General features: G+C 64.4%; 79 protein-coding genes and 5 pseudogenes. 39 read left to right on the top strand and 45 right to left on the bottom strand.

Annotated elements, in window-relative coordinates; all coding sequences use genetic code 11:
- Positions 1-178 precede the first annotated feature (178 nt).
- The 8 genes from ACVWY1_RS21725 (at position 179) to ACVWY1_RS21690 (ending at position 10,354) form a co-directional block, all read left to right on the top strand.
- Positions 179-1,981, top strand: coding sequence for an extracellular solute-binding protein (locus ACVWY1_RS21725; RefSeq protein WP_457378742.1), 1,803 nt, complete (start codon positions 179-181; stop codon positions 1,979-1,981).
- The gene (locus ACVWY1_RS21720; RefSeq protein ID WP_102681940.1) at positions 1,978-3,036 is read left to right on the top strand and encodes a microcin C ABC transporter permease YejB; all 1,059 of its coding nucleotides are present in this window, start codon (positions 1,978-1,980) and stop codon (positions 3,034-3,036) included. Before ACVWY1_RS21725 ends, ACVWY1_RS21720 begins: the two co-directional genes overlap by 4 nt.
- A complete protein-coding gene (locus ACVWY1_RS21715; protein ID WP_094009978.1) occupies positions 3,036-4,052 on the top strand; it encodes an ABC transporter permease in 1,017 nt (338 codons plus the stop codon). Before ACVWY1_RS21720 ends, ACVWY1_RS21715 begins: the two co-directional genes overlap by 1 nt.
- 112 nt (positions 4,053-4,164) lie before the next feature.
- A complete protein-coding gene (locus ACVWY1_RS21710; protein ID WP_457378741.1) occupies positions 4,165-5,550 on the top strand; it encodes a sigma-54 interaction domain-containing protein in 1,386 nt (461 codons plus the stop codon).
- Positions 5,551-5,813: 263 nt separating this feature from the next.
- The gene (locus tag ACVWY1_RS21705; protein WP_457378740.1) at positions 5,814-7,205 is read left to right on the top strand and encodes a GntP family permease; all 1,392 of its coding nucleotides are present in this window, start codon (positions 5,814-5,816) and stop codon (positions 7,203-7,205) included.
- 11 nt (positions 7,206-7,216) lie between these two features.
- Positions 7,217-7,987 carry a 3-hydroxybutyrate dehydrogenase gene (gene hbdH / locus ACVWY1_RS21700; RefSeq protein ID WP_277504059.1) on the top strand — a complete coding sequence of 257 codons (771 nt, stop codon included), beginning with the start codon at positions 7,217-7,219 and terminating at the stop codon, positions 7,985-7,987.
- An 89-nt stretch (positions 7,988-8,076) separates the two neighbouring features.
- The gene (locus ACVWY1_RS21695; protein ID WP_277504057.1) at positions 8,077-10,026 is read left to right on the top strand and encodes an acetoacetate--CoA ligase; all 1,950 of its coding nucleotides are present in this window, start codon (positions 8,077-8,079) and stop codon (positions 10,024-10,026) included.
- A gap of 52 nt (positions 10,027-10,078) precedes the next feature.
- Positions 10,079-10,354, top strand: coding sequence for a peptidylprolyl isomerase (locus ACVWY1_RS21690; RefSeq protein ID WP_013972552.1), 276 nt, complete (start codon positions 10,079-10,081; stop codon positions 10,352-10,354).
- On the opposite strand, the gene ACVWY1_RS21685 is transcribed toward ACVWY1_RS21690, so the two are convergent.
- The 3 genes and pseudogenes from ACVWY1_RS21685 to ACVWY1_RS21675 form a co-directional block, all read right to left on the bottom strand.
- Positions 10,342-10,782 carry a CZB domain-containing protein gene (locus ACVWY1_RS21685; RefSeq protein WP_431197025.1) on the bottom strand — a complete coding sequence of 147 codons (441 nt, stop codon included), beginning with the start codon at positions 10,780-10,782 and terminating at the stop codon, positions 10,342-10,344. The genes ACVWY1_RS21690 and ACVWY1_RS21685 overlap by 13 nt on opposite strands.
- A 54-nt stretch (positions 10,783-10,836) precedes the next feature.
- Positions 10,837-11,076, bottom strand: a pseudogene (locus ACVWY1_RS21680) (methyl-accepting chemotaxis protein); the annotation flags it as partial.
- Positions 11,077-11,599: 523 nt separating this feature from the next.
- Complete coding sequence (locus ACVWY1_RS21675; protein WP_198755070.1) at positions 11,600-12,223, bottom strand: LysE family translocator; 624 nt, start codon at positions 12,221-12,223, stop codon at positions 11,600-11,602.
- 135 nt (positions 12,224-12,358) lie between these two features.
- Here ACVWY1_RS21675 and ACVWY1_RS21670 point away from each other — a divergent pair, with 135 nt between their 5' ends.
- Both ACVWY1_RS21670 and ACVWY1_RS21665 read left to right on the top strand, forming a co-directional pair.
- On the top strand, positions 12,359-13,177 hold the full coding sequence (locus ACVWY1_RS21670) for an AraC family transcriptional regulator (protein WP_457378739.1): 819 nt from the start codon (positions 12,359-12,361) through the stop codon (positions 13,175-13,177).
- A 93-nt stretch (positions 13,178-13,270) separates the two neighbouring features.
- Positions 13,271-13,891: a LysE family translocator gene (locus ACVWY1_RS21665; protein WP_198755068.1), complete on the top strand. Its 621-nt coding sequence runs from the start codon at positions 13,271-13,273 to the stop codon at positions 13,889-13,891.
- On the opposite strand, the gene ACVWY1_RS21660 is transcribed toward ACVWY1_RS21665, so the two are convergent.
- Positions 13,869-14,564 (bottom strand): metallophosphoesterase, encoded by a 696-nt coding sequence (locus tag ACVWY1_RS21660; protein ID WP_198755067.1) that lies wholly within the window; start codon positions 14,562-14,564, stop codon positions 13,869-13,871. The genes ACVWY1_RS21665 and ACVWY1_RS21660 overlap by 23 nt on opposite strands.
- Before the next feature lie 74 nt (positions 14,565-14,638).
- Between ACVWY1_RS21660 and ACVWY1_RS21655 the strand changes: the two genes are divergently transcribed.
- Positions 14,639-15,148, top strand: a complete 510-nt coding sequence (locus ACVWY1_RS21655) for a DUF3016 domain-containing protein (protein WP_277504040.1) — start codon at positions 14,639-14,641, stop codon at positions 15,146-15,148.
- Between the two features lie 3 nt (positions 15,149-15,151).
- Here the strand turns inward: ACVWY1_RS21655 and ACVWY1_RS21650 are convergent, their stop codons facing one another.
- Positions 15,152-15,676 (bottom strand): DUF2867 domain-containing protein, encoded by a 525-nt coding sequence (locus tag ACVWY1_RS21650; protein ID WP_277504039.1) that lies wholly within the window; start codon positions 15,674-15,676, stop codon positions 15,152-15,154.
- A gap of 82 nt (positions 15,677-15,758) precedes the next feature.
- Here ACVWY1_RS21650 and ACVWY1_RS21645 point away from each other — a divergent pair, with 82 nt between their 5' ends.
- Both ACVWY1_RS21645 and ACVWY1_RS21640 read left to right on the top strand, forming a co-directional pair.
- Positions 15,759-16,499: a carbon-nitrogen hydrolase family protein gene (locus ACVWY1_RS21645; RefSeq protein ID WP_277504038.1), complete on the top strand. Its 741-nt coding sequence runs from the start codon at positions 15,759-15,761 to the stop codon at positions 16,497-16,499.
- The gene (locus ACVWY1_RS21640; protein ID WP_102684267.1) at positions 16,496-16,738 is read left to right on the top strand and encodes a hypothetical protein; all 243 of its coding nucleotides are present in this window, start codon (positions 16,496-16,498) and stop codon (positions 16,736-16,738) included. Before ACVWY1_RS21645 ends, ACVWY1_RS21640 begins: the two co-directional genes overlap by 4 nt.
- Positions 16,739-16,741: 3 nt before the next feature.
- Here ACVWY1_RS21640 and ACVWY1_RS21635 read toward each other — a convergent pair whose 3' ends face one another.
- Positions 16,742-17,242 (bottom strand): methylated-DNA--[protein]-cysteine S-methyltransferase, encoded by a 501-nt coding sequence (locus ACVWY1_RS21635; RefSeq protein ID WP_102684266.1) that lies wholly within the window; start codon positions 17,240-17,242, stop codon positions 16,742-16,744.
- Between the two features lie 150 nt (positions 17,243-17,392).
- Between ACVWY1_RS21635 and ACVWY1_RS21630 the strand changes: the two genes are divergently transcribed.
- Positions 17,393-17,902 (top strand): GNAT family N-acetyltransferase, encoded by a 510-nt coding sequence (locus tag ACVWY1_RS21630; protein WP_277504036.1) that lies wholly within the window; start codon positions 17,393-17,395, stop codon positions 17,900-17,902.
- Here ACVWY1_RS21630 and fos read toward each other — a convergent pair.
- From fos to ACVWY1_RS21610, 4 genes are all read right to left on the bottom strand, one after another.
- Positions 17,893-18,303, bottom strand: a complete 411-nt coding sequence (gene fos / locus ACVWY1_RS21625; protein ID WP_277504034.1) for a fosfomycin resistance glutathione transferase — start codon at positions 18,301-18,303, stop codon at positions 17,893-17,895. The genes ACVWY1_RS21630 and fos overlap by 10 nt on opposite strands.
- Positions 18,304-18,379: 76 nt before the next feature.
- Positions 18,380-18,727, bottom strand: a complete 348-nt coding sequence (locus tag ACVWY1_RS21620) for a hypothetical protein (protein ID WP_277504032.1) — start codon at positions 18,725-18,727, stop codon at positions 18,380-18,382.
- A gap of 122 nt (positions 18,728-18,849) precedes the next feature.
- The gene (locus ACVWY1_RS21615; RefSeq protein WP_457378738.1) at positions 18,850-19,398 is read right to left on the bottom strand and encodes a GNAT family N-acetyltransferase; all 549 of its coding nucleotides are present in this window, start codon (positions 19,396-19,398) and stop codon (positions 18,850-18,852) included.
- Between the two features lie 142 nt (positions 19,399-19,540).
- On the bottom strand, positions 19,541-19,918 hold the full coding sequence (locus tag ACVWY1_RS21610; RefSeq protein ID WP_102684263.1) for a hypothetical protein: 378 nt from the start codon (positions 19,916-19,918) through the stop codon (positions 19,541-19,543).
- Between the two features lie 689 nt (positions 19,919-20,607).
- On the opposite strand from ACVWY1_RS21610, the gene ACVWY1_RS21605 reads away from it, so the two are divergent.
- Positions 20,608-20,814: a DUF6434 domain-containing protein gene (locus ACVWY1_RS21605; protein ID WP_102684283.1), complete on the top strand. Its 207-nt coding sequence runs from the start codon at positions 20,608-20,610 to the stop codon at positions 20,812-20,814.
- Positions 20,815-20,908: 94 nt separating this feature from the next.
- Here the strand turns inward: ACVWY1_RS21605 and ACVWY1_RS21600 are convergent, their stop codons facing one another.
- Complete coding sequence (locus tag ACVWY1_RS21600) at positions 20,909-21,115, bottom strand: hypothetical protein (protein ID WP_102684281.1); 207 nt, start codon at positions 21,113-21,115, stop codon at positions 20,909-20,911.
- A 410-nt stretch (positions 21,116-21,525) separates the two neighbouring features.
- Here ACVWY1_RS21600 and ACVWY1_RS21595 point away from each other — a divergent pair, with 410 nt between their 5' ends.
- Positions 21,526-21,801: a hypothetical protein gene (locus ACVWY1_RS21595; RefSeq protein WP_102684262.1), complete on the top strand. Its 276-nt coding sequence runs from the start codon at positions 21,526-21,528 to the stop codon at positions 21,799-21,801.
- 87 nt (positions 21,802-21,888) lie between these two features.
- On the opposite strand, the pseudogene ACVWY1_RS21590 reads toward ACVWY1_RS21595, so the two are convergent.
- Positions 21,889-21,989 (bottom strand): annotated as a pseudogene (locus tag ACVWY1_RS21590) (VOC family protein); the annotation flags it as partial.
- Between the two features lie 87 nt (positions 21,990-22,076).
- Positions 22,077-22,544, bottom strand: a complete 468-nt coding sequence (locus tag ACVWY1_RS21585) for an anti-virulence regulator CigR family protein (RefSeq protein WP_457378737.1) — start codon at positions 22,542-22,544, stop codon at positions 22,077-22,079.
- Positions 22,545-22,782: 238 nt separating this feature from the next.
- On the opposite strand from ACVWY1_RS21585, the gene ACVWY1_RS21580 reads away from it, so the two are divergent.
- Positions 22,783-22,905: a hypothetical protein gene (locus tag ACVWY1_RS21580; protein ID WP_277504029.1), complete on the top strand. Its 123-nt coding sequence runs from the start codon at positions 22,783-22,785 to the stop codon at positions 22,903-22,905.
- Positions 22,906-22,908: 3 nt separating this feature from the next.
- Here the strand turns inward: ACVWY1_RS21580 and ACVWY1_RS21575 are convergent.
- A protein-coding gene (locus ACVWY1_RS21575) for an IS3 family transposase (RefSeq protein ID WP_277502053.1) occupies positions 22,909-24,071 on the bottom strand; the annotation gives its coding sequence in 2 pieces (ribosomal slippage) (positions 22,909-23,816 and positions 23,816-24,071; 1,164 coding nt in all).
- 63 nt (positions 24,072-24,134) lie between these two features.
- On the opposite strand from ACVWY1_RS21575, the pseudogene ACVWY1_RS21570 reads away from it, so the two are divergent.
- The 3 genes and pseudogenes from ACVWY1_RS21570 to ACVWY1_RS21560 form a co-directional block, all read left to right on the top strand.
- A pseudogene (locus ACVWY1_RS21570) lies at positions 24,135-24,591 on the top strand (site-specific integrase); the annotation flags it as partial.
- A 20-nt stretch (positions 24,592-24,611) separates the two neighbouring features.
- Positions 24,612-26,198: an ABC-F family ATPase gene (locus ACVWY1_RS21565; RefSeq protein WP_046855494.1), complete on the top strand. Its 1,587-nt coding sequence runs from the start codon at positions 24,612-24,614 to the stop codon at positions 26,196-26,198.
- A 171-nt stretch (positions 26,199-26,369) separates the two neighbouring features.
- Entirely contained in the window at positions 26,370-27,536 is a 1,167-nt protein-coding gene (locus ACVWY1_RS21560) for an MFS transporter (RefSeq protein ID WP_457378736.1), read from the top strand.
- On the opposite strand, the gene ACVWY1_RS21555 is transcribed toward ACVWY1_RS21560, so the two are convergent.
- Complete coding sequence (locus ACVWY1_RS21555) at positions 27,495-28,544, bottom strand: alpha/beta hydrolase family protein (protein WP_277503924.1); 1,050 nt, start codon at positions 28,542-28,544, stop codon at positions 27,495-27,497. The genes ACVWY1_RS21560 and ACVWY1_RS21555 overlap by 42 nt on opposite strands.
- Before the next feature lie 148 nt (positions 28,545-28,692).
- Positions 28,693-29,304, bottom strand: coding sequence for an FMN-dependent NADH-azoreductase (locus ACVWY1_RS21550; RefSeq protein WP_046855491.1), 612 nt, complete (start codon positions 29,302-29,304; stop codon positions 28,693-28,695).
- 133 nt (positions 29,305-29,437) lie between these two features.
- On the opposite strand from ACVWY1_RS21550, the gene ACVWY1_RS21545 reads away from it, so the two are divergent.
- Positions 29,438-30,340 (top strand): LysR substrate-binding domain-containing protein, encoded by a 903-nt coding sequence (locus ACVWY1_RS21545; RefSeq protein WP_277503923.1) that lies wholly within the window; start codon positions 29,438-29,440, stop codon positions 30,338-30,340.
- Positions 30,333-30,707 (top strand): MmcQ/YjbR family DNA-binding protein, encoded by a 375-nt coding sequence (locus ACVWY1_RS21540; protein ID WP_102684256.1) that lies wholly within the window; start codon positions 30,333-30,335, stop codon positions 30,705-30,707. Before ACVWY1_RS21545 ends, ACVWY1_RS21540 begins: the two co-directional genes overlap by 8 nt.
- Here ACVWY1_RS21540 and ACVWY1_RS21535 read toward each other — a convergent pair.
- Complete coding sequence (locus ACVWY1_RS21535) at positions 30,704-31,126, bottom strand: VOC family protein (protein WP_457378735.1); 423 nt, start codon at positions 31,124-31,126, stop codon at positions 30,704-30,706. The two genes, ACVWY1_RS21540 and ACVWY1_RS21535, sit on opposite strands and share 4 nt — an antisense overlap.
- 223 nt (positions 31,127-31,349) lie before the next feature.
- Here ACVWY1_RS21535 and ACVWY1_RS21530 point away from each other — a divergent pair, with 223 nt between their 5' ends.
- Positions 31,350-35,981 carry an NEL-type E3 ubiquitin ligase domain-containing protein gene (locus tag ACVWY1_RS21530; RefSeq protein WP_457378734.1) on the top strand — a complete coding sequence of 1,544 codons (4,632 nt, stop codon included), beginning with the start codon at positions 31,350-31,352 and terminating at the stop codon, positions 35,979-35,981.
- Between the two features lie 2 nt (positions 35,982-35,983).
- Here the strand turns inward: ACVWY1_RS21530 and ACVWY1_RS21525 are convergent, their stop codons facing one another.
- A complete protein-coding gene (locus ACVWY1_RS21525; protein WP_457378733.1) occupies positions 35,984-38,488 on the bottom strand; it encodes a UvrD-helicase domain-containing protein in 2,505 nt (834 codons plus the stop codon).
- 187 nt (positions 38,489-38,675) lie between these two features.
- Between ACVWY1_RS21525 and ACVWY1_RS21520 the strand changes: the two genes are divergently transcribed.
- The 3 genes from ACVWY1_RS21520 (at position 38,676) to ACVWY1_RS21510 (ending at position 41,421) form a co-directional block, all read left to right on the top strand.
- Positions 38,676-39,374 carry a pirin family protein gene (locus ACVWY1_RS21520; RefSeq protein WP_102684252.1) on the top strand — a complete coding sequence of 233 codons (699 nt, stop codon included), beginning with the start codon at positions 38,676-38,678 and terminating at the stop codon, positions 39,372-39,374.
- 159 nt (positions 39,375-39,533) lie between these two features.
- Positions 39,534-40,226, top strand: a complete 693-nt coding sequence (locus ACVWY1_RS21515) for a hypothetical protein (protein WP_457378732.1) — start codon at positions 39,534-39,536, stop codon at positions 40,224-40,226.
- 238 nt (positions 40,227-40,464) lie between these two features.
- Complete coding sequence (locus ACVWY1_RS21510) at positions 40,465-41,421, top strand: AraC family transcriptional regulator (protein ID WP_198755052.1); 957 nt, start codon at positions 40,465-40,467, stop codon at positions 41,419-41,421.
- Positions 41,422-41,460: 39 nt separating this feature from the next.
- Here ACVWY1_RS21510 and ACVWY1_RS21505 read toward each other — a convergent pair whose 3' ends face one another.
- Positions 41,461-41,922 (bottom strand): sterol desaturase family protein, encoded by a 462-nt coding sequence (locus ACVWY1_RS21505; RefSeq protein WP_102684250.1) that lies wholly within the window; start codon positions 41,920-41,922, stop codon positions 41,461-41,463.
- Between the two features lie 73 nt (positions 41,923-41,995).
- Here ACVWY1_RS21505 and ACVWY1_RS21500 point away from each other — a divergent pair, with 73 nt between their 5' ends.
- Both ACVWY1_RS21500 and ACVWY1_RS21495 read left to right on the top strand, forming a co-directional pair.
- Positions 41,996-42,766, top strand: a complete 771-nt coding sequence (locus tag ACVWY1_RS21500; protein WP_102684249.1) for a class I SAM-dependent methyltransferase — start codon at positions 41,996-41,998, stop codon at positions 42,764-42,766.
- Positions 42,767-43,104: 338 nt separating this feature from the next.
- Positions 43,105-43,824: an MgtC/SapB family protein gene (locus ACVWY1_RS21495; protein WP_457378731.1), complete on the top strand. Its 720-nt coding sequence runs from the start codon at positions 43,105-43,107 to the stop codon at positions 43,822-43,824.
- 299 nt (positions 43,825-44,123) lie between these two features.
- Here the strand turns inward: ACVWY1_RS21495 and dksA are convergent, their stop codons facing one another.
- The 3 genes from dksA to ACVWY1_RS21480 form a co-directional block, all read right to left on the bottom strand.
- On the bottom strand, positions 44,124-44,531 hold the full coding sequence (dksA, locus tag ACVWY1_RS21490) for an RNA polymerase-binding protein DksA (RefSeq protein ID WP_102684247.1): 408 nt from the start codon (positions 44,529-44,531) through the stop codon (positions 44,124-44,126).
- A gap of 89 nt (positions 44,532-44,620) precedes the next feature.
- The gene (locus ACVWY1_RS21485; protein ID WP_457378730.1) at positions 44,621-45,958 is read right to left on the bottom strand and encodes a dihydroorotase; all 1,338 of its coding nucleotides are present in this window, start codon (positions 45,956-45,958) and stop codon (positions 44,621-44,623) included.
- Between the two features lie 2 nt (positions 45,959-45,960).
- Positions 45,961-46,521: a gamma carbonic anhydrase family protein gene (locus tag ACVWY1_RS21480; RefSeq protein ID WP_102684245.1), complete on the bottom strand. Its 561-nt coding sequence runs from the start codon at positions 46,519-46,521 to the stop codon at positions 45,961-45,963.
- A 133-nt stretch (positions 46,522-46,654) separates the two neighbouring features.
- On the opposite strand from ACVWY1_RS21480, the gene ACVWY1_RS21475 reads away from it, so the two are divergent.
- On the top strand, positions 46,655-47,170 hold the full coding sequence (locus ACVWY1_RS21475) for a GNAT family N-acetyltransferase (RefSeq protein ID WP_277503911.1): 516 nt from the start codon (positions 46,655-46,657) through the stop codon (positions 47,168-47,170).
- A 28-nt stretch (positions 47,171-47,198) separates the two neighbouring features.
- On the opposite strand, the gene ppk2 is transcribed toward ACVWY1_RS21475, so the two are convergent.
- Complete coding sequence (gene ppk2 / locus ACVWY1_RS21470; RefSeq protein ID WP_258597977.1) at positions 47,199-48,008, bottom strand: polyphosphate kinase 2; 810 nt, start codon at positions 48,006-48,008, stop codon at positions 47,199-47,201.
- A 241-nt stretch (positions 48,009-48,249) separates the two neighbouring features.
- Between ppk2 and ACVWY1_RS21465 the strand changes: the two genes are divergently transcribed.
- From ACVWY1_RS21465 to ACVWY1_RS21455, 3 genes are all read left to right on the top strand, one after another.
- On the top strand, positions 48,250-48,882 hold the full coding sequence (locus ACVWY1_RS21465) for a hypothetical protein (RefSeq protein WP_457378729.1): 633 nt from the start codon (positions 48,250-48,252) through the stop codon (positions 48,880-48,882).
- A 97-nt stretch (positions 48,883-48,979) separates the two neighbouring features.
- Positions 48,980-49,204 carry a hypothetical protein gene (locus ACVWY1_RS21460; protein WP_457378728.1) on the top strand — a complete coding sequence of 75 codons (225 nt, stop codon included), beginning with the start codon at positions 48,980-48,982 and terminating at the stop codon, positions 49,202-49,204.
- 86 nt (positions 49,205-49,290) lie between these two features.
- The gene (locus ACVWY1_RS21455; RefSeq protein WP_457378727.1) at positions 49,291-49,872 is read left to right on the top strand and encodes a LysE family translocator; all 582 of its coding nucleotides are present in this window, start codon (positions 49,291-49,293) and stop codon (positions 49,870-49,872) included.
- Between the two features lie 50 nt (positions 49,873-49,922).
- On the opposite strand, the gene ACVWY1_RS21450 is transcribed toward ACVWY1_RS21455, so the two are convergent.
- Positions 49,923-50,699, bottom strand: a complete 777-nt coding sequence (locus ACVWY1_RS21450) for an AraC family transcriptional regulator (RefSeq protein ID WP_457378726.1) — start codon at positions 50,697-50,699, stop codon at positions 49,923-49,925.
- A 10-nt stretch (positions 50,700-50,709) separates the two neighbouring features.
- The gene (locus tag ACVWY1_RS21445; protein WP_038706211.1) at positions 50,710-51,252 is read right to left on the bottom strand and encodes a helix-turn-helix domain-containing protein; all 543 of its coding nucleotides are present in this window, start codon (positions 51,250-51,252) and stop codon (positions 50,710-50,712) included.
- A 154-nt stretch (positions 51,253-51,406) separates the two neighbouring features.
- Between ACVWY1_RS21445 and ACVWY1_RS21440 the strand changes: the two genes are divergently transcribed.
- The 3 genes from ACVWY1_RS21440 (at position 51,407) to ACVWY1_RS21430 (ending at position 53,794) form a co-directional block, all read left to right on the top strand.
- Positions 51,407-52,189, top strand: coding sequence for an aldolase (locus ACVWY1_RS21440; protein WP_046855471.1), 783 nt, complete (start codon positions 51,407-51,409; stop codon positions 52,187-52,189).
- 33 nt (positions 52,190-52,222) lie between these two features.
- Positions 52,223-53,113: a dihydrodipicolinate synthase family protein gene (locus tag ACVWY1_RS21435; RefSeq protein WP_457378725.1), complete on the top strand. Its 891-nt coding sequence runs from the start codon at positions 52,223-52,225 to the stop codon at positions 53,111-53,113.
- 123 nt (positions 53,114-53,236) lie between these two features.
- Positions 53,237-53,794, top strand: coding sequence for an RNA 2'-phosphotransferase (locus ACVWY1_RS21430; RefSeq protein WP_457378724.1), 558 nt, complete (start codon positions 53,237-53,239; stop codon positions 53,792-53,794).
- 54 nt (positions 53,795-53,848) lie between these two features.
- On the opposite strand, the gene ACVWY1_RS21425 is transcribed toward ACVWY1_RS21430, so the two are convergent.
- From ACVWY1_RS21425 to ACVWY1_RS21385, 9 genes and pseudogenes are all read right to left on the bottom strand, one after another.
- Entirely contained in the window at positions 53,849-54,121 is a 273-nt protein-coding gene (locus ACVWY1_RS21425; protein WP_277503902.1) for a DUF3077 domain-containing protein, read from the bottom strand.
- A 27-nt stretch (positions 54,122-54,148) separates the two neighbouring features.
- A complete protein-coding gene (locus ACVWY1_RS21420) occupies positions 54,149-54,412 on the bottom strand; it encodes a hypothetical protein (protein WP_277503901.1) in 264 nt (87 codons plus the stop codon).
- A gap of 204 nt (positions 54,413-54,616) precedes the next feature.
- Positions 54,617-55,075, bottom strand: a complete 459-nt coding sequence (locus tag ACVWY1_RS21415) for a hypothetical protein (RefSeq protein WP_277503900.1) — start codon at positions 55,073-55,075, stop codon at positions 54,617-54,619.
- 342 nt (positions 55,076-55,417) lie between these two features.
- Positions 55,418-58,927: pseudogene (locus tag ACVWY1_RS21410) on the bottom strand (hemagglutinin repeat-containing protein); the annotation flags it as partial.
- A 1,032-nt stretch (positions 58,928-59,959) separates the two neighbouring features.
- Positions 59,960-66,346, bottom strand: a pseudogene (locus tag ACVWY1_RS21405) (two-partner secretion domain-containing protein); the annotation flags it as partial.
- Positions 66,347-66,492: 146 nt separating this feature from the next.
- Positions 66,493-68,136 carry a ShlB/FhaC/HecB family hemolysin secretion/activation protein gene (locus ACVWY1_RS21400; protein ID WP_457378723.1) on the bottom strand — a complete coding sequence of 548 codons (1,644 nt, stop codon included), beginning with the start codon at positions 68,134-68,136 and terminating at the stop codon, positions 66,493-66,495.
- Between the two features lie 320 nt (positions 68,137-68,456).
- Complete coding sequence (locus ACVWY1_RS21395) at positions 68,457-69,875, bottom strand: short-chain fatty acid transporter (RefSeq protein ID WP_094012630.1); 1,419 nt, start codon at positions 69,873-69,875, stop codon at positions 68,457-68,459.
- Between the two features lie 295 nt (positions 69,876-70,170).
- Entirely contained in the window at positions 70,171-70,827 is a 657-nt protein-coding gene (locus ACVWY1_RS21390; RefSeq protein ID WP_102685419.1) for a CoA transferase subunit B, read from the bottom strand.
- 35 nt (positions 70,828-70,862) lie between these two features.
- Positions 70,863-71,561: a CoA transferase subunit A gene (locus ACVWY1_RS21385; RefSeq protein WP_023632552.1), complete on the bottom strand. Its 699-nt coding sequence runs from the start codon at positions 71,559-71,561 to the stop codon at positions 70,863-70,865.
- A gap of 120 nt (positions 71,562-71,681) precedes the next feature.
- Here ACVWY1_RS21385 and ACVWY1_RS21380 point away from each other — a divergent pair, with 120 nt between their 5' ends.
- Together ACVWY1_RS21380 and ACVWY1_RS21375 are read left to right on the top strand one after the other, a co-directional pair.
- Complete coding sequence (locus ACVWY1_RS21380) at positions 71,682-72,587, top strand: LysR family transcriptional regulator (protein WP_277503896.1); 906 nt, start codon at positions 71,682-71,684, stop codon at positions 72,585-72,587.
- A complete protein-coding gene (locus ACVWY1_RS21375; protein ID WP_277503894.1) occupies positions 72,575-73,396 on the top strand; it encodes an aldo/keto reductase in 822 nt (273 codons plus the stop codon). The genes ACVWY1_RS21380 and ACVWY1_RS21375 overlap by 13 nt, the downstream gene beginning before the upstream one ends.
- An 89-nt stretch (positions 73,397-73,485) precedes the next feature.
- On the opposite strand, the gene ACVWY1_RS21370 is transcribed toward ACVWY1_RS21375, so the two are convergent.
- The 7 genes from ACVWY1_RS21370 to ACVWY1_RS21340 form a co-directional block, all read right to left on the bottom strand.
- The gene (locus tag ACVWY1_RS21370) at positions 73,486-76,560 is read right to left on the bottom strand and encodes an error-prone DNA polymerase (protein WP_457378722.1); all 3,075 of its coding nucleotides are present in this window, start codon (positions 76,558-76,560) and stop codon (positions 73,486-73,488) included.
- Entirely contained in the window at positions 76,557-77,975 is a 1,419-nt protein-coding gene (locus ACVWY1_RS21365) for a Y-family DNA polymerase (RefSeq protein ID WP_258597998.1), read from the bottom strand. The genes ACVWY1_RS21370 and ACVWY1_RS21365 overlap by 4 nt, the downstream gene beginning before the upstream one ends.
- A 6-nt stretch (positions 77,976-77,981) precedes the next feature.
- Entirely contained in the window at positions 77,982-78,602 is a 621-nt protein-coding gene (gene imuA, locus ACVWY1_RS21360) for a translesion DNA synthesis-associated protein ImuA (protein WP_102685452.1), read from the bottom strand.
- Positions 78,602-79,210: a transcriptional repressor LexA gene (gene lexA, locus ACVWY1_RS21355; protein WP_457378721.1), complete on the bottom strand. Its 609-nt coding sequence runs from the start codon at positions 79,208-79,210 to the stop codon at positions 78,602-78,604. Before lexA ends, imuA begins: the two co-directional genes overlap by 1 nt.
- 81 nt (positions 79,211-79,291) lie before the next feature.
- A complete protein-coding gene (locus tag ACVWY1_RS21350; RefSeq protein WP_277503890.1) occupies positions 79,292-80,704 on the bottom strand; it encodes an ATP-binding protein in 1,413 nt (470 codons plus the stop codon).
- A complete protein-coding gene (locus ACVWY1_RS21345; RefSeq protein ID WP_457378720.1) occupies positions 80,701-82,515 on the bottom strand; it encodes a DAHL domain-containing protein in 1,815 nt (604 codons plus the stop codon). The genes ACVWY1_RS21350 and ACVWY1_RS21345 overlap by 4 nt, the downstream gene beginning before the upstream one ends.
- On the bottom strand, positions 82,512-83,519 hold the full coding sequence (locus tag ACVWY1_RS21340; protein WP_431196997.1) for a cytochrome-c peroxidase: 1,008 nt from the start codon (positions 83,517-83,519) through the stop codon (positions 82,512-82,514). The genes ACVWY1_RS21345 and ACVWY1_RS21340 overlap by 4 nt, the downstream gene beginning before the upstream one ends.
- Positions 83,520-83,710: 191 nt before the next feature.
- Here ACVWY1_RS21340 and ACVWY1_RS21335 point away from each other — a divergent pair, with 191 nt between their 5' ends.
- Positions 83,711-85,042, top strand: coding sequence for an HD domain-containing phosphohydrolase (locus ACVWY1_RS21335; RefSeq protein WP_258598000.1), 1,332 nt, complete (start codon positions 83,711-83,713; stop codon positions 85,040-85,042).
- Positions 85,043-85,166: 124 nt separating this feature from the next.
- Here the strand turns inward: ACVWY1_RS21335 and ACVWY1_RS21330 are convergent, their stop codons facing one another.
- From ACVWY1_RS21330 to ACVWY1_RS21315, 4 genes are all read right to left on the bottom strand, one after another.
- Positions 85,167-86,765: a hypothetical protein gene (locus ACVWY1_RS21330; RefSeq protein WP_277503889.1), complete on the bottom strand. Its 1,599-nt coding sequence runs from the start codon at positions 86,763-86,765 to the stop codon at positions 85,167-85,169.
- 3 nt (positions 86,766-86,768) lie between these two features.
- A complete protein-coding gene (locus tag ACVWY1_RS21325) occupies positions 86,769-87,530 on the bottom strand; it encodes a hypothetical protein (RefSeq protein ID WP_277503888.1) in 762 nt (253 codons plus the stop codon).
- Positions 87,531-87,697: 167 nt separating this feature from the next.
- Positions 87,698-88,225: a thioesterase family protein gene (locus ACVWY1_RS21320; protein WP_052752599.1), complete on the bottom strand. Its 528-nt coding sequence runs from the start codon at positions 88,223-88,225 to the stop codon at positions 87,698-87,700.
- Between the two features lie 268 nt (positions 88,226-88,493).
- Positions 88,494-88,904 carry an acyl-CoA thioesterase gene (locus ACVWY1_RS21315; protein WP_457378719.1) on the bottom strand — a complete coding sequence of 137 codons (411 nt, stop codon included), beginning with the start codon at positions 88,902-88,904 and terminating at the stop codon, positions 88,494-88,496.
- A 195-nt stretch (positions 88,905-89,099) separates the two neighbouring features.
- On the opposite strand from ACVWY1_RS21315, the gene ACVWY1_RS21310 reads away from it, so the two are divergent.
- Complete coding sequence (locus ACVWY1_RS21310; protein WP_277503884.1) at positions 89,100-89,765, top strand: HAD family hydrolase; 666 nt, start codon at positions 89,100-89,102, stop codon at positions 89,763-89,765.
- Positions 89,766-90,001: the final 236 nt, after the last annotated feature.

Below are 90,001 nucleotides of genomic sequence, written 5' to 3'. Positions count from 1 at the left end.
GCCCGGTGGCGCTTGGGGTGGGGGGGGGGGGGTGCGCCCGGGCCCGGGGCTGCCGGGGGGGGGGGGGGGGGGGGGGGGGGCGCCCCCCCCGCCCCCCCCCCCCCCCCCCCCCCCCCGCTCCCACGATACCCGCTCCCATGTCAGACTTGGCGGTGTGCTGACAAGTTGCCTGTACCTGATGTTGTCCTTGTCAGCCCACGCCGCGCCCACCCACGCCCTCACCGTCTACGGTGAAGCCCCCCGCTACCCCGCGAACTTCCATCACTTCGACTACGTCAACCCTGACGCCCCCAAGGGCGGCAGCCTGCGCCGCTCGGCCATCGAGATCGGCCAGTTCGACCATATCCTGCCCTATATCGACAAAGGCATCGGCGTCAGCCAGGTAGACGGCTGGCTGTACGCGCCGCTGGCCATGCGTTCGCTCGACGAGCCCTACACCGTCTACGGCCTGATCGCCCAACGCCTGGAGCGCGGCCCCGACGACGCCTGGTTGCGCTTCTACCTCGACCCACGCGCCACCTTCGCCGACGGCAAGCCGGTGCGCGCCGAGGACGTACGCTTCAGCTACGACCTGCTCATGAGCCACGGCAGCCTCAAGTTCCGCACCCAGTTCACTGATGTCGCCGGGGTCACCGTCGAAGGCCCACGCCAGGTGCGCTTCGACTTCAAGCAGCCCCATGGCCGCACCCTGCCGCTGGAGCTGGCCGGCCTGCCGGTGCTGCCCGAGCATGACTGGCGCCAGCGCGACTTCGCCAACGGCGCCGGCTTCGACAAGCCCGTGGGCAGCGGCCCCTATCGCATCGGCAGGATCGACAACGGCCGCAGCATCACCTTCGAGCGCGATGCGAACTGGTGGGCGCGGGACCTGCCGGTCGCCCGCGGGCTGTACAACTTCGCCCGCATCAGCGTCGAATTCTTCGGCGACACCGAAGTGGCCCGCCAGGTACTCAAGGGCGGTGGCTACGACTACAACCGCGAGTACTCCGCCACCGCCTACACCCTCGGCTACAACGGCGCGGCACTGGATGACGGGCGCCTGCGCCGCGCCCACCTGGGCCCGGCCAAGCCGCAGATCGCCCAGGGCTTCGTGTTCAACCTGGACCAGCCGCAGTTCAAGGACCGCCGCGTGCGCCAGGCCCTGGCCATGCTCTGGGATTTCGAGTGGAGCAACCGGCAGATGATGCGCAACCTGTACATCCGCCAGCAGAGCCTGTACGCCAACACGCCACTGGCTGCCCGCGCCCTGCCCGACACCGGGGAGCTCAAGCTGCTCGAGCCGCTGCGCGGCCAGGTGCCGGATGAAGTGTTCAGTCAGGTGTTCAGTGCACCGGTCACCGACGGCTCCGGCATCATCCGCCAGCAGCAGCTGCAGGCCCTGGCCTTGCTGCAGGACGCCGGTTGGCATCCCCAGGGCGATCGCCTGGTCAATGCCCAGGGCCAGCCGCTGAGCTTCACCTTCCTCAATGGCCAGTCGGGCCTGGAGCGCCTGCTGCTGCCGTGGAAGCGCAACCTGGCGCAGATCGGCGTCGAGCTGAACATCCGCAACGTCGACGCCGCCCAGTACGTCAACCGCGTGATGGCCCGCGACTACGACATGATCGTCACCGGTTACCCGGTGACCCTGTCGCCGGGCAGCGAGCAGTACAACTATTTCGGCTCCGCAGCGGCCAACGACCCCGGCTCGAACAACCTGATGGTGCTCAAGGACCCGGCGGTGGACCGCCTGCTCGACGGCCTGGTGCGCGCCAACAGCCAGGCCGACATGCTGCGCCACGCCCGCGCCCTGGACCGGGTGCTGCAATGGAACTACTACTGGATCCCCAACTACTACCCGCCTGGCAGCTCGACGGTGTGGTGGAACCGCTTCGGCCTGCCCAAGGTGCAGGCGGCCTATGACGAAGGCCTGGACACCTGGTGGGAAGTCAGCCCACGGGCACTGACCACACAGCAGATGGCCGAGCGCCTGGGGAACGCGCCATGACCACCTACATCCTGCGCCGCCTGCTGCTGATCATCCCCACACTGCTGGCGATCCTGCTGGTGAACTTCGCCATCGTCCAGGCCGCGCCCGGCGGGCCGGTGGAACAGGCCGTGGCGCGCCTGCAGGGTATCGGCGGCGGCGCGCCTGGTGCACGGGTCGAGGCGGTGCAGGGCGAATCCCGCGCCACCCGTGGCCTGGACCCCAAGCTGATCGAGGAAATCAAGCGCCAGTACGGCTTCGACAAGTCCGCCCCGGAACGGCTATGGCTGATGCTTGGCCAATATGCGCGGCTGGACTTCGGCCAGAGCTTCTTCCGCGGTGCCAAGGTCACCGAGCTGATCGTTGAGAAACTGCCGGTGACCCTGTCGCTGGGTTTTTGGGCCACGCTGATCACCTACCTGGTGTCGATCCCCCTGGGCATCCGCAAGGCGGTGCGTCATGGCAGCCGCTTCGATGCCTGGAGCAGCGCGCTGATCGTGATCGGCTACGCCCTGCCCTCGTTCCTGTTCGCCCTGCTGCTGATCGTGCTGTTCGCCGGCGGCACCTCGCTCAACTGGTTCCCGGTGCGCGGCCTGGTCTCCGACGATTTCGACCAGCTCAGCTTGCTGGGCAAGGTCGCCGACTACTTCTGGCACCTGGTGCTGCCGGTCGGCGCCCTGGTGATCGGTGGCTTCGCCACCCTGACCCTGCTGACCAAGAACGCCTTCCTCGACGAGATCGCCCGCCAGTACGTGGTCACCGCCCGGGCCAAGGGCCTGAGCGAACGGCGCGTGTTGTATGGCCATGTGCTGCGCAACGCCATGTTGCTGGTGGTAGCCGGCCTGCCCCAGGCGCTGATCACGGTGTTCTTCGCAGGTTCCCTGCTGATCGAGGTGATCTTCTCCCTCGATGGCCTGGGGCGCATGAGCTACGAGGCGGCGGTGTCGCGGGACTACCCGGTGGTGTTCGGCACCCTGTTCATCTTTACCCTGGCCGGGCTGCTGATCCGCCTGCTGGGCGACCTGTGCTACACGGTGCTCGACCCGCGCATCGACTTCGACGCGAGGGGCCACTGATGTTCTCGCCCATCGCCCGGCGCCGGCTGCGACGCTTCCGTGACAACCGCCGCGGCTGGATTTCGCTGTGGCTGTTCGCCGGGCTGTTGCTGCTGAGCCTGGGCGCGGAGCTGGTGGCCAATGACAAGCCCTTGCTGCTCGGCTACCAGGGCGAGCTGTACACCCCGGCGCTCAAGCGTTACACCGAGCAGCAGTTCGGCGGGCAACTGCCGTTCCAACCCGACTACCGCAGCCAGTACGTGCGCCAGCTGATCGAGGGCCAGGGTGGCTGGATGCTCTTCGCGCCGATCCCGTTCAGCGCCGACACCCCCAACTACGACCTGCAGGTGCCCACCCCCAGCCCGCCCAGCACGAGCAACTGGCTGGGCACCGACGACCAGGGCCGCGACGTGCTGGCGCGGGTGCTGTATGGCACGCGGGTCTCACTATTGTTTGCCTTCGCCCTGACGTTGCTCAGCGTGCTGATCGGCGTGACGGCTGGCGCCCTGCAGGGCTACCACGGCGGCTGGGTCGACCTGCTCGGCCAGCGCCTGCTGGAGGTGTGGTCGGGGTTGCCGGTGCTGTACCTGCTGATCATCCTGTCGGGGTTCGTCGAGCCGGATTTCTGGTGGTTGCTGGGGATCATGGCGCTGTTCTCCTGGCTGACCCTGGTGGATGTGGTGCGCGCCGAGTTCCTTCGTGGGCGCAACCTGGAATACGTCAAGGCCGCCCGGGCACTGGGGCTTTCCGACACCCAGGTGATGCTGCGGCATATCCTGCCCAACGCCCTCAACGCGACCCTGACCTACGTACCGTTCATGCTTACCGGGGCGATCACCACCCTGACCGCGCTGGACTTCCTCGGCTTCGGCATGCCCGCCGGCAGCGCCTCGCTGGGCGAGCTGGTGACCCAGGGCAAGCAGCACCTCGAGGCGCCATGGTTGGGCTTCACCGCGTTCTTTGCCCTGGCGCTGATCCTGTCGTTGCTGGTATTCATCGGCGATGCGCTGCGCGAGGCGTTCGACCCGCGCCGGTGATCGCTTGTACCGGCCTCATCGCCGGCAAGCCGGCTCCCACAGGGTTCGCGCTAGCTCTGTGGGAGCCGGCTTGCCGGCGATGAGGCCTTCACGTCCAACCCAAGGCCAATGCATGCACGACAACCTCAAGGACTACCCCCAGGTCCGCCAACTGGCCATCCGCTCGCTGTTCGAGATCATCGAGCAATCCAGCGAAGGCACGGTGATCGTCGACCGCCAGGCGCGCATCGTCTGGATGAACGAGCGCTATGCCCGCCGCTTCGGCCTGGAGGACGCCGCCAGCGCCATCGGCAAACCGTGCGAGGCGGTGATCCCCGGCAGCCTCATGCGTGAGGTGGTGAGCAACGGCAAGCCGATCCTGCTGGATATGCTCGACACACCGAACGAACCGCTGGTGGTGATGCGCCTGCCGATCCACGACGACCAGGGCGCGCTGATCGGCGCCATTGGCTTCGCCCTGTTCGACGAGCTGCGCAGCCTGTCGCCGCTGCTCAAGCGCTTCGCCAGCATGCAGCAGGAACTGGCCTCGACCCGCTCGCAACTGCGCGCGCGCCAGGCCCGCTACAGCTTTGCCCAGTTCGTCGGCAGCAGCCCCGCCTGCCTCGAGGCCAAGCGCCGCGCCCGGCGTGGGGCCGGCAGCGACTCGCCGGTGCTGTTGCTGGGCGAGACCGGCACCGGCAAGGAACTGCTGGCCCACGCCATTCATGCCGCCTCGGCCCGCGCGCGCAAAGCCTTCGTCAGCATCAACAGCGCGGCGATCCCCGAGGCACTGCTCGAGGCCGAGTTCTTCGGCACCGCCCCAGGCGCCTTCACCGGCGCCGACCGCAAGGGCCGCAACGGCAAGCTGCAACTGGCCGAGGGCGGCACGCTGTTTCTCGACGAGATCGGCGACATGCCGCTGACCCTGCAAAGCAAACTGCTGCGCGTATTGCAGGAGAAGGAATACGAGCCGGTGGGCAGCAACCAGATGCTGCGCAGCGACGTGCGGATCATCGCCGCCACCTCCATCGACCTGCAGGCGGCCATGGCCCGGGGTGCGTTCCGCGCCGACCTGTACTACCGGCTGAACGTGCTGCCGGTGCAGGTGCCACCGCTGCGCGAACGCCTGGAGGACCTGCCGGCGCTGTGCGAGGCGATCCTCGTCGAACTGGGCAGCCAGTACGAGCTGGAGGCCGAGGCCCAGGCGTTGTTGGGGCGCCATGCCTGGCCGGGGAATATCCGTGAGCTGCGCAACGTACTGGAGCGGGCGACCCTGCTGGCGGACCAGCCGCGACTGGGCGTGCATGACCTGGCGAACGCGCTGGGGCCGTTGAGCCCGGTGGCATTGGCCGCACCAGCGCTGGATTACCGCCAGGCGTGCGCCCAGTTCGAGCGCGGATTGATTGTCGATGCCTTGGCGCGCAGCGCCGGAAATGTGCCGGAGGCGGCGCAGGCATTGGGCCTGGGACGGTCGACGCTGTACAAGAAGATGGCGGCGCTGGAAATCGAGTCTCAATAATGAGACGTTCATCTCTTTTATGAGATGGCCACCATGGCTTCGCCCTTGATCGCCGGCAAGCGGGTCCCACAGGGGCATACCGCGATCAACTGTGGGATCCGGCTTGCCGGCGATGGCCGCGGCGCGGTCCCACTTTCTCAAATCAGAGACACTGAATTTCAGGGCAACAAGAAAAACCCATAATTTCAATGACTTAAGAACTTGGCACGATTTCCGCTAAATGCATTCCAACCATAAAAACAACAGTTGGAGATCCCCTTAGGATGACCGTGCTCATCGCCCTGGCCGCCCTGGCCCTGCTGATGCTCGCTGCCTACCGCGGCTACAGCGTGATCCTCTTCGCCCCCATTGCCGCCCTTGGCGCGGTGCTGCTCACCGACCCCGCCGCCGTGGCCCCGGCCTTCACCGGGGTGTTCATGGAGAAAATGGTCGGCTTCATCAAGCTCTACTTCCCGGTGTTCCTGCTCGGCGCGGTGTTCGGCAAGCTGATCGAGCTGTCGGGCTTCTCGCGCTCGATCGTCGCCGCCGCCATCCGCCTGCTCGGCACTCGCCAGGCGATGCTGGTGATCGTGCTGGTCTGCGCCCTGCTCACCTACGGCGGCGTGTCGCTGTTCGTGGTGGTGTTCGCGGTGTACCCGTTCGCCGCCGAGATGTTCCGCCAGAGCGACATCCCCAAGCGGCTGATCCCGGCGACCATCGCCCTGGGCGCGTTCTCCTTCACCATGGACGCCCTGCCCGGCACCCCGCAGATCCAGAACATCATCCCCAGCACTTTCTTCAACACCACCGCGTGGGCCGCGCCCTGGCTGGGCCTGATCGGCACGTTGTTCGTGTTCAGCGCCGGCATGCTCTACCTGCAACGCCAGCGCAACAAGGCCCGGCGCAAGGGCGAAGGCTATGGCAGCAACCTGCGCAACGAACCGGAGACCGCCGACGACATCGCCCTGCCCAATCCCTGGCTCGCCCTGGCGCCGCTGCTTCTGGTAGGCGTGATGAACCTGCTGTTCACCCACTGGATCCCGCAGTGGTACGGCACCAGCCACACCCTGCAACTGCCGGGCATGGCCACGCCGGTGCAGAGCGACGTGGCCAAGCTGACGGCAATCTGGGCAGTGCAGGCGGCGTTGCTGGTGGGCATCCTGATGGTGCTGGCCTGCGCCTTCGGCACTATTCGCCAACGCCTGGCCGAAGGCACCAAGAGCGCGGTCAGCGGCGCCCTGCTGGCGGCGATGAACACGGCCTCGGAATACGGCTTCGGCGCCGTGATCGCCTCGCTGCCTGGCTTCCTGGTACTGGCCGACGCCCTGCGCGGCATCCCCAACCCGCTGGTCAACGAGGCCATCACCGTCACCCTGCTGGCCGGCATCACCGGCTCCGCCTCCGGCGGCATGAGCATCGCCCTGGCCGCCATGAGCGACAGTTTCATCGCCGCCGCCAACGCCGCCAACATCCCGCTGGAGGTGCTGCACCGGGTCGCCGCCATGGCCAGCGGCGGCATGGACACCCTGCCGCACAATGGCGCGGTGATCACCTTGCTGGCGGTCACCGGGCTGACCCACCGCGAAGCCTACAAGGACATTTTCGGTATTACCCTGATCAAGACCCTGGCCGTGTTCGTGGTCATCGCCACGTTCTACGCCACCGGCATCGTATGAAGGAGAAAGGCATGACGCTCAAAGGCAAGACCGCACTGGTCACCGGTTCCACCAGCGGCATTGGCTTGGGAATAGCCCAGGTGCTGGCCGAGGCCGGCGCCGACATCCTGCTCAACGGTTTCGGCGACCCGGCCGCGGCCATCGCCGAGATCAGGCGGTTCGGGGTCAAGGTCGCCCATCATCCCGCCGACCTGTCCGACGTCGCACAGATCGAGCAGATGTTCGCCCTGGCCGAACGCGAGTTCGGCGCGGTCGACATCCTCGTCAACAATGCCGGCATCCAGCATGTGGCGCCGGTCGAGCAGTTTCCGGTGGAGGCCTGGGACAAGATCATCGCGCTGAACCTCTCGGCGGTGTTCCATGGCAGCCGCCTGGTGTTGCCAGGCATGCGAGCGCGCGGCTGGGGGCGGATCGTCAATATCGCCTCGGTGCACGGCCTGGTGGGCTCCACCGGCAAGGCCGCCTACGTGGCCGCCAAGCATGGCGTGGTCGGCCTGACCAAGGTGATCGGCCTGGAGACCGCCACCAGCAACGTCACCTGCAACGCCATCTGCCCGGGGTGGGTACTGACACCGCTGGTGCAGAAACAGATCGATGACCGCGCCGCCAGCGATGGCGATGCACAGCAGGCGCAACACGACCTGCTGGCTGAGAAGCAGCCCTCCCTGGCCTTCGTCACGCCCCGGCACCTGGGCGAACTGGTACTGTTCCTGTGCAGCGAGGCCGGTAGCCAGGTCCGTGGCGCCGCCTGGAACGTCGATGGCGGCTGGCTCGCCCAGTAAAGACTAGAGTGGAACAAGACAAACCCGCTCCTGTACAGGAGCGGGCTCGCACCGCGACACCACTCTCAGCCCTGACCGAGACTTCCGGCATGAACGACGTACTCTGGCGCCCCACCACCACCCAGATCGAAGCCAGCCGGATGGACGCCTTCCGTCGTCGCGTCAACCGGCGCTTCAACCTTCAGCTCGACGACTACGCCGCCCTGCACCGCTGGAGCGTCGAGCAGCGCCCGCAGTTCTGGCAGACCCTCGCCGAGTACTTCCATGTGCAGTGGCACACGCCGCCTTCGAGCATCCTCGAGGAAGGCGAACACATGGCCGACGCGCGCTGGTTCCGCGGCGCCACCCTGAATTTCGCCGAACACCTGCTGCAGCGCCACGACGACCGCCCGGCCGTGGTGGCCGTGCGCGAGGACGGCGGCCGCCACAGCCTCACCCACAATCAACTGGCCGCGCAGGTCGCCGGCTTGCAGCAGGCTTTTCGCCAGGCCGGGATCGCGCCGGGTGATCGGGTCGCCGCAGTCATGCCCAACACCTGGGAAACCCTGGTGGGCATGCTCGCCGCCACCAGCCTCGGCGCAGTCTGGTCCAGTTGCTCGCCGGAGTTCGGCAGCCACGGCATCATCGATCGCTTCGGCCAGATCGCGCCCCGGCTGCTGCTGGCCTGCGCCGGTTATCAATATGACGGGAAGGTCATCGACCAGGTGGAGAAGATCAACCAGGTCGTGGCCCAGCTACCGAGCGTCGAGCAGTTGCTGGTTGTGCCGCATACCCGGCCGCAGACCCGCGCCGATGAGTTCACCGGCAAGCCGACGACCCTGTGGGCCGACTTCTTCACGCCCGGCGGGACGCCGACCTTCGCCGCGCTGCCCTTCGATCACCCGCTCTATATCCTGTATTCCAGCGGCACCACCGGCGTGCCCAAGTGCATCGTCCACCGCGCTGGCGGCGTGCTGTTGCAGCACCTCAAGGAACACGGCCTGCACAACGACCTCAAGGCCGACGATGTGCTGTTCTACTACACCACCTGTGGCTGGATGATGTGGAACTGGCTGGCCAGCGGGCTGGCGGTCGGCGCCACCCTGGTGCTGTATGACGGTTCGCCGTTTCACCCAGGGCCCGAGCGCCTGCTCGACCTGATCGACGCCGAAGGCATCCGCGCCTTCGGCACCAGCCCCAAATACCTCGCCGCCCTGGAGCAGGCCGCTGTGGAACCTGCGAAATCCCATGTCCTGGGCAGCCTGCGCCTGATCCTTTCCACAGGATCGCCGCTGTCGCCCCACAGCTACGACTATGTCTACACCAAGGTAAAGGCCGACGTGTGCCTGGCCTCGATGTCCGGTGGCACCGATATCGTCGCCTGCTTCGTGGCCGGCAACCCGCTGCTGCCGGTGCGCCGTGGCGAGATTGCCGGCAAGGGCCTGGGCATGGCGGTGGAAGTCTGGGACGAAAGGCGTCAGCCGATCAGCGGCGCGAAAGGCGAGTTGGTCTGCGTGCATCCCTTCCCCTCCATGCCGCTCGGTTTCTGGGGCGACGCTGACGGTCAGCGCTACCACGACGCGTACTTCAGCCAGTTCGAAGGTGTCTGGTGCCAGGGCGACTACGCCGAGCAGGTGCCTGGCGGCGGGCTGATCATCCATGGCCGCTCCGACGCCGTGCTCAATCCCGGCGGCGTGCGTATCGGCACCGCCGAGATCTACCGCCAGGTGGAAAAGGTCGGGGAGGTACTGGAAAGCGTGGCCATCGGCCAGGACTGGCATGACGATGTGCGCGTGGTGCTGTTCGTGCGCCTGCGCGACGGTCTGCAGCTCGACGAAGCGCTCAGCCTGCGTATCCGCCAGGTGATTCGCCAGTACGCCACGCCGCGTCATGTGCCGGCGGTGATCGTCCAGGTCAGCGACATCCCGCGCACCCTCAGCGGCAAGCTGGTGGAGCTGGCGATCCGCGACGTGGTGCATGGCCGGCCGGTGAAGAACACCGACGCCCTGGCCAACCCCGAGGCGCTGCAGCAGTTCCGTGACCGCCCGGAGTTACGCTGATGGCGACATCAGGCATAATGTCGCCCTTTTGCCCCGAAGCACAGGTAACCCCATGAAAGCCCAAGCCCGCCACATCCTGGTCAAGACCGCTGACGAAGCCGAAAAGCTCAAGCAGCGCATCGCCAACGGCGAGGCTTTCGACGTGCTGGCGAAGAAATTTTCCACCTGCCCGTCCGGCAAGCGCGGCGGCGACCTGGGTGAAATACGTCCCGGCCAGATGGTCGGCGCCATCGACCAGGTGATCTTCAAGAAGCCCCTGCGCGTGGTCCACGGACCGATCAAGAGCAAGTTCGGCTATCACCTTGTGCAGACTTTCTATCGCGACTGAGCCTCGCTCTCGCGCCGTCTCTGCAACAACGAAGGCGATTGCTCGCCACTGGCGACCACGCGCTCCAAACCCTCCTGCACGGCAAGGCTGGCACTCTCCATCTCGGCCACCGCCTTGAGCATCGCTGCGGTATCGCCGCCGGCATGGGCATCGATGGCGTCGAATGCACAGCGGTGCACGGCGGCATGGGGCGCGTCGATATCCTTGTACCCTGCAAGATGCGCATAGTGCAGGGCCCCGTCCCCCTCGCGATACCACTTGCCCAGGCGGCAGTGGGTATGGTCGGTAAAGTCCGAGCCGCGCTCCTGCGAGACCCCGAACAACACCTTGTAGACACGGAACTTGTAGATCAGGTGATCGAGCTTGGCCAGCTCGCAGAAGCTGCGCAGCGCCGACACCGATGCCGATCCTTCGGCCACCGTCGACATGTCGAGCAACTGGCGCATGGTACTGGCCGCGGACTGGCCAACACCGCTGTATGACGACGAATGCTCGGCCAGGCTGGCGATATGCCCACGGCTTTGCGCACTGTCGGCACGAATCGCCGAGACCAGCGTGCCGATCTCGGCGGTGGCGTCTGCGGTGCGCCTGGCCAGGGTCCTGACCTCGTCGGCCACCACGGCAAAGCCGCGCCCGGCATCTCCCGCCCGCGCCGCCTCGATGGCCGCGTTCAACGCGAGCAAATTGGTCTGGTCCGCTACCTCGCGGATGATCTCCAGCACACCGCCGACCTGCTGGGCCTGATGATCGAGCCTGCCGACCTTCTCCGACGCTTCGCCGGAGGCATCGGCCAGTTGCTCGAGATTGGTCGCGATCACGTCGATACTGGCCTGGTTGCTGCTGGCGATACCCTGGATGCGGATGGCGTACTGCCGTTCCTGCTCCATGCTGTGGGCGAGGCTGGCGAACGAGGTCTGGGTCATTTCCAGGGAATGCGAGAACGCCGAGAGGTTAGCGGCCAGATGGGCGAGCACCTGGTTCTCCCGTGCCAGTTCCGCCGCCCTCGATTCCGCCTCACGGACGCGCTGCTCAGATGCCGCCAACTGTGAACGGGAATGCTCCAGGGCGACGTTCAGCTCCTTGATCTGCGGGTCTTGCCGACCTGCCTTGCTCCACCACTTCACACCACGCTCCCGGGGTAGACCCACCGCTTGTCACCCGGCGAAAAAGCTCCGGGCAGAAACATGGAAAGGTCTCAGCAAGCGCAAAGCGCGGCAATACTCAGCTGCGAGGGAAAACAGCGGATCAGCGACGGGCCGCCAGCAGGCCAAGCCCCGCGCACCCCAGCAGCGAGGCGCTGACCCGGTTGAACATGCGCCGTGGCCCGGGCCGTTCGAACCAGCGCTGCAAATACGCGCCTAGCCCCGCATAAATGGCGATGGCCGCCCACTCCAGCAACAGGAACAACACGCCCAGGCGCAGGAATTGTTCGCTGACCGGGGTAACGCTGCCCACGGTGACGAACTGCGGCAGGAACGCGGTGAAGATGAGTATTGCCTTCGGATTGCCCGCCGCCACCCAGAACTCCTGGCGCGCCAGCTTCCAGGTGCCGCGAGGCTGCTCGCCGGCCACCGCCGCCTCGCCGACCGGTGCCCGCCACAGCTGCCAGGCGATATAGAACAGGTAACCCGCGCCCAGCACCTTGATCGCCAGGAACAGGTACTCGCTGGTGTGCAGCACCACGGCCAGGCCCATCGCGGCCAGGGCGATCATGCCGCTGAAGGCGAGCAGGCGCCCGGCACCGGCCACACAGGCGGTGCGCAGGCCATAGCGGCTGGCATTGTGCAGGGACAGCAGGTTGTTGGGGCCCGGCGCCATGTTCAGGGCGAAACAGGCGGGGATGAACAGCAGCAGGCTCGACAGGTCCATTCTTGTTCTCCGGCAGGGACCGGCGCAGCGTCGCGCCTGGCGGGCAGGCCCGTCAAGCACAGTGGCGCGGCAAATGGCCGGAACAGCTGCCAGGCGCTAGACTGGCGCCCTCCGTACGTCTCAAGGCACCTCGCCATGACCCGCCCGAGCAGCGAAATCTGGTACGAACCGGCCATGCCGTACGTCGAGAGCCGGCGCGCCTGCCATAGCCGCGCCTGCTACAAGGCCCATAGCCACCCCAGCTTTTCCATCGGCGCAGTGGATGCCGGCAGCAGCCGCTTCACCGGCGCCGCCCGCGGTGAGGAGCGCTTGACGCCGGGTACCCTGGTGTTCGTGCCGGCGCAGCGGGTGCATGCCTGCAACCCGCAACCGGGACAGGCCTGGAGCTACCAGATGCTGCACCTGGATGCCGAGTGGCTGCGTAAGCTACGCCTCGAATCCGGCGTTGCCGCAGGCGAGCCCAGTGCCGTGGCCCGGGTCATTCGCTCGCAAGCGCTGTACCGGCAGTTCTGCGCGCTGAACAGGTTGCTGTTTTCACCGGCGGCAACCTTCGAGAAAGAGGCGGCGTTGGTGGCCTTCATCGGCGAACATGATTTCTCCATGCACCCAGCCTTGCTGCCGGCGCCACCATTGCCGCCGTCGACACTGCGCGAACTGTTGGAGCACGCCCAGGAGCAGGACCTGGCCGAACTGAGCCTGGAGCGCCTGGCGCGCCAGGCCGGCATGGGGCGCTACCAGTTAATACGGGCGTTCAGCGTCGCTACCGGCATGACCCCTCACGCCTGCCTGCTCAACGCGCGGGTGAACAAGGCCCGGAGTCTGTTGCGCCAGGGGCAGGCGCTGGCGGAGGTGGCCTATAACCTGGGCTTTGCCGATCAGAGCCACTTCCAGCGGGTGTTCAAGGCGCATGTCGGGGTGACACCCGGGGCCTACCGGGCGGCACTGAAGCACTGACATCACCGCACAGCGGCCCCCTGCAATAATCTTCAATACTCCACCCATCACCAGCAACAGACTGCGGCTACCTCCACCAGGAAGCCCGCCCCCATGCAACTGTTCATGCTCGTCGCCACCGCCCACTTCCTCGCCCTGCTCTCCCCCGGCCCGGACTTTTTCCTGGTCGCCCGCACCTCGGCCAGCGCCGGCTGGCGGCTCGCCAGTGGCGCCTGTGCCGGGATCGCCCTGGCCAACGGCGTGTTCATCAGTGCGGCGTTTACCGGGGTATCCTTTTTGCGCGATGGCAGCCCCCTGTTCGTCACCCTCCAGCTGGCGGGCTGTGGCTACCTGCTCTACCTCGGCCAACTGTTCCTGCGCCATGCCGGGCAAGCCACCCTGACGCACGGCGAACCTGGCGCGGCATCGTCTGCCCGTGGCTGGCTGAACAGTTTGGGCATGGGCTTCGCCTCGGGCATCCTCAACCCGAAGAACGCACTGTTCTATGCAAGCCTGGCGAGCATGATCGCCAGCAGCGGCACCTGGGCCAAGCTGGGCTATGGCATCTGGATGTTCGGCATCGTCCTGGCCTGGGATCTGGGGATTGCCGTGGCCATAGGCAACCCGCGGGTGCTGCGCCGCTTCGCTCGCGCCCTGCCCTGGCTCGAGCGTGCCTCGGGCTTGATGTTGATCCTGCTGGCCGGCGCTGTTCTCACGCACCTGGCCTGGCACTGAGCGGCTCAAGGCCGTCCAGTTCTAGCAGGCTGAAGTGACCGCGGCTCCAGCCGCCGGTGTCCAGGTGCCAGACGTTGCCCAGCACCTTGATCTCCAGCACCGGTGTATGGCCTACCAGCAAGGCGCGCAGGCCCTTGACCGGGCGGCTGTCGCCCTCCTTGAGGCGCCGGCGCGACCACTGGCACACCTCGCGCACCTGCAGGTCATCCCCGGCCAGCAGGCTCGCACACAGCTGGGGCCAGTCGTCGAATGGGCTGTCGGCATGCAGCAAGCCGACCGGTCCGCCCGCCGTGTCGACCTGCAAGGCGATCGGCAGGTGTTCGAACACCTCGACGAAACGCACCTGCTCGGCCTTTGGCAAATCGAGGAACCATCCGCCGCCGGCCGCCCGGTACATGTCCAGGTCGACCCGGCCACCGCGCAGGTGATTGACCGCCAGCGACTCGTGATTGCCCTGCACCGCATGGAACCAGGGCTCGGCCAGCCATTGCAGCGCCTGTGCGCTGCCCGGCCCGCGGTCGACCAGGTCACCGACGCTGAACAGCCGATCGACCACCGGATCGAAACCAACGGCCTCCAGACAGTCACGCAGGCGCTCGAAATGCCCATGGATATCGCCCACGGCCAGGTCACGGCCACGGCTGTTGGCGGCGATCCGCTTGAACGCACTCATTGCATCATTCCTCTGCTTCTGCCCGGCACCGGCGTAAAGTAGGCGGGTAAACCGCCCGAATCCGGAGGTGCATCATGCGAACCACCCTGGCCAGTTGCCTGCTGATGGTGCTGGCACTAGACAGCATGGCACAGGGCGCCTCGACCGCGCAGGTCGAGGTGCGTTTCGACCACCCCGAGAAATTCCGCGATGCCAGCCTCGACAACCGGGCCTACACTCGCGGCGCCGACCCGCAGGTGATGAAAGCCCTCACCCAGCACCTGCAGAAACTCGGCCAGCGCTACCTGCAGCCTGGCCAGCAACTGGTCATCGACATCCGCGACATCGACCTGGCCGGCCAGTTCGAGCCCTGGCACAACCAGGCTTACGATGTGCGCTTCATGCGCGAAGTCACCTGGCCCAGCATTGACCTCGATTACATCCTGCAACAGCCCGGCCAGCCCGCGCTAAAGGCCCAGGAGCACCTGAGCGACAAGATGTACCTCAGCCGCCCCGGCCGGCTGGGCAACAACGACCGGCTGTATGCGGAGAAGGCCATGCTCGGCGACTGGTTCCGCCTGCGCTTCGCCCAGCCGCCCTCTTGAGCATTACCCTGCCAGCCGGCGCAGGGCGATGGGCGCGATCAGCCGATGGAACGGCGCTACCGGCAGCATGTACAGGCGGCCCAGCCGATTGTGCGTGCGCACCACGGTGCTCACCAGCACCTCGCAACGGCCCTCGGTAGTCGGCCGTCGCAGCAGGGCGATGTGCACGTCCAGGTGCTGGTCGCGGTCGACCAGCAGCACCTCATCCTCGGTGTTGGCCACCAGGGTGAAAATCCCCACCCGCTCTCCGGGCTGGTAGCTGCCGGGGGCGCGGGCCGGGTCGATGGCGGTCAGGCGCCCCAGGTCCTTGAGGCCGAGCAGCACGACCAGGCGGTTGCGCAGCACCATCAGCATGTCGATCCAGCCGGGCATGCTCGTCATCAGGCGCAGGAAGTGCGCCATGGCGGGCCGCCCGTCGTCCGCAAGCTCAATTGCCCGACAATGGCGAAAACCCGCCTTTGCGGCATGCGCGGCGATCAGCGAGTCGGCGGGTATGGTGGCGGCATGGGTCATTGTGCTTTCGTCCATGAAATCGACACATCGGTACTGGGAGGGAGCGGCAGTCGATTGTATCCTCGACAGCCGACGACATGCCAAGGACGGATACTCCATGAAGATCTGCGCAGTACAGCTGGCCCTGATCAAAGGCGATGTGGCCGCCAACATCGCGCACCATCTGCACGCCATCGAACAGGCCGCGGCCCTGGGCGCCGAACTGCTGGTGTTCCCCGAACTGTCCTTGACCGGCTACGAACCAACGCTGGCCCGGCAACTGGCCATGCCCGCCGACTCGCCGCAACTGGCACCGCTGCAAGCCGCGTGCGACCGCTTCGGCGTGACGGCGGCGGTCGGCCTGCCCATGCCGACCATGGCCGGCGTGCGCATCGGCATGCTGGTAGTGCGCCCGAAGCTGGCGCCGCTGGTGTACGCCAAGCAGCGCCTGCATGACGACGAACTGGACTATTTCGTGCCCGGCAGCACCTCGCTGGTGTTCGCCGCCGGCAGCCACCAGGTGGCGCCGGCCATCTGCTATGAATCGATGTTCCTCGAGCACGCCGCGCACGCCCAGGCCCAGGGCGCCGACCTTTACCTGGTCAGCGTGGTCAAGACCGAGGAAGGTATCCGCGCAGGGGCGACGCACTACCCGCAGGTTGCCCGGCAGCTGCGCATGCCGGTGATCATGAGCAACTGCGTCGGCCCTGCGGACATGTACGTGGGGGCCGGGCAGTCCGCGGCCTGGGATGCCGAAGGCAACCTGCTGGCCTGCCTCGATGATGCAGCGCCAGGCCTGCTGCTGCTCGACACGGCGATTGGCACAGCCCAGGCATGGCCGCTGGAGCTGTGCGCATGAAGTATGCGCTGGTGATCCTGGCCAGCTATGCCAGTGTCTGGTACCTGGTGGGCACCCTGATTCGCGGGCGCCTGGCCGATATCGTCGAAGGCCTGCGCCATCGCCCGGACGCCCCGCCTGCGGGGCAGTATCTGCGCGAAGTCGAGGCCCACGCCCGCCGCGCCCACCGCCACTACAGCCTGTTTGCCGGCACAGTGCTGGCCCTGGTGTTGACGGTGTTTTGTGCCTGGCTCGGCTGACGCCTAGAAATCCAGCGCCAGGCTCTGGCGCCCCTCCAGCGCCAGCAGATACTGCTTGGCCGGCAAGCCACCGGCGAAACCGGTGAGGCTGCCCGAGGCCCCGATCACCCGGTGGCAGGGCGCGATGATCGAGATCGGGTTGCGGCCGTTGGCCGCGCCCACCGCCCGAACCGCATCGGGCTTGCCGATTTGCCGGGCGATCTCGCCATAGCTGCGGGTCTCACCAAAGGGAATGGTCAACAGCGCCGCCCACACCTCACGCTGGAACGCGGTCCCGGCAAAGTCCAGGTCCAGCTCGAAGCGCAGGCGTTGCCCGGCGAAGTACTCGCCCAGCTGGCGGGCGGTCTCGCGCAGCACGCCGTGCTGGTCGTCGCGATGCAGCTCGCCCAGGCGCACCCGGTTCTCCCGCTCGTGCTCCCACAGCACGGCAGCCAGCCGCTCGCCCCGCGCCACCAGGGTCAGGGTGCCGACAGGCGATTGCATGAGGGTGAAGGCACAAGACATGGCAGGCTCCGGCAGGATGACAATCGCTGCACTGTAACCATCGCGGCGCGGCCACGCATCCGCTTTCTTGCCCAGCCATCGCCACTGGCCAGCCCGAAGCGCTACCTCGTACACTGAGGAGCCACTCGTTTTTCAAAGGACGGAAACACAGTGAACGACGCCTCGCCCGACATCGTCATCGAACGCTTTGCCGAGCAGCACCTGCACGGTATCACCGCGCTCTACAACGAACCTGCGGTGTGCCGCCAGGTGCTGCAGATGCCCTACCAGGGCGTCGAAGTGTGGCGTGAGCGCCTGGCCGCCTATCATGACCGGCAGATCCGCCTGGTGGCGGTGCACCAAGGCCAGGTGATCGGCAATATCGGCCTGGACCAGAGCACGCGCATCCGCCAAGCGCACCTGGGCGAGCTGCTCATGGGCGTTGCCCAGGCCTGGCAAGGCAAGGGCGTCGGCTCGCGCCTGATGACGGCCATCCTCGACATTGCCGACAACTGGATGAATCTGCGCCGGGTCCAGCTGACCGTCTACGCCGACAACGAACCGGCATTGGCGTTGTATCGCAAGTTCGGCTTCGAGGTCGAAGGCCGGTTGCGCGACTACGGCGTGCGCGATGGGATGTTTGTCGACGCGCTGTGCATGGCGCGGCTGCGTCAGTCGTAGAACACCATGCCTGCATAAGGCTTCGCCCGGCAGGCCGCCAGCCGCGATTGCAGATCGCCGACATGGGCTTCGAGCTGGTGGCCATCCGGGTCGAGGAAGTACAGCGAGTCTCCCTCGCTGCTGTCCTGCTTCCACAGGCGCACTCCGTGCTTGCGCAAGCGCTGGGTGAAGGCCGCGAAGTCGCCCTGGCAAATGGAAAATGCGTAGTGCGTGTAGGTGCGCTGCAGGTCGCCCGCCGCTACCTGATCGGCCGACAGGCACAGCCACAGTTCGCCCAGGCTCAGGTAGGCACCCCGCTCCCACCGAGCACTGAGCCTGAAGCCCAGTACCTGCTGGTAGAACACGATGCTGTCGGCGAGGTTGGAGACGGCCAGGGTGAGATGGTTGAATCCGTTCAACATGAGAATCGTCCGAGGTGAAGTAGGACAAGATCGTTTCGCGGGACGACGCAAACGGCAGCGCCCCGCGAAGCTGCGATCATACCCTCGAACACATCAGCGCGGCATCGAGCAGGCGCCCCTTGTCATACCAGGCATCGCGTTGATAGGCGGAGTATTGTTGCCGCCCTGGGGAGCCCTGGACCTTCACCAGGCCGTCGGCCTTGTACGGATCGGTGCTGGCGACAAACAGCTCGAGGGCGTCCTGGTTCTGCACGATAAATGTCGTCGCGTTTGCAGGAAGCTCGGCCCTGACGCAGTTCAGGTAATCCGGCGGAGCTTTCGCGGTCACGCCGAAGGTGTTGTCGCGCCCGGCCCGGATATCGGGATCATGTGCGCAACCGGCCAGCAGCAGGCTGGCGGCCAATGCCATCATCAAGCGGTTCATACAGACTCCAACCACCCCAGCAGGATGTCCTGGACAGAGCCACACAGCTACTACCCTTTTTAATAGTCTGCTTACGATCTACAAGCCTAGCCCCAGAGTGACGGGCCCGGTATGCCGGTTCGCTATATCGCCTGGATGGGCCGGTCGATCCGGTAGAGCACGTGCGGCCGCAACGGATTGCCTTCAGGCACCGTCACGTCGAGGAAGTCTTCCTTCGGCTCCGAACGCATCCCCAGCCTCTGCATCAATGCCCTGGAGGGTGTGTTGATGCTGGAGGTGTAGCCGATGACCTGGCGCAACCCAAGGGTCGACCACGCGTAGGCCAGGCAGGCACTGGCCGCTTCGAATGCATACCCTTGCCGCCAGTGGCTGCGCCCGAGGATCCAGCCGATTTCGACATGCGGGCCGCCTGGTATCTCGTCCCCGGTCGAGGACAGGCCAAGCCCACCGACCAGCGCGCCATCTGCCTTGCGCTCGAGCGCGACAAAGCCGAAACCGTGTGTTTGCAGGTGCCGATCGCACTCGGCAAGCATCGAGCGGGTTTCAGCGGGCGTCAGTACTGCGGGGTAGTAGTAGCGCCTGACTTCGGGGTCGGCGTTGACGAGGGCAAAGGCTTCGATGTCCCGCTCGGCCCAGGGGCGCAGGACAAGACGTGGGGTCTCGATGAACATGGGTTAGGCGCAACTCCCTTCTACCAGGCAGGACCGACATCGCCTTGCGATGCCTGCGAGGCATGGGAATCTAGCACATGCGCATGACCGCGGAACTCCGGCCCTCAATAGACCGGAGCCCGGACAGGTCAATCAATCGCGATCAAGCTTTGCCGAACACATAGAAGCTCAGGTTGGCCGAACTCTTGCCCGCGGCGAACAAACCGCGCAGGTTGTTCATCGAAACGCTGCGAATGTTGAAGGTCTCCTGGGTGGAGTAGCTGTCATTGATGCTGACGTACTGCAGGTTCTTGTCGCTGCCACCGGAATAGTCCAGGCGAACCATGAAGGTGCCCGCGCCGGCGGTGGTCCTGAGGATGAAGGATTTGTACTGCTGGATTTGCGCTTCGACGAAGTTCGCGCCGGCCCGCTCACCTTCCTTGCCCTTCACATCGCAACGACCGCTGCTCAGGTAGGTATAGCCTGGGGGTACCTGAACATCGGCGGCCAGTTCTTCTTTGAAAGCCTGTTGCTGTGTCATGACTCATGCTCCTTATGAGTTGGATTTGCGTACAGCACTGGTGAGTCTACAAGCGCCAGGCAAGTCGGCACTGCTGGCGGACAAGCGGAGCACGCGAACGAGTATGCAAACAACAAACAAACCCTCGATCGAACGCAATTCTCACAGGTGTCCGATCTCTCGCGCAGACGGATTCCCGATCACTCTGTGCCCGGCCCCGATTCAGGGGACGTATCCCCAGGCGTGGGGATCAGGCGCTGGCCTGCAGGAACATAAAGACCGCCACCACATCCACGGCCAGCACGGCGGCCACGACGAAACTCATGAAATAGAAGTCATCCTGGAACATGTCTGCACTCCCGCCTGGTGGGTTTGCTTGACTCAAGCAACTCCCGTTCCAGCCTGCCCGCTTCAAGATCATGTCCATTGGTCAGACGTGGTGAGGCTATCGCGCAAACAGGCGCTTACTGATCACTCACTCCGGCTCTACGCAGGGATGCCAATCGAGGTGTGCCCCGATGAGACGCATCCAGAAAATCATCCAGCAGCGCCGTCGGCAGCTGCATGTGCACCTGCCGCCCAGCGAACTGAAGGCGTTGAGCCGTGACGATGGGCCCGGCACGGCGAAAACCGCATGGCTGCCGGAGAGGCGCCAGACCACAACAAGTGATGCTAGGCTCCAGCGAACCTGGCCATCCAAGGTAGTGGAAATGAACTTCGACTGGCACGCAGGACCTATCACGCGCACGACCCTGCTCGACAAGAACTACCGCAATACGCAGAAAGTCCGACAATTTTTGCTCGGTGAATGCGGCGCGGCGTTCAAGTTCGATCGGCCCTTCATGGCCTGGGTCAAGAGCGGAGCGCCCTCCACCATGGGTGATGTCGCGGATGAATGGATGCGTAGGCGCAGGTGACCGCCCGGCAGCTGTGCTGCCGGCCGATCACCCTGGGATGTCTTTCAGACGAAAAAGCCCGCCAGATGGCGGGCTCTCTGCCTGAGGCGCGGGATCAGTTTGTCTGAATGCCTTTGATCAACTGAAGACGCATTGGGTAGCCCTGGCCAGGCTGGACCACAGTCTCGGTTTCAACGGTCTGCACGACCTTTCCCTGGGCATCTTTGGTGACGGAAATGGTCTTGCTGTACGAGCTCTGGACAACGCAGCCGCTCAGAGTGGCGCTAGCAGCGATAAGTGCCAGAAAAATAACGTGTTTCATATCGAGCATCAATCCTTGGAAATGGGCGGCGCGCAATGTAGCAACATGCCACCATCAAAGGAAGCCTGCGGTTTCAGTTCGGCTTTGGAAGTCCTTGTCACCCCCAACGTGCCGCCCCTTGGCTCGTGCCCCTGCACTTCCCTGTAAAGCAAGCCTTGTTCACGCTTGAGCATCAGCCCGTGCGAGTAAATAGGTCAAATTTCGGAACTGGAAAAAGCCATCGAACTACTTGCTTTAATTATTTCATGGTCTTAACTGCGTAGCACAACAACCCATACTGGAAAAAGGCATGACTTTTCTTACAGCCCCATGAGCTAACCTAACTACTAATCACAAGTAGCAGTGGCAAGTCTGCAAATTCCAAATAGGGAGCCGACTCATGGAATCTACAACCCAAAGGGACTTAAAATATGAAGCTCACGATCACCAATGGCGCAAGCACATCGATTGACATTGCAGTGAGTGCATGGCGTAACGACGGCAATGACAGTTACTACTCGATAGCTCAAGGGGAATCTGATACCTGGGACCGCAGCGACGCAAGAGGGTACTTGATGGCGGTAAAAATGAAATCCCAGGTAAAAACCTACTACATATCCCAAACCAGCAAGATAGTTGTTGAAGACAACATTGTTAAAGACCACGGCCAAACCCTTAACCCGCTATACGCAGTAAACAACATGTAATACCAGCAGTAGTTGTCAATTGCAGAATGACTGGCATGCTGCACAGTGCCAGTCATTCTGCATGCCACTTTGCCCTGCGCATCCACGGTCGTCCGAATACAAGATGACCAGCGGGCCACCGGGCCTGAAAGGCTTACCGTGGTGAAGCCGCCAGTAAGCCGACCATCACTGAGCTCGATGTATGTCGGGGGCGTGTAAGAGGTCAAACTCTACTACAGCCAGGTGATAGCCAAGCCTTGCATCATTTCCGTGATCTTTGTCGCGATACCTCGCACCTAGTCCAACGCCCCATTGAGCACCTCGTAGATTATGCCGGTGGTAATCGCAACGAGAATTAAGTCCGTTCCGACCTGTTGCCACTCATAACCATCGTAGCGCGGCAGATGACCCAGAAGTCTGCCATCGAGCTTTTTCGCGATGCCAGGAGGGAGCGGTTTTCCTCGTGCTAAATTCTTCTGGATGCCGGGCGGCAAGGCTGGCCCTGGACTCCAGTAGTTGTGGTAACTGCTCAGTACGTTTAGGACGCTGTCACGATCAATTCTTGGGCCGTCATCCCAGCCATTATGCCCTGAACTCTTTCCCTTCGCCCCGCCGCCCTCTGCCCCATGGCCTTGAATATTCTGCGAGTTACCCTTTCCGTGCCCCTGCCCTTTTCCATTGCCGGGATCAGCAGCGGCACTTATTGAGCCCGTAACAAGGGCAGCACTCGCGAGCAATGAGATCAAGGTTTTTGATTTAAGCATGACCGTTCTCTCATAAAAAGGGAAACCCCCTCCAATGTAGACGACGTTGCCCTAAAAAGTTCATTCACCACCACGCCGCCACCAGCACGGAGGGCAAAGCCGCCTGACCCTCCGGCGCTGCGTGCCAGCACCTTCCCCTATTCAACGATAACGCCGACCCGGCGAGGATCCACCATGTTTCTGCACCGCCTGTGCAGCAAGACTTTCCTAAGCCATTCAGGCGGCCGCGCCGCCCGTGATGCAAGCGACACTCCGTCGCTACGAGGCCCTGCACCGTACCAAGGGCACCGCTGAGGGCCTGGCCAAGGCAGAGGTAAACGCCGAGCTGGCATCTCGCATCGAGCGGACCATCGCCATGTAGTGGTCAACTCATCCCGGACACGGTTTTGAGTTTTTCTTCAGCTTTCGCCGGAGCCAGCCCATCGTTGAAGTGATGGGGTCGGATCCAGTTGTAGTGGCCCATCAGGTACTGGCTAATGTCTCGTTGAGCTTGCTGCCCGGTCAGGTAGCCCGTGGTCGGTATCCACTCTGATTTCAAGCTGCGAAATACTCGCTCCATCGGCGCATTATCCCAGCAGTTGCCTCGGCGGCTCATGCTCTGGCGCATGCGGTAGCGCCACAGTCTCTGGCGGAACTGACGACTGCCATATTGCGATCCCTGGTCGGAGTGAAACAGTAGCCCTTGAGGCTTTCCACGTTGTTCGTAAGCCACGTCCAGCGCTTTGACCACGAGGTCTGCGTTCGGCTTTTCTGATAAGGCCCAGCCCACCACTCTGCGTGCATAGAGATCCAGGACAACTGCCAGATAGTGCCATTTGCCCTGTGCCCAAACGTAAGTGATGTCGCCACACCAGACCTGATTTGGCGCTTCGACATCAAACGCTCGGTTCAAGATGTTCGGAATATCTGGCCGCTCCACTGTGGCCTTTTTGTACGCATGTGATCCTGGCTGCTTGCTGACCAACGCCAGCTCACGCATCAGGCTGCGCACCTTGAACCGTCCGATTTGCTCACCTTCTTCTTGCATCATTGCCTTGATGCTACGGCTGCCGGGTGCACTTCGCCCTCGCGTGAACAACTCATTCACTCGACTGCGCAACCGCAGACGTTCGACGTTCGGAGTTCGCCTTCTATGACGATGTTCGTAGTAACTCGAGCGAGTGACTTCAAACACTTCGCACAAACAATCAACGGGCTCATGGTCGCTGAGCTGGCGGATCAGCGCGTACGCTCGAGATCTTCCGACATCAAGAGCGCGGTAGCCTTTTTTAGTATCGATTTCTCGCGTTCAAGGCGCGTGATCCGGGCTTCCAACTCTTGGATTTTTTGCTGCTCTGGCGTCAGCGCTTTGCTGGCCGGCGTGATGCCGCCGCGCTCTTGCTGAAGCTGATTAACCCACCGACGCAGGGCCGATTCCACCAAGCCGAGCGAACGGGCCGCTTCGGCATGGCTGTAGCCTTGATCGAGCACCAGGCAGGCGGCTTCGCGCTTGAACTCAGGGGTAAACGTACGGCGTTGCTTGGTCATCGGACACCTCTCTGTGGCGAGCATTCTCGCCTAAATGGGTGTCCGGGGTTAGTAGACCACTACACCAAGGCCTTGTGCGAGGTTGAGGAAAGGACGCAGACAGGCAGGGATAGGTTCGTTTTGCTGAACCAGAGGGCTTGGCGCGCTGCAGTACGACAGGGAGTACGCCGAGCTGCGAAAGCCAGGGAAGAGATTAGCGGCCAAAACGCCCTACGTGTTTCCCCGTCAAAGGGAAGCGAGAACGTCAAACAGACGTCGGACGTGCACAAACAGCGGGTTCCGGTGCTGAATGAGCCGGGGATCAGAAGGAGGCCCCCATACAACTGTCGTCACACCTATGCGACAATATGCTTAATGTCTGGCCTCAACCCCGCATTTTATCGCCCAACAGCTGGGTCACAGCGTGCAAATGCTGCTGTCGACGTATGCGCGTTGGCTCAACTCAAGCTCCGACTGGAGCGAGCTGGAAAAGCTCAAGATTGGTATCAAATTGGTATCAGCCGAGAATCCAGCCGCGTAAGTTACTGATAGGTAAGCGCTTTGATCTCCACCGCTAACATCACCATGCAGTTCGGCTCCAAGCCCCTGTTCGAAAACGTCTCGGTCAAATTCAACAACGGCAACCGCTACGGCCTGATCGGCGCCAACGGTTGTGGCAAGTCGACCTTCATGAAGATCCTCGGTGGCGACCTGGAGCCGTCCGGCGGCCAGGTGATGCTCGAGCCCAACACCCGCCTGGGCAAGCTGCGCCAGGATCAGTTCGCCTACGAAGAGTTCGCCGTGATCGACACCGTGATCATGGGCCACGAGCAGTTGTGGAAGGTCAAGGCCGAGCGTGATCGCATCTACTCGCTGCCGGAAATGACCGAGGAAGACGGCATGGCCGTCGCCGAGCTGGAAACCGAGTTCGCCGAGATGGACGGCTACACCGCCGAATCCCGCGCCGGCGAGCTGCTGCTGGGCCTGGGCATTCCCCTGGAACAGCACTTCGGCCCGATGAGCGAAGTGGCGCCAGGCTGGAAACTGCGCGTGCTGCTGGCCCAGGCGCTATTCTCCGACCCGGACGTGCTGCTGCTCGACGAACCGACCAACCACCTGGACATCAACACCATCCGCTGGCTGGAAACGATCCTCACGGCGCGCAACAGCACCATGATCATCATTTCCCACGACCGCCACTTCCTCAACAGCGTCTGCACCCACATGGCCGACCTGGACTACGGTGAGCTGCGCCTGTTCCCGGGCAACTACGACGAGTACATGACCGCGGCCACCCAGTCGCGCGAGCAACTGCTGTCGGACAACGCCAAGAAAAAGGCCCAGATCGCCGAGCTGCAGACCTTCGTCAGCCGCTTCTCGGCCAACGCCTCCAAGGCCAAGCAGGCCACCTCGCGTGCCAAGCAGATCGACAAGATCCAGCTGGCCGAGGTCAAGCCTTCGAGCCGTGTCAGCCCGTTCATCCGCTTCGAGCAGACGAAAAAGCTGCACCGCCAGGCGGTGATCGTCGAGAAAATGGCCAAGGCCTTCGACGACAAGGTGCTGTTCAAGGACTTCAGTTTCACCATCGAAGCCGGCGAGCGCGTGGCGATCATTGGCCCCAACGGTATCGGCAAGACCACCCTGCTGCGCACCCTGGTCGGCGAAATGAAGCCGGACGCCGGCGCGGTGAAGTGGACCGACAGCGCCGAAGTGGGCTACTACGCCCAGGACCACGCCCACGATTTCGAGGACGACGTGACGCTGTTCGACTGGATGGGCCAGTGGACCAGCGGCGAGCAGGTTATCCGCGGCACCCTGGGGCGCATGCTGTTCTCCAACGACGAAATCCTCAAGTCGGTGAAGGTGATCTCCGGTGGTGAACAGGGCCGCATGCTGTTCGGCAAGCTGATCCTGCAAAAGCCCAACGTACTGGTGATGGACGAACCGACCAACCACCTGGACATGGAATCGATCGAGGCGCTGAACCTGGCGCTGGAAAACTACCCGGGCACGCTGCTGTTCGTCAGCCACGACCGTGAATTCGTGTCGTCGCTGGCCACCCGCATCATCGAGCTGACGCCCGAAGGCGTGGTGGACTTCAGCGGCACCTATGACGACTACCTGCGCAGCCAGGGTGTAGTGGTCTGATCCAACGCTGAGTCATCCTCATCGCGGGGCAAACCCGCTCCTGCAATGCCTTCGCGGCATTCGCAGGAGCTGGCTTGCCCCGCGCTGCGTTTAATTAGTTAGCCTGCTTCCTTTTCCCTCGCGCCGCAGCCATGATGGGCACAGCCCCACCGCCCGCCCGCGAACGAGCCCATGACAGCCCCTCACGCTTCCAGTGTCACCCTGCAGATCCTCTCGATCGTCTTCTACACCTTCATCGCCTTCCTCTGCATCGGCCTGCCGATCGCGGTGCTGCCTGGCCATGTGCACGATCAGCTGGGTTTCGGCGCGGTGATCGCTGGCCTGACCATCGGCCTGCAGTACCTGGCCACCCTGCTCAGCCGGCCTTTTGCCGGGCGGGTGGCAGACACACTGGGCGGCAAGCGCGCCATCCGCTATGGCCTGCACGGCATCGCCGGCTGCGGCGTACTGACCCTACTGTCGGCCTGGGCCCTCGCCCTGCCCTGGCTGAGCCTGGCGCTGCTGTTGGGCGGCAGGCTGCTGCTAGGCATCGCCCAGGGGCTGATAGGCGTTGCGACCCTGAGCTGGGGGATCGGCCAGGTGGGGCCGGAGCATACCGCCCGGGTCATTTCCTGGAACGGCATCGCGTCCTATGGCGCCATCGCCATCGGCGCGCCGGCCGGCGTGCTGCTGGTGGACGGCCTGAGCTTCGCCGTGCTCGGGCCAGCGCTGCTGGGACTGGCGCTGCTGGCCCTGCTGGTGCTGCGCACGCGACCTGACGTGGTGGTGGTGTGGGGTGAGCGGTTGCCGTTCTGGTCGGCGTTCGGGCGGGTGGCGCCCTGCGGCCTGGGGCTGACCCTGGCGTCGATCGGCTACGGCACCCTGACTACCTTCGTCACCTTGTACTACCTGGAACGCGGCTGGGTCGGCGCAGCCTGGTGCCTGAGCGCCTTCGGCCTGTGTTTCATCCTGTCGCGGCTGCTGTTCGTCAACGCGGTCAACCGCTTCGGCGGCTACAACGTGGCCATTGTCTGCATGACCACCGAGGTCCTGGGCTTGACTATGCTATGGCTGGCGCCCTCGCCGCTGTGGGCGATGCTCGGTGCCGGGCTGACCGGCTTCGGCCTGTCGCTGGTATACCCGGCCCTGGGGGTCGAGGCGATCCGCCAGGTACCCAGCAGCAGCCGTGGCGCCGGGCTGGGCGCCTACGCGGTGTTCTTCGACCTTGCACTGGCCATCGCCGGCCCGGTGATGGGCGCGGTGGCAATACACCTGGGGTATGCCTCGATTTTCGCTGTCGCCGCCCTGCTCGCCCTGTCAGGGGTGGGCCTGACCCTGTTGCTGGCCCGCCGCGGCTGAGCGTTCGGCGGGCTCCGGTGCACCCAGTGCCTGGCTGAAGAAGGCCGTGGTCTCGCTGCGCAGCGAGCGATGGATATGTCGACGGTCGACACCCTCGGCGTCCTTGCACAGCACCGGCATGCGCTGGTGTTGCTCTTCGTCGCAGGGGGCCATGAACACGAAATGCCCGGCACCGGTCAGCAGGCGGTAGTCAGGTGTTACCGGCAGCTTGCGCGCCAGGGCATCGGCGTTGTGCTCCAGGGCCAGTAATTGGTCATTGTCGCCGCTGTAGATCAGCGCCGGCACCCGCACGCCGGCCAGGGCGTGGCGACCGAACATCAGGCTCAGCGGCGCCATCAGCATGACCGCGCCCACCCTGGCGTCGGCGCGGGGCGCCAGTTCACTGTGGTCGGCTATCAGCACGCCATGGGTCTTGCAGGCGTCGGCGTCACCGGGGCGTTGCTCGCAGTAGCGGCGCAGGCGTTCGAGGTCGGGTCGCGCGCCAGAAAGGATCAGCGCGGTTTCGCCGCCAGCGGAATAGCCAATCACCCCGACCTTGCCATCATTCAGGTACGGCGCGAGCAGCCTGTCGTTTCGCGCCGCAGTGATCGCGGCGCTGATCTGCAGCGGCCGGCCATAAAGGTTGCTGAGGGTGCCCAGGCGGCTATGGTCGCGGTTGTTGTCCCCGGGATGGACCACCGCCACCACCACGAAGCCCTGCCGGGCCAGGCCGTTGGCCAGGTCATGCAGGGCCATCGGGCTGCCAGTGTTTCCATGGGAGATCACCAGCAGCGGGAACTGGCCCATGGCTACCGGCGCCTCTTCGGCGACACGGGTCTGGTAGCCCTCGATGCGTACCGGGCGCGCCTCGCCGCTGGAGGGGTAGAACGCCAGGGCCTGCATGGGTTTGGCGTCCACCGGGTCGACCAGGGTCAGCCGGTGCAATCCGGCCACCCACGGCGCTGCATCGGCGCGGGCCAACAGGCCGCCCAGCAGTAATAGCGCCATCAGCAGGCGGGTTCGCTTCATCGCAGGGCGCTCCCAGGTTCAAGGCACTGCGCAGTACACGGGTATGGATGCCAGCATAGAGCCCGGTGCGCTGGCGACACATGAAAACTGGATGAAAAAAGCCGGCTGGCGCACGAGGCGACAGCCGGCTTTCAGTCGATGGCATCGATCAGGCGGCAGCGAACAGCTCACCTGCAATCTGCGCCTGGGCGGCATCGATGGCCTTGGCGCGGTGCTCCGGGCCGTAGGCCAGGCCATGGGCGCGGACGATTTCCAGGTCGGTGATGCCGATGAAGCCAAGGAACACCTTGAGGAAGTCCTCATGGCCAACGCCGGTCGGCTGGCCCTGGTGCAGGCCACCGGCGGTGGACACCAGGATCACTTTCTTGTCACCGCACAGGCCTTGCGGGCCGGCTTCGGTGTAGCGGAAAGTCTGGCCGGCTACCGCCACGCGGTCGATCCAGGCCTTGAGCTGGGTCGGCACGGTGAAGTTGTACATCGGCGCACCAATCACCACCGCGTCGGCGGCGAGGAATTCTGCCAATGTTTCGGCGCTGAGGCTGGCTTCATGAGCCTGGGCGGCATCGCGCATTTCCTCGGGGGTACCGGCAGCCACCAGGGTAGCGGCGGAGAAGTGGCTGATGGCGTCGCTGGCCAGGTCGCGGTAAACCACTTCGATGCTCGGGTCGGCGGCCTTCCAGGCCTCGACCACTTCGCGGCTCAGCTGGCGGGAGGCGGAATTGTCGCCCAGGATGCTCGAATCGATATGCAACAGTTTCATGGGTCTCTCCTGTGAATGAAGACCGCGGCGGTGGGCGATCACGATGGAGAGAATCCTACCGGCACAGCGAATAGCTGATAAGTCGGCAAAAATGCGTTAGTTTGTTCCACTGATGGAACAATGGGACTGTCAAATGCAAGACCTTAACGACCTCTTCTACTTCGCACGGGTGGTCGAAGCCGGTGGCTTCGCTGCCGCCGGGCGCCAGCTGGGCATTCCCAAGTCGCGCCTGTCGCGGCGCATCGCCGAGCTGGAGGAGCGCCTGGGCACGCGCCTGCTGCAGCGCACCACCCGGCAACTCAAACTGACCGCCGTGGGCGAGCGCTACCTGAGCCACTGCCAGGCGATGCTGCTGGAGGCGGAGATGGCCGATGAAGTGGTGGCCAGCATGTCCAGCGAGCCCAGGGGGCGGTTGCGGGTATCGTGCCCCGTTGCCCTGGCCCATGCATTCCTGCCGGATATCATCAGCCGCTTCCTTGCCCAGTACCCCTTGGTGCAATTGGACATGGTGCTGCTCAACCGCCGGGTCGACCTGATCTCCGAAGGCATCGACGTGGCCCTGCGCGTGCGCGACCTGGGTGATGAGGACCCGGCCCTGGTCACCAGGCGCCTGCGCCAGGCGCAGATGCAACTGGTGGCCGCGCCAGGTTTTGCCGACCATATCCGCGAGCCCGCACAGCTGGCGACCCTTCCGGTGCTGGGCGCCGCCGAGGCCGACCGACTGGTGCATTTTCGCCTGCATGGCCCCAACGGCCGGCAGGAGGAAGTCGCCCTGGAGCCGCGCCTGGCCATCGACGACTTCGTCGTGCGCAATGCGGCGGTACGCGCCGGCCTGGGTTTCACCGCCCTGCCGTCAATGTTCTGCGAGGAGGAACTGGCCCGTGGCGAACTGGTGCGCCTGCTGCCAGACTGGTCGCTGCCTGGCGGCTACCTGCAGGCGGTCTACCCGCACCGGCGCGGCCTGCTGCCGGCGGTACGCGCATGGATCGATCACTTGGCGACCTCGTTCGAGGCCTGTGGAGAGCGTTATGTCTGAGAAAAGGATGACCGAGGAGCAAGTGGCCGCGCTGTGCCTGGCCCTGCCGGGCGCACAGGAAGACTACAAATGGGGAGGCATCCGCGTGTTCTCGGTGGCAGGCAACAAGATGTTCGCCGTGCAGGACCTGGGCGGCGCGGGCCTGTCGTTCAAGGTGGCCGATGAGTTGTTCCTGGGCTATTGCGACCGTCCTGGGGTGCGCCCGGCCCCCTATCTGGCACGGGCGAAGTGGATCAGCATGCTGCCACCCTACCCCATGGGCCGCGACGAGCTGAGCGACCTGCTGCGCCGCTCGCACCAGCTGGTGGTGCGACGCTTGCCAAGGCGCCAGCAAGTTGGGTTGCTGCTGGGGACGGGCGAGGCCTAGGTTTCAACCGGCATTGGCGGCCCCTTGAGCTCGACCCGGTTGCCGTCCGGGTCGAAGCAGTACAGCGACATGCCCTCACCCTCGGCCCCGTAGCGCTTCTCGGCAGCCTCCACCCTGACCCCGGCCTCGCCCAGCATTAGGCTCAGCGCCTGCTCGTCGAACGGCTCGATGCGCAGGCACACATGATCGACATTATGCCCACACTGGCCGGGCGCCTCGCCGCCCTGGCGCCCCAGCGGGCCGTCGACTGCCACCAGGTCGATCAGACCGTCACCGGCGCCGAGGTGGATCATCCCCAGCATTTCCCGGCGCTTGCGCACCGGGCAGCCGAGCAGCTCGTGATAGAAAGCCAGGCTGCGAGTCAGGTCGCTGACGCGCAGAACGACATGGTCGATGCGTAGTACGGCGAAAGCTGGCATGGCGAAGCTCCACGATCAGGCTTTGCCTAGACCATAGCAGCCGACCTGTGAAGACACCCTAGGTCGTTGGCGTCAATGACCGACGGCGGATACGCAGCAGCCGCTGTGGGGCAAACGGCCGTGTACGTGTCAGCCATTGCCCTGGTGGCGGCGACAATCATGTACCGCCCCAGGCGCCACCCCCTGCCCTTGAATGGCCGCTCCCATCTTTTGGAATGTGACCATGCACCACAGCGAACCGCCCTACCACCAGCAACAGATCCTGCGCAGCCTGCCGGGCTGGACCAGACACTTGCACCCCCACCACGCCAGTCGACTGCTGCGGCGCGCCCACCGCGAGCATATCGAGCAGGACGGGCAAATCGCCCCCTGGTTCGCCCAGGCCTCGGCCGCCCGGCAGGCCGAGCTGCGCCAGGCCATCAAGCAGCGCACGACGAGCCATCAGGCGCTGGCCAAGGCACTACAAGGTTTGCGCGGCATCACCGAGTTCTGCGAGCCGCTGCTGCAGGCACGGCTGGGCATTCAGGTGGCGCTGACGCAGGCCCAGTTCAGGCATCAGCCATTCACGTCGAGCCTGGGCGGTGAATTCCCAGACCCGGACGCTTCCCATCATGTCCCCCGCACACCGGCCTCGATCGAGGAACCTGTCGGCACAGCCAGCCTCACCAGCCTGCTCGAGGCGGCCCTGCACAATTTTGAAGGCATGACCGAGGTCGGCCCTTTCAGCACCCTGCAAGTCAGTGTCGACGACAGCAGCGCACTACCCGGCCTGAGCACCACTGCGTTTGTCACCCACTGCCGTGCACTCGACCTGGGTCGGCGCTATCAGGAGCACCTGCAGGATATCTACGGCGGCCAGCGTGAAGCGCTGCTGCGCGTCCTGTGGGGCCAGGCTCGGCGCGATGAGCTCACAGTACAGGCGCTGATCGCGCGAATGCGCGGACTCCTGACAGACGACGGCCTCCAGTCCCTGCAACAGCTGTGTAGCACGGGCTCGATACCATGCTACCGAGGAGCACCGGCCAAAGTAGCGGTCTTGCGCATGCTGGACATCCAGCTGCACGATCTGTTGCTGTTGACATCCACCAGGCAGTCCACGCCATCGTGCATCGCCTACCTGCCTTTCGACGACGCGCAACCGGTGCAGGAGTTCAACAACCTGCTGGCCTTCGGCAGGTACCTGCGCCGCCGCTTGCTGGAACCCGCCTACCGCGAACGCTTCCTGGAGCATGTCGCCCTGAAGGACCGCCCGCAAATGGCGAGCAAGCTCAAGGCCAGACTGTTCGAAGCCACCGCGGGTGGCTTGAGCCCGCTGGAAACACCGTCCCCCGCCTTCGCTGAAACCGAGCCCGGCACACATCCCTGGCAAGGGTTGCAGGCCACCCTTTCGCGACAGGAGCAGGATACGCCCCGTCCCACCCGCTTCCCGGCACTGGCGATCCATGCGGTCGCGGTCGCCTTTCCGGTATGGCCCAAGCTGTTCAATGACCATGTCCAACGCCTGCAGGAGGACGCGCGCCGCGTCGCGGTGCCAACGGCGGACATCGATGCCAAGGCCAGGCGTGAGCGCCTGGCGTTGTGGGGCGAGCGTGGCCTCACCCTGCTCGGGGTGGCGGCCATGTTCGTCCCCGGCCTGGACGTTGCCATGCTAGCCGTGGGTGCGGGCCAGGTCATGGCGAGCATTTTCCACGGTTTCGAATCCTGGTCTGAAGGTGACAACGCCGAAGCGGTGAACCAGGTCGAGTCGCTGCTGGTCAACCTGGGCAGCGTGGCCGCCATTGCCGGTGTTACCAAGCTGGCCAAGGCCTCCGGCTTCGTCGACTGGATGCAAAGTGTCTGGCTGGATGGCGAGAAGCTGCTATGGCACCCCCAGCTCGAGCAGTACCGCAGCCCAGTCGAGTTGCCGGCGGACCTGCAGCCGGACGAGCAAGGCATCTTCCGCCATGACGACCGGCATTTCGTCGACCTGGACAATACGCTTCACGAGATTCGCCAAGACCCTGAGGGGCACTGGCATGTTGTGCACCCGGCCGACCCACGGGCCTATCAGCCACGGCTGCACGGCAATGGCAGAGGGGCCTGGCGCATGGCGCACGAGCGGCCACAGGACTGGGGACGGGTCAAGCTGATGCGCCGGCTAGGCCCGCTTGCCAACGGTTTGACCGATGAGGAACTGATTGCAGTACTCGACAGTACCGACCTGGAACGCGGTGTGCTCGAACAGGTCCACGTCGATGGCCGGCGCCCTCCCGCGCTGCTTGAGGACGCCATTCGGCGCATCAAGGCCGACCGCATCCATCTCGATCCAGCCACGCCAGCTTCCGCTCCGGCGCTGATGATCGGGCGCGCGTTCCCCGGCCTGCCCAGTCAAGCACTCGAAGAGCTGGTGGGCGCGGCCAACAGCACCGAACGGCAAGCCCTGAACAGCGGACGGGTTCCTCTGCGACTGGCCGAAGAGGCGCGATTGATGCAAGCCCGGCTCCGACTGGACCGTGCGATTCTGGGCTTGTATCGCCCCGGCCTGGCCAATGACGACAGCCGGCTCATCAGCGATAGCCTATTGGCCGCACACCCACAATGGACGCCCGAACAGCGCTATCACGCCGCACTGGCCAACCGCACGGCGACCGCACGCCTGCTCGGCCAGCAACCTGTACGGCCGGGCTGGCGCTCACCCTTGCGCCTGAGCGAAGGGCGATACGGATATCCCCTTAGCCCCGGTTTATTCGCCTCACGGGCAGAGCGCGAGCTGCATGCCCTGTATCCCGGCATGAACGGTCGCGAGGTCCGCCAGTTGCTGGCCACTCTGCGTGTCCGGGGAAGTGTGACCGAACAGATACAGGCACTGCGCACCCAACTGTCCTCGCTGCGCGACCAGCTTCACGCCTGGGCTACCAGAGGCGCCCACGACTGGGGTGAGGAAGTCGGTGCTGATTACACCAGGACCGCCGACCAACTCGTTCGGGCCTGGCAACGCCTGGACGGCGACATGCTGAACCTTTCGAATGTCGCCCTCGACGCCCTGCCGACACTCACGGCACGCTTCGACCACATCACCACGCTGTCGCTGGAGAATCTCAATGTGATCGAGATGCCCGCCGACTTCCTCCAGGCCTTCCCGGCGCTCAGGCGCCTCGATGTACGAACCAGCCCCCAATTAAGCGTCAGCTCGGTCCTGCAAGCACTGCGCAACGCCCCACGGTTACAGGAGCTTCGCCTGAGCGGCACGCACCTGGGCGAGCTGCCCGCCGTGTCCCATGAAGTGCTCCCCACGCTGCGAGACCTGCGTAGCCTGGAAATGCCACATCATCGGATGACGCTCACCTTGCATGACCTGCGAATGCTCACCGGCCTGCCGTTGGAAACCCTGGACCTGCGCGCCAATCGCATTGCGCTGGACGCCGACACGGCGAATACGTTCAGTTCGATGCGAACACTGCGCAACCTGCTCCTGAGCAACAATCCCCTCGCCGTCAGCCCCAACCTGGCTGACCTGGACAACCTCGCCACCGTGCGCCTGGACAACAGCCAACTGCGCCAGTGGCCCACTGGTTTGAGCGGCCTGATGCAACGCAATCCCTGCATGTTGCGGGTGGTGGACCTGAGCATGAACAACATCGACCAGGTACCGGGGTTGCCCGCGCTCTTGTCATCCCCCTACCTGGGCGAACTGTTGGCCAGGCGTGCGCAGTACCGCTGGCGGTTCAACTACAACCCGTTGGACGAGGCCACCCGCGAAAGCCTGCAGATTGTCGGCGCGTCGGTCGAACAACGTGTCGAGGGCATCGACGCCAGCGCGCCACCAGCGCGAATCGACTGGTTGCAAAACGCCAGCCGGCAACAGCGGGCAACCTGGGAAGCGCTGTTCGACGCAGACGGCAATGCCAGCCTGCGCCAGGTCGTCGAACAGGCGGGTATGTCGGCCAGTGCCCGTCGCCAGCCCCGAGCATTTGCTCGTCAAGTATGGACGCTGCTCGAGCGTGCGAGCACCAGCACCCGCCTGCGCGCGCGTCTGGACGAAGTGGCCGGCGAGTTCCCGGTGAGCTGTGGCGATGCCGGGGCCGATGGTTTCGGCACCTTGCAAATCGAAGTGATGGCCTATGATGAAGCCGCAGGCGCAGAGGTAGCCACGCCACCGCTGTTCCAGTTCTTCCGCCGCCTGTTCCGCCGCGACCAGGTGAACAGGCTGGCCCAGGAGGTGTTCAACGCCCGCGTGGCCCGGCGCAATGCCCTGCACGCACTGGATGCCTGGACCACCCGGCCGCTGGCCGAGCGCGGCGCCAGACCCGTGCTGCCGCCCCTGCATCACGTCGACACATTGTCCGACGACGTGCTGCACAATGGTCTTGGTGAAGGGCTGGACCTGATCGAGATCCGCCTGGCCCTGCGCAGCGGCCTGGCCAGCCGGCTGGACTTCCCCGAACCCCAGCAGGCCATGCTGTACCGGCACACGGCTGAAATTTCCGCGAGGACCGAGGAAGCGGTGCACGATGAGGTCGATGCCCGGGACCAGGACGCCGAGGCGCGCCGCCAGTGGATCGCCCGGCAACCGGGCTGGCGGCGCCTGCTGCGCCGGGAACACAGTGCCCATTTCGAGGTGCTCAGAAAGCGCTGGGACGCAGGCCTGGACTACCTCGACGGCAACGACCTCGACGGCCCGCTCGAGCCGCCGGTGATCGAAGCGCTGACCCAGGCCCTGGGTCGCAGCCCGCTGGCCGAGGATGGCCAGCCCCTGCGCGAGCCCATTTCCAGCGACCGCTACGTCGCGGGCATGAACCGCATGGCGCTGGGCCTGGAACAGGACGAAGACGCCCTCTATCTGCGCCTGACCCGCCGCCGCGACCCCAACAACTGAGCCTACTGGCCGCGCAGGTCTTCGAAGAAGGCCTGCCGCCCCTGTACCTGGCTTGACGCACGCGGCTGCGCGGCAGCCTCGCCGCTGGCTCGTTCCACGTGCCAGTAACAGTGCCGAACCGCACGCGTCACCGCCACGTAGGCAAGGCGCTGCACCTCTTCCTTCTGCGCCGTATCGAACGCCTGGGCGTCCCCTGGCTTGCCCAAGCCGGCCAAGCGATACGCCTGGTTCTTGTAGGGCGAGCTGGTCAGGTAGTGGCAATCGCCGAGCATGAACACCGCATCTGCTTGCAGTCCCTTGGCGCTGTGATAGGTCAGCTGACGCAGGCGGCGCTGGCCGGGCGGCAAGCTAGAATCAACTTTAACAATTGGCAATAAATACTTTTCAATCAATAACTTATCGCTTGTTTTTCGAAACAGCATCATGACCGTTTCACCCCGCTGATAATGCTCGATCACGGTTTCGGCCAATGCCGCCTCGTCCCGGTCGAAAACCTTCACTGGCGACAACGGCAGCTCGGCTGCCAGCCCGCTGGCCCTGGCCTTCTTGCCGGTGATGGCCGGCGCGCCTTTGACCAGATGCTCGGCGGCCTCGATGATGTACTGCTGGCTGCGGTAGTTCTCCACCAGCATCACCCGCGTGTTGGCCGGTGACGGGAAGGCCTTGGTGAACTCCATGAAGTACTTCGGCGAGCTGCCGCGCCAACCATAGATCGACTGCCAGTCATCGCCCACGCACATCAGCGATGAATGTTGCGCCACCCGCCCGCTGTGCATGGCCGGCCCACGGCGGCGGATTTCGGCGAGGCAGGCACGCAGCCAGCTGACGATCTGCGGCGAGACGTCCTGGAACTCGTCGATCATCAGGTGCGCCATTGGGCGCAGCAAGGGGGCGGGCAGCAACCCGAGGTTCTCCGGGTTGTTCTCGCCGAACAGGGCGAACATGCGGTTGTAGGTCATCACCGGCGGCGACTGCGCCAACAGGTGTGCTTCCAGTGCCTTCCAGAACAGCGCGAGGGCCTCGAAGAATGCCGCGTCGCTATCGCCAGAAGGGAAGCTCATGGCGGCCACGGCGTTGTTGACGTCCAGGCCGAGGTTCTCGATGAAGCTCGCAGCGGTGACGAAGGCGTCGAGCAACGGCGCCGGGGCCAGCTCGCCCTTGACCTTGTACTCGAAGCCCGGGCCGGCCACGGCATCCCCCGCCAAGGACGTTGCAAGCCGTTTTGCCGAAGAGTAATTATCAAGCCATATCAATGGCTTATCACAGAAAGCTTGAAACAGGGTGCGCTTTACCGCCCATTCCGCGCGCACCGCCAGCTTGGCGCCCGGGCGCTGGTACTGGGCACTTTCGGACGGGTCGAAGCCCAGTACCACCCAGGCGTCCAGCCCTTCCAGGCGGCCATGGACATGAAAACGGCTACCGCGGATCTGCACCGTATCACGGCAGGGTTCGATACCCTTGATCGGCCAGGCACCGGCGGCGAACCACAGGTCCTCGATCACATCGCACAGTTCCTCGTCGCGCTGGGCGGCCAGCTGGGTGACCTGCACACGCTTGTGCACATCCGGATGATCCGGGTCCATCGGCTTGAGCAGCAGTGCTTCCTGGCGCAACGCGCCGACCAGCTGGGCAAACCGCGGGCTCTGGCCCAGCAGCTCGCTGTAGCACTGGTTGAGCTGCTGACGCTGGGCATCGTTCAGGCGCAGGTCGAACGGGTTGCTGTCAGCGTTTGCCTCGCCGCCTGCGGGCATCTCGTTGCCCAGGGTCTCGAACGCCCGCACCTGGGCGAAGCCTGGCAAGCTGCGCACCAACGGCAGGATGCGTGAATGGAAAGTGCGCACCAGCTCCCGCCCCTGGGCAGGCGACAGCTCGAGCTGCCACAGGGCAAACACCTGCAGCAGGCGCTGGATGAAGTCACGGCGCGACTCGCGGGTGAAGGTCACCACGGTCAGGGCATCGAGCTCGAAGCCCAGGTAGTGACGCAGCAGCAGGATGCGCAGCACCAGCGAGGTCGACTTGCCGGCCCCGGCGCCGGCCACGACGCAGGTCGAGGGTGTGTCGCTGAAGATCAGCTTCCATTGCGCCGCGCTCGGTTGCGCCTCGGCAGGCAGACGCCTGGCGACATCAGCCTTGAAGCGCTTTTTCAGCTCGGCGGTCAGCGGCAGGCGCCAGTCGTCGAACAGGTTGTCGTCCTGCCCGGGTACACCGGCATTCTCCGGGCGGGCATCGCGGATCACCAGAACCTGGCGCCCAGCCTCGAATCCAGCGACCCGACCCTGCTCGTAGCCCTCACGCAAGCCATCGGCATGGCCGTTGCGCTGCCCCGTGGCGTGGCCGAGGAACCAGGAATCGCGGTGCTGCGCCTGCAGGCGTGACAGGCCCCGCCCCAACAGGCGGGCGGCCAGGCGGCGCAGCCAGGGCAACTGGGCGGGAGGGGTCAGGTCGGCCGGGGCCCGGGGATGCTCGTGCGGCACGGTCACTCCATTGAAAATCAGAACAGCCGGCATGTTCGCCTCATCCGCGTAAAAGTGCCAGCGAATGCTTATGGATCATGGGATTAGGCGATGAACCGCATGCGGAGTCGCATAATTAAATATCGTATTTATAGATATTTAAGAGCCGATATTTACGCTTTTTATCGATATTTAAGTCGCGCATCATGGCCTCATTCCACCGAATCAGAGGAACACCACCATGCTGCAACTACGGCCCTTCGAAAGCCTTGGCCACGCCAACCACGGCTGGCTCGACGCCCATCATCATTTCTCCTTCGCCGAGTACCATGACCCGGCACGCATGCACTGGGGCAACCTGCGCGTGTGGAACGACGACCTGATCGCCGCCGGCGCAGGCTTCCCACCGCACCCGCACCGTGACATGGAGATCATCACCTACGTTCGCGAAGGCGCCATCACCCATCAGGACAGTTTGGGCAACAAGGGCCGAACCGAGGCCGGCGATGTGCAAGTCATGAGCGCTGGCAGCGGCATTGTCCACAGCGAGTACAACCTGGAGAAGGTCGACACGCGGATCTTCCAGATCTGGATCATCCCGGAAAAGGTCGGTGACGCGCCCTCCTGGGGTACCCGCCCGTTCCCCAAGGGTGAACGTGGCGAGGGCTTCGTGACCCTGGCCAGTGGCCGCGAAGGCGATGACGACAGCCTGCGCATCCGCACCGACGCCCGCCTGGTGGCCGCGACTCTGCGCGCCGGTGAAAGCGCCGAGTACCGCCTCGATGAGGGCCGTCGCGGCTACCTGGTGCCGGCCAAGGGACGGATCGAGGTGAACGGCTTGCAAGCCAAGGCCCGTGATGGCGTGGCGATCGAGCAGGAGACGCGGCTCAAGGTGACAGCATTGGAAGACAGCGAAATCGTGCTGGTCGATGTAGCCTGATCGACCTTGGCCGGTTTGCCGGCGCAGGCCACTATCGCACTTTTTCGCGTTTGTGCGCTCTATGCATGGCCAGGCCCCACCGATCCCCGGTGGGACCGACTTTTCCAACCGGTGCCGATGGCCGTACGAAAACGCCTTCCATTTCCTCGCCGACTGCTGATGGCCGGCAGCCTGGCCTGTCTGGTCGCCTGCACCCAGCAGCAGGGCCGCGACATGCTCACCCAGTTCAGCAACGGCAAGCCCGACGAGCTGTTCCAGACCAGTGTCGACCGCATGGCCACCCTGGCCATGCGCGACAACCTGCAAAGCCTGTACCTGCTGATGAACAAGCTGTACCTGCGCAACCCCAACCAGTGGCGACAATCGGGTTACCTCGACGCCACCACCGCGGCGCGGCAGATCCGCATCGCCATCGAGCAGCGCCAGCCCCTGGCGCAGTTGGGCGAGCGCCGCGACCTGGCGGCCTTGAGCTACGCCCTGAGCCCGGAGTTTCGCGGAGACCGGGTGGGTGCGTTCATTTACGCCATTGGCAGCATGCTGGTCACCGCCCACGGTGGGCGCACCGAGTTCTACATGACCGATACCCTCGACCCGTTGTTCATCCACAATGCCGCGCGCAACATCGAGAAGGCCACCTGGATGCTCAGCCAGCGCCAGGATGCCAATGGGGTGCTCCTGCTGTTTTCCAACGAAATTTCCGAACAAGGCAGCAACCTCAGCTTCGCCGTGGAGTTCGGCAAGGTCGTCGCCCGTCTCGACCTGCTGTCGCAGATGCTTGACGAGCGTTATCGGCGGATCGGCCTGAATTACGCGCAAAGCCTGCTGTTGATGAATTTCCTGCCGGTGCAATGAGCCGCGTCCGCTAATCGCACAAGCCAGCGCGAGGCAGCATCCGCTGTTCGCCCGGCGTTTGTCGGGCCGCATTGCCCCGGTCCCGGCTTATTGCATACTGTGGAAGCTGCCAGCCAACCTTCGCCTGCCTCTACGTGCGCCCGGTGGCTGGCCAGAATGACCGTGAACGACCGCTTGCGCAGCCTCCGGGCCGCAGCGAACGGCGCCCAGAACAATAACGATGGCGAGTGCCTTGCCCATGGAAAGCCGCCTGCTGAGCGAGCAAAGCTGCGTGTTCCACCACGCCGACCCCTATGCCGTGTCCGCCTATGTGAACCACCATGTGGGGCAGCACCATATCGGCCTGTCCCGCACCACCCATCCCCAGGCAAGCCTCAGCCACCGCAAGTTCGCCGAGCTGGACCTGTGCCGCCTCAGCTACGGCGGCAGCGTGCGGGTCACCTCACCCGCGCTGGAGACCCTCTACCACCTGCAGGTGCTGCTCAGCGGCAATTGCCTGTGGCGCGGTCCCCAACGCGAGCATCACCTGCTGCCGGGCGAGCTGTTGCTGATCAACCCGGACGACCCCGTGGACCTGACCTACTCCGAGGATTGCGAGAAGTTTATCCTCAAGGTCCCGGCCAGCCTGCTCGACAGCGTCTGCGACGAGCAGCGCTGGCAGCGGCCCAGCGGCGGCGTGCGCTTTTTGCGCAACCACTATCGGCTGGACGAGCTGGGCGGGTTCCTCAACCTGCTGGGCATGGTCTGCAACGAGGCCGAGGCAAGCGGCTCGCTGCCTCGGGTACAGAGGCACTACAGCCAGATCGTGGCCAGCAAGCTGCTGACCCTGATGACCACCAACGTGGGCATGGAAACACTGAGTGGCCCAGGCGCGGGGCTGGAGCGGATCCTGGACTATGTGGAGCGCAACCTGATGCTGGACATGACCGCCGAGACCCTGGCCGAACAGGCGAACATGAGCGTTCGCTCGCTGTATGCATTGTTCGATCGTCACCTGAACACCACCCCCCGGCAGCACATCCGGCAACGCAAGCTGGAGCGCGTGCACGCCTGCCTGAGCGACCCGAGCTGCACGGTGCGCAGCGTGACCGAACTGGCCCTGGACCATGGCTTCATGCACCTGGGGCGGTTTTCCGAACGCTATCGCCAACAGTTCGGAGAGTTGCCGTCGCAGACCCTCAAGCGGCGCGGTTGAGCCGTATTCGGCCTAACTGGCGAATGAGGCGCAGAGCCATCAGCCCCGTCGCCGTTTCAGTTGCTGCTTCAACACCCGCAACGGCGGCGCATAGAAGAACCCGAACGACACGCTGCCCTGGCGGCCCTTCACCGCATGGTGCAGGCGATGGGCCCGGTACAGGCGCTTGAGGTAGCGGTTGACCGGTTTCGGCGCCCGCGGCCAGTGCCGGTGAAACACCCCATCATGGGCCAGCACGTAGGCCAGCCCATAGCCCGCCACGCCGCCACCGACCCATTGCAGCGGCGCGTGCCCAGCCTTGCCCAGCGTCATCAGGGCAGCGGCGATCAGCCCGAGCGCCAGCAGGTAGAGGTCGTTGGTTTCCAGCATGCCCAGTTGCGGCTCGTGGTGCGAGCGGTGCAGCCACCAGCCCCAGCCGTGCATGACGTACTTGTGGGCCAGCGTGCCGACGCCCTCCATGGCCACCAGGGTGCCGAACAGCACGGCGAGATTGAACAACATGTATCGGTCCGGGGGGTTGGCAACGAAATGCGCAAGCGTACCATTGCCGCCAGGTCATTCAGAGGGATTTTCCATGAAGGATGTACACGCCTCGGCCAGCACCGGCTACACCCGCCAGTCGGACAACTATGAGCAAGGTCGGCCGGACTACCCCGTCGCCTTGCAGGACTGGTTACGCGACACCCTGGGCATCGGCGCCGGGACCCCGGTGCTCGACCTGGGCGCCGGCACCGGCAAGTTCACCCGTCTGCTCAGCGCACTGGCACCACACCTGACCGCTGTGGAACCAGTGCCCGCCATGCGCGCACGCTTCCACGAACGGCTGCCCGACATCCCCGTGCTCGAGGGCACCGCACAGCACATACCGCTGGCCGAGGCCAGCCAGCAGGTGCTGGTCTGCGCCCAGGCCTTCCACTGGTTCGCCGATGCCGCCGCCCTGGAGGAGATGCACCGGGTGCTGGCCCCCGGCGGCCGTCTGGGTCTGATCTGGAACGTGCGCGACGAAACAGTGGACTGGGTGGCGCGGATCACCGAAATCATCACCCCCTACGAGGGCGACACGCCACGTTTTCACACCGGGCGCTGGCGCGAAGCCCTCGCAGGCAGCCGCTTCAGCACTCCGCAACTGACCACCCTGCCCCATGTCCATGAGGGTGACCCACAGACCGTGATCCTCGAACGCCTGCGCTCGGTGAGCTTCATCGCCGCCCTGCCCCAGGCCGAACAAGACGAGGTCATGGGCCAGTTGCAAAGCCTGATCGACAACCATCCGGACCTCAGGGGCCGTGAGCGCATCGCCTTCCCTTACCGCACACAGGCCTACGTCTGCCAGCGCCTGCCGTAACAGGATTGTCATGATTCATGCCTTGACCCCGCGCGGGTCGAGGCGTATGGTCCGCCGCGCATTCAAGCATCCCTCACCCAGGAGACCCCTGCATTGGACAGTAGCCCCAGTCGATTGCGACAGGCCCACACGGCGAGCTAGTCCGGCAGCGTTCCTGCCACTGTCTCGCCGTACTCGGTAGACGGTGGTTTCCTTCGGCCCTCCCCGGCTGAACATTCCTCCTTGCTTCCCAGCCCTGCCACCCGGCATGGCGCGTGGTCCTGCGCATTCCTCGTTTGCAATCGCGCCGTCTCAAGTCGGCGCCCATGCGGGCCAGCGCCCGCAGAACGGAGTTCGCTATGGATTGGAAAATCTTCCTGCTGCGCGTCAGCGTGGCCCTGCTGCTCGGTGCCCTGATCGGCGCCGAGCGTCAACTGCGCCAGCGCCTGACGGGCCTGCGCACCAACGCCTTGGTCAGCACCGGCGCCTGCCTGTTCGTGTTGATGACCCAGGCAGTACCGGGCATGGCGCCAACCGATGCCTCGCGCATCGCCGCCTATGTGGTGTCGGGCATCGGCTTTCTCGGCGGCGGCGTGATCATGCGCGACGGCTTCAACGTGCGTGGCCTGAACACCGCCGCCACCCTCTGGTGCACCGCCGCAGTCGGCGTGCTGTGCAGCCTCGGGTTGTTGCTTGAGGCGTCGCTGGGCAGCCTGGTGGTGCTGTGCGCCAACATCCTGCTGCGCGACCTCGCCCAGCGCCTCGACCGCCAGGACGTGCTGCCGGCCAGCGAGGTCGAGCAGCGCTACGAGGTGCGCATCGTCTGCCGCGCCGAGGACGAAATCCAGGTACGCAGCCTGATGCTGCACAGCCTCAGCGACCCGGGCTTGCGCCTGCAGTCGCTGCACAGCGAGGACCTGGCCGACCCGGCACGCCTGGAAGTACGTGCCGAACTGCTCGGCACGCCCCAGGCGCCGATCCAGCTGGAGCGCCTGGTCGGCCGGGTGAGCCTGGAGAAAGGCGTCAGCTCGGTGCGCTGGCAGTTGCAGCTGCAGGCTCAGGGCCTGAACATCGATTAGGGTCTGTACGAAATGTGTCTGCGCGAAGGCCAGACAAGGCGAAACGGGGGGAGGAAGCGCAGTGTACTGGAGTACATGAGCATTCCGAGCCCCGTTTCAACGCAGTATGGGCGAGTGCAGATACATGTCGTACAGGGCCTAGTGTGGTGTTTCACAAATAACGACCATAACTCGCGGCGCTTTTTGCGCTCATGCGGCGTTGTCGCTCCTCGCCGTAGCTGGGCTACGACTCGTCGCGACGCCTTGCCTGAGCGCAAAAATCGCTCGCGATTTATTGGTCGTATTTGCAAAACACCACACTAGACGCTGTCGCGCACATGCCGCTCGCGCAGCTCCTGGCGCTCCTTGGCCTCGACGCACAAGGTCGCGGTGGGCCGCAGCAGCAGGCGGCGCAGGCCAATCGGCTCGCCGGTTTCCTCGCACCAGCCGTAGTCGCCCCGGGCCAGGCGCTCCAGCGCCTGGTCGATCTTGTCGAGCAGCTTCTTTTCCCGCTCCAGCGAGCGCAGTTGCCAGTGGCGCTCTTCTTCGGCGCTGCCGATGTCGGCGGGGTCGCTGTGCACTTCCTGCTCGCGCAGGGCGCGGAACTCCTGTTCGATGCGGCCCTGCAGCTCGCCGCGTTGGGCCAGCAGCAGGTTACGGAAGAATTGCCGCTGCGGTTCGTTCATGTAGGCGGCGGCAGGTTGTTGCAACAATTGCTCTTCAGTCATGGCAAGGTTCCGAAATGCTGGGCGCGCGTCGCGCCCCTTTCGCTGGCAAGCCAGCTCCCACAGGGGCTGCGCAGCGGCCCCTGGCTCAATCAACGGTCGAACATCAAGGGCAGTCCCTGGCACGGGTCGTGCACCTGGCCCTGGTGCCAGGCCAGTTGCCCCGACACCACCGTGGTACGTACCACATGGTGAAAAGCGCGCTGCTGGAACGGCGTCCAGCCGCAGCGCGCCAGGATCGGGTCGTCCGCCACGGCCCGTGGCCTGGCCAGGTGCTCGACGATGGCGAAGTCTGCCCAGTACCCCTCGCGCAGAAAACCGCGTTCGCGAATGGCGAACAGCTCGGCCACCGCGTGGCTGGTCTTGGTCACCACCTGGGCCATGCTCAGCACCCCTTCGCTGACCAGTTCCAGCGCCGCCGGGAGGGCATGCTGCACCAGCGGCAGGCCTGACGGTGCCCGTGCATACACCCGCCGTTTCTCCTCCAGCGTATGCGGCGCATGGTCGGTACCGATCACATCGATACGGTCACGGGCCAGGGCCTTGCGCAAGGCGTCACGGTCGGTGCCAGTCTTGATCGCCGGGTTGCACTTGATCAGATGGCCGAGGCTGGCGTAGTCGCTGTCGTCGAACAGCAAGTGGTGCAAGCACACCTCAGCAGTGATGCGCTTGCCGCTCACCGGGCCGGGCGTGAACAACGCCAGCTCGCGTACCGTGGTCAGGTGCAGCACATGCAGGCGCGTGCCAAAACGCCGGGCCAGTTGCACGGCCAGGCTCGAGGAACGGTAGCAGGCATCGGCATCGCGGATCAGCGGGTGCGCGGCCGGGGGGATGAACTCGCCGTGGCGCGCCCGCCACCAAGCCTCGTTCTGCAGAATGCTCGGCGTGTGTTCGCAATGGGCCAGGACGATGGTCGGCGCATAGACGAAGAGTTTTTCCAGCACCCGCGGATCGTCCACCAGCATGTCGCCAGTGGACGCGCCCATGAACACCTTGATCCCGGCAACATCGCGCGGGTCGAGGGCGGCAATGGTGTCGAGGTTGTCGCGGCTAACGCCGAAATGAAAGCCATAGTTGGCCCGTGAGCCCGCCGCCGCCCGGCGCTTCTTGTCGGCCAGCGCCTCCAGGGTCAACGTGGGCGGGTTGGTGTTGGGCATGTCCATGAAACTGGTGATACCCCCGGCCACCGCTGCCCGCGACTCGCTGGCGATGCTGCCCTTGTGGGGCGCCCCCGGCTCGCGAAAGTGCACCTGGTCGTCGATCATCCCCGGCAGCAGCCAAGCGCCCTTGGCATCAATCTCCAGTGCCGCCCGGGCGTTGTCGAGGCTGCCGGCGATCCGTTCTATGCGCCCATGGCGCACCAGCAGATCGGCTTCGAATTCACGCCCCTCGTTGACCAGCCGCGCATTGCGCACCAATAGCGTGTCCATGCTCAGAACTCGTTCTGCAAGGCCTTGTAGCCCTGGACCAGGTCGATATTGGTGCGCGCCACGTCCTCGGAAAACTCCGAGGCCGATACGCTGACCGGCGGGTAGCGCTCCAGGTCGGTATGCGGACCTATGTGCTCGGTGGGCGGCACGTAAAAGCGTGGCGGCAAGTCGCGGCCGTCGACCACCGAGTTGTGCCGCACCACGCTACCATCACCGACCTTGCAGTTGAACAGCACGCTGTTGAAGCCGATGAACACCCGGTCGCCGACTTCGCACGGGCCGTGGACGATGGAGCGATGGGCGATCGAGCTGTACTGGCCGATGCGCACCGCCGCGCCGGACTTGGAATGAATCACCACGCCATCCTGGATATTGGAATTGGCGCCGATGACGATCGGCTGCATGTCGCCGTCGGCGTCCACCTCGTCGGCGCGGATCACCGCGTAGGGGCCGACGAACACGTTGTCGTGGATGATCACCTTGCCGCAGATGATGGCGGTGTGGTCGATATAGGCCGATTCGGCGATTTGCGGGAGATGGCCGGAGGGGTTTCTGCGGATCACGATGAGGTCCTGCCTGTGAGGAAGATCGCAAATGTTACGTTATAACAATTACATTGCAACACCTTCCCGCGTCGATCTGGCAAACTGCGTCTTCTTGCGCAGCGACGCCACGCCCACAGGTCTTGTCTCCACCATGCTTGTCCGCCTCACCCGCATCGAGGATGTTCCCTTGCTCCCGGCCCTGGAACGCTCCGCCGCCCAGGCATTCCGGCAATTGCCGCACCTCGCATGGCTGGCCGACAGCGACGTGATGGATGAAACCCAGCACCTGGCATTCGTGAGCGAAGGTTGCAGCTGGGTCGCCGTGAATGATCAGGACCAGGCACTGGGTTTTCTCTGCGCCAGCGTTGCCGACGACGCCTTGCACATCCATGAGCTGTCCGTGCGGCAAGAGGCCCAGGGCCAAGGCCTGGGCCGGCGCTTGCTGGACCAGGCACGGGATGCCGCCCGCCACAAAGGCCTGGCCTGGCTGACCCTGACCACCTTCGACGATGTCCCCTGGAATGCCCCGTTCTATCAGCGCTACGGCTTCGAACGTCTGGCGGTGCGACAGCTGGATCATCGCCTGCAGACGATCATCTCCAGCGAGCTGGCCCACGGCCTGACCGATCGCTGTGCCATGCGCTTGGCCATTACCTGCGGCCCCTAGACGCTGCCGATTTGACTTCGCATTGGCATCAGAACCGCTGCGCGACCATCTTGAACGGATACGGCTGCGCCTTGTACTTGCCGATCTTGCCGCGCTTGGGCAGCGTCACCTTGTGCTCCCGGCTGAGGTCCTTGTAAGGGATCTGCTGCAACAGGTGGCTGATGATATTCAGCCGCGCCTTGCGCTTGTCCTCGGAGCGCGCCATGTACCACGGCGCCCAGGAAGTATCGGAGGCGGCAAACATGTCGTCGCGGGCGCGGGTGTAGGCGTCCCAGCGGTTGTAGGACTTGACGTCCATCGGCGACAGCTTCCACAGCTTGCGCCCGTCGCTGATGCGGTCCTGTAGCCGACGGGCCTGCTCTTCGGCACTGACCTCGAGCCAGTACTTGATGAGGATGATCCCCGACTCGACCATCATCCGCTCGAACATCGGCACCACGGTGAGGAACTTGTGCGCCTGCTCTTCGGTGCAGAAGCCCATCACCCGTTCCACCCCGGCGCGGTTGTACCAACTGCGGTCGAAGATCACCACCTCGCCGGCCGCCGGCAGGTGGGTCAGGTAGCGCTGGGCGTACATCTGGGTCTTCTCGCGCTCGGTGGGCGCCGGCAGCGCCACCACGCGGAACACCCGCGGGCTGACGCGCTCGGTGATGGCCTTGATGGTGCCACCCTTGCCCGCACCGTCGCGGCCTTCGAAGACGATGCACACCTTCAGGCCCTTCTCCACCACCCACTGCTGGAGTTTGACCAGCTCCACATGCAGGCGCTTGAGTTCCGCCTCGTAGGTCTTGCGTCCAAGCTTCTCGTCGACCTCACCCTTGCGCTTGCCCTTGGCCATTACCTGCTCCTCTCTGCCCGCTTCAAGTCGCCCCGACGGCGCCGGGGCGGAACCAGCAGAGTATGGCTGAACACCCACCGTTTGCCGGTTGGCCGCCAGTCGGTGCCAGAGGCAGGCTTTGCCAAACAGCGCACAGCACGGGCGATATGTCGTCGTGCCACGATTGCGGCCGCTCTGGCGCGCGGGTTCTAATCCTGCCCTGCGCTCCACCCAGCAATTGGCAATACAAGGAAGCCTTACAATGGACAGGAAGATCATACCGCTGGCGCTGCTGGCGACCCTGGTCGGCTGCTCGGACAACCAGCAGCCCCGTGAAGCCGACCTGCGCCAGGCTGCCCAAGCCTACCTCGACAGCCAGTACCCGCACTGTTTCGTGATCAGTGCCTTCCCCACCCGCACCCGTGACTTCGACGTCGAAGGGACCAACCAGGCGTTGCATGCCCTGGCCCGGGTCGGCGTGGTCAGCGAACGGGAGGTTGCCCGTACCGAAGTCCCTGAGCGGCTGTGGCAGCCGGCACGCACCGACATCTACTACGCCTACGACCTCACCGACGAAGGCCGTCGCTACTACAAGGCCGATGCAAGGCGCAAAGCGAACGGCGCCAGCACCGGCGGGCTGTGCTTCGGCAAGGCCGAGGTCACCGCCATCAACAGCGTCGGCAAGCCTACCGAACATGATGGGCGCAAGCAGTCGCAGGTGAGCTACAGCTACCAGGTGAACGAACTGCCGAGCTGGGCCAGCGACGCGGCGGTCCAGGCCGGCATCGCAGGCCTCGGCCAGGCAGCCGCCAGTGTCGCCAAGCCGCTGGAGGAAACCCGCGCCATGGTGCTCACGGAACAAGGTTGGGTCCACGAGCAACTGCTGGCCAACTGATCGCGGTGTTAATCCTGGGGAAATCCGCGCACGCCATCCTTGCCTCAACCCGGCCGCCTGGCGGCCGTTTTTAGGTCAATCGATGGAGACCCCAGTGATGAAAACCCTAACCTGTGCACTCGCCCTGCTGGCAACGATCTCGGCCACCTCGGCCTTTGCCGAAGGCGGCGCCGACCGCCTCAAGGAACGCAGCGACCAATGGGCGCTGCAACGCCAGCAGGCCGAGCAGATCGCCAAGGGTGACGCCCAGTCACCCGCCCAGCAGCAAGCACAGCAGCAAGCACAGCAGACCCAGGACAACGCCAACACACCCTCCAGCTGATAGGCCCCTTGGGCATTTTTGTTCAATACCCGCGCCGCGGCCTCGGGCAGGATAGCCGCACTATCCTCGCCACAAGGAAACGCCCGATGAGCCTGACACTGTCCATGGCGGCCTTCGCCCTCGCCGCCTCCATCTCCCCCGGCCCGGTCAACATCGTCGCCCTCGGCAGCGGCGCGCGCCATGGCCTGCGGGCCAGCATCGGGCATGCGGCCGGTGCCACCCTGGGTTTCTGCCTGCTGCTGGTGCTGGTCGGGCTGGGCGTGCATGAGCTGCTGCTGCGCTGGCCGTTGCTGGGGCAGCTGTTGCATTGGGGCGGGGTGTTGTTCCTGCTGTACATGGCATGGAAGCTGGCCAGCGACGACGGCGCACTGGGCGCCGAGGATGGCCAGCGGGCGCCAAGCGCCTGGCACGGCGCGGCCATGCAGTGGCTGAGCCCCAAGGCCTGGCTGGCGGCCGTGGCTGGCATCGGCGCCTATACCGGCGGCGAGCAACAGCTGTTGTGGCTGTTCACCTGGATCTACGGGCCGATCTGTTTCGTCTCCGTGGCCAGTTGGGCCTGGGCCGGCAGCGTGATCCGCCAGTACCTGGCCGAGCCGTGGCGGATGCGTCTGCTCAATCGGGTGCTGGCGGGGTTGCTGGTAGCGAGCGCATTTTACCTGATGGTGTGAGGTTTACGGCTCGGGCCCTATCGCGGGACAAGCCCGCTCCCACGTGCTATTCAGCCATTACGATAGTGCCCCGGCGTGGTCGCCAGGTGCCGCTTGAAAGCCCGCTGCAGATGCGCCTGGTCGGCAAAGCCGGCTTCCAGCGCCACCTCGGCGATGGCCCTGCCTGCGCGCAACTGCGCCCGGGCATGCTGCACCCGCTGGTCGAGCAGGTAGGCGTGCGGCGATAGCCCGAAGCGCTTGCCGAATACGCGGGTCAGGTAGGCCCGTGACAAACCTGCCGCAGCACAGATGTCCTCCAGGGTCAGCGGATCCAGACGGTGGGTGCGAATGAACGCGGCAGCCATTTCCAGGCGTGGATGCGCCTGGGGGTGACGCGCCGCGCCGCCCTCGAGATAACCTGGCAGCTCTGCGAAGAACGTCGCCAGCCGCTCGGCCTTGTCCAGCGCCTCGCTGTCGAGCAGCCCGGCGAACAGGTCGAGCAACCGCCCGTACAGCGCAGGTGACGTGCTCAATGTCGCTGCCGGCAGTTCGAACCCTCGGGCCTGCAACCACGGCAAATCAACGAACAGCATCAGGTAGGACCAAGGTTCGCCCAGGATGGGGTTGCAGGTGTGCACCACTCCTGGGTTCATGAGCACCGTGGTCCCCACGGCCACCTCATGCCGTGCATCACCGGTCAGGTAAGTGCTGCGCCCGCCGGTGATCACGCCGATGGAAAAGCTCGCGTGGGAATGCGCGGTGTAGCACACCTGGCGGCCATCCCCGACCAGACGGGCCTCGACGAAGGGCAATGCCGGATCACGCCAGAACCGCGAGACCTCGATCATCGCCCCGCCCTCACCCTTCGCCGCCCTGCACCACCACCAGCAACTGCGCCTGGCGCTCGCCGACCGAACGCAGGCGGTGCGGGGTCTGGGCATTGAAATGCAAGGCGTCGCCGGCCTCCAGCAGCACCCGCTCGCTCATGAAGTCGACCTCCACCTGCCCCTCGTGGACGAACAGGAACTCCTCGCCCTCATGTTCCTTGAAGGTCGGGTCGCTGAACTCGGTCGGCGGCTGGATCAGAAACGGCAACAGGCTGCGCTGGCCGACCTGCGAGGTCAGCACCGCATAGCCCGGCCCCTCGCCACCGCCCACCAGCGCCTGGCGCTCGCCGCGGCGCACCAGGCTGTAGCGCGCCTGGCCGTCATGCTCGCCGTCGAACAGTTCCTCGACATTGACGTTCAACGCCCGCGCCAGCTTCAGCGCCGCAGCGATCGACGGCGTGTTGAGGCCACGCTCGACCTTGGACAGATAGCTCTTGGTCATGCCGGACTTCTCGGCCAGCTGCTCAAGGGTGATGCCCAGTTTCTTTCTCAGCAGTTTCAGTCGGATAGACATGTGAAGCAGGTTTCCCGAACAAACGCACTTGCGCATGACACTTTGTGTCATATAGGATTATTTGTGTCATCTAATGGTTCGCCCCCTCACCGTCCAAAGCTCGGGGGCGAGCCAGCCCTGACATCCGTCATCACGCCACAGAGGAAAGCTCCCCATGGCCAATACCCTTACCCTCAGCAAAGACCAGCTGGTGCAAAAGGCACTGACACAGATGCAAGGCTCGCTTGCCGATAATACGTGGACTGTGCGCGAAAAGCTGGCCCTGACCTGCCGAATTCTCTTCGATAACGGCCACGACTCGGGCCTGGCCGGACAGATCAGCGCCCGTGGCGCGCAACCGGGCACCTTCTACACCCAGCAACTGGGCCTGGGCTTCGACGAAATCACCGCCAGCAACCTGCTGCTGGTCAACGAAGACCTCGAAGTGCTGGAAGGCGAAGGCATGCCCAACCCAGCCAACCGCTTCCACAGCTGGGTGTACCGCGCCCGCCCCGACGTCAACTGCATCATCCACACCCACCCTACCCACGTCGCCGCGCTGTCGATGCTGGAAGTGCCGCTGCAGGTCTCGCACATGGACCTGTGCCCGCTGTACGAAGATTGCGCATTCCTCGAAGCCTGGCCGGGTGTGCCGGTGGGCAACGAGGAAGGCGAGATCATCAGCGCCGCCCTGGGCGACAAGCGCGCCATCCTGCTCTCGCACCACGGCCAGCTGTCCACCGGCACCAGCATCGAGCAGGCCTGCGTCTACGCCCAGCTGATCGAACGCGCCGCACGCCTGCAGTTGCTGGCGATGGCCGCCGGCACCATCAAGCCAATCGCCCCGGAGCTGGGCCGCGACGCCCACGACTGGATCGACCGGCCCAAGCGCCACGGCGCCGCCTTCAACTACTACGCCCGGCAGGCCCTGCGCAGCCACGCCGATTGCCTGAACTGATCCCTTTACGCCTTGCTTGCGGAGCCTTGCACAATGACTAATCAATTCCACGGCATCATCGGCTACACCATCACCCCGTTCAGCGCCGGCGGCGAACAGCTCGACCTGCCCGCGCTGGGCCAGTCCATCGACCGCCTGATCGCAGGCGGCGCCCACGCCATCGCCCCGCTGGGCAGCACCGGCGAAGGCGCTTATCTGAGCGACAACGAATGGCAGCAGGTCGCCCAGTACAGCCTGGAGCGCATCGCCAAGCGCGTGCCGAGCATCGTCAGCGTCTCCGACCTGACCACCGCCGGCGCCGTGCGCCGCGCCCGCTTCGCCCAGCAGCACGGCGCCGACGCGGTAATGGTGCTGCCGGCCGCGTACTGGAAGCTCAGCGAAGCCGAGATCCTCCAGCACTACCGCGCCATCGGCGCGGCCATCGACATCCCGATCATGCTCTACAACAACCCGGCCACCAGCGGCACCGACATGCCGGTGGAGCTGATCCTGCGCATCGTGCGCGAGGTGGACAACGTGACCATGGTCAAGGAAAGCACTGGCGACATCCAGCGCATGCACAAGCTGCAACTGCTCGGCGAGGGCCAGGTGCCGTTCTACAACGGCTGCAACCCGCTGGCGCTGGAAGCCTTCGTTGCCGGTGCCACGGGCTGGTGCACGGCGGCAGCCAACCTGATTCCCGAACTGAACCTGCGGCTGTACCAGGCGGTGCAGAACGGTGAGCTGGAACAGGCCAAGGCGCTGTTCTACCGCCAGCTGCCGTTGCTCGACTTCGTCCTCAAGGGCGGCTTGCCGGCGACCATCAAGGCTGGCCTCGAGATGACCGGGCTACCGGTAGGCGAGCCACGGCGGCCGGTGTTCGGGCTGGATGCACGGGGCCGTGACAAACTGAAGACGCTGCTCGACGCTTTGCGTCAGGGCTGATGTAACAAACGCACCTGTGGAGGTTCGCTTCCACAGGTCATTGCACACGCTTGAGAAGCCAACCCCAAACCCGGAGAATGCCCCAACCCAAACGACCAGAAGCCATGGAAAAGGACCTTTCCAGTGAACCAGAAACAACGCGACGCCCTCAGCAAGTTCCTCAGCTACGTACTGCGCCACGCCCCCGAATCCATCGAATTGTCCCTCGACCGCGACGGCTGGGCCGATGTCGATGCGCTGATCCACGGCGCCGGTAGGCAAGGTCATGTCTTCGACCTGCACGCCCTGCGTGAAGTGGTCGAGACCAATGACAAGCGCCGTTTCACCCTCTCCGACGATGGCCGCCGTATCCGCGCCGCCCAGGGTCACAGCAGCGCCCAGGTAGAAGTGCGCCACGTCGCCAAGGCGCCACCCACCCTGCTCTATCACGGCACCGCCTGCCGCTTCCTGGCCTCCATCGAAACACAGGGACTGATTCCTGGCAGCCGTCACCATGTGCACCTGAGCGAGGATCCACAGACTGCCTTGGCGGTGGGCAAGCGCTATGGCCAGCCGGTGCTGCTCACTGTCGATACCCAGGCCATGTGTGCAGCGGGAGCAGTGTTCTATCAAGCGGACAACGGTGTCTGGCTGGTAGACCAGGTGCCGCCGGTGTATCTGTCACGCCAGGCAGAAGAATAAGCCGGCAGGAACGGCCTTGCGCCGCACCTGCAGGCGGACGCGGAGATCCGTGGGCTAATGCGCCATCCCCAGCTCCGCATCATCCATCAGCGCCTTGGCCAGGGCACTTAGGTAGTGCGCGGCCCAGACCATTCGCGGGTCTTCATCCATCACCCCGACCAAGGTCAGGTGCCGCACATAGTCCATCAGCTCCGACGCCTGTTCGCGGGCATGCAGGCAAGGGATGCCAGGTTCGATGCAGAACAGCGGTTGGGCATGCTTGCCCTCGCCCTGATAGTAACGGGTCTTGCCCGGCGTGAGCGGGGTCTTGCCATCGTCTGTGGTCATGATCGATCTCCCTGAAAACGTCGTCGGCTAGTGCAGCGTGCGGGGCTCGCCCGGCGCTTGGGCCGAGTGCTGTACCTGGGTCAGGGCGGATTCGAGCAACGTGCGCACCGCCTCCATCTCGTGGGCGGCGGCCAGCATCAGGATCGCGCCGGGTGACCGGGGCTTGAGCTGCACGGCCTGGTTGGCCACCGTGAGGGCGCAGAAGGCGTACTCGATGGCGCGTACCAAGGTGTCTTCGAGGAAGTGGGCGTGGTCTTGGGAGGAAGGTGGATCGGGGACAATCTTCAGCATGTCTTGACTCCAACGTGTGAAATGGAGCCGCCAAACTTTGCTTTTCAAAACTATTTTGCCTGGGGCAGGCGCGCCCTCTGCAGGAGCAGCCTTGCACCGCGAAGCGGCCACAGGTTTCAGCGCTGACGCATCAATCGCGGGGCTGCTACGCAAGGCCGCTCCTAAAGAGCAAGACGATCATCATCGGTTTACCGCGATGACACGTCACCACACCTCGTGCGTGTGCGCCCGATAACCTTGCTCGATGCGTTGCACCAGCAACGGTGCACTGATGATGCCCCTGACCGGATAGTACTGCTCTTGCGCGGTCAGCCCGCGGTCGAGCCGGACCTCATCTTCCCCATCCCACAGCCAGAGCGAGCCCCCCGGGCCGCCCGCGCGCGCGCGGAAAGTCGGCAGCGCCTGCAGTACCGGACTGACTGGCACATTGCCGACCACCGTCAGCAACCCCTGGTTGACCGCCGACTGAACCGGGAAAAACACAGAGAACTGCGGCTCGGCGTCGGCCAGGGCGGTGTAGTCGCTTGGCGGTTGCGCATGGAAGCCCGGTAATACCCGGATCAGGAAACCATACTCCGGGTGCTTGTGCGTGACCTGCGCATAGGCCACGCCTTCGCTGGTCAGTACTTGCAGGATGTCGCCCAGCTTTACTTTCTTTGCCATTTAAAAACCTTGGTATCCCACTTTTTTCAGTAGTTCGGCGCCGCGAACCAGAGCCCGCTCGTATTTACTCGGGTTCTTGGTCGCCGAGATTGAATTGATCTTGTTCAGTAGCGTACCGCCATCCTTGCCCAGGCCATGGTAATTGATCAACGTCTGTTCGACAGCACGGGCATCGGAACGCGACAGGTTCTTCAAGCCCGGGATCTGCTCGATGACGATGCCCTTTTCGCGCAAATGTGCCTGGCCACGCTTGGTAATGTCGCTGGTGATCCCGACATAACGGGTCACCCCATCGACCACACAGGAGTAGACGCAGTTCTTGCCACCGATGATGGTGCTCGCTCCGGCGGTTTTTGCAGTTTCCAGCGCCTCGGTCTCGGCCTTGCGGATCGCCTTGATCTCAGTTGCCCGCTCTACCGCCGCGCGCACGCCTGGCGATTTCATCGCGCCTTCCGTGACACCCAGCACCCGCTCTGTAACCAGCTTGCGACCTGGCAGTTCACCAATCAGTTGCAGGAACGGCTCCCAACTGCCGGTGACTTCCGCCAATGTCTGCATGCTAGTCACAGCACGCTCGATCAACTGGTCCTTGTAACCCTGGCACGTGGCATTGGTGCACTTGAGGCCTTCAAGCACCGTCAGGCCAGCTTCGATATCCAGCTGTTGAGAGCGTGCGAACGCCACGCCTCCGGTTTTCAGGGCCTGCTCGTAGTTCTCGTCGCTGAGTTTCTTGTGGCCATTGGCGATCCAGAACTTTTCCTGGCACGCGGTGTTGTTGCCGCAGTCGTTCATGTCGGCGACAAAGTCGCCCATGTCGCTGTGATTGAGGTTGTTGTACTGCGTCGCGGTACTGGCGATCCACGAGCCATCCTGCAAGCGCTTGCCATCACCCTCATCTCGCGCCGCCGCCGTCACCACACCCACCAGCTGAGAAGCGATCAGCATAAGCGCGTCGCGATTGACCGGGTCCATCTGCGTGGCGATCCGGCGCAACTGGTTGGCCAGCAGCTCGTTGGCACCCGCCGCGATGGCCCCGGTGGCGAAGTCGCCGCCAGCGGCCTGGGCGACAAAACCACCGACCAGCGCATGCAGGGCGACCTTCTCCGGGCTGCCGGTACGCAGGTTGGCGTCCCCCACAGTGCTGAAGGCCGTCGCCGCCAGGGTGTTGAACACCGCCGACTGGAGGATCGCACGCACATCGGCGTCACGCCCGAACGCTTGCCCTACCGCGCCGGAAGCCGCACCGATGGCCAGCTGCTGGGCGCCGAAACGACCGATACCTTCCAGCGACCCGAGGTCGACCACCGACTTGCCATCGACGATCTTGGTCTTGGCGATGTCGCCGAAGTAGCTTTCTGCGATGCCGGCAGTGATCGCAGCGATCGCGGCGTTGGTCAAGCTGTCCTTGCTCAGTGTGTCCTTGAGTGCCTGGCCAAGGTCGCCCTTATTGCTGATGGCACTGTTGAGCGCGGTGTTGGCCAGCGCCGCCGCGCCGGCCAACTGGGCGCCGGCAAGGCCGAGACCGGCCGGGCCGAGCACCGCTGCCAGGAGGATGGCCATGACCATCTGTGCGCCGGCGCCGAGCCCCGAGTTTTCATACTTGAAGCGGGTATGGATCTCCTGCACCTGGCGCCAGTCGACGCCGCCTTGAGCCTCGAGCTCCTTCAACCAGCCCAGGCTCGGATCGGCCTCGACCATCGCATCGATGGACTCGGACACCGATTCCTGGCTGACCTGCCTGACGTCTGCATGGATCTTGCCGGCGGCCTTGATCACCAGGTCGCCCTTGGCCGTCAGCTCACTCTGGCGGAAGGTCTCGTCGGTGCTGCCCTTGCCCTTCATACTGAACCAGGCCAGGCTGCTCTTGCTCTTCTCGTGGCTCTCCTGGATGAGGTCCTTGACGCTCTGGAAGTAGATATCGCCGCCGCTGTCGAGGGTCAGGTCGCCGCCGCTGTCGAGCTTGGCCGCCTGATAGCGCTGGTCGCCACTGCTGACCAGGGTCAGGTGGCTGCCACTGCTGATTTCGCTGCCCACGTGGGTGACTCGGGTCGACTCGTCGCGCTTGGTCGCCTTGCTGCCCCAGCTGCCCTTGGACTTCTTGTCGTACAGCGAGTAGTCACGGTCTTCGGCCGACAGCAACGCCAGATCGTTGCCCGCCACCAGGTAGGCTTCGTCGCCCGCCTGGACGCGGCTGGCAATCAGGGTCAGGTCGTTGCTGGCCGACAGGTCGATGTTGCCGCCGGCCTTGAAGCTGGTGGCAACCTGGCGGACATGATCTTCCTGACGCGTGACTTTCTTGGTCTTGGAATAGAAATGGTCCTCGTTGGCGGCAGAGGTCAGCGTCAGGTCATGCCCGGCGTTGACGGCGATGTTGCGCTTGGCCTCGACCTCGCTGGCAATCGCGGCGAAATCGCGACCGGCAGCCAGGGTCATGTCACGGCCCGCCTCGATCGTACCGACGTGCTGGGTGATCGATTCTTTCTGGTGCCAGCGGCCCCAGTTGTCGCTGTTCTGCTGCTCGACCGAGCTGAGCACCAGGTCGCGCCCGGCATTGATGTCCAGGTCACGGCCGGTCTTGATCACGCCGCCCATGTTCATCACATCGCGCCCGGCACCGATGCTCAGGTCATTACCGGCCTCGATGCGCGCGGCGCTGTCGACGTAGTCGCGGCGGCTACCACCGACTTCGAAACTGGTGACACTGCGCTCGTTGACCACATCGCCCAGCAGCGCATTGAGGCTGACATCGCGCCCCTTGAGGATGCCACCGGCGCCATTGAGGATGCTGTCGCCGGCCAGCAGGTCCAGGCGATTGCCCGCCTCGATCAGGCCGGCGTTGACCAGGTTCTTGCCTGCGCTGGCCGACAGGTTGTTGTTGGCCTTGAGCGTACCGGCGTTGGTCAGGCTGTCACCGGCGATGAGGGTCACATCGTTGCCCGCGATCAGCGCGCCGTTGGGCGCCAGGCGATTGTTCGCCTGGGCCAGGTAGAGCACCGGCACCAGCACCTTCTCGCCGTTGACCACATGCTCTTCGAGCCAGACGATGTCGTGGGTCAGGGCTGCGACCTGCTGGGCGGTCAGGGTCACGCCTACGCTCAGGTTCAGTTGCTGCTTGCTGGCGATGGCGTTGTCCATCAGGTACTGGTACAGCGCTTCATTGCTGGTCTGGCCATCGATGAAACGTTGGCCGGTGCGCGCCAGCACCGCATCCTGGAGCAGCCGCTGCTCATAGAAACCGTCACCCAGGCGCTTCCAGCTCTTGTCCGGGTCATAGCCCAGGTTGCCGAGCAGATAGTCCGAGCTCATGAACGACTTGAGGTCGGTGAGTACCGGGTTGGTTTCGATCAGGTATTTGTGCGGCTGCGAGCGACCGCTGTTGTCCGGCAGGCCCTGGACCTGATGGATGCTGGTCGGCGGTACCACTTTGGACTGGCCCCACGGCGCCGGCCGGCTCAGTGCCAGCGGATCGAGCGCGGTCAGGCCCACGCCCTCGGTAGTGCGGCCCGGCAGCCGGCCACTGCCGTTGCCATTGTTGTCGAGGGCTACCGAGGTGGCACGGGTATCGAGATCCAGGCGTTCGCGCTGGGTGGGATCCACCGCGCGGACGCTCGCCTCCACCTGCGGCAGGTTGGCCAGTTGCGAATCCCGCCCCGGGGTAATCGGCAGTGGTCGGTCACGGTCGGCCAGGCTGATGCTCGAGCCGCCCAGGGTCCAGCCCGACGAAGACGGCACGCTGACCACGCCCTCGCTGGTGCTCAGGCGGAACAGCCCGTTCTGCCCGGTGGGCAGGCTGAAGCCCGGCAGCTCCAGCGGATTGACCTGTTGCTGGGCCAGCTCCGGCGGCAACTGTTTGTGGATGCTGATCAGCGTCGGCTGGGCGGAGGTGGCTGCCGTATTGGTCCCGCGCCCCCCAAAACCATTGGGCGCGCTGAACGGTTTTTCCACACCGTTGCCCAGCCGCTGACCGGCATTGATGGTGACATTGCCACCCGCCTGGATCACGGCAGGCACATAACTGCTGACGGTGCCGGTCTCGATCACCTTCTCTTCGAATACCCGCGCATTGGCGACGTAGGCGGGAAGCTCCATGCGTTGCCCGGAGCTGAACATCGACTCACCCATGCCCCTGGCGCCGATGATATGGTCGTCGCGGGCGAATACCTCCAGGCCATAGGCGACGAAGGTTTCACTCGGCGTGGCACAGCATCGGTAAACGACTGTCGGCGCCCGAGACACCTCCCCTGCCGGGTTGATGAACCACCAGTCCTTGGCGTAGGAAGCATCGTTGTACTGGTTATAGGTGATCAGTTCGCTGATCTGGCCGAAGCCTTTGGGCTTGACCTCCAGGTATTTGGCACTGATGTAGTCACCCAGCGCAGTGCCGGTGTTCTGGAAGTTCGCCACATTTACGGTGATGTTGCCCGTGGCCGATACCGTCGAATTGCTGTTGCTGAAGCTGGTCCCCTGAACGTCCAGGTTACCGCCTGCATTGATGCTGGCCGCAACCGAGCTTGGGTCGCCGGACACGGTGGTCTTGTATTGCTGGATCCATACCAGGTGGTAGGGCCACTTCTTCGAATTCGAAACTCCATACGGCAGGCTGGTACAGCTGTAGCAACGCTGGCCGATGGCCGACGAATACAACTCCGAGGTCACCTTGAAGTTGTTACGTTCGTTGATGAATTGCTCGGCCCTGATGTTGAAGTCGCGGGCGCTCTCCATCTTGCCGGAGATGTTCTTCAGCACCGCGGCGCGGGTGCCGGGCGAACGGCCCTCGACGGTGAGGTTGCCCAGGCTGTAGATCTCGCCGAGGGTGTTGCTCAGGCTGCCGACCGACCAGGTCATGTCGGTGCCGCTGAAGATCAGGGCATTGGCATTGTTCAGTGCCTCGGCGCTGTTGATCTTCAGGGTGGTGGCACTGGCGAGTGTGCCGTAGTTGTCCAGGCGCGACGCGCGTACATCCAGCGCCTGGGCCGAGGTCAGGCGCCCATGGTTGGTCAGGCTGGACAGGGTACCCAGGCCGCCGATGGTGGTGGTGCCACCGCCGGCAATGCTGGTGCTCGCCCCCAGGACGATGCTGTTGGCATCGAGCTTGAGATCGCCCAGGCTGCTGGCGCGACCACTGCCGCTGTAGCTGCCGCCGAGGTTCAGGCTGAAATCGCCGTCACTGGCGATCAGGCCATTGTTGACCCAGTTGCCGCCGCTGCCGACGAAGCTGCGCGAAGCCAGCAACCGCCCTCCCTGGTTCAGGGTCAGTTGGCCCACGTTGACGGTCAGGCGCCCGGCCTGGATCACGCTGTTGGTGGTCCAGTTGGCGGCATTGATGGTAAGGCCACCGAGGGTGGCCATTTCGCCACCGGCCGTGGACAGGTTTTCCAGGCTCACGCCGAAGTCGCCCTGGCCACCATGCAGCAAGCGACCACCGGTGTTGAGGAAGCTGCCGGCGCTCAGGCCCAGGTCATGGTTACTGGTTTCCAGCACACCCGAGCGGTTGTCGAGCAGGCCGGCAATACGTAGGTCGGTCTTGCCTGAGTTGCCCAGCGCGCGCAACTGACCGCCCTGGTTGTCGAAGCTGTCTGCGCCGATACTCAAGGCGGTATCGCTTTCGATGACCCCGCCACGGTTGTACAGCGCATTGCCCAGGCCGAAGTTCAGGCTCTGCCCGGCGATCTGTCCACCGGCGCTGTTGTCGAGGCGACCGCCGATCACGCTGATCAGGCCATTGGCGTAAAGGCCGCCGCCCTGGTTGATGAAATTATTGCTGCGAATGGTCGTTGCGCCGGCCTGGGAGGCCATGCGCCCGCCCTGGTTGTGCAACCCGGCCAGCGCCGTCAGGGTCAGTTGCCGGGCCTGGATGACACCACCCTGGTTGCTCAGCAGGCCGCCCTTGATCTCGGCCTGCAACGCCCCCTTGAGGCTGGCCAGCACACCGTTGCCGTTGTTCAGGTCGCCAGCGGTGAGGCCGACATCGCCTTGCCGGGCGATCAGCTGACCATTCTGGTTGACCAGACTGGCACTGGTGACGACGGTGATGTCAGTCAGGCTTTGCAGCTTGCCCTTGGTGTTGTCCAGGCTGCCAGCAACGATGTTCAGTGCTGCGGTGTCACTGTGCAGCAAGCCCTCATCGCTGTTGTTCAACAACCCTTTGCTGTCGATGTCCACGCCAGCCACGGCGGCCAAGGTGCCGCGATGACTGTTGTCGATACTCTGGGCGTGCACGGTCAGCCCCGCCTGGCTGCCCAGCTCGCCGCCCTGGTTGGTCACCTGCCCGGCTTTGGCCACGTGCAGCGAGGCGGCGCTCAGCAGCTTGCCGCGGCTGTTGTCCAGGTCACCGTCCAGCACCAAGGTCACGGGCCCCTTGGCTATCAGTCGCGCATCGCTGTTGTTCAGGCCCGCAGCCTTCAGATAAACCTCGGCGGCACTGTCCAGCAACCCACCCTGGCTGTTGTCGAAGCTACCTTGGGTTAGGATCAGGCGCTGGCCGGCACCACTGGCCAGCACACCGCCGCGGTTGTCCAGCGCCGTGGCCTGGATCGCCAGTTCCTGCCGGCTGGCCAGGGCGCCGCCCTGGCCATTGAGCAACACGCCATCAAGATCGACGACGACGCTGCCATCGCGACTGGACACTGTCCCGCTGTCGCGGTTGTCGACCTTGCCGCCGTCTAGGCGTACACCCTGCCAACCGGAGACCAGGCCCTTGGCGTTGGTCAGTTGCGTGGCATCCAGGTTCAACTGGCGATGACTGATCAGGCGGCCGCCGCTGTTGTCGAGGGTGCGCGCAAGTAGACTGAACTGCTCGCTGCTGGAGATTTCGCCGTCACGGTTGTACAGGTCGCGCAACTGCTTGATCAGCAGCAGCCCTGGGGTGTTGATCGTGCCGCCCTGGTTGTTCAGGTCGCCATTGTTCAAGTCCAGGGTGAGGCTGTCGGCGCCGAACAGCTTGCCGCCCTTCTGCTCCAGGCCCGTGACACTGGCCAACACGGACTTGCCGGCAATCTGGCCTGCGCCGTTGTTGCGTAGCTCGGCGGCATTCAGTTGCAAAAGGGTGCCGGCGATGATCCGTCCGCGCTGGCTGTTGTCCAGCTCAGCCGTTGTCAGTGTCACCTGCCCCTTGGCCGTGACCACGCCGTCTTCACGGTTGTCCAGGCCAGCGCTGGTGAGCTTCAGGTCGCCATCGCCGACCAGTTTTCCGCGCAGGTTCTCGATCTTGCCCTGGCTTTCCAGAATCAGGTCAAGGGCGCTGGAAAAACTACCGCCACTGTTGTCCAGGCTTGCGCCCGCCACGCTGAGACTGTCTTCGCTGCTGATGCGTCCGTCCACGTTGCGCACCGCGCCGGTCAAGGTCAGCTTCACCGGCCCGTCGCCGGACAGCCTGCCGCCGCTGTTGTCCAGCGAGCTGAGCGGGCCGCTGCCGATCAAGGTGATAGCCTGCTTGGCCGACAGCTCGCCCTTGTTCAGATTCAGCAGCCGATTGAAACCTAGATCCAGGGCAGCGTCGGTATGGATCCGGCCACTGTCGCTGTTGTCCAGGACCTTGCCGGTGAGCGTGAGTGCACCTTTGCTGGCGATCTCGCCATCGCGGTTGTCCAGGTCGTCGACGGTCATCTGGGCGTCAAGCCCTGCCTTGACCAGGCCTTTGTCACGGTTGTCCAGGCGCTCGCCGGTCAGCATCAAACCGCGTTCGGCAATCAATTCGCCGGCCTGGTTGTCGATCTGTGCGCCATGCACCTCCAGGTCCTGCCGGGAGGCCACATGCCCCTTGGCGTTGTCCAGGGTCTCGCCGCGCAGCAACAGCTTGCCATCGGCAAACAGCGTGCCGGCGGTGTTGCGCAACTGCCCCTGTTCACCGAGGTCGATGGTCATCAGGCCACGGCTGCTGAGCAGACCCTCCCGATTGTCGAGGCTGGCGGCTTTCACAATCAGTGACGCGGCGTGGATCTGCCCCTTGAGCGAGGTCAATGCCTGTTCGAGCGTCAGGGTCAGCGCCTGCTTGCTCAGCACCTTGCCTTCGCTGGTATCAAGCTGTCGCGCAACCATCTCGAAAGCCTGGTCGCTGGAAATCTCACCGCCTTGGTTGGCAACCTCCTTGAGCTGCTTGAGAGTCAGCTTGCCGCCGCTGTGAATCAGCCCCCCCTGGTTGTTCAGTTGGCCATGCTGCACGTCAAGGCTCAGGTCGCCGGGGCTGTACAGTTCACCGTTCTGCTGGTCCAGCCCGGTGACGTGGACCTGCAGTACCTGGCCTCCGGCAATCCGCCCCTTGGCGCTGTTGTCGACCTGCCCGGCGTCCAATTGCAGCTTCCCTGCGCTGCTCAGGCGGCCTTGCTGGTTATCGAAGCGGTCAGTGGTTACCGTCGCTGCGAGACGACTGTTGATCACCCCTTGGGTGTTGTTCAGCTTGGAGCTGGCAAGTGTCAGCCCGGCGTCGCTTTCAAGCGTGCCTGCGGCATTGTCGACATCCGTCGACGTGGTCACCGTCAGTTCTCGCGTACTGGAAACGACCCCTTTGCGGTTATCGAGCCGCACGGTCTCGAGCAGCAGCTCACCTTCGCTTTCCAGATGCCCCTGCTGGTTGTCCAGCACGCCGCCACGCCCCGGCACGCCGCGATCCTGCAGGTGGATGTCGAGCCGATCCCCCGCCGAAATCACCGCGCTGTTGTCCAGGCGTGCACCTTCAAGCTTGATCTGCCGAGCGGAAACCAGCCCGGCGCTGCCGTTGATCAGATGCTCCAGAGCAAGAGCCAGGCGGGTACCACCCAGCAGCTTGCCGCCACTGTTATCCAGTACCTGACCGGCGCTGTCGATGCCGTTCTGGGCAGAGATCTCGCCACCACGGTTGTCCACCTCGGCCACACGCAAGATGCTCGACTGGTCGCTGCCGATCAGGCCGCCAACCCGGTTGTCGGCCTTTGTGGCATGCAGCTCCAGGCTGCCCAAAGCCGCGACAGAGCCGTTGCGGTTGTCCAGGACGCCATCGAGCCGCAGCTCAAGCCGGCCGTCGGATGCCAGGCTGCCCTGTGCCCGGTTGTCCAGGCTCAATGCCTTGACGTCGAGCAGGCCGGCAGCGCCGAGCACCCCGGCCTGGTTGTTCAACGCCCCGCGCAGCTTGACGCTCAGTTGCGTGTCGGAGAGCACGTGCCCCTTCAGGTTGAACAGGCTACCCGCCTCCAGGTGGTGCGTACCCGCAGCCGAAATTTCACCCTGCTGGTTGTTCAGCACCTGCTGCACGTAAACTTGCTGCCCCGCGCGACTGGCAACGGTGCCGTCCAGATTGTTCAGCGTGCCACTGCGTAGCTCTATGCCGGCTGCTGCGATACGACCCTTGGTATTGTTCAGCGCCTGGGTAATCAGCAGTGTCACCGCCTGGTCACCCAGGACTTTGCCCTGGGTGTTGTCGAGGCTGTCCGCACTCAGCACGAATGACTGGCCGCTGGAAATCTCACCCTGGCGGTTGAAGACATCGGCCAGTCGTTCGAATACCAGCGGCCCCGTCGCCGCGACAAGACCACCGTCGTTGTTCAACCGCCCACGAGCCAGGTCAAGCGTCAGCCCCGCCTCGCTGAATACTCTCCCGCCCTGCTGGTTGAGCAGTTCTCCCGTGGCCAGTTGCATATCGCCCTTGGCTTCGAGATGCCCTTTGTTCTGATTGTCCAGCTTGCCCAGTGCCAGGGTCGCCCGCTGCCCGGCGACGATCTTGCCCGCCTGGTTGTCCAGCAAGTCCGACTGATTCAGGGCGAGGTCGGCAACGCTGTGCAGGCTGCCTTGCCGGTTGAACAGCCTGGCGGAAGTTATCGCCAGCGTGTTGCCATCGACCAGGCCGGTCTGGTTGTTCAGCAGGCCGGCGATATGCAGGGTCAACGCCTGAGCCGCCAATACCTTGCCAGCCTCGCTGTTGTCCAGGTGATCCGCCTGCAGGTTGGCAGTGCCACGGCTCGACAACTCACCGCCCCGGTTGTCCACCCGGGCCGCCGCGACCTCCAGCGCCTGCGCCGTGACCAGCCCGCCCCGATTGTCCAGCAACTGGTTGCTGTGGATCGTTTGCGCTCGCGCACCAAGTACACGCCCCTGGTTGCGGTTATCCAGGGTAGCGGCGTTGATCCGCCCGTCACGCCCGGCACTGAGGGTACCGCCCTGGTTGTTCAGGGACTCGCGAGTGGTGAGGATCAGGTCACGGCTGGCGACAAGCGTCTTGCCACGGTTGTCGAGGTTCTGCGCGTTGATCGTCAGGTCGCCCTCGGCGTTGCGACCGGTATCCGGGTTGACCCCGGCTTCGATCACGCCGTGGTTGCTCAGCAGGCCGCCAACTTCCAGGGTTACACCGGAGCGGGCGGCCATGCTGTCGTGGTTGCTCAGGTTGCCGCTGGTGACGACTTTGAGGGTCGACTCGCCGTATAGCGGGCCTTGAGCTTCAAGGCTGGCAGCCTTGATGCTCATTGCGCCGGTGGCACGCGTCTGCGCCAAGTTCAGCTGGCCATTGGCATCGAGCTGGATGTCCCCTCCGCTGGCGATCAGGTCCCCGGCCAGGCGCACACCGACACCCGCCTCGGTACCCACCAGGCGAATGGCCCCGGCGTACATGCCGCCCAGGGCGCTGGAATCGATGGCCAGGGCCGGCGCATCGGTGGTATTGCCGGCGCGCGGTGTCGCGGCCAGGGTCTGGGCGTCGACATCGTTGCGCCCGGTGATGACGTTCAGCTCACGGGCGCGCAACTGCGCGTTCAGGCGCGCCGAGCGGGTGATGATGTCGAAGCGCTCGACGTTGTCGGCATTCAGCCCGGCGCCTTCCAGCGCAACGCTGCCGCCCTCCACCTGATAGCCACTGAGCGCGCCACGGCCATCGAGCAGCGGTTTGCCGGTGCTCAGGGTCACCTGGGGCGTGTTGATGAAACCACAACCATCGCAGGTGATGCCGTGAGGGTTGGCGACGATGACCTTGGCCGCATGCCCGGCCACTTCGGTGTAGCCGCGCAGCTGGCTGGCGTTGGCGCCGTTGACCTCGTTGAGGATGGTGCTGGCCGCCTGGCCTTGCAGGTTCGGGTTGCCAAGGATGATCCCGCCCAGCTGGGTAGCCTGGGTACGCTCGGTGGCGTTGTTGAGGATCAGCCCCTGCTGGCCGACGTTGTAGTCGCTGAACTGGTTGTGTGACAGGCCGCTGCCGTTGGGCGCGGCGATGTTGATGATCGGCACGCCGTTGCCCGCCTGGTCCAGCCGGGTGCCCGGCCCGCTGACCACAACGCCCTCGGCGGCCTGTGCCCACAACGGTTGCCAGAACATGGCGTTGGCCAGCAGGAACGCCAGGCCGCGCTTGGGCAGCCCGCAGAAGCGCTCACGGGGCTGAATGGCGGCCGAGCGTTGGCGGGCCAGGAAGGCAAACAGGCGGACGTCCATGTCAGGTCTCGTGAGTCAGGGGATCAGGTGGATCAGATGAAGAAGTCCAGGCGGAAATACACCGGGCGTTCCTTCTCGGTCAGCACGTCGGGGCGTTCCAGGCTGTGGGCGAAGGTCACGCTGGCGGCCATGTGCTGGCCGCGGGCGAACAGCTCCAGCGAGTGGCTGCTGGCACGGCCATGATACTCGCCGTTGTAGCGATCGTTGCGGATCACCCCGAGGTCGTAGCCCAGGCCCAGGCCATACTCGGCCACGAACGGCTGCAGCAGCGGCCAGTTAACCGGGCGGGTCAAGCGCAGGTCGTTGCGCCAGTAGCCACCGCTGTCGCCGGACAACGACTGGTCCTTCAGGCCGCGTACCGACGACAGCCCGCCAAGGCTGATGCGCTGAGGGCTGAACAGCACGTCTTCGCTGCGCTGGCCGGTGGCCAGGCTGGTGAAGCTCAGGCGCTCGCCGAACAGTTCGAAGCCCTGCACATAGCTGACCGTGGCGCTGTACTTGCGGTAGCGCGCCACCGGTTGGCCCGGACGCGGGTGGGCATTGTCCTGGGCATCGAAGGCGCCGATGCCTTCCTGAGTGCCCAGGTCGATGTTGACGAAGGCATTGCCCAGGCGGCGGCCGTGGTTGATGCCGAACTGCGCCTCGCTCAGGCGGTTACTGCTGCCCTCCAGGCGGCTGTCCTCGATGTAGTTGTTGGTGCGCAGGTGGGCCACACCGGCATTCAGCGAGGTCTTGCTGGTGGCATCGCGATGTACCACGCGCTCGGCGCGCAGCTGGTGGTTCTGGCTGTCGCCGGTCTGCTTGAAGGCAAAGCCGTTGGCCTGGGCCAGGGAGCGGTATTCGCTCTCGCTGTAGCTGTAGGTGAAGTTCCACCAGCCCCACGGCAGGTTGTAGAACAGCACGCCGTTCTTCGAGCCCTGGGTGTGATCACTGACCACATCGTGGCCACCACGCAGCATCAGCTGGTCGGCCAGCCCCAGCGGGCTGTCCCATTCCAGGCCGAGGTTGAGCATCTGCTCGCCGGTGCTGCGCTGGCCTTCGTTGTTGCGCGACAGCGAGGCGCGCCAGGGTTTCTGCTGGGTGTTGCGCACCAGCACTTCGCTGCCGCCGACGGCCTTGCCAGGGGTCAGCTCCATCTGCGCCTTGTTCGACGGCAGACGGTTGAGCTGGTCGACCATCTGCTCGACTTCGCGCAGGTTCAGGCGCTGCTCGACTTCGCCGGGGAACACCATGGCCAGTTCGCGCTCGCTCAGGCCGCTGGCCGGGTCCGGGCGCAGCCCTTCCAGGCGCCCTTCCACCACCAGCACCTGCAGGTGGCCCGAGGACAGGTCCTGCTGCGGCAGGTAGGCGCGGCTGGTGACCAGACCGCGGCCCAAATAATGGTCGGTGATGGCCTTGAGCAAGGCATTGAGCTGGGTGACGCCCAGGCACTGGTCGATGAAGGGTTTGAGCAGGCTGTCGCGGTCAGCGGCGGACAGGCTGTCGGCGCCCTTGAGCTCGATGGTGTGGATATCGAAGCAGCGGGTGTCTTCGGGCCGTTGCTGCTGGGCAGGTTGCGCGCTTTCGCCGGGCAGGTTGCGCAGGTCCTCGAGGCGCCGTTGCTGCTCTTCGAGCAGGCGGTTCTGGCGTTCGCGGATCAGGTCCTGGTCACCGGGAGACACGGCCCAGGCAGGCATGCTGCACAATGCTGAAACAAGGACGGAAAGGGCCAACTTGCGCGTGGAAAGACGACGTACTGCCATACCTGTCCTTGGTGATTAAGGCAAAGAGGCGCGCATACTATGCGGCCATCATATTGACGTCAATTTGCCATCACTTCATTTTTTGCGGGAGCCTCCCTCCATATCGCTCAGAAGCACTGAGATAGAGCGGTCTGCCTATAAAAAACATCCTGTGTACTTTGCAGGGCCCGCCTCGCTCGCGTCCCGATTGCTCCTGCAGAAATGCGCGTTCTCCCGCAGGAGCGACCTCATGTCGGGAAAGGACTGTGCAAGCCCTACGGCATTACCGGCGGTACATACTGCAAGGTCGTGCCCAGCGCCCACAGCAACACCAGCACCAGCGGCACATGCACCAGCAACTGCACGAACGAGAAGCCGATCAGGTCACGCGCCTTGAGCCCCAGCACCCCCAGCAGCGGCAGCATGTAGAACGGGTTGATCAGGTTCGGCAGCGCCTCGGCGGCGTTGTAGATCTGCACCGCCCAGCCCAGGTGGTATTGCAGGTCGTTGGCCACCAGCATCACGTACGGCGCCTCGATGATCCACTTGCCACCGCCGGACGGGATGAAGAAGCCGAGCACCGCCGAGTACACGCCCATCAGCAAGGCGTAGGTGTCATGGGTGGCGATCTGGGTGAAGAACAGCGAGATATGGTGAGCCAGGGTCTGGGCGTCCGCGCCCTTGACCTGGGTGAGAATGGCGGCGATCGAGCCGTACAGCGGGAACTGGATCAGCACCCCGGTGGTGGTCGGCACGGCGCGGGCCACGGCATCGAGGAAGCTGCGCGGGCGCCAGTGCAGCAAGGCACCGAGCATGATGAACAGCAGGTTGTAGGTGTTCAGCCCGGAAATCGCGGTGATCGCCGGCTTGGTGGCGAACTCCTGGTACAGCCAGCCGGCGGCCAGGGCCACCAGCAGCAGGATCAGGATCGGGCTGTATTCCAGCCATTCACCCGGGCGCGTGCGCTGGGGCGAAGGCGGTGCGCTGAAGCTCGGGTCCACTCCACAGTCCTGCGCGCTGCGGGCGCTGTTCGGGCCAGGCGCGGTGGCATAGGCGACGATCAGCGAGACGATCACCAGCGCGGCGAGCATCACCCCGGACTGCCAGAGGAAGATGGTCTCGGTGAACGGGATCACCCCGGTAATCGACAGGATCGACGGCGGCAGGCTGGCCGGGTTGGCCTGCAACTGCGCGGCCGACGACGACAGGCCCAGCGCCCACACCGCGCCCAGGCCCAGGTAGGCGGCGGCGCCGGCGGCGCGGTAGTCCATCTTCAGGTCGGTGCGGCGCGCCAGGGCGCGCACCAGCAGGCCGCCGAACACCAGCGACAACCCCCAGTTGAGCAAGGACGCGAGCATCGAGATCAGCGCCACCCAGCACACCGCCGAGCGGCCGTTTTTCGGTAGCCGCGCCAGGCGGTCGATCAGCCGGGCGGCAGGTGGCGAGCTGGCCACCACATAGCCGCCGATGACCACGAAGGCCATCTGCATGGTGAACGGGATAAGGCTCCAGAAGCCGTCACCGAAAGCCTTGGCGGTGTCGGTGGGCTTGCCGCCCATGGCCAGGGCGCCGAGGGCCACCAGCATCACGGCCAGGGCGGCGAACACCCAGGAATCGGGGAACCAGCGTTCGGCCCAGTTGGAGCAGCGCAGGGCAAAGCGGGCGGAGCGGCTGTCTTGGATATCAGCGGCCACGATGTTTTCCTTTTTCTGATTTTTATAGGACTGAAACGGCGTCGCCCCATCGCGGGGCAGGCCCGCTCCCACGAGGGATACGTGGTCCTTAGGCTTTGTACGAAAAGTGCCTGCGCGACGATCATGCTGCGTTGAAAACAGGCTCGGAATGCTCATTGACAACCAGTCAAGTCGGGCGCGACCCCGGCCGTTCCTCGCCTGTTTTCGCCTTGCCTGATCGCCGCTCGGCGACTTTTCGTACAAACCCTAGTGGGAGCGGGCCTGCCCCGCGATGGGGCGCTTGCAACGGTGCTGCTTAGAAGGTCATTTCCTGCACATCGTCCGGCACGATCAGCTTGCCGGCGGTCTTCGCGACGATCTCCTCCACGCTCACGCCCGGCGCGGTCTCGCGCAGGATGAAGGCGCCGTTGTCGATCTCCAGGTAGGCCAGGTCGGTCAGCACCTTGCGGATGCAGCCGGCGCCGGTCAGCGGCAGGCTGCACTTGGGCAGCAGCTTGGACTCGCCGTCCTTGGAGGCATGGGTCATGGTGACGATGATGTTGTCGGCGCCGGCCACCAGGTCCATGGCGCCGCCCATGCCCTTGACCAGCTTGCCGGGGATCATCCACGAGGCGATATTGCCTTCCACGTCCACCTCGAAGGCGCCGAGCACGGTGAGGTCGACATGCCCGCCACGGATCATGGCGAAGGATTGCGCCGAATCGAAGATCGACGCGCCACGGCGGGCGGTAACGGTCTGCTTGCCGGCGTTGATCATGTCGGCGTCGATGGTGGCTTCGGTGGGGAACTCGCCCATGCCCAGCAGGCCGTTCTCCGACTGCAGCATCACTTCCATGCCGTCGGGCACATAGTTGGCCACCAGGGTGGGGATGCCGATGCCGAGGTTGACGTAGTAGCCGTCCTTGAGTTCACGGGCGACGCGTTGCGCCATTTGTTCGCGGGTCAATGCCATGGTCAGGATCTCTTTGTTGTTCTTGAGGGCGGCGCTCAGGCCTTGACGGTGCGCTTTTCGATGCGCTTCTCGAAGGTGCCGACGATGACCCGGTCGACATAGATGCCCGGGGTGTGAATCTCGCTGGGCAGCAGCACGCCGGGCTCGACGATCTCTTCGACCTCGACCACGGTGATCTTGCCGGCGGTGGCGGCCAGCGGGTTGAAGTTCTGCGCGGTGTTGCGGTACACCACGTTGCCGTAGTGGTCGGCCTTCCAGCCTTTGACGATGGCGAAGTCGCCGGTGATGGACTCTTCGAGGATGTACTTGCGGCCATTGAACTCGCGTACTTCCTTGCCTTCGGCAACCGGGGTGCCGTAGCCGGTGGCGGTGAAGAAGGCTGGGATGCCGGCGCCGCCGGCGCGCATCTTCTCGGCCAGGGTGCCTTGCGGGGTGAGCTCCACTTCCAGTTCGCCGCTGAGCAGCTGGCGCTCGAACTCGGCGTTCTCGCCGACGTAGGAGGCGATCATCTTGCGGATCTGCCGGTCCTCGAGCAGCACGCCGAGGCCGAAGCCATCGACGCCGCAGTTGTTGGAGACCACGGTCAGGCCCTTGACGCCGCGGCGCTTGATTTCGGCGATGAGGTTCTCGGGGATGCCGCACAGGCCAAAGCCGCCGGCCAGCACGGTCATGTCGTCGGTCAGGCCCGCCAGGGCCTCTTCATAAGTTGCTACACGCTTGTCCAGTCCGGCCATGCTCAGTCGCCTTTTGTAGTTGTTGGAACCGTACGGTCATCTTCACTGTAGTCGACTGATTTGTTAATTTTGTTTTCGTCATCGATTGATAACTTTTCCAAAACAAAGGGCCCGCCTCTCATGAACGTCAAGCAGCTGCGTGCCTTCGTTACCGTGGCCAAGTACCAGAGCTTCGCCCAGGCCGGCGAGCACCTGCACGTGTCGCAACCGGCCTTGAGCCTGACCATCAAGGCCCTGGAGGACAACCTCGGCGGCGCCCTGCTCACCCGCACCACCCGCAGCGTCAGCCTGACCCCCGAGGGCGAGGTACTGCTGCCCCTGGCCAGGCGCCTGCTCGCCGACTGGGACGATACCGAGGAGATGCTGCGCCAGCGCTTCACCCTGCAACTGGGTCGGGTGTCGGTGGCGGCCATGCCGGCCTTCGCCGGCAACCTGCTGCCACGGTCGCTGAAGGTGTTTCGCCAACGCTACCCCAAGGTTAATGTCACCGTGCACGACGTGATCAACGAGCAGGTGCTGGAACTGGTGCGCCATCGCCGCGTCGAACTGGGCATCGGCTTCGAGCCTGATAGCAGCGAGGCGCTGCGCTTCCACCCGCTGTACATGGACCGCTTCGTCGCCGTGGTGCCGGCCGACTCGCCCCTTGCCCAGCAGCCCCAGGTGCGTTGGCAGGAGCTGCTGGCCGAGGACTTCATCGCCTTGCAGCGGCCATCGGCGGTGCGCCTGCTGCTCGAACAGCACCTGGCCGCCAACCATGGCAAGCTGGCGGTGGCCTTCGAGAGCCATCAGCTGTCGACCATCGGCCGCATGGTCGCCAGTGGCCTGGGGGTCAGCGCGGTGCCGGCCCTGTGCATCGAGCAGATGCAGGAGCTCGGCGCCCGTTGCGTGCCGCTGGTCGAACCCACCGTGGAGCGGCGCATCGGTGTGATCGCCCTGAGCGATCACAAGCTGTCCAAGGCCGCCGAGGCGCTGCTCGATGTACTGCTGACCCATACCCACCCACAGGAGGTGACATGCGTTACGTGAATCTGGCGGGCTCCCGCGTTCCGGCCATCGGCCAGGGCACCTGGTACATGGGCGAGGACCCGGGCCGCAGGGCCGCCGAGGTGGCGGCCCTGCAACAAGGCATCGACCTGGGCCTGAGCCTGATCGACACGGCGGAAATGTACGCCGAGGGCGGCGCCGAGCAGGTGGTCGGCCAGGCCATCGCCGGGCGCCGCGACCAGGTGTTCCTGGTCAGCAAGGTCTATCCGCACAATGCCAGCCGACGCGGTGTACCGGCCGCCTGCGAGCGCAGCCTCCAGCGCCTGGGCACCGACTGCATCGACCTGTACCTGCTGCACTGGCGCGGTCAGTACCCGCTGGAAGAGACTGTGGAAGCCTTCGAGCGGCTGATCGAGCAGGGCAAGATTCGCCGCTGGGGCATGTCCAATTTCGACCTCGACGACTTGCGCGAACTGGATGACAGCGCCTGCGCCACCAACCAGGTGCTGTACAACCCGGCCGAACGTGGTATCGAGTTCGACCTGCTGCCGTGGAGCCGCGAGCAGGGCTTGCCGACCATGGCCTACTGCCCGTTGGCCCAGGCCGGGCGCTTGCTGCGACACCCGGTGATGGCGCAGATCGCCGAACGCCATGGCGCCACGCCGGCACAAGTGAGCCTGGCCTGGGTCACGCGCAATGATGGGGTGATCGCGATCCCCAAGGCGGTGGATCCGCAGCATGTGCGCTTGAATGCGGCGGCGGCCGACCTGGTGCTTGCCGAAGAGGACCTGCAAGCCATCGAGCAGGCGTTCCCGGCTCCGACACGCAAGCAGCGACTGGCGATGGTCTGAGCTGCCTGCACCAGGGGCCGCGCTGCGGCCCTATCGCCGGCAAGCCGGCTCCCACACCGACCGCGCCGCCTTCAAGCCAAACGCTATTTCTAGTGAAAGTCCCGGCTGCGCACATCAAGCCCCTGCAACAGTGGGCTGATGTCTTCCAGGCGCCGGGCGATCAGGTGCCGCACCCCGCTCTCCTGCTCCAGCCGCCCGCTCACCTTGAGCAACTTCGAACCTACCAGTTCGCGCCGTTGGCGCTCGGCCAGGTCGCGCCAGACCACCACGTTGACCATGCCATGCTCGTCCTCGAGGGTGACGAAGGTCACGCCACTGGCGGTCTGTGGTCGCTGGCGACCGACCACGATGCCGGCGACGGCGATGCTGTCGCCATGCTCGACCCCTGCCAGCTCCCTTGAACTGCGACACCCCAGCGCACGCAAGCGTGTCCGCAGCAGGGTCAGGGGATGCGGCCCGAGGGTGGTGCCCAGGGTGTCGTAGTCGGCGGCCAGGTCTTCGGCAATGCTTGGTGCAGGCAAGGCCACCGCCTGTTCAAGTGTCGATTCAACCTCGGCGAACAACGGCAGTTGCGCCTGCACCGCCGCCACCTGCCAGCGCGCCTGGTGGCGGTCGCCGGCCAGCCCGCGCAATGCCCCGGCGTCGGCCAGGCGCGCCCGGGCCCGGCCATCGAGCCCGGCGCGCAGGCACAGGTCCTCGACATCCCGCCAGGGGCGTAGCGCCCTCGCCTGCTCCAGGCGCCGGGCATCGTCCTCGCTGAAGCCGCGGATCTGGCGCAGGCCCAGGCGGATGGCCAGTTCGTTCTCGCCCAGTGCCTCCAAGGTGCAATCCCACTCGCTATGGAACACATCCACCGGGCGCACTTCGATGCCCTGGCGGCGCGCCTCCTGCAGCAACTGGTCGGGGCTGTAGAAGCCCATCGGCCAACTGTTGACCAGCGCACAGGTGAAGATCGCCGGCTCATGGCACTTGAGCCAACTGCTGGCGTAGCACAAAAGTGCAAAGCTGGCGGCGTGGGATTCAGGGAAGCCGTAACTGCCAAAGCCCTTGATCTGCTCGAAGATACGCTCGGCAAAGGCCAGCTCGTAGCCATTGCGCAGCATGCCCGCGATCAGCCGCTCGCGGTGCGGTTCCAAGCCGCCATGGCGCTTCCAGGCGGCCATGCTGCGACGCAACTGGTCGGCCTCGCCGGGGCTGTAGTCGGCGGCGACCATGGCCAGTTCCATCACCTGCTCCTGGAACAGCGGCACGCCCAGGGTGCGCTCGAAGACGGCCTGCAGCTCTGCCGAAGGATAGGTGACCGGCTCCTGCTTCAACCGGCGGCGCAGGTACGGGTGAACCATGTCGCCCTGGATCGGCCCGGGGCGCACGATGGCCACCTCGATCACCAGGTCGTAGAACTTCTCCGGCTTGAGCCGGGGCAGCATGGCCATCTGCGCCCGCGACTCGATCTGGAACACGCCCATGGTCTCGGCGCGGCCGATCATGGCGTAGGTGGCCGGGTCTTCCTTGGGCAGCGTCGCCAGCGTGTACTCGCGCCCCCGATGTCGGGCGATCAGGTCGAAGCAGCGGCGCAGCGCGCTGAGCATGCCCAGCGCCAGCACGTCGACCTTGAGCAGGCCGACCATGTCCAGATCGTCCTTGTCCCACTGGATCACCGTGCGCTCGGCCATCGCCGCGTTCTCCACCGGCACCAGCTGGTCCAGCGGCTGCTCGGAGATGACGAAGCCCCCGGGGTGCTGCGACAGGTGTCGGGGAAAGCCGATCAGATCCCCCGCCAGCACCAGGATGCGCCGCAGCGACGGGCTGTGCGCATCGAACCCGGCCTCGGCCAGGCGAGCGGCATCAGGGATGCGGTCGCTCCAGCGCCCGCAGCACTTGGCCAGGGCGTCCACCTGGTCGGCCGGCAGGCCGAGCACCCGCGCCACGTCGCGCACCGCGCCGGCGGCATGGTAGCTGCTGACCACCGCGGTGAGCGCGGCACGGTGCCGGCCGTAGCGCTGGAACACGTACTGGATCACCTCTTCACGGCGCTCGTGCTCGAAATCCACGTCGATGTCCGGCGGCTCGTTGCGCTCGCGGGAAAGGAAGCGCTCGAACAGCAGGCGGTGTTCCATGGGATCGAGCTCGGTGATGCCGAGGACGAAGCACACCACCGAGTTGGCCGCCGAGCCGCGCCCCTGGCAGAGGATGCGCTGGCGGCGGGCGAAGGCGACGATGTCGTGGACGGTGAGGAAGTAACTCTCGTAGCCCAGTTCCTCGATCAGCGCCAGCTCCCGCTCCAGCACCGCGTGGACCTGGTCGCTCGGGCCCTGGGGCCAGCGCTCGGGCAACCCTCGCCGGCACAGCTCGCGCAGCCAGCTGGCCGGGGTCTGCCCCTCGGGCACCAGTTCCCGTGGGTACTGGTAGTCCAGCTGGGACAGATCAAAGGTGCAGCGCTCGGCAACCTGCAGGGTCTGCGCCAGCAGATCGTCGGGGTACAGCTCGTGCAACTGGTCGAGCGACCTCAGGTGACGCTCGCCATTGGCGAACAGAAAGCGCCCCGCCTCGGCGACCGCGCAATGTTCGCGGATGGCGGTCATGCAGTCCTGCAGCGCCCGCCGTCCGCGCACGTGCATGTGCACATCGCCGCAGGCCACCAACGGAAGATCGAGCCGCGCCCCCAGCGCGCGCAGGTGGGCCAGGCGCTGAGCGTCGTCGGCCCCGCGGTGCAGATGCACCGCCAGCCACAGGCGCCCGTCGAACAGGGGCTGCAGCCAGGCCCCGGCGCTGTCGTCCGGCTCGGCCACCCACAGCGCCAGCAAGCCCTGGTGATGGGCCTCGAGGTCCTCGACGAGCAACTGGTAGCTGCCCTTCTGCGAACGCCGCCGGGCGCGGGTGATCAAGGCGCAGAGGCTTTGGTAGCCAGCAAGGTCCTGTGCCAGCAGGACCAGCTTCGGCCCCTGGTGCACCCGCACCTCGCTGCCGACGATCAACCGCACCTGATGCTGCTTTGCCGCCTGCCAGGCCCGGACGATGCCCGCCAGGGTGCATTCATCGGTGATCGCCAGGGCCTGGTAACCCTGCTCGCGGGCGCGGCGGAACAGCTCGTCGGCACTGGAGGCACCACGCTGGAAACTGAAGTTCGACAGGCAGTGCAGCTCGGCGTAGCCGGGGGCGCTCATGCGAACCAGCCTTGCAGCCACAACGGCCCCGGCGCCGCGAGGTCGCGGAAGGCCCAGCCGCGCAGGCCATCACGGGTTTCGATGCGGTAGTAGTCGCGCCGCACATCACCACCGTCCCACCAGCCGGACTCGATGCGCTCGGCCTGCCCGAGCAGTTGCAGGCCAGTCTCGGACAGCGCCTGAGGCACCGGCAGCAACCAGCCGGGACGCCGACCGGGGGCCATCACCAAATGGCCCTGCCCACCCTGCTCCACCCCTTGCCAGGCGCACTCGGGGCGATGATCGGCCTCGGCGCGCAAGCCCTTGACCGCGTCATCGCCCAGCCGCGCGCGCAGGCGCTCGCGCAGCTGGTCCCAGGGCTGAGCCTGTTGCGCACGCGGATCGAACAGCGCCTGGTGCTGGGGCACGAACGGTGGCAGGTCGGCGGCCAGCAGCCGCAGGTTGCGCACCGGCGCCGGGATGCGCAGCGGCTCCAGGCGGCCACGGGCAAGCTCGAACAAGAGCGAGGCGTCGCGCTCGGCAGCCAACAGGCCGACCTTGAGCACGGTGTCCGCGCCTTCGGCATGCTCCAGGTGCAGTTCGAAACGCTGCACGCCACAGTCACGCCCGGCGAGAAATGCCGCCAGGTCGTGAATGAGACGACGCAGGGGGAAAAGCAGGGCCTGGTGTGATTCGACGTCGAAGTTCAGCTCCAGCCGCGCTTCGAAACGGTCGGGCGGCTGGTAGAAACCCAGCCCCAGGCTGCGCAAACCAAGCAGTTGGTCCAGGTGCAACTGCACCTGGGCACTGAAGCGCCTGGCCAAGGCATCACGGGGCAGCGCCAGTACCTGCCCGAGGCGGCGCAGGCCCATGCGGATGAAGGCTTCGGCTGCCTCACTGGGCAGGCCGACACGCTCGACGGGCATGTCGAGCAAGGCAGCGCGGGTCGCCTGCGGGCAAGTCAGTGCCAGGCCATCGTGACCGTTGGCGAGCATTCTCGCCGCCACCGGGTTGCTGGCCACGACGATGCGCTGGCGCAAGCCGAGTGCCGCCAGTTCCTGGCGCAGGCGCGCCTCGAACGACGGCCACGGGCCGAACAGCTGCAGACTCGAGCCTACCTCCAGCAGCAGCGCACGGGGATAGTGCAGGCTGACCTGGGCGCTGAAACGGTAGGCCCAGGCCGCGAGCAGCTGCTGCAACTGCTCGAGACGCGCCGGCTCGACCTCGACGCAGGTGAAACCGTCGGCCAGGGCGCGGGCGGCGGTCAGGGCCTGCCCGGCGCGCAGGCCCAGCGCACTGGCCGCCGGGTTGACCGCCCGCAGCACGCGGCGCTGGGGCGGCCCGCCGAGCAGCACCAGCGGCGCCTCGGGGTCGTCACGTTCGCGCAGGACAGTGTCCAGCGCCAGCTGGGGTAACAGGATGCAGGCCCAGAGCATGGTGCATCACCCCTGCCCAGGGCAGGCGATGGGTGCGGCAGGTGGCAGGCCACCCCGGCACTTGAGCACGCGCCATTGTGCCGGGCGCAGGTCGAGGGCGATGCGCAGGGCGGCAGGCGATGGGTTCAGCGCGGCCTGCCGCGGACGACAGGCGAATGCCAGCGCGTTGCCGGTTTCCGCGGCCACTTGCAAACGCCGCAGCGCCCGATCATCGGCACGCTCCGGCCAGCACAACACCGCCGCGCAACTGCCCGAGCGCAGGCACTGCTCGGCTGCCCACAGGGCATCGCCGGCCTCGGCGTCGATCTGCACCAGCCAGCGCAGGTCCACCCCGGCAGCCTGCCAGGCCGGCGCATAAGGGATGAACGGCGGCGCCACCAGCACCACCCTCTGCCCTTCCCCGCTCAGCCGGGCGAGCGTGGGCCAGAGCAACTGCAACTCACCGCAGCCGGGGCTGGCCAGCAGCAGCTCGCTGAGCGACGCCGCCGGCCAACCGCCTTCCGGCAGCCGACCATCGAGGGCGGCATGCCCGGTGGGCTGCAGGCCCTGCGGACGCGCCTGGGCCTGCCGCCCACGCCATACCTGGCGCTGATCGAGCAGCCGGTCGAGTTCGACCACCGCGCCCATCAGTCACGCCTCAGCAAGCCGCAGAACACGCCTTCGATGAAGAACTCGCGCTCGGGGCTCACGTCGATGGGGGCATAGGCCGGGTTGCGCGGCAGCAGCCGATAGCCGTCGCGGGTGCGCTGCAGGCGCTTGATGGTCACCTCGCCGTCGAGCCGGGCGACCACGATCTGCCCGTCGCGGGCCTCGCCCTGCTGGCGAATGCCGACCAGGTCGCCATCGAAGATGCCGTCGTCGACCATCGAGTTGCCGCGCACCTTGAGCAGGTAGTCGGGGGTACGCCGAAACAGGCTGGGGTCGAGCAGCAACTGCTCGTGGATGTCGAGGTCGGGCCCGATCGGCGCACCGGCGGCGACCTGGCCGAGCACCGGCACTTCGAGGATCTCGGGCCGACGCAACGGCTCGGCCAGGCGGATACCCCGCGCCTGGTTGGGCGTGACGTCAATGAAGCCGCCCTGGCTCAGGGCGGTGATGTGCTTGCGCGCCACGCTGCGCGAAGCGAAACCGAAGCGCTCGGCGATGTCGGCCAGCGACGGCGGCTGGCCTTGATCGGTGATGCGCTCGCGGATGAATTCGAGGATGGCGCGGCGTTTGGGGGATAAATTGTTCATGGAGCACATTTGTACTCTTTTCCACAAAAACTGAACAGCCCCCTTCGTCGGCCGCCTGGATGTCGCCTATTTACCGACTATCTAAGGCACTACGCTTGGGGCTTGCTGTTTGACCGGCAGTTCAATGGTGAAGACCGTGCCCTCTCCAACCTGACTACGGACGGATATATGCCCGCTGTGTTTTTTTATAATGCCGTAGGACAGAGAGAGCCCTAGCCCGGTCCCCTGGCCGACAGGCTTGGTCGTAAAGAACGGATCGAAGACCTTCTGCAGATGCTCCGGCGCAATTCCTGACCCCGTATCCGCTACCTCGATCCAGACACTGGCGTCCAGCTGGCCGGTGCTCAAGGTGATGGTGCCGCGCTCAGAGCCCATCGCCTGTGCCGCGTTGACCAGCAGGTTGAGAATCACCTGGTTGATCTGCGACGGCAGGCACTCGACATCGGGCAACGGCTGGTACCGCTTGATCACATCGGCCTTGTACTTGAGCTCGCTGGCGACGATGTTCACCGTGGAGTCAATGCCCTGCAACAAGTTGGCCGATTGCCACTGCTGCGCACTGTCGACGCGCGAAAAGTCCTTGAGGTCCTTGACAATCTGCGCAACGCGGCCAATCCCTTCCTTGGACTCCTTGATCAGCACAGGAATGTCTTCCCTCAGGAAATCCAGTTCGGTCTGCTCGCGCAGCCTCTGCAATGCCGCGCTGACTTCACTGGCGCCCAGGCCCTGCTCGGCATGGCGATAGGCATCAAGCATCGTCGCCAGTTGCTGGAAATACCCCTCCAGGGTACCGAGATTGGATGACACGAACCCGATCGGGTTGTTGATCTCATGCGCTACGCCGGCAGCCATCTGGCCCAACGATGCAAGCTTTTCCGACTGCACAAGCTGGCTTTCCAGTTGCTTGCGCTCGTCGATTTCACGCTGCAGTGCCTCGCTGGCATGCTTCAGCTCATGGGTGCGCTGCTCAACCCGCTGTTCGAGCTGGTGCATTTTCAATGAGGCACGCTGGGTCATTTCCCATTTGGTCAACAAGGTGCTGGCCATCTGCTGAACCTCGATGTTGTCGAAGGGTTTTTTCAGGATCAGCAAACGGTCGTGGGCGCGCAGTCGGTCGAGCAGTTCGTCCCAGGAGTAATCCGAATATGCGGTGCACACCACCACCTGCAACTGGGGGTCCTCCTGCCACAGGTGCTCGATAGTTTTGGCGCCATCCCAGCCATCTGGCATACGCATGTCGACAAAAGCCAGCGCATAGGGCTTCTGGGCCTGCAGCGCGCGCTTAAGCAAACCGAGGCCTTCCTCGCCACCGTAGGCCGAATCGAGTTCGAACACCGGTCCTTCCTGCTTGGCCGGTTCGCCGAACAACAGCGCCTCCATCTCGTCGAGTTCGGCGTTCTTCAGCCTGATCGGAGCCAGGACTTTGCGAAAGTCTTCGTGGATCGAAGGCATGTCGTCGATCAGCAGAATGCGGCGATTGGCCAGGTCACTCATGCAGGCTCCGTTACCGCGATCAGCGGAATTCGCAGGGTGAAAAGCGCCCCCAGGCCTGGGCCATCGCTATGAGCCGTCAAATGGCCGTTCATCTCGATGGCAGCCAGGGCGCAACTATGCAAACCGAATCCGTGCCCATCCTTGCGGGTGGTGAAGCCGTGGGCAAAAATCTTCTGCAGGTTTTCCGGGATGATGCCTTCGCCTTCATCCAGCACGCTCATCTCCAGGAATTCACCCTCGATGATCCTTGTCTTGAGCGTCATGGTCCGATGTTCGTTGCCCAGACCCGACATGGCGTATTTTGCGTTGCTGATGAGATTGATCAGGATCAACAGCAGCCGATGTCGGTCACCCATTACCTGCGGTACATCGCCGAAGTCGCGCAACACCGACACCTGATGCCGAGTCAGCGCCCCCGCGTTCATGCGTAGTGCGTCCTCGATCAGCTCGTGGATTGACAGCGGCTCGGGCACGCTCTTGGCACCGGCGTAGGATTGCTGGGTGGCCACCACCTCCTTGATATGGTCGACGCTCTTGTTCATCCTCTCCAGCTCGACCACGATGCCGCGCTGCTCCTGGGTAATAGCCTCGGCCACCTGGTTGAGATAGCCGGGAAGCAACTTGCCCTTGGGGTCCTCGGTGATGAATCGGCCCAGGTCATCGGCATGTTCATCGATCAGTTGCACAGCCCTGCCCAAGCCCGTGGTCTTGCTGCTGCGCAGAATGCGGGCAATCAGTTCGCAGGAGGTGTTCACACTGTTAAGTACGTTGCCCACGTTGTGCAGCACATTGGTGGCGATCTCCGCCATGCCAGCCTGGCGCGCGGCGCTGAACAGCTCACTCTGGGCGTTCCTGAGCTCCCGGGTGCGGTCCTCGACCCGTTGTTCCAGGACTTCGTTGGCGGCCTGCAAGGCGCTGTTGACCCGTCGCACTTCTGCGAAGCTTCGCAACAGCATCATGGCCAGACCCACCACGGACAGTGCCAGCAGGCCCGACAGCCACAAGGTATACAAGTGATACCTGCGATCGCTCTTCTCGACCTGCTGCTGATCGTGGTCCAGCAGACTGGTCAGGCTGTCCAGCCGCTCGGCTACGGGAATTGCCTCGATGTCTTCGAGCAGCCGGTTGACAATGGGCTGCTCACGCAGAATCAATGCCACATGGCTACTCAGCAGCCTCACAGGCGTCTGAAACTCCTCCGGCAGGTTCTGCACGTTGACGGCTAATGCACCCAACCCGACTTCAATCTCTGCGGCCTTGTCCGCAGAGGTTACCTGGGCGAATTCCAGAGCGCTGAGCAACAGGTCGTAGGTGTCGGTGGCAAAATCGTGCACTTCCTTCCGATCGGGGTCGGGCACCTTGCCCAATTGGGCCTGCACGCTGTCTTCGGCCGCGGGCAGGAACGCCAGCGAATTGCGCAGCAGCGCATTGTGCGACTTGAATTGCTCCACCAGCCGCGCCTTTTCTCCCAGCGACGCGAGGAAATCATCATGGGCATCGCGCCACTGGCCCGAGTCGTTGCGCCCCTGATCTGCCTCCTGGCTGTCGAAGCGTGCCCATAGCCGCTTCATCTCCTTGAGTGGTGCTACCAGCGGATCGTAGTCGTGGGCAAGGGCCACGCGGGCCTTGAGCATCTCGTTTTCCCACAGGGCATCCTGCTGCTTGAGCTGACGGATCAGGTCGCGGGACTCGTTGTAGGCTTGGGTCAGCTCCGAACCGGAATTGAGATACAGGAACCCCAGCGTGGCGGAAAGCGTCAGGACCACGCCACTGAGCAACAGCAGGCTGCCACGCCGTGTGATCGTTTTCATGGTGTGTCTGTCCCTGCCCTGTCACCGGTGAGGGTCTTGAGGAACAGCACGATCAAGGCCCGGTCCTCCTCACTTGGCACACGCCCCAGCTGGTACTGGAACATGACCTCGACCGCGCGCTCGAGCGTGGGCGCCGCACCATCATGAAAGTAGGGCGCGGTCATCGCCACGTTGCGCAGGCTCGGTACCTTGAAGACGCTCCGGTCGGCTTCATCGCCGGTGACGTTGAAGCGGCCCTGGTCCGCGGCTGTGGGATTGCCGCGGTCAGCGAGATAATCGCCGAAGACGCCAAATTTCTGGAACATGTTGCCGCCAATGTTCACGCCCTGGTGGCACGCGATGCAGCCATAGTCCTTGAAACGCTCGTAGCCGTATTTTTCTTGCCGGGTAAGCGCCTCGGTGTTGCCCTGCAGGTAGCGGTCGAACCGCGAGCCGGGTGTCAGCAAGGTCCGTTCATAGTTGGCAAGGGCGTCAAGGATGTTGGCCTTCGTCACGGCATCGGCATAGGTATTGATGAACGCATGGCGGTAGCGGTCGTCGCTGGCGATGCGTTGCACGATCACCCCCCAATCCCCACCCATCTCATGGGCACTGGTGATCACGGTATTGCCTTGCTCCTCGAGCGACTCGACCCGGCCATCCCAGAATTGACGGAAATTGAGGCTGGCATTGAACACCGTCGGGGTGTTCAGCGACAGTGGCTGACCATCGGCCCCTATCGAAAACGCCCTATCGTCGGCCCCGTACTTATCGGGACGATGACAACTGGCACACGAAAGGCTGCTGTTGAGCGATAGCCGCACGTCGTTGAACAACTGGCGCCCTAATTCGACACGCTCAGGCACCAGTGTCGGAATCGGCGGCAGGGGCTTGAGGGGCTCATCCAGAGGCTCGGCCCCGGCGCCCGCACACAGGCAGAGCATCACCAGCAAGCGCCAGCAGCCTCGGGATCGCGCATAACGCCAGCTGATGTGGGAATGGCGACAGGTATTGGGCTCGATCATCCGGGAAGTCCTTTATCCCTTGGCTGACAAGTGCACAACAGGGTGCCCCCATCAGATTAGATGCCGTTGGTACTCTTTGCCTGCCATTCACCCGGCATTCCTGCAACGCCCATGGCGCAAAAAATGATCTAGCCTTTGCCTTGGCGCGCTTCGGTGATGCGCGTCCATGGACCGACTGGGGGAGGCCCGCCATGGAAGCGCAACCCACTCTGAACCCAACGTATCGGCCGACCGTGTTGCTCGTCGACGATGAGGAGCCGATTCTCAATAGCCTGCGCCGGCTATTGCGTGGCCAACCCTATGACCTGCTGTTGGCAACCAGCGGCGAACAGGCGCTGGCGCTGATGGCCGAACACCCAGCGGACCTGGTTATGAGCGATGCGCGGATGCCGGGCATGGACGGCGCCACCTTGCTCGCGCAGGTTCACCAGCGCCACCCGGCTTCCGTCAGGATCATGCTCACCGGGTATGCCGACCCAGGCGCCATCATCAAGGCTGTCAACGACGGGCGTATCCATCGTTACATCAGCAAGCCCTGGAACGACGACGAAATGCTGCTGACCTTGCGCCAGGCCCTGGAGCACCAGCGTATCGAACGAGAGCGCCAAAGCCTGGAATTACTTGCACGCAAGCAGAATGCCCAGTTGAGGCTGCTCAACATCAACCTGGAAAAACGCGTGGCCGCCCGTACCGCCGAACTGCAACAGACCGCCGACATGCTGGACCTGGCCTATGAGGAACTGAAACACAGCTACGTCACTGGCACCGAAGTGTTCTCGATGCTGGCCAACCTGCGCCTGCCGCCAGCCAAGCAGACCAACCGGCAAATCATCGATCTGGTGCGCGGCTATTGCCAGGCCCACGCCCTGGACGAAGCGACCAGCCGCGACCTTGCCATGGCTGCCGCGCTGTACAACGTCGGCAAGCTGAGTTGGCCGGACAGCATGATGGTCGCCCCTTCGGACCTGCTCAAACACAGCGAGCGCTATCGCGACTACCCCCGTCAAAGCGAATCATTGCTGATGACCCTGGAGCCTATGAAAGATGCTGCGCGCTTGATCCTGCATCATCAGGAACATTGGGACGGCAGCGGTTTCCCGGACCGCCTCAAAGGTGAGTGCATCCCGTTTGGCGCCCGCCTGCTCAAACTGGTCGTGGATTTCGTCGAACTGCAGCGAGGCCTGGTACTCGAACGGCAGATGAACAGCGACGAGGCCTTGCTCTACCTGCGCAAATATTCGGGCCGCTTGTATGACCCGGCACTGTTGGAGGATTTCGTCATTGTCTGTGCGACCTTTGTCAATGATCTAAGCCTCGCGGACCCCGAAGTCCAAGCCTGCACCACCCATGAACTGGCCGCCGGGATGGTGCTGGCACGCAACCTGAACGCTGACAACGGCATGTTACTGCTCAACGCCGGAAAGGTATTGAGCGCCGCGCTTGTGGAAAAATTGATAGCGTTTGAAGCCATGGAGCACGGTCAGTACACGGTATTCGTCAAAGTGCCACAGGTGAGCGCATGACGTCTCCCGAGCGTTGTACAAAAAGTGCCTGGAGTTGAAGTCAGGCTCCCATGAGAAAGCTGGCCTTTGGGGTAATGCCGGGCTGCAGCTTTCCCAGCGAGCGAACGTTCAGTTGGATGGCTGCTCAATAACGAATGGACAAGGCGATCGCCTCGTTTGGCGTCTGGTGTTTCTCCAGCAGGCCGAGCACGTCCTTCTTCAGTTGCGCCTGCTTGTCGATCAGCGACAGGTCGCGGAACTTGTAGTCCAGGTCGGCATAGCTTTCCGACACACCGGCATTGAGGTGATTCTTGCCGAAGGTGTGCACGATGTGCTTGGACTTCCAGATGTCGTATTGGCTGAACACCTGGTCCGCTGGCAGGTTTTTGGCGACCGAGAACGGCAGTCGGGTCAGCAGGCAGTAGTTCATCTTGTACTTGTGGAACTGGTAGTGCTCCAGGGAATGGACGAACGACACGTACCAGATGTAGGTGGCGATCACTTCGATGTTGAAAGCCTTGTCATTGGCCGGGCACGGCAGGTTGACATAGCGGCACAGCTCGGCGACCCAGTTGTTGATATACGGTTCGGAACCGTCGCGCAGCAGGTCGTCGTAACTGGTCGTGACGAACTTCAGCACCGCCGCGTAGTAGTCGCGGTATTGGGCATTGAGCGCGTGCTGGCCATTGAGGTACTGGTCGAACGGGATGGCGAACTTGATCTCGAATTTCTGGGTCAGCGCCTGGTCTTCGGTGTCGCGCTTGTTGTACATGTTCAGGGCGTTTTCATAACCGACCTTGTAGAAGGTCTGCGCCGAGTAGTAGCCGATGCAGCTGTAGAGGAACTTGTCGGCGATACCGGTGGTTTCGCGCAACGACAGCGGCGATTCCTTGAACTGGTGATTGAGCATCAGGATATAGGCGGTGTGCGGATCCATCAGCTTGTGGAAGTTGGAATCCTTGGGCACCAGGTTGAACAGGAATGCCGCGCCCATTTCGGCGAAGAACAGGTGGTGGTGCAGGTGCGCGCCGAGGATGAAGAACACCATGGTGTTCGACATGAAGTACACCTTGGCCAGGTCCCAGTGCGGCTCGCCCGGGCCGACGCTGAAGCCGTCGCGCAGGGTAATGCGCATGCTGTCGGTGGCGAAGTCCTGGGCGATGGAGATGCTGGCCACGTCGAACACCGAACTGGACAGGCGGATCTCGCGGGTGAAATCACGCATGTCGAAGGTCGATACGCCATCGACCGTCTGCAGGTAGTGGGTGATCTGCGACGACATCAGGAAGACTTTCAGGTCCTCGTCGGAAATCGCCGTCGGTTGCGGGAACTGGCCCAGCGGTACTTTGTAGTAGTCGCGGTTGGCCTTGATGATCGACTGGATATAGTTGTGGTAGACCTTGTCTTTCCTCCAGCGATAGACCAGTTCGGCGGGCAGTTTCTTGGGGATGTAGCCCATGTGGTAGTCAGTGCCCGGGATCGGCGTGCTCTCCATCGAGATGGAGTCACGATTGTAGTGGCGATAGCCAAAGTAGCGAGGCAGCAGCCACTTCAGCTGGACCCACTTCCAGGCCAGGAAACTGGCGCTGAGGTTAATCGCGTACAACGACAGCAGCAACGGCACGAACTTCACGTAATACAGGCCGATGTACACATGCTTCAATGGCTCGGCCCGGGTCTTGCTCATCAACAGGATCACGGGGCTGACGGTGATGAAAAACGCCAGCAGGATAACTTCCAACATGCTTCAGACTCCTTGTTCGATCGCTTTGTTCTTTTTGCGGCTTGCGCCGTAGCTGTACAGGCAGGCGCCTGTGAAAATCACATTGACGACGCTCCAGGCGAGCGCGGCGTCGGGGCTGTACCAGGTCGTCAGGTCGAAGGCCGGCAGGTTCATCAGCGGGGTGTCGCCGGCGATGGTGCGCACGAACAGGTAGAAGCCGAAGGTGTAGGCGCGGGCCTGGAAATACAGGTCGGTGCGGCGCAGGAGCAAGGCGTAGGCCACTGGCGCCAGCAACAGCGGCAGTGCATAGCCGAAGGTGGTGATCCGTGCCGAGTACAGGAAGCACAGGTTCCAGGTGGTGTACAGGTAGGGCCAGTAGGCAGGGACGCGCACCACGAAATCGTGATGACGGCCAGAGATCTCCCAGTGCTGGCGCGAGTACGGCAGACACAGGATCAGGCCCACGGCGGCGACGATGTTGAGGACGTTGCCGGTTTGCCAGTCGATCACCGAGGCTTCGATGATGTTGAGCACGATCACCACGTAGATAAGCTTGTAGATGAAACCCTCGATTTTCGGCCTGTACCTGGCATACGCCAGGAAGCACATGGGCAGCAGCACGCTGATGGTCTTGATGCGCATGAACAGGTTGGCGTTCGGCACCAGCAACGCCGGCAGCGACAGCACGAAGAAGGTCAGGCCCACCAGGCGGTAGCGCCTGAACAGCTCGGCGACCAGTAGAAAGACCGCGAAAAGAACCAGCATCAACAACAAGGTGTTCGGCATGAGGTGTTTCCCTACTCATTCATGGATCGACGTGGGGCAGGCGCGAATGCCGGGCACGGCAAAGCCTGCCGCGCGCGGCGCCAGGCCACAGGCCTGGGGCCGTGGAGCAATGGACGGATTACGTGAGTGTCAGGTGTTTGCCAAGGGGGGCCGCGACGCAGCCTGGCTCAGGCCTTGCCGAGCACGTGGGCCTCAGCCTCCAGCCATTTCCTGATGGCTTCGGGCATCGGCGCGGTAGTGGGTTCGACCTTGAGCTTTTCGGCGATCACCGCGTTGGCGACCAGCCCTTTGCGACCGACCCAGGCGCCCTTGGAATAGCCAGTCACCACCACTTCACCGGCACGGTTGAAGAAGGTGTACTGGAAGTAGGTCCAGTTCTCGTCGAGGCAGCAGATGCTGAACTCGGCGGTGTACTGCTCGAACATGGAAAGTTGCTTTTTATAGACGACCAGATTACCGCCGAGCATGGGCTTCCAGCCCAACTTGAAGGCAGGAATGAGGATTTTCGCGCGCAGGCAAAGTTCCAGCATGAACAGATCGGCAATCGTCATGTAACGGCCATTGTTCATGTGTTTATTGATGTCTATGTCGTTCGGCCAGACCCGCAGCGTTCGCTGCAGTGTGTCGGTCAGGGCCATCGGCGGCTTGAAGAAACCGCGTAGAACAGCCAGCAACAAACGGATGTAGAGATTCATCCGGTTATCCCTCCCTAGGATTTTTATTATCGTTCCCTGTTCGATCGCCCGTTGTTTGTTCGGGTGACCGCAAGCGGCGCGTTGCAGGCCTGCTTGTTTAATTCCTGAGCGAGGCGAAAGCTAACAGCTTTCAGCAGGAGCAACCAGTGGCAACAGCCTCATTTAAACGGAAAACCGCAACTGAATAACCGGTCACGTTTGGACTTTATATCCAATTGATGCTGAATCGTTTGTTTGTTGATGAAATATCTATCCGTTGTGATGCGCATCAGCCTGTAGTGCTGCACAGTGCCTGGCGCAGTGCCTCGGGCAGCTCAACCGGTTGCTTGCTTTCGGGGCAGACGCACACTTGGGTCATGCTGGCCCGAAAACACACTTCGCCACCGGCCCCGAGCCCCTCTACGGCAAAACTGAACGATGTGCGGCCGAGCGGCCCACTGCTGACGTGCACGCGAATCAGGTCGTCCCAGGCCATCGGCGACAGGAACTCGATGGACAATGCCCGCGCCGGCGGCATCACGCCCATGGCGAACAGCTTGCGCAGGCCTTCGCCGCCCAGCCGGTGGGAGAGAAACTCGTGTATCGCCTCGATGACGAAGTAACCGATACGCGGCGTATAGACGATCCCAGCGGGGTCGCAATCGCCGAACAGGATCCTGCGGGTGGTGACAAAAGACATGGGGTGAGTGCTCCGTGCTGTAATGCCTGGCAGCCGATATTAACCGTTCAGGGTCTGTTGAGGCTGAGGCGTTTGCTTGGCAGCCCCACGCCTGTGAGTCTTGCGCCGAAGATGCGCAGGAACAGGCCAACTGCACTTTCCAATGCTGATGGCATAGTATGCTGCTGAATGGTTTCTCCCCTTTAAGGATGCCCGATGCTGACCGCCCTGCTGTTCGATCTCGATGGGACCCTAACCGACACCGACACCCTGCACTTGCAAGCCTTCCGCAAGCTGCTGCGCGACCACGATGGCCGCGAGCTTACTCAGGAGCAGTTCAACACCCAGGTCAGCGGCCGCTCCAACGGCCTGCTGTTCGCCGAGCTGTTCCCCCATTCTGATGCCGCCCACCGCCAGGCCCTGGCCGAGCGCAAGGAGGCGTTGTTCCGCGAACTGTCGCCAACCTTGACGCCGATGCCCGGCCTGCTGCGCCTGCTGGAACATGCCGAGCGGCACGGCATCGGCATGTGCGTGGTGACCAACGCCCCGCGCCTGAACGCCGAGCACATGCTCGGGGCCCTGGGCCTTGGCGAGCGTTTCGCTCATGTCCTGGTCGCCGATGAGCTGGCACGGCCCAAGCCCGACCCCCTGCCCTACCTCACCGGGCTGCAGTACCTGCAGGCCCAGGCCGGGCAGGCGCTGGCCTTCGAGGACTCGCTGCCTGGCGTCAAGGCAGCTGTCGATGCAGGCATCTTTACCGTGGGCCTGGCCACTACCCAGCCGGCCGAACGACTGCTGGAAGCCGGAGCGCGGTTGGTGATCGAAGACTATGCCGATCCGCGGTTGTGGGACATCATCGCGCGGATGCAAGCCACGGCCTGAACGATTGGTGCCGCTGGCATTGCGCGGTAGGTCGAGTTGGTCCTGTGAGCGTTCGAGCTGTTGCCGTTGCCGTTGCCGTTGCCGTTGCCGTTGCCGATCAGGAGTCTAGCGCCTTACCCAGCTAGCGACAGCTGCGCTAGTCCAGGCGCCGCCCGTAACTTCGCGACTTCAGGAGGCCGAACGCAGGTCTTGCGGAGGGAGGTGACGGGCATGGATGCCCGTCAAGCGCTGCGCCC

This window comes from Pseudomonas sp. TE6288 (genome assembly GCF_054062095.1).
Note: the sequence above shows the minus strand (reverse complement) of the source record. Positions and strands in the feature narration are given on the sequence as shown.

What these genes read in the sequence shown, in the direction of transcription:
- ACVWY1_RS21725 (WP_457378742.1), top strand. Translation starts at nt 179, where the DNA reads ATGTTGTCCTTGTCAGCCCACGCCGCGCCCACCCACGCCCTCACCGTC.
- ACVWY1_RS21720 (WP_102681940.1), top strand. Translation starts at nt 1,978, where the DNA reads ATGACCACCTACATCCTGCGCCGCCTGCTGCTGATCATCCCCACACTG.
- ACVWY1_RS21715 (WP_094009978.1), top strand. Translation starts at nt 3,036, where the DNA reads ATGTTCTCGCCCATCGCCCGGCGCCGGCTGCGACGCTTCCGTGACAAC.
- ACVWY1_RS21710 (WP_457378741.1), top strand. Translation starts at nt 4,165, where the DNA reads ATGCACGACAACCTCAAGGACTACCCCCAGGTCCGCCAACTGGCCATC.
- ACVWY1_RS21705 (WP_457378740.1), top strand. Translation starts at nt 5,814, where the DNA reads ATGACCGTGCTCATCGCCCTGGCCGCCCTGGCCCTGCTGATGCTCGCT.
- hbdH (WP_277504059.1), top strand. Translation starts at nt 7,217, where the DNA reads ATGACGCTCAAAGGCAAGACCGCACTGGTCACCGGTTCCACCAGCGGC.
- ACVWY1_RS21695 (WP_277504057.1), top strand. Translation starts at nt 8,077, where the DNA reads ATGAACGACGTACTCTGGCGCCCCACCACCACCCAGATCGAAGCCAGC.
- ACVWY1_RS21690 (WP_013972552.1), top strand. Translation starts at nt 10,079, where the DNA reads ATGAAAGCCCAAGCCCGCCACATCCTGGTCAAGACCGCTGACGAAGCC.
- ACVWY1_RS21685 (WP_431197025.1), bottom strand. Translation starts at nt 10,782, where the DNA reads ATGTCGACGGTGGCCGAAGGATCGGCATCGGTGTCGGCGCTGCGCAGC.
- ACVWY1_RS21675 (WP_198755070.1), bottom strand. Translation starts at nt 12,223, where the DNA reads ATGGACCTGTCGAGCCTGCTGCTGTTCATCCCCGCCTGTTTCGCCCTG.
- ACVWY1_RS21670 (WP_457378739.1), top strand. Translation starts at nt 12,359, where the DNA reads ATGACCCGCCCGAGCAGCGAAATCTGGTACGAACCGGCCATGCCGTAC.
- ACVWY1_RS21665 (WP_198755068.1), top strand. Translation starts at nt 13,271, where the DNA reads ATGCAACTGTTCATGCTCGTCGCCACCGCCCACTTCCTCGCCCTGCTC.
- ACVWY1_RS21660 (WP_198755067.1), bottom strand. Translation starts at nt 14,564, where the DNA reads ATGAGTGCGTTCAAGCGGATCGCCGCCAACAGCCGTGGCCGTGACCTG.
- ACVWY1_RS21655 (WP_277504040.1), top strand. Translation starts at nt 14,639, where the DNA reads ATGCGAACCACCCTGGCCAGTTGCCTGCTGATGGTGCTGGCACTAGAC.
- ACVWY1_RS21650 (WP_277504039.1), bottom strand. Translation starts at nt 15,676, where the DNA reads ATGGACGAAAGCACAATGACCCATGCCGCCACCATACCCGCCGACTCG.
- ACVWY1_RS21645 (WP_277504038.1), top strand. Translation starts at nt 15,759, where the DNA reads ATGAAGATCTGCGCAGTACAGCTGGCCCTGATCAAAGGCGATGTGGCC.
- ACVWY1_RS21640 (WP_102684267.1), top strand. Translation starts at nt 16,496, where the DNA reads ATGAAGTATGCGCTGGTGATCCTGGCCAGCTATGCCAGTGTCTGGTAC.
- ACVWY1_RS21635 (WP_102684266.1), bottom strand. Translation starts at nt 17,242, where the DNA reads ATGTCTTGTGCCTTCACCCTCATGCAATCGCCTGTCGGCACCCTGACC.
- fos (WP_277504034.1), bottom strand. Translation starts at nt 18,303, where the DNA reads ATGTTGAACGGATTCAACCATCTCACCCTGGCCGTCTCCAACCTCGCC.
- ACVWY1_RS21620 (WP_277504032.1), bottom strand. Translation starts at nt 18,727, where the DNA reads ATGAACCGCTTGATGATGGCATTGGCCGCCAGCCTGCTGCTGGCCGGT.
- ACVWY1_RS21615 (WP_457378738.1), bottom strand. Translation starts at nt 19,398, where the DNA reads ATGTTCATCGAGACCCCACGTCTTGTCCTGCGCCCCTGGGCCGAGCGG.
- ACVWY1_RS21610 (WP_102684263.1), bottom strand. Translation starts at nt 19,918, where the DNA reads ATGACACAGCAACAGGCTTTCAAAGAAGAACTGGCCGCCGATGTTCAG.
- ACVWY1_RS21605 (WP_102684283.1), top strand. Translation starts at nt 20,608, where the DNA reads ATGAACTTCGACTGGCACGCAGGACCTATCACGCGCACGACCCTGCTC.
- ACVWY1_RS21600 (WP_102684281.1), bottom strand. Translation starts at nt 21,115, where the DNA reads ATGAAACACGTTATTTTTCTGGCACTTATCGCTGCTAGCGCCACTCTG.
- ACVWY1_RS21595 (WP_102684262.1), top strand. Translation starts at nt 21,526, where the DNA reads ATGAAGCTCACGATCACCAATGGCGCAAGCACATCGATTGACATTGCA.
- ACVWY1_RS21585 (WP_457378737.1), bottom strand. Translation starts at nt 22,544, where the DNA reads ATGCTTAAATCAAAAACCTTGATCTCATTGCTCGCGAGTGCTGCCCTT.
- ACVWY1_RS21580 (WP_277504029.1), top strand. Translation starts at nt 22,783, where the DNA reads ATGCAAGCGACACTCCGTCGCTACGAGGCCCTGCACCGTACCAAGGGC.
- ACVWY1_RS21560 (WP_457378736.1), top strand. Translation starts at nt 26,370, where the DNA reads ATGACAGCCCCTCACGCTTCCAGTGTCACCCTGCAGATCCTCTCGATC.
- ACVWY1_RS21555 (WP_277503924.1), bottom strand. Translation starts at nt 28,544, where the DNA reads ATGAAGCGAACCCGCCTGCTGATGGCGCTATTACTGCTGGGCGGCCTG.
- ACVWY1_RS21550 (WP_046855491.1), bottom strand. Translation starts at nt 29,304, where the DNA reads ATGAAACTGTTGCATATCGATTCGAGCATCCTGGGCGACAATTCCGCC.
- ACVWY1_RS21545 (WP_277503923.1), top strand. Translation starts at nt 29,438, where the DNA reads ATGCAAGACCTTAACGACCTCTTCTACTTCGCACGGGTGGTCGAAGCC.
- ACVWY1_RS21540 (WP_102684256.1), top strand. Translation starts at nt 30,333, where the DNA reads ATGTCTGAGAAAAGGATGACCGAGGAGCAAGTGGCCGCGCTGTGCCTG.
- ACVWY1_RS21535 (WP_457378735.1), bottom strand. Translation starts at nt 31,126, where the DNA reads ATGCCAGCTTTCGCCGTACTACGCATCGACCATGTCGTTCTGCGCGTC.
- ACVWY1_RS21530 (WP_457378734.1), top strand. Translation starts at nt 31,350, where the DNA reads ATGCACCACAGCGAACCGCCCTACCACCAGCAACAGATCCTGCGCAGC.
- ACVWY1_RS21525 (WP_457378733.1), bottom strand. Translation starts at nt 38,488, where the DNA reads ATGCCGGCTGTTCTGATTTTCAATGGAGTGACCGTGCCGCACGAGCAT.
- ACVWY1_RS21520 (WP_102684252.1), top strand. Translation starts at nt 38,676, where the DNA reads ATGCTGCAACTACGGCCCTTCGAAAGCCTTGGCCACGCCAACCACGGC.
- ACVWY1_RS21515 (WP_457378732.1), top strand. Translation starts at nt 39,534, where the DNA reads ATGGCCGGCAGCCTGGCCTGTCTGGTCGCCTGCACCCAGCAGCAGGGC.
- ACVWY1_RS21510 (WP_198755052.1), top strand. Translation starts at nt 40,465, where the DNA reads ATGGAAAGCCGCCTGCTGAGCGAGCAAAGCTGCGTGTTCCACCACGCC.
- ACVWY1_RS21505 (WP_102684250.1), bottom strand. Translation starts at nt 41,922, where the DNA reads ATGTTGTTCAATCTCGCCGTGCTGTTCGGCACCCTGGTGGCCATGGAG.
- ACVWY1_RS21500 (WP_102684249.1), top strand. Translation starts at nt 41,996, where the DNA reads ATGAAGGATGTACACGCCTCGGCCAGCACCGGCTACACCCGCCAGTCG.
- ACVWY1_RS21495 (WP_457378731.1), top strand. Translation starts at nt 43,105, where the DNA reads ATGGATTGGAAAATCTTCCTGCTGCGCGTCAGCGTGGCCCTGCTGCTC.
- dksA (WP_102684247.1), bottom strand. Translation starts at nt 44,531, where the DNA reads ATGACTGAAGAGCAATTGTTGCAACAACCTGCCGCCGCCTACATGAAC.
- ACVWY1_RS21485 (WP_457378730.1), bottom strand. Translation starts at nt 45,958, where the DNA reads ATGGACACGCTATTGGTGCGCAATGCGCGGCTGGTCAACGAGGGGCGT.
- ACVWY1_RS21475 (WP_277503911.1), top strand. Translation starts at nt 46,655, where the DNA reads ATGCTTGTCCGCCTCACCCGCATCGAGGATGTTCCCTTGCTCCCGGCC.
- ppk2 (WP_258597977.1), bottom strand. Translation starts at nt 48,008, where the DNA reads ATGGCCAAGGGCAAGCGCAAGGGTGAGGTCGACGAGAAGCTTGGACGC.
- ACVWY1_RS21465 (WP_457378729.1), top strand. Translation starts at nt 48,250, where the DNA reads ATGGACAGGAAGATCATACCGCTGGCGCTGCTGGCGACCCTGGTCGGC.
- ACVWY1_RS21460 (WP_457378728.1), top strand. Translation starts at nt 48,980, where the DNA reads ATGAAAACCCTAACCTGTGCACTCGCCCTGCTGGCAACGATCTCGGCC.
- ACVWY1_RS21455 (WP_457378727.1), top strand. Translation starts at nt 49,291, where the DNA reads ATGAGCCTGACACTGTCCATGGCGGCCTTCGCCCTCGCCGCCTCCATC.
- ACVWY1_RS21450 (WP_457378726.1), bottom strand. Translation starts at nt 50,699, where the DNA reads ATGATCGAGGTCTCGCGGTTCTGGCGTGATCCGGCATTGCCCTTCGTC.
- ACVWY1_RS21445 (WP_038706211.1), bottom strand. Translation starts at nt 51,252, where the DNA reads ATGTCTATCCGACTGAAACTGCTGAGAAAGAAACTGGGCATCACCCTT.
- ACVWY1_RS21440 (WP_046855471.1), top strand. Translation starts at nt 51,407, where the DNA reads ATGGCCAATACCCTTACCCTCAGCAAAGACCAGCTGGTGCAAAAGGCA.
- ACVWY1_RS21435 (WP_457378725.1), top strand. Translation starts at nt 52,223, where the DNA reads ATGACTAATCAATTCCACGGCATCATCGGCTACACCATCACCCCGTTC.
- ACVWY1_RS21425 (WP_277503902.1), bottom strand. Translation starts at nt 54,121, where the DNA reads ATGACCACAGACGATGGCAAGACCCCGCTCACGCCGGGCAAGACCCGT.
- ACVWY1_RS21420 (WP_277503901.1), bottom strand. Translation starts at nt 54,412, where the DNA reads ATGCTGAAGATTGTCCCCGATCCACCTTCCTCCCAAGACCACGCCCAC.
- ACVWY1_RS21415 (WP_277503900.1), bottom strand. Translation starts at nt 55,075, where the DNA reads ATGGCAAAGAAAGTAAAGCTGGGCGACATCCTGCAAGTACTGACCAGC.
- ACVWY1_RS21400 (WP_457378723.1), bottom strand. Translation starts at nt 68,136, where the DNA reads ATGCCTGCCTGGGCCGTGTCTCCCGGTGACCAGGACCTGATCCGCGAA.
- ACVWY1_RS21390 (WP_102685419.1), bottom strand. Translation starts at nt 70,827, where the DNA reads ATGGCATTGACCCGCGAACAAATGGCGCAACGCGTCGCCCGTGAACTC.
- ACVWY1_RS21385 (WP_023632552.1), bottom strand. Translation starts at nt 71,561, where the DNA reads ATGGCCGGACTGGACAAGCGTGTAGCAACTTATGAAGAGGCCCTGGCG.
- ACVWY1_RS21380 (WP_277503896.1), top strand. Translation starts at nt 71,682, where the DNA reads ATGAACGTCAAGCAGCTGCGTGCCTTCGTTACCGTGGCCAAGTACCAG.
- ACVWY1_RS21375 (WP_277503894.1), top strand. Translation starts at nt 72,575, where the DNA reads ATGCGTTACGTGAATCTGGCGGGCTCCCGCGTTCCGGCCATCGGCCAG.
- ACVWY1_RS21370 (WP_457378722.1), bottom strand. Translation starts at nt 76,560, where the DNA reads ATGAGCGCCCCCGGCTACGCCGAGCTGCACTGCCTGTCGAACTTCAGT.
- ACVWY1_RS21365 (WP_258597998.1), bottom strand. Translation starts at nt 77,975, where the DNA reads ATGCTCTGGGCCTGCATCCTGTTACCCCAGCTGGCGCTGGACACTGTC.
- imuA (WP_102685452.1), bottom strand. Translation starts at nt 78,602, where the DNA reads ATGGGCGCGGTGGTCGAACTCGACCGGCTGCTCGATCAGCGCCAGGTA.
- lexA (WP_457378721.1), bottom strand. Translation starts at nt 79,210, where the DNA reads ATGAACAATTTATCCCCCAAACGCCGCGCCATCCTCGAATTCATCCGC.
- ACVWY1_RS21350 (WP_277503890.1), bottom strand. Translation starts at nt 80,704, where the DNA reads ATGAGTGACCTGGCCAATCGCCGCATTCTGCTGATCGACGACATGCCT.
- ACVWY1_RS21345 (WP_457378720.1), bottom strand. Translation starts at nt 82,515, where the DNA reads ATGAAAACGATCACACGGCGTGGCAGCCTGCTGTTGCTCAGTGGCGTG.
- ACVWY1_RS21340 (WP_431196997.1), bottom strand. Translation starts at nt 83,519, where the DNA reads ATGATCGAGCCCAATACCTGTCGCCATTCCCACATCAGCTGGCGTTAT.
- ACVWY1_RS21335 (WP_258598000.1), top strand. Translation starts at nt 83,711, where the DNA reads ATGGAAGCGCAACCCACTCTGAACCCAACGTATCGGCCGACCGTGTTG.
- ACVWY1_RS21330 (WP_277503889.1), bottom strand. Translation starts at nt 86,765, where the DNA reads ATGTTGGAAGTTATCCTGCTGGCGTTTTTCATCACCGTCAGCCCCGTG.
- ACVWY1_RS21325 (WP_277503888.1), bottom strand. Translation starts at nt 87,530, where the DNA reads ATGCCGAACACCTTGTTGTTGATGCTGGTTCTTTTCGCGGTCTTTCTA.
- ACVWY1_RS21320 (WP_052752599.1), bottom strand. Translation starts at nt 88,225, where the DNA reads ATGAATCTCTACATCCGTTTGTTGCTGGCTGTTCTACGCGGTTTCTTC.
- ACVWY1_RS21315 (WP_457378719.1), bottom strand. Translation starts at nt 88,904, where the DNA reads ATGTCTTTTGTCACCACCCGCAGGATCCTGTTCGGCGATTGCGACCCC.
- ACVWY1_RS21310 (WP_277503884.1), top strand. Translation starts at nt 89,100, where the DNA reads ATGCTGACCGCCCTGCTGTTCGATCTCGATGGGACCCTAACCGACACC.